The organism is Rhizobium sp. WYCCWR 11146 (assembly GCF_013591995.1).
GTDB classification, from domain to species: domain Bacteria; phylum Pseudomonadota; class Alphaproteobacteria; order Rhizobiales; family Rhizobiaceae; genus Rhizobium; species Rhizobium indicum.
Genome location: NZ_JACCEY010000037.1, coordinates 64452 through 177660, shown reverse-complemented (window position 1 = coordinate 177660; position 113209 = coordinate 64452). Strand labels below are relative to the sequence as shown.

Here is a 113209-nt window from a genome sequence, read left to right as displayed (position 1 = left end):
GACGTCATCTTCTCTCGGTGTGAGAGGGCTGCGAGATTGTCCTGCAGCTGGCTGGCGCGCGACGCTCCAAGAATGACGGTCGAGACGTTGCGGTTGGCGAGGCACCACAAAAGGGCGAGATGCGTGATCGATATCCCGATCTCGTCCGCCAGCTTTGCAAGCTCGCCGACTTGTTTGAGCTGGGCGCGGCCGGCATCGCTGGACCATTTTTCCTTCAGCCATTCATAGCCCGGCAGGTTCATACGGCTGTCGGCCGGCACGCCGTCATTGTATTTGCCGGTCAGGACGCCCGAGGCGAGCGGTGACCAGATCGTGGTGCCAAGGCCGATCAGGTCATACAGCGGCAGATAGTCAGACTCGACCTTCTGGCGTTCGAAGATGTTGTACTGCGGCTGCTCCATGGTCGGCGGCGTGATGCGCAGGTCGCGGGCAACGGCGTAGGCTTCCGTCAACTGCTGCGCCGACCATTCCGACGTGCCCCAATAGAGCACCTTGCCCTGGGCGACGAGATCGTGCATCGCCCGGACCGTTTCCTCGATCGGCGTGTCGATATCCGGGCGGTGGCAGAAGTAAAGGTCGAGGTAGTCGACCTGAAGCCGCTTGAGTGCTGCGTGGCAGGCGTCGGTCACATGCTTGCGCGACAGGCCGCGCTGCGTCGGCTTCTGGCCTCCCCAGAAGACCTTGCTGGAGACGACGAAGCTGTCACGACTCCAGCCGAGCCTGCTGAGCGCCTCGCCCATCACGATCTCGGATTTGCCGCTTTCATATCCTTCGGCATTGTCGAAGAAGTTCACCCCGTTGTCATAGGCAAGCTTCATGAGGTCGACGGCGTCGCCTCCATTGACCTGCTTGCCGAACGTCACCCATGAGCCGAAGGAGAACTCGCTCACTTTCAGGCCCGACTTTCCCAAACGTCGATATTCCATCATGCAACTCCCGCAAATTATGAATATGTACCGGCCTGTCACCGGGGTCGGCGTCGCCCGATTGATCGACGACCGATTCGCGTAATCTATGGCATGCGCAACGATATGCGAGGCTCAGCCCGCCAAGTTCACCGGCATAGAACAAGATGTCGCAGTTCCCGTCAGCCCCCGACCGTAAAGAAAATGGGCGCTCCACGACATCAGTCGGAGCGCCCGTGGCATGCGATCGACGACGTTTGCGGCGGAGGTCGACGGCAGCAACGGCAGAATGATGAGATTCGGAACGGATAGGCAACATGCGATTGGAATCTGCGACATTATCGACCGCTGATTGATCCTGTCGTCCACCGGATATCCACAGCTTATCCACAGGCACGGCGACGACGACCGCAGCAACTTCAATGACATTCGCCTGGCGTCAAATCACTCCTCACAAATGCTTATGTGACTGTTGAATGACACCGCATTTTTGTTTGTCTGCTTGGATATAAACCGCGACTTCGCTCAGATAGGCTCACCTCTCCTCCCGACCGTGGCGGCGGACGCCGGGAGGGGTGGGCGGTGGGCAACATGAGGGCCCGCCGCCTTCTTTTTTATCGCGCCCCCCGAACACGCTCAGGCGGTGCGGGAACTCCTGTAGACCGAGACGCCAAGTTCCCTGATCTTCTTGCGCAAGGTGTTGCGGTTGAGACCGAGAAGATCGGCCGCCTTGATCTGGTTCTTAACGGCCGTACGTCATCCGCTCGCGCCTCGACAAAAGCTGGTTCAATGCGGCCGGAGGCAGAAAAGCCCTCCATCCGCATTGACGTGCCGCGCCACGCGACGTGCAACTTGGCTTACTGTGCGTGTTGCTTGCGCATGGCCTCGGCGATTTGTGCCTTGACTGCGTCTATTCCGAAGCTTGCGCCCTTCTGCATCGGCGGAAATTCAATGGCAGTCTTCGCCAGCTCTTCAACTTTTTGCTGAACGAGGACGAAACGCCAGAATTCGAACTTGTACCATTCAAAGTATTCTTGTGAACCAACGTTACCCTTGAAAAAGGCCGTACGCTCGAACGGATCAAGGCGCAGGTTTACAACGGTCGGCACGTCCAATTTCACCGTGCTGCCTATCCAACCGTCCGGCTGCTCCATGAACGTGTATTTATAGTCATCAATCCGGGCCGCCCCGAGCACGCTTTCGGCGAAATACCAGATTTCATGACGGTTCGACGGGCCAGTTCCGGTGATCATGCTGGTCTGATCATAGCCGTCCAGGTGAACCTTGTAGGTCTGGCCATTGAGTTCCTTCCCCGCTTTCAACTCGACGGCGATATTGGTGCTTCCAGCGGCGGCCGCAAGGGTGGGGAACCAGTCGAGGCCGGACATCAGCCCATTGCAAATCGAACCGGTAGGAACGTGCCCCGGCCAGCGGACCATTGCGGGGGCGCGGAAGCCGCCTTCGTATGTCGTGCCTTTTCCGCCGAAAAATGGTGTCTGACCACCATCCGGCCAGGTGAAGTTTTCGGTGCCATTGTCAGTCGTGAACACGACGATCGTATTCTCATCGTCGCCCATTTCTTTCAGTTTCTGCATGGTATCGCCAACAATGTCGTCAAGCTGCGCCATCCCTGCTTCATGGATGGTCCAACCATTCGCGGAATTACGCATCTTCTCGTACTTTTCCGATAGATGAGTAACAATGTGCATCCGTGTCGGGTTGAGCCAAAGGAAGAACGGCTTGCCATCGGCCTTGGCCCTGTCGATAAACTTGAAGGAAAGATCGCGAATCTCGTCGTCGACCGTCTTCATCCTTTCCGGATAGAGCGTGCCAGCATCTTCAATCTTTTGTTTGCCGACCTTGCCCCATCGCGGCATTTCCGTGGGGTCATCGGTTTCCGTGGCCCAGGAATGGACCATGTTGCGCGGGCCGACTACGTTCAGCAGTTCCTGCGGATAGCCCGGATGCGCGGGGTCTTCCATCGCATCAAGATGATAAAGATAGCCGAAAAACTCATCGAAGCCATGAACCGTTGGCAGAAACTCGTTGAGATCGCCAAGATGGTTCTTGCCGAACTGTCCCGTGGCGTAGCCCAGAGACCTCAGCACGGTGGCAATGGTTGGCGCCGCAGCAGGAAGGCCGATGGGCGAGCCTGCCTGGCCAACCGTGGTCATGCCAGTTCGAACCGGAAGCTCGCCGGTGATGAAGTTCGCTCGCCCTGCGGTGCAGCTCGCCTCGGCGTAGTAGTCGGTAAAGAGCATCCCCTCTGCCGCAAGCCTGTCGAGATGTGGGGTACGACCGGCCATCATGCCGCGATTGTAAGCGCCGATATTCCAGATGCCGACATCATCGGCCATGATGACTACTATGTTGGGTTTTTTGCCCGTGGCTTGAGCCATTGCATTCCGGCTCATGGTGGTGCTCGCAGCCGTGCCAATCGCCGACATGGCGAGCAAAGATCCGCCGGTTAGCAAGATATCCCGCCTCGTTGGAGTCGCGTTCTCTGTCATGCCCATTTCTCCCTTTTTTGGTCAGGCGAAGCAAAGCTCAACACTGCAACGGATGCTGAATACGGTCCGACCGAGGTTCTCGAATGCTCTTGAGATAGCCGAGCGAAAGTGCATGCCGCGTTGAGAATAACAGGGCCTGTCGGCTTGCCTGGACGCGTACATAAGGCATAACAAATATAAGGAGAGCAAGTATCTTACGGTAACCTACAGGCGAAACCGCCGATAGGCAGGAACCAATGTCCGGGCGACAGTCGTCCAGAAACACCGATAGCGTGAAGGCGACATCGCCCATATCGGAAATCGGTAGCTTGGCTTGTCGGGGTCGCCCCCGACGCGGCGAACTCAGTCATGGCGCAGGCCCTGCGAGGCCCGCGCCTGACGCTGACTAGATTTGCGGCGGCCCAACCTTGACCGTCAGTTTGTCCAGCGTACCCGTGAACCGGAACGGCACCTGGTAGTCGCTGTCGTCGACAGGACTGCGGGTATCCACCCCCACGTCGAAGGACTCGTCGACCGTCACCAGAAACGGGATGGTATGCGGGATCGACTGCTCGGCCACCATCGTGCCATCGACGCTGAGCACACCCTTGCCGCCCTTCCCGTAACCGGGTCCCTCGTAGGTAAAGTCGAAGACGACGCTGTGTTTGCCTGCTGTCAGCGCGGTCTCGCCGGCCCACCGGAAGCGCTCCAGTCCAAGCAGGTTATAGGTGAAGACCGGCTTGCCCTTGAGGAGATAGAGGCCGTAGCCGCCGAAGCGGCCTCCAAGCGTCGCAAGCATTCCGTCTCCGCCGCCCTGCGGGACGTCGACTTCGGCGGTGATCGTGTAGGAGCGGGCCAGCGGATCGGGCGCCGAGGCCGGTGGCAGGCCCGAGAGTTCGCCTGAGTAGACGAACTCGGTTCGGCCAGCGGTGGCGCTTGGCCGCGGCGCGGTGGCACGCGAGATGACGGAGTTATCAAGCGGCAACACCTGGTATTTCGCGGCCTCCACGAGGAAGAGCTGCTGCATATCGCGCAGTTTGTCCGGCTCCTTGGCGGCGAGATCGTTGAACTGCGAGTAGTCCTCGGTCAGGTTGTAGAGTTCCCACTGATAGCCATCGACCACATCGGGCAGTTTGCCGAGTCCCATCAGCCAGGGCGCGGCGGGTGGGGTCGAGGAGGCGATCCAGCCCTCGTGGTAGATCGCGCGATTGCCGAACATCTCGAAATACTGTGTCGTGCGTGCAGAGGGGACGTCCTTGGCGCCCTTGGACCAGGTATAGGCCATGCTGACGCCTTCGATCGGCTTTTGGGCGATGCCGTTCACCGTGAGCGGCGCCTGGATGCCGGTGGCTTCGAGGATCGTCGGCACGATGTCGATCACATGGTGGAACTGGCTGCGGATGCCGCCCTTGTCGGTGATGTGACCCGGCCAAGACATCGCCATGCCCTGTCGGGTGCCGCCGAAGTGGGAGGCGACCTGCTTGGTCCATTTGAACGGCGTGTCGAAAGCCCAGGACCAGGCGACTGACATATGTGGCTCCGTCGTCGGGTCGCCCCAGGCGTCGTAGAATTTCAGCTGGTCGGCGACCGGCATGCTGATGGCCTGGATCGCGGCCAGGTCGAAGGCCGTGCCGATGGCCGTACCTTCGGCGCTGGTGCCGTTATCGCCCTCGATATATATGATCAGGGTATCGTCGAGCTTGCCCTGCTTGCGAACCTCATCGACCACCCGGCCGATCTCGAAGTCGGCATAGGCGACAAAGGCGGCGTAGACCTCCGCCTGACGGGCGAACATCTTCTTGTCGTCTGCCGATAGCGTATCCCATTTCGGAAGGTCATCCGGCCACGGCGTCAGCTGGGTATTCTCCGGAACCACGCCGAGCCGTTTCTGGTTGGCGAGAATCTCGTCCCGCATGGCGTTCCAGCCGCCATCGAACTTGCCTTTGAACTTCTCGATCCACTCCTTCGTCGGATGGTGCGGGGCATGGGTTGCGCCGGGAACATAGTACATGAAGAACGGCTTGTCCGGCGTCGCGGCATTCACCTTGCGCAGATAGTCGATGGCGTCATCGGCCATGCCGGTGACCAGATTGTAGTCGGGCTTGTCGAGCCACGGGTAGATCTGGTCGTGGTTGCGGAACAGCCAGGGCGTCCACTGGTTGGATTCGCCGCCCTGGAAGCCATAGAAATAGTCGAAGCCCATGCCGGAGGGCCACTGGTCGAACGGTCCCGAGGCGGATAGCGCGTAGGTCGGGGTATTGTGGTTCTTGCCGAGCCATGAGGTGGCATAACCGTGATCCCTGAGTATCGAACCGATCGTGCCGTTGTTCGGGCCAATAATCGCATCATAGCCGGGATAGCCGGTGGATTGCTCGGCGATCACCCCGAAGCCCGCCGAATGGTGGTTTCGCCCGGTGATGAGAGCGGCGCGCGTGGGCGAGCACAGCGCGGTGGAGTGGAACTGCGTGAAGCGCAGTCCATTGGCTGCGATCTGATCGAGCGTCGGTGTCGGGATGACGCCGCCGAAGGTGCTGGAGACGCCATAGCCGGCGTCGTCGGTCATGATCAGCAGTATATTCGGCGCGCCCTTCGGCGGCACCACCTTGGGTGGCCACCACGGAGTCGAGTCCTTGGCGTCCAGGTTGATGGTTCCGCCGAACGCCGGAGGTGCTGCCGGCAGCGACTGGCCGTTGATCGTCGACGTAGCGCTGGGTGAACCGGTTGCTCCGGTGAGATCCTGGGCGGCGGCGGGAAATGCTGAAAAACAACTGGCGGCGAGAACGGCTAGATAAACGCGCGTATTCATTGTTGATTGCTCCCTTTTGGACCCAAGGTAGAAAGGCAGAGCGAGCAATACTTTCCCGCTCTCAATGATGCTCGCATGCGCCGGCGAGAGTCAGATCGGCTGACATAGCCATCAGCTTAGCGATGACATTGCAGAGAGTGGCAGATTGCTACCAACGCGTCGCGTATATTACTGTAACCTACTATAAGAACTGCGGCTCCGAGGGGTAGTTATATAGGTGAATGGGCGGGGCACGCACCCGTACGTGAACGGCAATAACCTGCGGGAATGACAAAATGACATCCGACGTGCGCGCGACCGACGACGCGGGATTTTCAGGCCTGGTCTGGGTGGCCGGACGAACCTTCACCATGGGATCGAACGAGCATTATCCGGAGGAAGCGCCTGCTCATCCGGTAGCCGTCGACGGCTTCTGGATCGACGCCACCCCCGTCACCAACCGCCAGTTCGCTTCGTTCGTCAAAGCCACCGGACATGTGACCGTCGCCGAAAGGGCACCCCGTGCCGCCGACTATCCTGGCGCGCTTCCTAAAATGCTGCGAGCCGGATCTCTGGTGTTCACGCCGCCGAAAGCCATAGTCGGCCCCGACATTACCCAGTGGTGGTCGTTCAAGTTCGGCGCGGACTGGCGACACCCTTACGGCGGCCGCACCGACATCCGCGGCAAGCTCGATCATCCCGTCGTCCATGTCGCCTATAGCGACGCCATGGCCTATGCGCTCTGGGCGGAAAAAGATCTGCCGACCGAGGCAGAGTGGGAACTGGCGGCGTGCGGCGGCCTTGATGATGCGGAATTTGCCTGGGGCGACGAGTTGAACCCGGAAGGAAAGCTCATGGCCAACACTTGGCAGGGCACCTTCCCTACGCTGAGCACAAAGCCAGCCGGTGCGGACAGAACGTCCCCGGTCGGATCCTTTCCATCAAACGGCTACGGCATCTACGACATGATCGGCAATGTCTGGGAATGGACCTCTGACTTCTGGTCGACACGCCATCCCGAGCCTGCCAGCCATTCATGCTGCATCCCCAGCAATCCCCGCGGAGGCGACGCCGACGCCAGCTATGATCCGCGGCTGCCTGACATCAGGATCCCGCGGCGCGTGCTCAAGGGCGGATCCCACCTCTGCGCGCCGAACTACTGCAAGCGCTATCGTCCCGCCGCCAGACATGCAGAGCCTGAGGACACGTCCACAAGTCATGTCGGCTTCAGATGTGTCAAGCGCGTGTGAGGCGGCGTCATGGTCACATGTCGCGTCGGCGGAACAAAAGCCACCGATTGTGACAAGACCTTTCATGACATATCCTTCGTGGTCCGCAGGTTATGGGCGTACTCCCGTCGATTGCGGTTAGCAGCGGCAGCGCGAAACTGGAGTTCAAGCGTGTCGGACATGCTCTGAACGGCGAATTCCGCTTTCGTTCCCGTTCCTTACTGTAAACTACGTTGCTTCCGCCCTATTCCGGATCATCATGCACCACTTATAACGCGATGCGGCCGCCGGACTTGCAGAGGCCGCCTTGGAGGTAGGATGGATGGATTACGACACACGGTTCGCCAAGCGCATCTTTCCAGCCAGCGCCAAAACCATCGATACATTGGCCGCCCGTGACGATAACTTCCGTGAACTCTGTGCCGACTTCTCCGTTGCAGATGAATTGCGGAGAAAATGGGAAACATCCTCCGCCGCAGAGCGAAATGAGCGCCACGCGGAATTCGTCGAACTCGTGGAAACGCTGCGCAGCGAGATCGAAGCCGCTCTGGAAAGCGCCAGTGTGACCGTGATCAAGCTTCTCCCTCGCCGTTGAGGACCAGACTCCGGCATCAAAGACGGTTACTTCTTATCGGTCAGATAGATGGTCTTCCAATCGTCCTTCATGTTGACAACCGTCCACCCCTGAGCATGTGCTTCGTCCAGGCCCTTGTCGAGCTGGCCGATGCTGGACTTCCTGTCATAGGCAAATTCGCGCTCGGCGTCGGTGTGATGCACATAGAGGCAGAAGCGTGCACCAGGACCGCTACACGTCCATTGAAGCATCTGCAGGTCGCCGTCTGAATTGCCAAACGCAGCGATGGGTCGGCGGCCGATGAAAGTCTGGATGGCGATCGGTTTGGCATCCTTGTCGTCATAGAAAAACAGTTCGGGCTGCTTCACGAGGGCGGGCTTTCCGTCGCGCAGCTCGAACTGCAGCTTGCCGCTGCTGCCGATCACCTGTTCGGGTGGAATGCCATAGGTCTCGTCGGCGAAGGTGCGCATGAATTCGTTGCCGCCACCAGAGACGATGAAGGTCTTGAAGCCGTTGGCACGCAGATGGTCGAGAAGCTCCACCATCGGCTGATACGCCATCTCGGTGAACAGCTTGTCCGTCTTGGGGTTCCTGGCTGTAGCAAGCCATTCCTTGACGACCGTTGCGTATTCGTCGGTCGTCAGACCCGCCTGCGTCTCTCCGACGATTGCAAGCAGCGCCGGAGCGCCGCCCGCAAGCGCACTCTTCAGATCACCTTTCAATACGGATGCGAAAGGCTCCTTCGTCTTCCATTCCGGATGTTCGGGTGCGAGAACCTTGACCCGCTCCAGCGCGAAGAAAAGCTGGAAATAGAGCGGCTGCTCGGCCCAGAGCGTCCCATCATTGTCAAAGGTGGCGATGCGCTCTGCGGGCGGGACGAATTCCGGCGAGCCTTCCTTGGTCACCTTGGCGACGAAGTCGAGGATCGATTGTCTGGCCTTGCCATCGTTCCAGGATGGCAGCGTCTCCGCCGCCTGGACGATCGTGGCCGCGAAAAATGTGGTGCTGACCAACACCGCCGTGAGATAGGCCAGCTTTGGATTGGTGTTCATGATGAACCCTCTGTCGGAAACATGGACCGGCAGGCGAAGCGACGTTCGGCCCAGACCAACGCCCGTCCGCAACAATATTCGCTCCAAGAGGGCTTTGCGCGTATCATACTGTAGTATCTGTCAGTCCGAGGTAGCGGCAGCGGGCGACCACTCGTTCGGCCGTTGACCGGAAATCCGGCCCGCAACGCGGTCTCCAATGTGACTGTTGGAACGAACGCGGATCAACAGTGCATACTGTATGTTACTGGCGCGCTCGCGATACGCGCCATACCCTCCCCAAATAAAACGGTCCACATCACACGGAACCGGTGTCGACGATAACGACCACCAGGCGCCGTTCGCCTTCGACGGCAAGCTGAACAGCTTGAAAATAGAAACTTCAGCCGCAACCCTGAGGCAAGAGGGCCAGCGCAGAGCGGTCCGTCACCAGGGCGGCCCGTGCCGAAAGTGACGTTGACCTGGGCACGGGGATTCTGCGCCATGAACACAGCTCACCGACGCACACTTCTGACCCTGTTTGCGATCGCCGAGGGTGCGACGGGACTGGGGCTTATCGTGGCGCCGTCGATGCTCTTTGTTCTGCTGTTTGAGACAAGGCAGGTCGTTTCGGAGGCACCACTGATCTGGCGGATCTGCGGTGCGGCGCTGCTCGCTCTTGCCGCAGCAAGCTGGGGTGCGCGTGACGCCGAAGACAGGCAAGGCACCCTGGGGCTCCTCGTCGGAGTGACGCTCTACAATTGCCTGACCACGGCCGTCTTGACCTATTCCGCCCTCGTTCTGGAGATGATCGGCATCCTGTTGTGGCCCGCGATCCTCTATCACGCGGCGACTTCCCTGTGGTGCTTGCTCGCTATCTGGCGGGCGCGTTGGGCCGAGTCGTCGTGGCTCCTTGGGTGGTCATTTACGGCTTTGGCCGCTTTGGCCGCGGACTGCTACGAGGCGGCGAAGACGCGATCTCCGCTTCTGCGGTTCACTCGCCTGGCGTCCCCTTCCCTCGATCTGCGAAGCAGTCGAACGGGGCCACATACGGTGCCTTGATGGACGAGGATCAGTTTCTGCGCTAGGTTACAAAAGAGATAGTTAATAAAATCTCTGGTAGTCACGTACCTCAAGAGCGGGTGAGGAGCGAGTCGTGCAACATTTATTGCCATCGAGGCGCGACACTGCGCCGGATTCGACGCGACCACCTCCGACCCACGATGATGTTCGGGCTCAGCTCAAGCGAATCGTTACCAGCTCGCAATTTCCGCATATCGGTCGGAGTGCTGCATTTCTTATCTATGCCGTGGAGGAGACGCTTGCAGGCCGCGCAGATCGGATCAAGGGCTACTCTATCGCAGTCGAGGTTTTCAAGCGCTCCAACGGCTTCACGCAGGATGATCCGGTTGTGCGGATCGAGGCCGGAAGGCTCAGGCGGGTGCTCGAGCGCTATTATTTTACAGCGGGTCAACGCGATCCGATCCGAATAGACATTCCGAAAGGCGGTTACGTGCCGACCTTTGCCTGGAATAATCCGAGTGCTGACAATTTAGATGCTGAAGACCAAAGTCTGCCGTCGGAGCGCGCCTATTCCCTTTTTCCCGGCTTAAGACGGCATATGTGGGCAGTGGCCCTTGGGTTGATCGTGATCGTGGGCGGCGCTGCAGCCCTGGCTGGCTTGACCTCCATTCGATTTGGCTCGATCTGGCCCTTCCCGACTGCCGACATTACAGGATCTGATGGACCGACATTGGTGATCGCTCCATTTGCTAATCTCGGTGATGGTCCTCAGGCGGAACTCTATACGACAGGCCTCACCGAGGAACTCCTCACCGCCCTTCCCCGCTTCAAGGAGATCAAAGTCTTCGGTCGCGAGACATCCAGATCGTTGCCGCCAGAGGTGGAGACATCGCGGATTCGCGGAGAACTTGGCGCACGCTTCCTGCTGGCAGGCGGTGTTCGCGTCTCCGGAAGCCGAGTGCGTGTGACGGCACGTCTGCTCGACACGCAGACCGATGAGATCCTCTGGTCGCAGACCTACGACGACAACATCGGCGTCCGCGACCTGTTCACCATCCAGTCCGACGTCGCAAACAAGGTTGCGACCGCCGTGGCGCAGCCCTATGGCATCATGGCCCAGGCCGATGTCTCCAACCCGCCGCCTGATGATCTTGGCATCTACGGCTGCACGCTGAGCTTTTACACTTACCGTGCCGAGTTGAGCATCGAGCGGCACGAAGAGGTTCGAAACTGCCTCGAAAGCGCTGTCGCCCGCTATCCATCCTTTGCGACCACCTGGGCGATGTTGTCCATCCTCTATCTCGACGAGGATCGTTTCAGGTTCAATCGGAAGCCCATTTCGTCCGCGCCGATAGATCGCAGCTTTCAGGCCGCCCGCCGTGCCATTCAACTGGATCCCGGCAACACCCGCGCCCTTCAGGCGTTGATGACGGCGTTGTTTTTCAGCCAGCGGGTTCCGGAGGCACTTCAGATCGGCGAACGGGCACTGGCGACCAATCCGAACGACACCGAATTGCTAGGAGAGTTTGGTACCCGGGTGGCGATGAGCGGGGAATGGCAGCGCGGGGCAGCGCTGTTGGATCGTGCCATTGCTCTCAACCCTGCCGGCGGCGGCTACTATCGCGGAACGCGCGCACTTGCAGCCTACATGCTGCACGACGACAAGACCGCGGTCATCGAGATCAGGCAGGCGGACCTGCAGAAGTTCCCGCTATTCCATGCGGTGGCTGCCGTCATCTACGTCGACGCCGGAATGATCGAGGACGCCCGCAACGAGGCCTCGCGGTTCAACGAAATGAGACCCGACTTCATTCCGAGCATCGTGGCCGAACTCAAGGCGCGCAATTTCCAGCCACAGGATCGGGCACGGATGATTGCCGATCTGCGAACGGCCGGGCTTCCTGCGATGGACGAGGTGCAGGCGACGATGTCGCTGCCGATCGACGGTTCCAAGGCCCTTCAGCCGCGGTAGCGCTGCTGTCAGGACAACTAGCACAGAACATACCCGATGGTTACACGCGCACGCCGTCGTCTCCGTGTAGGCTGTGGTCGCTGATAATCGTTCTTTCATGGCCGAGACCCAGGGAGCGACCTCAGTCGTCCGACCAAACCATTTAGAAGGGATTCGTCGATGACCAAAGCACCGCAGCGAGCCTTGCACCCTGCCGTGGCGGCGGTGTCGTCCGCGGCACGCGGCTTGATGATCATCTTGGGATGTGGATCGGCCGCAAGCGCTGCCGACGCAGACGCCAAGAAGCTGGTGAAAACCATGTCCGACTACCTGGCCGCAGAAAAGGCGATCTCCTTTTCGTATGACACCAACCTGGAGGTGGTCACCGTCGACCATCAGAAGCTTCTGCTGGCAAGTTCCGGCAAGATCGAAATGGGCCGACCGGATAAACTCCGGGTTACCCGGTTTGGTGGGTTCGCCAACGTTGAGGTCACATTCGACGGCAAGACGCTCTCGCTGCTCGGCAAGAACGCCAACCTCTATGCCCTTGCAGAAGTCCCAGGCACCATAAATCACCTGATCGACGAATTGCGGGACAAGCTCCATAGACCCATACCGGGTGCCGATCTTCTGCTCCCGGATGCCTATGACGAGCTGATGCGCGACGTGGTCGACGTCAAGGACCTCGGCAGCGGTGTCATCGGCGGCGTCGAATGCGACCACCTTGCATTCCGCACCAAGGAAGTCGACTGGCAGATATGGATCGCTCAAGGCGAGCATCCGTATCCCTGTCGATATGTCATTACCGCAAGCCAGGTGGATCAAGGCCCACAATACAGCATCCAGATCAGTGACTGGAAGACAGGCACCGATGTCGTTGCCAACGATTTCGGTTTCAAAAACACCACGAACGCCAAGTCGACCTGACGAAGCTTGCCGATATTGACGAGCTTCCTGATCACTTTGCCATGGGAGGCACCAAATGACCGTCGTCAGAAAACTGAAACTCCTGCTGCTTGCTGCGGCGATCGGCGTGTCCGGCCTCGAACTTGGAAACGGACTTTCGATTCCGGGACTGAATGGCGTCTTCACGCCGGCAGAGGCCAGGATCGGCCGCCCGCTGACGCCGGTGAGTGTCGCTGGAGTTGCGCGCCGCACGGTCCGGCGTTGCGCCGTCGGCGTCTATTATTGCTAGAAAAACAGGCCCGGCGAACGCATTCGACAAGCGCCCAGCATGAGGGAAATCGGTGGGAAGCAAAAACAACACGGGAATAGGGTCGATAGTTGCCGGGTATGTTCGGTGGCTTCTGCTGTGCGCATTGATCGTCATTCTGCCTGGGTGCGGCGGTCATCCGAAGGATGTGATGACGCCTGTTGCAGACACGTCTCCGAAGTCGACCAAGGTCAACTTGCTGATCGCCACGACACGCAGCAGGTCTCCGGTGCCAGGAGAGATGTTCAACGGAGAACGGGCGCGGACCCCGGCATTCGCCGATATCACCGTGTCCATCCCACCGAACACGATCCGCAAGGAGGGAGAGGTCGCCTGGCCAAAGAGGCTTCCCTCCAATCCGGCGACAGATTTCGCGACTTTAAAGGCCGACGATCTCAATATCGATGAGGCCAAACGCTGGCTGAGCGCCAGCGTCCGCAAGAGCCCCGACCACAGTGTCCTGGTGTTCATCCATGGTTTCAACAACCGGTTCGAAGACTCCGTCGCTTCGCCCAGATCGTTCAGGACTCAGGTCTGCACAGCGCTCCCGTGCTGGTGACCTGGCCGTCGCGTGGCAGCCTTCTCGCCTACGGCTATGATCGGGAGAGCACGAACTATACGCGAAATGCTCTGGAGACACTCTTCCAGTATCTCGCAAAGGATCCGGAAGTGAAGGAGGTGTCCATCCTCGCTCATTCCATGGGGAACTGGCTGGCGTTGGAATCGCTGCGCCAGATGGCCATTCGTAACGGCCGACTGCCCGCCAAGTTCAAGAATGTCATGCTCGCGGCTCCGGACGTCGATGTCGACGTGTTCCGCCAGCAGATCGGCGACATGGGCAAACAGCATCCGCAGTTCACCTTGTTCGTATCCCGTGACGACCGTGCACTGGCGTTCTCGCGTCGGGTCTGGGGTGACGTATCCCGACTTGGAGCCATCGATCCCGAACAGGCGCCCTACAAGGCGGAGTTCGAGGCCAACAAGATCGTGGTGATCGATCTCACCAAGATCAAATCTGGCGATCGGATGAACCACGGCAAATTCGCGGAATCGCCGCAGATCGTTCAGCTCATCGGATCACGCATCTCGGAGGGGCAGACGCTCACCGACAGCAGGATTGGACTTGGCGACCAGATTCTGGTGGCGACAACCGGAACGGCGGCGGCAGCCGGGAACGTTGCTGGACTGATCCTTGCCGCTCCCGTCGCTGCTGTCGATCAGGACACGCGGGACAATTACGCCGGCCAGGTCAGTGGCCTGATGGGCACTGCCAAACCGCAGCCAGCAATGTTGAAAAACTGCGACGAGGTACGGCCAACGCCGAGCTGCAAGCCCTAACTCCGACATCGGCAGGACGAGCGCGGCAATGCCGCAGACAGACAGATATTACTGTAACATACTTATCCGCAGGCGGGTGTTGCGCCAGAGTTGAGCGGAGATCGATGATATGTTCGATTCGTCGGCGACCACGATGGAGACCGACAACGCAGGGGGAGTTTCATGACGGCTTTTCTTCTACGCGCGGCAGTCCTTTGCGCGGGTCTCGTAGCCTCCTCGCCCGCCTGGGCAGCCGATCCGACGCCGCTGACACCCGATGCCAAAGTGGTCGAGAGCCCGAGCGGTTGGACGTTCACCGTCGCGCCGTATTTCTGGATGGCGGGGATATCCGGAGACATTGCACAGTTCGGATTGCCGGAGGTTCATATCGACTCCGATTTCGACGACATCCTGCAGAACCTCGATTTCGCCTTCATGGCCGCGGGTGAAGCGCGGTACGACCGGTTCAGCATCTTCGGCGACATCATCTACACCAAGCTTGGCGCAGACGCGAATACGCCGCTTGGCATCCTCGCCGACAGCGTCGACGTCACCTCAAAGACCTTCGCCGGACTTCTCGGGGTCGGCTACTCGGTGCTGGAGGACCAGTCGGGACACCTCGATGTCGTCGGCGGCATCCGGGTGTGGTCGGTCGACACCAACATCTCCTTCAATGGCGGGATCCTCGGTGGCGTCGAGCAAGATGACAGCGCGACCTGGGTCGACGGTCTGGTGGGCGTCCGAGGCAACTACTTCTTCACGCCGGAGATCTATCTGACAGGATGGGGTCTCGTCGGCGCCGGCGGCGCGGATCTTGACTGGGATGTGGCGCTCGCGCTCGGCTACAAGTTCACCGACACGATCTCAGCCGTTGCGGGATACCGCGCACTCGGCGTCGACTACGACAACGACGGCTTCGTCTTCGACGTCGTCGAGCAGGGTCCGATCCTCGGCGTCGTCATCCACTTCTGAGAACGACGTCTGGGACAGCAGATCGAGTTTTGTACGGTGGAGACGTCAATGAAGCTCATGATTTTTCGGCTGATGCAGCTTACCGCGGCGCTGGTTCTGTCATCAGGTGCAGCCAACGCCCAGTCGAGCGAAGAACTCGCGAAGAAGCTGTCGAATCCGATCGCTTCGCTGATCAGCGTCCCGTTCCAGTTCAACTATGACCACGGCTACGGTCCCGAAGATGGTGACAAGGCAACGCTGAACATCCAGCCTGTCATTCCATTCTCTCTGAACGAGGACTGGAACCTCATATCGAGGACCATCCTCCCGGTCACATGGCAGAACGACATCGCCGGGCCATCAGGAACGCAGTTCGGTCTCGGCGACACGTTGCAGAGTTTCTTTCTCTCCCCTGCTAAACCGACGGAGACCGGTATCGTCTGGGGTGCCGGACCGGTGTTCCTCCTTCCCACCGCGACCGACGAGCTCCTCGGTGGCGGCAAATGGGGCGCTGGACCGACAGCAGTCGTTCTCAAACAGGACGGCCCCTGGACTTACGGCATTCTTGGGAACCACATCTGGTCGTTCGCTGGTCAAAGCGACCGGGAAGATGTGAGTTCGACGTTCCTCCAGCCGTTTATCTCCTACACGACCAAGGACGCCTGGACGTTCTCGCTGAATACGGAGTCCACCTATAACTGGGAAACGAACAATTGGTCGGTTCCAATCAACTTCGCAGTCGCCAAGCTGATCACCATCGATAAGCAGCCGATCAGCCTGACGGCAGGTATCCGCTATTGGGCAGACGCTCCGGAGAACGGCCCGGAAGGACTTGGCTTCCGGCTCGCGCTCACGTTCCTCTTTCCAAAGTGAATTCGCAGATCGACGATGCGCTCGGCCGAACGGTATTGCGTGGAACGCTGATGGATGAGGATCAGAGAGCGATCTTCTCAGACCTCACTGCAGCACCGTGCAAGCCCGAACAGGCTCAGGCGGTGCGGGAACTCCTGTAGACCGAGACGCCAAGTTCCCTGATCTTCTTGCGCAAGGTGTTGCGGTTGAGACCGAGAAGATCGGCCGCCTTGATCTGGTTGCCGCGCGTCGCCGTCAGGGCGGCGAGGATCAGCGGATATTCCATTTCGGTCAGCACACGATCATAGAGGCCGGGCGGCGGCAGATTGTCCCCGAAGCCTGCGAAATAGCTGCGCATGTTCTCCTCGACGGCTTGCGCGATCGTCATCGAGCCGCTGCGCATCGGCCCCTTGTCGATCGGGCTGTCGGGCACGTCGGAACGCAGTTCCGCGTCGATGATCTCACGGGTGATCACATCCTGTGGGTAAAGCGCCATCAGACGGCGGATGAGGTTTTCCAGCTCGCGGACGTTGCCCGGCCAGGCATAGGCCTTCATCAGTTCGAGCGCTTCCTGATCGAAACGCTTGGAGCCGAGACCTTCCTTTTCCGCCTGCTGGATGAAATGGCGCACCAGATCGGGGATGTCCTCGGCGCGGTCGCGCAGCGGCGGCAGGCGCAGCGGCACGACATTGAGGCGGTAATAGAGATCCTCGCGGAAGAGGCCCTGGTTGATCGCCTGCTTCAGGTCCTTATTGGTAGCGGCAACGATGCGCACATCGGTGCGGATCGGCGTGCGGCCACCAACGGTGGTGTATTCGCCCTGCTGCAGGACGCGTAAGAGCCGTGTCTGGGCGTCCATCGGCATGTCGCCGATCTCGTCGAGGAAGAGCGTGCCGCCTTCGGCCTGCTCGAAGCGGCCGGTCGAGCGCGTCTGCGCGCCGGTGAAGGCGCCCTTCTCATGGCCGAAGAGTTCGGATTCGATCAGGTCGCGCGGGATCGCCGCCATGTTGATTGCGACGAACGGGCCGTTGCGGCGCTTGCCGTAATCATGCAGCGCGCGGGCGACGAGTTCCTTGCCGGTGCCGGATTCGCCGGTGATCATCAGCGTCAGGTCCGTCTGCATCAGGCGGGCGAGCACGCGGTAGATTTCCTGCATCGCCGCCGACCGGCCAACGAGCGGCATGCCGTCCTGCATGTCGTCTTCAAGCTTGGCGGGCTTGCGCTTCGGCTCGGCCAGCGCACGGCCGATGATGCCGATCAGCTCGGTGAGATCGAAGGGCTTCGGCAGATAGTCGTAAGCGCCTTTCTCCGAGGCCTTGATGGCAGTCATGAAGGTGTTCTGGGCGCTCATGACGAGGACAGGCAGGTCGGGCCGCGCCTTCTTGATGCGCGGCAGCAGATCGAAGGCGTTCTCGTCGGGCATCACCACATCGGTGACGACCAGATCGCCCTCGCCTGCCGAAATCCAGCGCCAGAGGGTAGCGGCGTTGGAGGTGATGCGAACGTCATAACCGGCGCGGCTCAAAGCCTGGTTGAGCACGGTTCGGATGGCCGCATCATCATCTGCAACGAGGATCGTGGCTGTCATCGAGAAGGTCCTGTCGAGCTTGCTATAGAGGCGTCTTCGAGCGAGGCGTCCTTCGACGCCGGCATGAGAACGCGGAATGTCGTGCGGCTGTTCTGGCTATCGCATTCGATGATGCCGCCGTGATCGCCGATGATCTTGGCGACCAGCGCCAGGCCGAGGCCGCTGCCGTTCGGCTTGGTGGTGATGAAGGGATCGAAGAGGTGCGGCAACAGATCGAGGGGAACGCCGGGGCCGTTGTCGTGGACGCAGAATTCCAGCGGCAGCGAGATCTTTTCGCGCGTGCCGGCGACCGAAAGACGGATGCCGGGGCGATAGGCCGTCGTCAGCATGATCTCGCCGTCCGACCGATCGCCGACCGCTTCGGCGGCGTTCTTCACCAGATTGAGAAAGACCTGAACGAGCTGGTCGCGATTGGCATAGACGGCTGGCAGCGACGGGTCGTAACTCTCGGTGACCCGGATGTTGCGAGCAAAACCCGCCTTGGCGACGGCCTTCACATGATCGAGCACGGAATGGATGTTGACCGGCATGCGGTCGACAGGGCGTTCGTCGGAAAAGACTTCCATCCGGTCGACCAGCGAGACGATGCGATCGGTCTCGTCGCAGATCAGCCGGGTCAGCGCCCGATCGTCGTCGTCCGCAGATTGTTCGAGCAGCTGGGCGGCGCCGCGGATGCCGGAGAGCGGGTTCTTGATCTCGTGCGCCAGCATCGAGGCAAGGCCGGTCACCGAGCGGGCGGCGGCGCGATGCGTCAGCTGTCGGTCGATCTTGTCGGCCATCGAGCGTTCCTGAAAGACGATGACGACGGCGCCGGGCTCGCTGAGCACCGGGGCGACGTAGAGATCGACGAGCTTGTCCTGGCCGAGACGGGGCGAACTCAGGTCGACGCGATATTCGTTGACCGGCGCCTTGCGCTCGCGCACCTGGTCGATCAGGGCAAGCAGCGGGCTGCCGAAGGGAATGAAGGTCGAGATGCGGTAACGTGCCAGATGCGAGGCGCTGGCGCCGAAAAAGGCCTCCGCCTCCCAATTGGCGAAAACGACGAAGCCGGATTCGTCGACCATGATGACGGGGTTCTGGATGGCGTTCAGCACGGCCATGGCGACGGTCCCGCCAGCGTGATCGGGCGGAGATATCGTATCCTTCGTCATGCCGCCTCCCGGCTGTCGACAATACTTGCCGCAAGCGCATCGTAAAGGCGCGCGGCCACTTCGCGCGGATCGCGCGAGGTCATGATCGCCGCCTTTTCGCCGCCCAACAGAGCCGGCGCGAAACGCTGGAGATACCAGCCAAGATGCTTGCGGGCATGGCGGATCGCCACCGCCTCGCCGTAGAAATCCAGCATCATCCGATAATGCTCGACGGCGATCTCGGCGATATCCTGCGGTAGCGGCTCGGGCGCCCCTGATATTACACCGGCATGCCACGGCCTGCCCTGGCAGCCCCTGCCGATCATCACTGCATCGGCGCCGGAGCGGCACAATATTTCCTGTGCGTCGCCTGCGGTTTCGACATCGCCATTGGCGATCAGCGGAATGGAGATCACCTCGCGGACGGCGCGGATCGCATCCCAATCGGCGCGGCCTTCATAGAATTGCATGCGGGTGCGCCCATGAATGGTGACAAGCTGGATGCCGGCCGCCTCGGCGCGGTGCGCAATGTCAGGCGCGTTGATCGAATTCTCATCCCAGCCGAGGCGCATCTTCAGCGTCACAGGAATGTCGACGGCCTTGACCGTCGCCTCGATGAGACCGAGCGCGTGATCGGGATCGCGCATCAGCGCCGAGCCGGAATAACCGCCGATCACCTTCTTTGCCGGGCAACCCATGTTGATGTCGATGATATCGGCGCCGTGATCGGCGGCGATCTTGGCTGCCTCCGCCATCCAATGCGCCTCGCGCCCGGCAAGCTGCACCATATGCGGCCGGAAGCCCGCAGCCCTCAGCCGCGACCAGGATTCGGCCGTGTCATTGACCAGCTCGCGGCTCGCCACCATTTCGGTGACGACGAGGCCGGCGCCGAAGCGCCAGGCAAGCTCGCGGAAGGGCATATCCGTGACGCCGGACATCGGCGCCAGTACAACGCGGTTCCGCACGGACACGGGTCCGATTTGGAAAGGCGCTGCGAGGTCCTTGGAAATCAAATGATTATCTTTCGGGCACACAATAGAACTGCATTATTTTTAGCCACTATTCCCTGGCTTGCCAAGGGGGCTGGAACCGGAATTGATATTTTTCGGGCAGATGCTGGAAAAGGCCAAAGCAAGACGTTAGAGCACTCCGGTCAATTCCGCATAATTTAGGGGATTTATGCTGCAAATGCCTTCTAAGCAACCGATATCGGCTGGAATTGTCATTGTTGCCGCCGGCCGCGGCGAGCGCGCGGGATCATCCAAGGAAGGCCCGAAGCAATATCGCATGATCGGCGGCAAGCCGGTTATCGTGCATACGCTTGAAAACTTCATGACATGGGAAGCGGCAACTGAGATCGTCGTCGTCATCCATCCCGATGACGAGGCGCTGTTTGCGAGAGCCTTCCGCCACATCATCTCGGCAACGCCGATCGAAACGGTGCATGGGGGTGCGACCAGGCAGCAATCCGTGCTTGCAGGCCTCAGATACCTCAAGGACAAGCAAATCAGCCATGTGCTGATCCATGATGCCGTGCGCCCGTTCTTCGACCATGCGCTTCTCGATCGCATCGCCGAGAGCCTTGACGCCGGCGCGCAGGCGGTCCTGCCGGCGATCCCGGTCACCGATACGCTGAAACGCGCCGACAATGCCGGCACCGTGCTGACAACGGTTTCACGCGAGCATCTCTACGCGGCGCAGACACCGCAATCCTTCGCCTTCGAAACGATCCTCGAGGCGCATGAGAAGGCGGCCGCAAGCGGACGAAGCGATTTCACCGACGACGCCTCGATCGCCGAATGGCTGGGCATTCCGGTGACGATCGTCGAGGGCACGGCCGACAACGTCAAGCTGACGGTCAAGGACGATATCGCCATGGCAGACGACAAGCTGTCGGCTTCGCTGCTTCCAGACGTGCGCACCGGCAACGGCTACGACGTGCACCAGCTCGTGGCGGGCGATGGCGTGACACTCTGCGGCGTGTTCATTCCGCATGACCAGAAGCTGAAAGGTCACTCCGATGCCGACGTTGCGCTGCATGCGCTGACGGACGCGCTGCTCGCCACCTGCGGCGCCGGCGATATCGGCGATCATTTCCCGCCGTCCGACCCGCAGTGGAAGGGCGCGCCTTCGCGGATCTTCATCGAGCATGCCGCCCGGATCGTGCGCGAGCGCGGCGGCACGATCATGAATGCCGACGTCTCGCTGATCGCCGAGGCGCCCAAGGTCGGCCCGCATCGCGACGCCATGCGGGCGAAACTGTCGGACTATCTCGGCATCGATATCGAGCGTTGCTCGGTCAAGGCGACGACCAACGAGACGATCGGCTTCGTCGGCCGGCGCGAAGGCATCGCGGCGATCGCCACTGCGACCGTCGTCTATCGCGGAAGGAAATGATGAGCCTTTTTCCTCAGGATATCGTTTCGAAGGCGGAGACGATCATCCGTGACTTTACGGCTGCAGGGCTGATGGTCTCGACCGCCGAATCCTGCACCGGCGGACTGATTGCCGGGGCGTTGACGGAGATATCGGGTTCATCAGCCGTCGTCGACCGCGGCTTCGTCACCTATACGAATAGCGCAAAGATCGAGATGCTCGGTGTGCAGGCGGAAACGCTGCTGCGCTTCGGGGCGGTCTCCGAGGAAACGGCGCGGCAGATGGTGCATGGCGCCCTCTTCCGCTCACGCGCCGGGATCGCCGTTGCCGTCACGGGCATTGCCGGCCCCGGCGGCGGATCGGCGGAAAAGCCGGTCGGCCTGGTGCATCTTGCCGCCAAATCGCGTTCCGGCGCGCTCATCCATCGGAAAATGCTTTATGGCGATATCGGCCGCAGCGAGGTCCGGGTGGCGACGATCAGGACGGCGCTGGAGATGGTGCGCTCGCTCCTTGCTGCCTGACGCGGGTTCGCGCATCAAACCGGCGTGTAGATCCTGTTTGCCCTGGTCTCGAAGGCTTCGGTGAACATGCGGAAGGCGCGGTCGAACATCGAGCCCATCAGCGCGCCCAAGATACGGCTCTTGAACTCGTAGTCGATGAAGAAATCGACGGTGCAGCCGCCGGACGGGATCTCGGCGAAGTGCCAGCGATTGTCGAGATATTTGAACGGACCATCGATATATTTGACCTCGATGACGTGTTCGGCCCGGTTCAGCAGCACCTGCGTCGTGAAGGTCTCGCGGATCGCCTTATAGCCGACCGTCATGTCGGCGACGAGCAGGATCTTGCCGTCGCGCTCCTTGCGGCTTCGGATGGCCAGCGCTTCACAGAGCGGCAGGAATTCCGGATAGCGCTCGACATCGGCGACGAGGTCGAACATCTGCTCGGGGGTGTGCGGGACGGGACGGTGCGTTTCGAATTGCGGCATAAGCGGCAATTAATCGGGCCGGCCGAGAAGATCAAGAAGCTCGCGCATCTGGCGACGGGATTTTAGCTGAAGGACCGGCACGTCAGGGCCATGTGCGGCGATGCCGGCGACCAGGCGCGGCGCAAATTTCTCCTCGAAGGTCCAGATGAAGCGGAGGAATTCCCAATCGACCTTCTCGATGCAGCCCGGCGCCATTTCCGGTCGGGTACGGCCGATCCATTTCGCCCAACGGCTGATCGCGCCCCAGATGCAGAGAAGCCGGGGCATGCGGACCCAGACGACGAAATCGGTGCGCGGCAGCCGGATGTCCAAGGAAGACGGGTTCGTGCCGTCCATGATCCAACGTTCTTCGAGGATCCGGCTGGCGATGATATTTCTCTGCTCGACCCTGTCGCGCACCACCCAGCCGGGAAGCCAGAAAACATCGCGGTCGAGCGAAATATAGGAAAGCCCGAAACGCTTGGCGATCTTCAGCGACAGCGTCGATTTACCGCCGCCCGAGCAACCCATCACGAGGATGCGGCGGGCTGTACGGATATGCTCCGCAGCCTGTTCGAGATCGGCGATCTGCTGACGCGGCGGCAGCTCAGCTCTCTGATCCATCATGCAACCCCCTCGAGCCAGACATGCGTTTCGCCAGCACGAACTTAAGCGCCAAGAGCGGCGAACCGGTTAGCTGCTTTGCGCGATCTTATGACGATGGTGGAATTTGCAAGGCCGAATTCATGTAATGCAGCCTCGATCTTCGGGGCGGCACGCCTTTCGAAATTCCAGATATAGCCGACCATGTCGGACGTCAGCCGCTCCGGGCAGCCTTCGGGCATTTCAGGGCGGCTACGACCGAAATACCGAATCGCGCGCGCGATCGCTCCCAACAGGCAGGCCGTTCTTGGAAGCCTGAGCCAGATCACCAGATCCGCCCTCGGAAGACGCAGACGAAACGAGCCGAGGCCAGTTCCATCCATGATCCACCTCTCCTGCGCCACGACCTCCAATATCAGCCGATCGATGTCGCTGCGATCTCGCTTCCTCCAGCCAGGAAGCCAATAGAAATCGCGATCCATCGAGATATAGGGAAGATCGAGCGAGGTCGACAGCGCCCGTGCAAGCACGCTCTTTCCACCACCTGGGCAGCCAATCACCAGAATGCGTTTGGCATGCTGGAGCATTGCTCCGTCGACGGGCATGGCCGCAACTCCCATGAAAAACCGCTGTAAAAATCCCCGCGGCTCAGACTGCTGATAAAATCGGCCATTCCTCTTTCGTCATGCTCGGGCTTGTCCCGAGCATCTGCAACCGGCGCAGCAGATCCTCGGCACAAGGCCGAGGATGACGTCGAGTAAAGATCGAGGTTTGTCAACAAACTGAACCGCGGCGAAAATCGCCGCGGTTCAATCAAAAAGCAAGTGATGGATCTTATTCGGCTGCGATCAACAGCTTCTTCTCGCGCGCCGCTCTCAGCCGGGCAAAATCGTCGCCGGCATGGTGAGAAGAGCGGGTCAGCGGGCTGGAGGCGACCATCAGGAAGCCCTTGCTGTAGGCGACCGTCTCGTAGGATTTGAACTCGTCGGGCGTGACGAAGCTTTCGACCTTGTGGTGCTTGCGGGTCGGCTGCAGGTACTGGCCGATCGTCAGGAAGTCGACATCGGCTGTGCGCAGATCGTCCATCAGCTGAAGGACTTCGTTTCGCTCTTCGCCAAGACCGACCATGATGCCCGATTTGGTGAACATGGTGGGATCGAGTTCCTTCACCCGCTGCAGCAGACGGACGGAATGGAAGTATCGGGCGCCGGGGCGAACCGTCAGATAATTGCCGGGCACCGTTTCCATATTGTGATTGAATACGTCGGGTTTGGCGGCGACGACGCGTTCCAGCGCACCGGGTTTCTTCAGGAAGTCGGGTGTCAGGATCTCGATCGTCGTCAGCGGCGAGGCCGCACGGATTGCCCAGATCACCTTTTCGAAGTGTTCGGCGCCGCCGTCCTCCAGGTCGTCACGGTCGACCGAGGTGATGACGACGTGGGATAGGCCCATCTCCTTGACCGCCTTGGCGACATTCTCCGGCTCGGCCATGTCGAGCGCATTCGGCTTGCCGGTGGCGACGTTGCAGAAGGCGCAGGCGCGGGTACAGATCTCGCCCATGATCATGAAGGTCGCGTGCTTCTTGTCCCAGCACTCGCCGATATTCGGGCAGCCGGCCTCCTCGCAGACGGTGACGAGCTTGTGCTCCTTCACAATCGCACGGGTCTCGGCATAACCCTTGGAGGTCGGCGCCTTGACGCGAATCCAGTCCGGCTTGCGCATGACTTCCGTGTCCGGCCGATGCGCCTTCTCCGGATGCCGCACGCGCTTGGCGTCGGGATTGATCGTATCGAGGATGGTCACCATTGCAGTTTCAGCCTTCTACCGCCCCTATGCGGCAAATCTCATTCGGATCTAGCGCCGCACCAGCCGCGCAAGGAATATCAACAAGCAGGCGCCGAGGAAACCCGTCGCGAAATAGCCGAGCCGCCCGCCGACCACCTCGAGATGAAACTGCGCGAGGATGGCGCTTGCGACGACCGAGCCGACAATGCCGAGCACGATATCAGGAAAATCCCGTATCGCGCTTCCATCAGCTTGCCGGCGAGCCAGCCCGCAAGCCCGCCGATAATGATTGCCGAAATCCAGCCGACGCTTTCCATGCCTTCCCCTACCCTCAAGTTGGCCCTCAGTTACGCCTCAAGCGACCGCTCTTGCGATCAAAACCACAATGATGGCGCCGACGGTGGCGTGGATGATCTGCACGACCAGCGCGTTTTCAATGCCCAGCGAAATGCCGAGCGCGCTGAACAGATAGCCGCCGACGAAGGCGCCGATGATGCCGCTCAGCAGGCATCTTATCAGCCCGCCGCCACCGACGACCAGGCTTGCGAGGAAGCCTGCAACCAGGCCGATCAGCAAAAACACCAGCAATGCCTGCGTCTCCATAGACATGATGATTTCCTTTCTTGTTTTCCATCCCCCCGGAGTGGCTTTCCACTCCGGGGGGATGGCTTTGCCACCCCGTGATACAGGGCGGATTTGGAAATTATCAAGCGTTCAGCACGCGGCCGTAAGCATCGAGCACCGCTTCCTTCATCGATTCCGACACGGTCGGATGCGGGAAGATCGTGTGCATCAGCTCTTCCTCGGTCGTTTCGAGGTTCATCGCGACGACGAAGCCCTGAATGAGCTCGGTGACTTCGGCGCCGACCATATGGGCGCCGAGCAGTTCGCCGGTCTTCTTGTCGAAGATCACCTTCACCATGCCCTGGTCTTCGCCGAGCGCGATCGCCTTGCCGTTCGCTGCGAAGGAGAAGCGGCCGACGCGGATGTCGCGGCCGAGTTCCTTGGCCCTCGCTTCGGTGATGCCGACGGAGGCGACCTGCGGATTGCAATAGGTGCAGCCCGGGACCTTGCCCTTGTCGGTCGGATGGACATTGGGAAGGCCGGCGATCTTTTCGACGCAGACGACGCCCTCATGCTCTGCCTTGTGCGCCAGCATCGGCGGGCCGGCGACATCGCCGATCGCATAGATGCCGGCGATATTGGTCTTGCCGTAGCCATCGATGACGACGCAGCCGCGGTCGGTCTTGACGCCGAGCGCTTCGAGGCCGAGGTTTTCGATATTGCCCTGAACGCCGACGGCCGAAATCAACCGGTCGGCAGTGATCTGCTGCACCTTGCCATCGGCCGTCTCGACATGAGCGGTGACGCTGCCGGCACCCTTCTCAACCTTCGAAACCTTGGCGCTGGTGAAGATCTTGAGGCCACGCTTTTCAAGCTGCTTGCGGGCGATCGCCGTGATCTCGGCATCCTCGACCGGCATGATGGTCGGCATGACTTCGACGACCGTGACGTCGACGCCCATCGAGCGATAGAAGCTGGCGAATTCGATGCCGATCGCGCCCGAGCCCATGACGATCAGCGACTTCGGCAGAACATCCGGCTTCAGCGCCTCGAAATAGGTCCAGATCAGCTTGCCATCCGGCTCGATGCCGGGCAGCGCGCGCGGACGGGCGCCTGTGGCGATGATGATATGCTTGGCGGTATAGGTACCCTCGCCGCTCTTGACGTTCTTCGGCAGCGGGTGCTGCGGCTCGACGACGGGCTTCGACGACTTGCCGACGACGACCTCTCCGGGCTTGGTGATCTTTGCCTCGCCCCAGATGATGTCGATCTTGTTCTTCTTCATCAGGAAGCCGACGCCGGCATTCAGACGGGCGGAGACGGCGCGCGAGCGGCCGACGACGGCCTTGGCATCCGGCTTGACCGTGCCTTCGAGAACGAGGCCGAAATCCTTGAAGTGATTGGCGTGGTCGAGCACCTCGGCCGAGCGCAGCAGCGCCTTGGTCGGGATGCAGCCCCAGTTCAGGCAGATGCCGCCCATATGCTCGCGCTCGACGATCGCGGTCTTGAGGCCGAGCTGGCTGGCACGGATGGCAGCGACATAGCCGCCAGGACCCGAACCGATGATGATGACGTCGTAGGATTCAGCCATGTGTTTCCTGCCTTTGTTACGCTGCGCTGCGGGTCATGAGCACCCACGCATGTCTCTTGCTGTTTTCGAAGAGCGGCACGGCATCGGCGCGCGCAGCCTCCAGGAATCCGTTTCTTCCATAAAGCGACAAAGCCGCTTCGTTGTCGCTGGCGGTGATCAGGCTGACGGGCCGCCGATCGGCCCTTTCGATCTGATCGTCCAGCAGCCTGCGTCCGATGCCGATGCCGCGCAGATGGCGATAGACGCCGAGACTGCCGATGAACCAGCTTCCGACCACCGTCTTCTGCAAGACAAGCATCGGTGCGGTTGCCGGAATAGTCGCCTCGATATCGCCTATCCCCTCACCCAGCGCATGTCCGATCGCCACACCCGCGACCTCGCCATAGGCCTCGGCAATGACGGCATCCCGCCAGCCGCCGACAGCCTCCTCCTCGCCCATCTTCAGCCGGCCCTGCTCCAGCGGCGTGTCGCTCACGCCGTTTTCCACACCGGCAAACCAGAGCCAGGAGGCAAAACCGCGCGATGCGATATCCGCCAGAATCGCCAGCTCCGAGGCATCCCGCCGTGAGGCCTGCCGGAGGGCGATGAAGGAGGTCATGCTCAGATCCCCAGCATCATCCGCACGATCGATTCCAGCCCGCGTCCAAGCGCACGCGTATTCTCCGCATCGAGGTGAATGCCGTCGATCGGTGTGGTCTTGGCGACCGAATTGCCGTCGAAGAAGCCACAACCGAGTTCGTCGGCAAGATCACGATAAAGCGTTGCAAGCTTTGCCGATTCCTCGATGCCGCCGGGAAACGATGCGGCGAAGGGCACATTGCCCGTCGCGCGGATCGCCGGCGGCGCCACGATCAAAATCTCCGGCCCATCGAATTCGAAGGGCCAGGCATGATTGCGGATCAGCCGCACGAGCCGGCTGATGCCCTGGCATGCGGCAAAGGCCGAGCCTGCCACGACCGGCTTCATGTCATTGGTGCCGAGCAGAAGGATGACGAGGTCGAGCGGTGCATGCGTTTGCAGGATCGTCGGCAGGATGCGCGCACCGTTGCGGTCGCAATCGGCGAGATGGTCGTCGAAAGCGGTGGTGCGACCGTTCAAGCCTTCGGCGATGATACGCGCGTCACCGCCGAGCGCTGCCTGAAGCACGCTCGGCCAGCGATTCTTGTAATCATGACGGCCGATCGTCTCGGCGTCATAACCCCAGGTCAGCGAGTCACCATAGCAAAGAACGGTCTTGGTCATTTCCGCCTCCGCGACGCTATCAGACAAGCATGCCCATCGGGTTCTCGATGTAGCCCTTGAAGGCCTGGAGCAGCTCGGCGCCGAGCGCGCCATCGACGCAGCGATGGTCGGTCGAGAGCGTGACTGACATCACGGTGGCAATCGCCATTTCGCCCTTCTTGACGACGACCCGCTGTTCGCCGGCGCCGACCGCGAGGATCGTCGCATGCGGCGGATTGACGACGGCTGCGAAGTTCTTCACGCCCATCATGCCCATGTTCGAGACCGAACTGGTGCCGCCCTGATATTCCTCAGGCTTCAGCTTGCGGTCCTTGGCCCGCTTGCCGAGATCGCGCATCTCGTTGGAGATCGTCGACAGGGTCTTTTCCTCGGCCTTGCGGATGATCGGGGTGATCAGGCCGCCGGGGATCGAGACAGCAACGCCGACATCGGCGTGCTTGTGCTTGACCATGTTGCTGTCGGTCCAGGAGACATTGGCATCCGGAACGTCGCGCAGCGACAGCGCCATGGCCTTGATGACCATGTCGTTGACCGAGAGCTTGTAGGCCGGAGCGTTGTCCTTGCGCGGAGCCGCATCGTTCAGCTGGGCGCGCAGCGCCAGCAACGCATCGAGCTCGCAATCGACGCTGACGTAGAAATGCGGGATCGTCTGCTTGGATTCGACCAGGCGCCTGGCGATCGTCTTGCGCATACCGTCATGCGGCACGAGCTCGTAAGAGCCCGGCTCGAAAAGCTTGAGCACGGCTTCCTCGGACGCGCCCTTCGGTGCGGCAGCGGCCGGAGCCTGCGCGGCGGCAGCGGGTGCGGGCGCCGCAGCAGCCTTGGCGCCGCCACCGGCAACGGCGGCCTCGATGTCGCTCTTGACGACGCGGCCGTGCGGGCCGGAGCCTGCGACTGCCGAAAGATCGATACCGGCTTCCTTGGCCAGCCTGCGGGCAAGCGGCGAAGAGAAGGCGCGGCTGCCATCAGATGAAGCTGAGGCGGTTGCGGCTACAGGTGCCGCAGCCGGAGTAGACTGGGCCGGAGCCGGTGCAGCTTCGGCCTTCGGCGCCGCTGCGCCGTCAGCTTTCGGTGCCGGAGCGGCCGAACCCGCACTGCTTGCGGCAGCGGAGACATCCTCGCCATCGGCGGCAAGAACCGCAATCAGCGCATTAACCTTGACGCCTTCGGTGCCGGCGGCAACGACGAGCTTGGCGACCGTGCCTTCATCGACGGCTTCGACTTCCATCGTCGCCTTGTCGGTCTCGATCTCGGCGATCACATCGCCGGACTTGACCTTGTCGCCTTCCTTGACCAGCCATTTGGAAAGATTGCCTTCCTCCATGGTCGGAGAGAGGGCGGGCATCGTGATATTGATCGGCATCGAAACACCCTCCCCTTATTTGTAGCAAACAGCCTTCACCGCATCGACCACTTCGCCGACGTTCGGAAGGGCGAGCTTTTCGAGATTGGCGGCGTAAGGCATCGGAACGTCCTTGCCTGCGATCGTCAGGATCGGCGCATCGAGATAGTCGAAAGCCTGCTGCATGACGCGGGTGGCGATTTCAGTGCCGACGGAGGATTGCGGATACCCTTCCTCGACGGTCACCAGGCGACCGGTCTTCTTCACCGATTCGATGACAGTCGGCAGGTCCATCGGGCGGATGGTGCGAAGGTCGATCAGTTCGACGTCGATGCCGATCTTCTCGAGTTCGGCGACCGCCTTGGTCGCATAGCTCATGCCGATGCCGAAGGAGACCACGGTGACGTCCTTGCCCGGACGATGGATGCGGGCCTTGCCGATCGGGAGAACGAAATTATCGAGCTTCGGCACATCGAAGTGCTGGCCGTAGAGAATTTCGTTTTCGAGGAAGATGACCGGGTTCGGATCGCGGATAGCAGCCTTCAGCAGGCCCTTGGCGTCGGATGCCGTATAGGGCATGACGACCTTCAGGCCGGGAATGGCGCTGTACCAGGCTGCATAATCCTGGCTGTGCTGGGCGCCGACGCGGGCCGCTGCACCATTCGGGCCGCGGAAGACGATCGGAGCACCCATCTGGCCGCCGGACATATAAAGCGTCTTGGCAGCGGAGTTGATGATCTGGTCGATCGCCTGCATGGCGAAGTTGAAGGTCATGAATTCGACGATCGGGCGAAGGCCGGCCATGGCGGCACCGACGCCGACGCCGGCAAAGCCATGCTCGGTAATCGGCGTATCGACGACGCGGCGGGGGCCGAATTCCTGCAGCAGCCCCTGCGTGACCTTGTAGGCGCCCTGATATTCGGCGACTTCCTCACCCATGACGAAGACGTTTTCGTCGGCGCGCATTTCCTCGGCCATGGCGTCGCGGAGCGCTTCGCGCACGGTCGTCGACACCATTTCGGTGCCGGCCGGGATTTCGGGGTCGTTCGGAACGACGGCCTTCGGCTCGGCCGGAAGCGGTGCGGAGGCAGAACCGGTGTTGGTCGGCTTCTCTTCCTGGGCAACTTCCGGAGCTGGTGCGGCGGCCGGCTTGGCGACGGAAAGATCCGAGGCCGATTCGCCGTCCTGCAGCAGCACGGCGATCTTGGTGTTGACCTTGACGCCTTCGGTGCCGGCATCGACGAGCAGCTTGCCGATGACGCCTTCGTCGACGGCTTCGACTTCCATCGTCGCCTTGTCGGTTTCGATTTCGGCGATCACATCGCCTGAGGTGACCTTGTCACCTTCCTGTTTCAGCCATTTGGACAGTGTGCCTTCTTCCATGGTCGGAGAGAGGGCGGGCATGAGGATATCGATAGGCATGGGTTCCCTCCCCGATTAGAGCAGAATGTCGGTATAGAGCTCGGATGCATCCGGCTCCGGATCGGCCTGGGCGAAGTCGGCGCTGTCGGCGACGATGTCGCGAACATCCTTGTCGATCGCCTTCAGATCGTCTTCGGAAGCCCAGCCCTTTTCGACGAGGCGTGCCTTCACCTGTTCGATCGGATCCTGCTCGGAGCGCATCTTCTGCACTTCCTCCTTGGAGCGATACTTCGCCGGATCGGACATCGAGTGACCGCGATAACGATAGGTCAGCATTTCGAGGATGATCGGGCCTTTGCCGGAGCGGCAATGTTCGAGCGCCTCGTCGGCCGCCGCCTTGACGGCGCGAACGTCCATGCCGTCGACCTGAATGCCCGGGATGCCGAAGCCGGATCCGCGAAGCGAGTAGTTCGACTGCGCGGTGGCGCGGGCGGTCGAGGTACCCATGGCATAACGGTTGTTCTCGACGATATAGACGATCGGCAGCTTCCAGAGAGCAGCCATGTTGAAGCTCTCGTAGACCTGGCCCTGGTTGGCAGCGCCGTCGCCGAAATAGGCGATGGAGACATTGTCATTGCCGCGGTAGCGGTTTGCAAAGGCAAGACCCGTTCCGAGCGAGACCTGGGCGCCGACAATACCGTGACCGCCGTAGAAATGCTTCTCCTTCGAGAACATGTGCATCGAGCCGCCCTTGCCGTGGGAATAGCCGCTGCGACGTCCGGTCAGTTCCGCCATGACGCCACGCGCTTCCATGCCGGTTGCCAGCATATGGCCGTGGTCGCGATAGGCGGTGATGACCTGGTCGCCTTCCTTCTGCGCCATCTGCATGCCGACGACGACAGCTTCCTGACCGATGTAGAGGTGACAAAAGCCGCCGATGAAGCCCATGCCGTAAAGCTGACCGGCCTTCTCCTCGAAGCGGCGGATCAGCAGCATCTCGCGATAGGCCTTCAGCTCTTCATTGCGATCGAAGTCGGCTACCGGGCCTCCATTCGATGCTTTGGCTGCCGGTTTTGCTGCAGTTTTGCGGCTGGAAACGGTCGCGGTCTTTCGCGGCGCCATTCAACCCTCCCTATGGGTTTGTCGTTTCTTGGTGGCGCGTACCATAGGGAAGAAAATTGACCACAGCAATGCCATAATTGCATGGCTCGTATTCGGTCCTAAATTATTGGAAAAACTACGAAAATTCCAATTAACCTGTTTCCGGTTAATTGGAATAGTGGTTGAATACGACGATCTCGTCCGCGCGCGACATGTTGAGCTGATAACGCGCTTTTTCGTCCAACATGTCCTTGTCGAGCGACCCGTCACTCAAGAGCGCGACCTGATTTTCCAGATGTTCGCGCTTCGCCTTCAAGATCGCAAGCTCTTTTTCACGCGCGACACGCTGATGCTCGAACGTCTCCGTCGCGCGCAGGCCGTAATCGCCATGAATGCAATGATAACCGAAATAGGAGAGGAAGGCGACCGTCATGGCCGGAATGACGAAGCGACCGATCTTTCTCTTCTTATGATGCTTTGTCCACATACACGCATGCTCTTGAACGCATTACCAATTCGTTCAATCTAACGCGCAGAGATTAACCGTTCGTTGACTCTAAAAAACGGGCAACAAAAAACCCGCGCCGGGAGGCGCGGGTCAAGCCATTGGAAATCAGATCCGATCAGCCGCGAATGATCGAGCGGCCGGCATACTGGGCCTGCGGGCCGAGGCCCTCTTCGATGCGGATCAGCTGATTGTACTTGGCAAGACGGTCGGAACGCGACAGCGAGCCGGTCTTGATCTGACCGCAGTTGGTGGCGACCGCGAGATCGGCGATGGTCGAATCTTCGGTCTCGCCGGAGCGGTGGGACATGACGGCGGTATAGGCCGCCTTGTGCGCCGTGTTGACGGCATCGAGCGTCTCCGTCAGCGTGCCGATCTGGTTGACCTTGACGAGGATCGAGTTGGCGACGCCCATGCGGATGCCGTCGCGAAGACGGGCGGAGTTGGTGACGAAGAGATCGTCGCCGACGAGCTGGGTCTTCTTGCCGGCCAGGTCGGTCAACGTTTTCCAGCCATCCCAGTCGTCTTCGGCCATGCCGTCCTCGATCGAGATGATCGGATACTTGGCGGCGAGCTCGGCCAGGTATTCGGCCATGGCGCCCGATTCCAGCGTGCGGCCTTCACCTTCGAGTACGTATTTGCCGTCCTTGAAGAATTCCGTCGAGGCGCAGTCGAGGCCGAGGCACATGTCGTCGCCCGGCTTGTAGCCGGCTTTCTCGATCGACTTCATGATGAAGTCGAGGGCCTCGGGCGCGCTCTTCAGGCCCGGTGCGAAACCGCCTTCGTCGCCGACATTGGTGTTATGGCCCTGCGCGGCAAGTTCCTTGCGCAGCGTATGGAAGACTTCCGAACCCATGCGCACGGCTTCGGCGATCGAATCGGCGCCGACCGGCAGAATCATGAATTCCTGGAAATCGATCGGGTTGTCGGCATGAGCACCACCATTGATGATGTTCATCATCGGCACCGGCAGAAGGCTGGCGGAAGCGCCGCCGACATAACGGTAGAGCGGCAGGCCGGACGCCTGGGCCGCAGCCTTGGCAACGGCGAGCGATACGCCGAGGATGGCGTTGGCACCGAGGCGCGACTTGTTCGGCGTGCCGTCCAGCTCGATCATGATGTTGTCGATCTGGATCTGGTTTTCGGCGTCGATGCCGCCGATCGCGTCGAAGATCTCGGTGTTGGCGGCTTCGACCGCCTTTTCGACACCCTTGCCGAGGTAGCGCTTGCCGCCGTCACGCAGTTCGACCGCTTCATGCGCGCCCGTCGAGGCGCCCGAGGGAACGGCCGCGCGGCCCATGCTGCCATCTTCGAGATAGACATCGACTTCGACGGTGGGATTGCCACGGCTATCGAGAATCTCGCGGGCGATGATATCGGTGATTGCAGTCATGGGTTCTTCCTGCTCGGTGGGTGATAAATGGTTCGAAACCTGTCTTAGTCGAAGGCGTGCAAATTACAATGCTGCAATAGCCTTCGGACCAGCGTTCGGATGTGGCCTATAGCACGATCATGTCAGACTGTTGAACGTCAAGCTGAACCTTAGGCCTTGGCGACCGCATCGAAGGCAAGCAGCTTTTCGAGAAGCCGCGGCATGTCCTTGAGATAGACCATGTTCGGGCCGTCGGAAGGGGCATTGTCGGGGTCCTGATGGGTTTCGACGAAGACACCAGCAATACCGGCAGCCACAGCGGCGCGCGCCAGGGTTTCCACGAATTCCCGCTGACCGCCGGAGGATTCGCCCTGGCCGCCCGGCTGCGCCACGGAATGGGTCGCATCGAAGATAACGGGCGCGCCCATCGCCGCCATGATCGGCAGCGAGCGCATGTCGGAAACCAGCGTATTGTAGCCGAATGAGGCGCCGCGCTCGCACAGCAGCACGTTCGGATTGCCGCTGGCATTGAGCTTCTTCAGGACGTTCCTCATATCCCAGGGAGCGAGGAACTGGCCCTTCTTGACATTGACGACGCGGCCGGTCTTGGCGGCGGCGATAAGAAGGTCGGTCTGGCGGCAGAGGAAGGCCGGGATCTGCAGGACGTCGACGATCTTTGCCACCTCCTCGCATTGCTCGGCGGTATGAACATCGGTCAGGACGGGAAAGCCGAATTCCTTCTTGAGGTCGGCAAAGACCTCCATGCCCTTCTCGATCCCGATACCGCGTTCAGCCGACAGCGAGGTCCGGTTCGCCTTGTCGAAGGAGCTCTTGTAGACGAGGCCGATGCCGAGCTTTCCGCAAAGCTCTTTCAGCGTGCCGGCAACCATGAAGGCGTGGTCGCGGCTCTCCATCTGGCAGGGACCGGCAATCAGCGACAGGCGGCCGGTATTGGAAAAAGTGACCTGGCCTTGGCCTTCGCCGATCCTGACTTCGGAATTCGTATCAGTGCTCATCGTGTTTCCTCGAAGGCGAAGAGCGTGCCCTGCCCGGGCGCGGGCTTCACCAGAATGCGATTGTTCTTGCGCGTGTATGTCACCCCGTTAGCAGCCAAATGCGCTTCTGTCACGGCAAGATCGGCGACAGTGAAGAGGATTGCCCGGCCGCGCAGGCCGCGATCTGCGGATGAGCCGGCGATGTCGAAATAGGCCTCCAGCCCTTCCGGCGTCATCAGGCTGATTTTCGCATTCGATGCTGCGATATTGACGCCGAACCCGGTCTTCTCGACTGCCGATTGCGCCACGGCAAGGCTGACGAAGGCAGCGAAGGCGGCCGGCTCCGGCGTGCAAAGCGCGATCTCGATTAGGCCGGTGACGCCATTGGCATGCGTCTCCAGCGCGGCGCGGTCAGCCGGCAGCGTGACGCGCTCGACGGTGAAGAGCAGGAGATCAGGCGCGCGCAGGTCGCCGGCGAAAGCCAGCTTGAAGCCGGCAATCGTCTCGGAACCGTCCGGCATCGTCATCGGCCGGGTGAACTGCAGCATCTCGCCGGCGCTCGATCCGTTGCCGACGAAATTCTGATGATCGATGCCGGCATCCTTGCTGCCGAAAGCCAGCCCCGAAAGCCCCTCCTCGCCGCAGCGGAAGCGGAAGGCCTGGTTGCGGGCGGTGAAGACATTGCCTTGCCGCGCTGATGCCTCGCTCTCCTCGACGCTCGCAATCCCGAGCGGCTCCAGATAAGTCTTGTCGGCAAAGAAGACGCAGGCATTCTCCGTTCCGAAGGGATGGCGCGCATCGGCGGCAACGGTGAAGCCGAGCTTGCCGAGCCTCTCGCGCGCCAGATCGATATTGACGACCGGCAGCACGACATGATCCAGCGGGTGCGGTTTGGCGGAGTGCTCGTTCATGATATCCCCTCTCCTAACACGGCAGAGATGTGTGAGAGTGCCGCCCAAGGCAAGACTTGTGTGCCAATCCGGCGAATGAAAATAAAAATCTCAACGAGTTGGCGCCAAGTTTTACGGAAATTTAGCTACTTGCGGAACACATATGGAACATATAGTGTATGTTCTGGATTTGTTTCAATCACGAGGTCACAACGTCGATGCTCACGCGCAAACAACAGGAGCTTCTCCTTTTCATTCATGAGCGCATGAAGGAATCCGGCGTTCCGCCATCTTTCGACGAAATGAAGGATGCCCTGGATCTCGCTTCCAAGTCCGGGATTCACCGGCTGATTACGGCGCTGGAGGAGCGTGGCTTCATTCGCCGCCTACCGAACCGCGCCCGTGCGCTCGAGGTCATCAAGCTTCCGGAGGCCTACAGCCCCAGCATCCAGCCCCGGCGCGGCTTTTCGCCGAGCGTCATCGAGGGCAGCCTCGGCAAACCTCAGCCGGTCGCCGCCCCCGCTCCCGCAAAACCCGTCGCCGACAACGGCAACTCGGTCTCCGTGCCGGTCATGGGCCGAATCGCTGCCGGCGTGCCGATCTCGGCGATCCAGAACAATACCCACGACATCGTCGTTCCGGCGGACATGCTCGGCTCCGGTGAACATTATGCGCTCGAGGTCAAGGGCGATTCGATGATCGACGCCGGCATCTTCGACGGCGACACCGTGATCATCCGCAATGGCAGCACCGCAAGTCCTGGCGACATCGTCGTTGCTCTCGTCGACGACGAAGAAGCGACGCTCAAGCGCTTCCGCCGCAAGGGCGCCTCGATCGCGCTGGAGGCCGCCAACCCGGCTTACGAGACCCGGATTTTCGGGCCGGACCGCGTCAAGGTTCAGGGCAAACTCGTCGGTCTCATTCGCCGCTATCACTGACATTGGCCAGGCCCGATTCGGTAAAACTGTTGCTGCGCCAGTCATAGGCGCGATGGCGCATCCATGGCCGCGACAATGCATCGAATGCGGTTGCGACCTCCAGGCCGGTGTCCGTGAAGCGCAACTCGATGGAACCCGTCCTGCGCAGCGTCTCACCGGTGAAGAGCGTCGCACCTGAGCGGCAATTGTTGAAGCGAAGGCGGACCGATGTCACGACGATATCGGCCGCGTCACATGCCGGGCCGAGATAGGCGGCATTGTCGATGACGGTTACCACCTGACCATTGCCGAGCCTTGATGTGCACCAGGCCTTCTTGACGCAGGAAAAGCGGTTTGCGTCACCGCCCGCTGCGGCCGCCCGCATCGCGGTCCTTGCTTCGTTCTGCTGATCGCGGGAAAGCCTGACGCGGCGGTCTTCTCCCTCAGGCGGGATAGCAGGACCATCCAGCATCTTCGGCGGGTCATGCTTCGGCAGGACTAGCGCTCTCTGCCACTGGTCGAAGATGAAATCCGGCGGTCTTTCACGGTTGGAAGCCATTGCTGCCGCCTCGACCACCGCGACGAGACTGCCATCCTCCGAAATCACCAGATCCGGCGGCCGGGGAACCGGTAGAAGCAACAGGATGAGTGTTGCGACCGCGATGATCGATGTGCCGGCATGGCGCAACCGGGTACGGAGCAGCGTCAGCAGCAGAAAGCCTGCCACGGCTATCGCGAAATACCAGGCGGGCATGCGGCCGACGTCGATATTGCCATCCCAGCCGGACACCGTCTTTGCGACCGCGATCACCAGATCGAGGCCGAATCCGACGACCTTCCAGGCCCAAACATCCAGACCGAAAGGCATTAGCAGCATCGCCAGCAAGCCGGCCGGCATGACGATGAAGGAGATGATCGGCATCGTCGCGAGGTTCGCCGGCAGGCCGTAGGCGGTCAGGCGATGAAAATGCTCGATCGAAAACAGCGCGGTGGAAAAACCGCCGATCAGCGAGGTCAGGAAGACGCCGCCGAAGAAGCCTGCAACTGTAACGAAGGGCCTGATGATCGGCAGCTTCAGGAAGGCGTTTTCGCGGACGCGCCGGTCCTTCCACAGCTGATAGCCCGAGACCAGCGCCAATGTCGCCGCAAAAGACATCTGGAAGCTCGGACCCAAAACCTCGGACGGCGAAATGACGATGATGACGAGCGCGGAGAGAGCGACATTGCGCAGGCTGATCGACGGCCGGTCGAAGAAGACGGCAATCAACATGATGGCCATCATGATGAAAGCGCGTTCTGCAGAGACCGCAAAGCCCGAGATCAGGAAATAGGCGGTGACGGCGATGAGCGCGCCGGCGGCAGCGATCTTCTTCGTCGGGTAGGCCTCAGCGATGCCGGGAAAGAGGCTGAGCAGCATCCGGAAGCCGACGAAAAAGATGCCGGCCGATAGCGCCATGTTGAGACCGGAGATGGCGATGATATGAGCCAGACCGGACTGGCGCAGCGCCTCCGTCGTTTCATTCGAGATGGCACGCCGCTCGTCCGTCACGAGAGCAGCGGCGAAAGCGCCAGTGTCGCCGGGCAGGATCGACCTTATGCGGTCACCAATGCCGCTGCGCAGCCGGTAGAGCCCTTCGAGCAGCGTTTCCGCCGTCGATCTGGCAGCCTGGGGACCAGCCTGCGCATCGACCTTCGTCGGTGCACCGTAGAAGAAGCCGTTGGCGCCGATGCCATCGAAATAGGCACCGAAGGAGAAGTCGTTGAGTTCGGGAAGTGCTGGACCTGCCGGCGGCGTCAGTCGCGCCCTGCCGGTGATGATATCGCCGATCTCGAAGGCCGCGTCCGCGCCGCGGACGATGGCGGTTATGCGTTCCGGCCGCCGCTTCAGCTCCGGTGCCTTAGTGCCGGTGACGGCAAGAATATAGCGCCACCGCCCGCGACCATCGCCTTCGCGCCGCTCGACACGGCCGGTCACCGTCGTCGTCACTGATGAATCGAGGATCACGGTCGAAGCCCGCCGGCTCTCGAACTGCGCCGTGACCATGCCGCAGACCACGAGCGAGAGCGCCAGCAGCGTTGCCCGCACTGCCGCCCGGCTGCGGCTGGCGATGAGAACCGCCACGGTCAGCGCCGACAGGCAGAGCAGCGATGCAACGAGCGGAAAATCCGATGCCGCGAGAAACCAGACGGCTGACCCGGCGCCGAGGAAGACCGGCGAGAACAGAAGCAGGCGGCCATGGTCCACCTCCTCGCCCAGCATGCGCATGCCGGCACGCAGCAATTGCGAGGCTGCGGCCGGCAGCCGGTGGCGCAATGGTGTCGTCGACTGCGTCCGTGTCGGTCGCGTCACCACGACAGGTGGTGAAAAATTGGAGGCGCCGGCAAGGTCTTCGCCTGCTTCCGGCCGCAATTCGACTGTCGTCAACTCCTGCATGAACCGCCCAAGCCCGGCTGCGAAGGCGGCCAGAATGCAACCTCCAATCAAATCCGGCAAGAATAATCGATTGAAATATGAGGGAAAATCGCGAGCGCCAAAAGACCAGTCGAATCATCGGCTTCCGATATGCGTGCGGCTCATCGCTGCAGTGCCTAAAAGGTGATACCGCAATGCACAAAATGCCATCACGGTAACTTGGCATTAGCTTCGCGATCATATAGCTATCGGTGAGGACGCTTAACCCCTATGGCGCTTTTATGGCGCCACCGCCATTTCGGAGGATCAGCATGACGGATCAAAGCGCTACAATAAAAATCGGTGACAAGTCTGTCGACCTTGCTGTCAAAAGCGGCACGATCGGCCCGAGCGTCATCGATATCGGTGCCCTCTACAAGAACACGGCTTCCTTCACCTACGATCCGGGTTTTACCTCGACCGCATCCTGTGAATCGAAAATCACCTACATCGACGGCGACGAAGGTGTCCTGTTGCATCGCGGCTATCCGATCGAGCAGCTCGCCGAGCACGGCGACTTCCTCGAAGTCTGCTACCTCCTGCTTTACGGCGAACTGCCGACCACCGTGCAGAAGAAGGATTTCGATTACCGCGTCACGCACCACACCATGGTGCACGAGCAAATGAGCCGCTTCTTCACCGGCTTCCGCCGCGATGCGCATCCGATGGCCGTCATGTGCGGCTGCGTCGGCGCGCTGTCGGCCTTCTATCACGACTCCACCGACATCACCGATCCGCACCAGCGCATGGTCGCCAGCCTGCGCATGATCGCCAAGATGCCGACGCTTGCCGCCATGGCCTACAAATACCATATCGGCCAGCCCTTTGTTTATCCGAAGAACGACCTCGACTACGCCTCGAACTTCCTGCGCATGTGCTTTGCCGTGCCTTGCGAGGAATATGTGGTCAATCCGGTGCTTGCCCGCGCCATGGACCGCATCTTCATCCTGCATGCCGATCATGAGCAGAACGCCTCCACCTCGACCGTCCGTCTCGCCGGTTCGTCGGGCGCCAACCCGTTCGCCTGCATCGCCGCCGGCATCGCCTGCCTCTGGGGGCCCGCGCATGGCGGCGCCAACGAAGCAGCGCTCAACATGCTGAACGAAATCGGCACGGTCGATCGCATTCCGGAATATGTCGCCCGCGCCAAGGACAAGAACGATCCGTTCCGCCTGATGGGCTTCGGTCACCGCGTCTACAAAAACTACGATCCGCGCGCCAAGATCATGCAGAAGACGACGCACGAAGTGCTCGGCGAACTCGGCATCAAGGACGATCCGTTGCTCGAAGTGGCGATGGAGCTGGAGCGTATCGCGCTCACCGACGAATATTTCATCGAGAAGAAGCTCTATCCGAACATCGACTTCTATTCCGGCATCACGCTGAAGGCGCTGGGCTTCCCCACGACCATGTTCACCGTGCTCTTCGCGCTTGCCCGCACCGTCGGCTGGATCGCGCAGTGGAACGAGATGATCGAGGATCCGGAACAGCGCATCGGCCGTCCGCGCCAGCTCTATGTCGGCGAACCGAAGCGCGATTACATCCCGGTTTCGAAGCGCTGATCGCTTCCAAAGAACCCAAAAGAAAACCCGGTCAGAAACGACCGGGTTTTTTCTTTTTCAGCACGTCGAGAAGGATCTCGGCGGCATGCTCGCCGGGCGGTGTTTCGGTCTGCATGCGTTGCCAGACGAGATCGTAGCCCTCGTTCATCGCCTTCAATTGGAACGTGTCGGCCGACAGCCGCTCCATCCAGCGCGCCAGGCTGGCGCCGCGGACGATCTCGTTCAGATATTCCGGCACGACGGCATAATCGGCGATGATATTGGGCAATGCGCCCGTCCACACCTTAATGCGCCGGGCGAGCAGGCGGATAATCCAATCCGTCTTGTAAACGGACACCGTCGGCACGCCGGCAAGGGCGAGTTCGAGGATCACCGTGCCGGAAGCCGCCATCGCCGCATCCGCCTCGGCAAAGGCCTTCCATTTCTGCGCCGGCCCGACCGCCACCTCCGGCGGCGTGGCCCAGCCGGCGACGAGCCCCTTCACCAGCGCTTCGTTGTGCGCCACGGTCGGCAACAGGAATCGCATCGGGCCGTTGCGGGCGACAAGTTCTTTGGCCGCATCCTCGAAGAACGGAAGCAGTTTGGCGATTTCGGAGGATCTTGATCCAGGAAGCATCAGGATCGCCTTGCCGGCTCCCTCGACGGGTGCGCGCATGGCGCGCTGCCGCCGCGCTTCGAGCAGCGCCGGATCGGCGGTCAGGCGATGGCCGACATAGGTGGTCTCAGGCCCGCCGAGCGCACGCATTGTTGCCGGCTCGAAGGGCAGGACGGCGAGCACATGATCGACATAGGCGAGCATGCGCGTGGCGCGATATTCCTTCCAGGCCCAGACGCTCGGACAGACATAATTGACAACAGGCAGATCCGGCAGCGCGGCGCGGACACGCTTGGCGACGCGATGGGTAAAATCTGGGCTGTCGATGATAAGAAGAATATCAGGCCTTGCTGCGATGATGGCAGCCGTCGTCTGGCGGATCAGGGTATAGAGCTTTGGCAGCCGGCTCAGCACCTGGGTGATGCCCATGATCGACAGCTCGGAGAAATCGAACAGGGATCGCAAGCCTTCCGCCTGCAGCCCCTCGCCGCCGACGCCAACGAGTTCCACCGGTCCGCTGTGAACCCGCTTCAGCGCGGCGATGAGATCGGCACCGAGCAGATCCCCCGACACCTCGCCGGCAATGACGGCGATCTTCAGCGGCGCCCCGTTCATTCAAGCCCCCATGCCGGCAGGCCGCGATCGATGCCACAGACGAAGAGCCCGGCCTCATCGGCGGCTTTGATGACTGCGGCGCGATCGAGCACCAGCGAGCGGCCGGCCTCGACGGCGACGCCGGCAAGGCCGGCTTTCCTCGCATTCAGAACCGTGGAAACGCCGATCGCCGGCAAGTCGGCGCGGATATCCTGTTGCGGCTTGCAGAGTTTGACGAGTGCGCCACGGCGGCGCGGCGAGATGCGCCCCGCGGCTCTGAGACCCGCGACACGCTCCAGCATCTCGTCCGTGCCCTCAAGACCCTCCAGCGCGACGATACGCCCGCCGATGGCGACGGCGCCCTGCCCGACATCGAGCCGGCCGAGCATTTCGGCGGCTTCCGCCGCGCGGTTGATATCGCGCCGGTCTTCTTCGCCCGGTATCGCCGTGCCGAGCGGGCCAACGGCGGCAAGAAGGTCGGGGGCGATCTCATGGGCACCGACGACACGCCGGCCGTTTCCCTCGATCAGCCGGATCACCATCTGCAGCACCCTATCGTCGCCGCCGGACAGTAAGGTGCGGATCGTGGCCGGCATCTTCATCAGAGTGCGCAGCGTCGGGCGCACCTCGCGCCATTCCGGCCGGCGCCGCACGCTGCCGGACATGACGACACGGCCGATGCCGTAGCGGTTCAAGAGGCCCTCGAGAGCTGCAAAATCGCCGACGCCGATGACGGCATGATCATACCCTTCCCAGCGCCGGTCGCTTTCGTCCTTCAGCGCGACGATGACGGGATTTTCGCCCGCCGCGCGCGCAGCTTCGGCGACATAGGAAGGCAGAAGGCCGCCGCCGGCGATGATCGCCAGCCGGCCCGCAGCGGTATCGCCGGAAAGAGTCACGGACTAGCCCTTCTGCCCCCGGGTTGGCGAGGACAAGGCGCGGTCGCTGTCGGCGGCGATGAAGTCGAGGATGTGGACCGCCTGCTCGCAATCAGCATATTCTTCGCGGATGGCGGCGGCGTTTTCGCGGACGGAGCCCGGTCCTTCGAAGATCGACTTGTAGGCGCGCCGCACCCTGTGAATGACGGCGCGGTCGACGCCGGCGCGCGTCATGCCGACGACGTTGAGGCCGCTCAGCAGCCCGGGATTGCCGTTCAGCATGCCGTAGGGAATGACGTCGTAACTGACCGCCGAGAGCCCGCCGACGAAGGCCTGACGGCCGACGCGGGTGAACTGGTGAACGGCCGAGCCGCCGCCCAGGATGACGCGATCTTCGATGACGACATGGCCGGCGAGCATGACGTTGTTCGACATGATCACATGGTTGCCCACCCGGCAGTCATGCGCGACATGCGAATTGGCAAGGAAGAGGTTGTTGTCGCCGACGATCGTCTGGCCGCCGAAATCGGCCGTGCCGGTATTCATCGTCACGCCTTCGCGGATCGTGCAGTTGGCGCCGACCGTCAGCGTCGTCTCCTCGCCGCCGTGATGCACGCTCTGCGGATCACCGCCGACGACCGCCATCGGGAAGATGCGTGTGCCCTTGCCGACCACGGTGCGGCCGGTCACGACCGCATGCGACAAAAGCTCGACATTCGCATGCAGGACGACGTGCGACCCGACATGGCAGAAGGGACCGATCCTGACGCCCTCACCGATGGTCGCGCCGTCTTCGACGACAGCCATCGGATGAATGCGAGCGCTTTCGGCGATAGTGCTCATGCCTGATCCTTACGAACGATCATCGCGCCGATATCGGCTTCGGCGACAAGCGCGCCGTCGACCTTGGCGTCACAATGGAATTTCCAGATATTGCCGCGCTGCTTGTGCTTCCTGACATGGAATTCAACACGATCGCCGGGTACGACGGGCTTGCGGAAGCGCGCATTCTCGATGGTCATGAAATAGACGAGGTTGCCTGGCTGGCCATCCTTCTTGGCACAGATCGCACCCGCGGTCTGGGCCATGCCCTCGATCAAGAGAACGCCGGGCATGATCGGAGATTCCGGAAAATGACCGGTGAAATGCGGTTCGTTCACCGTGACGTTCTTGATGCCGATCGCCGTGTTGTCGCCGTCAATCTCGATGATCTTGTCGACCATGAGAAACGGGTAGCGATGCGGCAGCAGTTTCATGATCTCGATGATGTCAGCCGAAGAAAGCGTTGTCGTGGCTTCCTCAGTCATTTTGCTTGCCTCCAGGTTTCGTCCCGCGCAGCTTCGTCTTTGACATCTGTTGCGCGACATCTCTCAGATAGTCATTCAGCGGGCGCCCAGGTGTACCACCATATTGTCCGCCGGCGGCAAGATCGGTCATGATACCGCTTTGGGCGGCGATCTGCACGCCGTCACCGATCGTCACATGCCCCTTGATACCGACCTGGCCGCCGATCTGAACGCCATTGCCGATCTTCGCGCTGCCGGCGATGCCGACCTGCGCAACGATGGCGCAATGGCGGCCGATCTGAACGTTGTGGCCGATCTGTACCTGGTTGTCGATCTTGGTGCCTTCGCCGATGACCGTATCGTCCATGGTGCCACGGTCGATCGAGGTGTTGGCGCCGATCTCGACATTATCCTGGATGATCACTCGGCCGATCTGGACGATCTTGATCATGCCGCGCGGGCCCGGCGCATAACCGAAACCATCCTGGCCGATGCGGGCGCCGTTGTGGATGATGACGCCATTGCCGAGCAGCGCGCAGAGAATGCTGGCGCCGGCCGCAATCGAACAATCCCGGCCAATCTTGACATTCGGACCGATGATGCTGTGGGCGCCGACGCGCGTCCCTTCGCCGATCTCGGCATGCGCTCCGATGACGGCCATCGGCTCGACGATCACGCCCTTTTCAAGCTTGGCGCTCGGATCGATCACCGCGCTTGGCGCGATCTCGCTTTCACCGGAAAAGACGACCGGGCGCAATGCCGCGGGATAGAACAGGCCGCCCGCCATCGCGAAAGCCGCATGTGGATTGGACGACAGGATGACCGGGATATGGGGGGGTACGAGATCGGCGAGCGCCTTGTCGCAGATCACTGCCGAGGCTTCGCATGTCGCCAGTTCATCGCGGTTACGACGCGACAGGATATAACAGACATCGCCCGCCCGGGCCCGGCTGATGGGGGCAACGGACCTGACGATAACATCGGCATGGTCGGAATTGGCGAGTTCCGCCCCAAGAAACTCTGCCAGCTCAGCGAGCTTCAGACCTTCATGGGGCAGAAAAAAAACGTTTTGCTCCATCGGCAATGCTCCAGAACGGAATTGAGTCTTACAGTTCCGGACTGCCGATATCAGAATTGGTTGTTGATGCCAAACTTGAAGTTCTGCGTCTTGTCGAAGTCTTCCTTGAGAACCGGGATCGCGTAATCCAGACGCAATGCACCGAAGGGAGACTGCCAGACGACGCCGACACCGACGGAGGCGCGCAGCGAAGCGCTGGTACCGTCGGCCTGGTCTGACCCAAGAAGCTCGACGTCATTGCCGAACAGCGTACCGGCATCGGCAAAGACTGCGCCGCGCAGGTTGAAGTCACGCGGGAAGCCCGGCATCGGGAAGGTGGCTTCTGCAGACGCCGTGAAATAGGTCGTGCCACCGAGCGGGTCGTCGTGATCCCCGCGGATGCGCGGGCCGATACCCTTGTTCTCGAAGCCGCGAATATCGCCGTTGGTCAGCGTGAACTGGTCGAAGACGTTCAGATGGTCGCCCAACGGAACGACATAACCAGCCGAAGCGGAGACCGAGCCGATGATATCGGCATCGTCAGCGAGCAGGTGGTAATAACGGGCCTTGCCGTAGATCTTGTAGAACTGCGAGTCGCCGCCGAGGCCGGCAAGTTCGTGCGTCGCCGTCGCATAGATGCCTTCACGCGGCAGGACGGTGTCGTCAAGCGTGTTGTAGGTCAGCGTCTGCGAGACGGAAGAACGCGTCCACGGGCTCTCGTCGACCAGATTGGCGTAGGTCGCCGAAAGATCAGAGGTATCGCCGTCATACTTCATCTGCTTGTAGTTATAACGGAAGGTCGTCGCCAGATCTTCGGTGATCGGCGCAGTCACACGCAGGACGACGCTGGTTTCTTCGTAATCGTAGTCGTCGTTGCTCGACGTTTCGCTGCGGTTGACGTCGAAGCCTGCCGCCAGACGGTAGCCGAGGAAATAGGGTTCAGTGAAGCTGACGCCGTAGGCGCGCGAGCCTTCCTGGCCGCCACCGGCCGAGATGCGGATGTACTGACCACGACCGAGGAAGTTCTTTTCCTCGATCGATGCTTCGAGCAGCAAGCCGTCGCCGCCGGCGGCATAACCCGCACCGACACCGAACGAACCGGTCGACTGATCTTGCACGTCGACGACCACCACGACACGGTCAGGCGAACTGCCCGGCTGGGTGGAGATATTGACGGAAGAGAAGTAACCGAGCGCTTCGAGGCGACGCTTAGCCTTGGTGATCATCTGCTGATTGAAGGCATCGCCTTCGCTCATGTCGAATTCGCGGCGAATGACGTAGTCGCGCGTACGGCTGTTGCCGCGGATCTCGATGCGCTCGACATAAGCGCGCTCGCCCTGGTCGACCAGATATTCGACACCGATCGTGTTGTTGTTGAGGTCGCGGTTACCGCGCGGCGTGACGCGCGCAAAGGGATAACCGGCTGACGCCACCTGATCGGAGATCGCCTCGATCGACTTCTGCACTTCCTTGGCGTTGTAGACCTGGCCTTCGCGGGTGCGCACCAGCGGCTGCAGCTGCTCTGAGCCGACGCCTTCGACGGTCGACTGGACGGTCACCGGTCCGAAGTCGTAACGCTGGCCTTCCTCGATGTTGAAGGTGAGCGTGTATTTGTTGGTCGCGTCGTCGAAGGTGGCATCGGAAGAGACGATGCGCATGTCGGCATAGCCGCGATTGTAATAGAACTGGCGCAGCGCTTCTTCGTCGGCGTGGAGCTTGTCTTCGTTGTAGACGTCCTTGCGGGTCAGGAACGACAGGAAGTTCGAACGCTTGGTGGCGATGACGGCAGCCAGGCGGCCGGCGCTGTAGGCATTGTTGCCGACAAAGTTGATCGAATCGATCTTGGTGCGGTCACCCTCGTTGATGACGAAGGCAAGGTTGACGCGGCCTTCGCCGAGCGGCACCACCTGCGTCGTGACCTCGACCTCGCTGCGGCCGGTGGCAGCATAAGCTTCCTTGATCGACTGGATGTCGGCCTGGATCTGGGTGTCGCTGTAGGGACCGGCAGCGTGGGTCTGGACGATCGTCGCGAGCTTGTCGTCCTTGATCTTCCGGTTGCCGTTGAAGACGACCTGATTGACGAGCTGGGCTTCCTGAACGTTGACGACCAGCGTGCTGCCGGAGACCGAGATCTTGACGTCGGAGAAGTAACCCGTGCCGTAGAGCTGCTTGACCGAGGCATCGATATCGCTGTTCGAAAAACTCTTTCCAGGAGCGATGGTGAGGTTCGACCGGACGGCTTCCGCGCCGACACGGCTTGCGCCGCGCACATCGATGCGCTGGATGACCGCGGCCTCAGCGGCCGTAGCGGAAACGAACGTCACAGCACCTGCGCCCGAAGCAACAACACCAGCAGACAGCGCAACCGCCGATACTGCGTTCAAAAACTTTGAACCAGCCTTCATTTCACCCATTACCTTTTGTTTCCCTCGTCCCCGGCCTCAGGAAACCCCGATTCCGGCCACGTGTGTCGTTTTACCCGCTTTTGACATACAAGCAAGGCAGGTCGTTAATTTCTGTTTACTTCATTTGCAAGCGTGACCCATTCGCCACTACAGCCTTGAAACATCGTAAATAAATAGTAATTAGCCTCGCCTTGCTCGTTTACCCTCTCAACGAGCCAATGTCGTTCCAGGTCGTGAAAACCATCAATGTCAGTATCATCGCCAGGCCGATGCGAAATGCAATTTCCTGGGCCGAAGAGCCGAGCGGTTTCCCCCTCACCGCTTCCACCGCATAGAACATCAGGTGGCCGCCATCAAGTACCGGAACCGGCATCAGGTTAAGCAATCCTATCGAAACAGAAAGCACCGCCGCAAGCTGCAACACTGCGCCTATTCCAAGCGACGCCATCTGGCCCGAAGCTTGCGCCACGCGGATCGGCCCGCCCAATTGATCGGCGCGCATCGTTCCGCTGAAGATGTTGCCGATATATTTGAAAGTGCCGGTGACAATGTCGCGGGTCTCGATCACAGCCTCGCGCAACGACTGCAGCGGCGTATAGGTTTTCAGGCGGAAGTTGCCGGCCTCCCGGCTGGTGACGATGCCGATCTGGCCGAGCTCGACCTTGTTGCCGAACTGGTCGGTCTGGTCTACGCGCTGCGGCACCATCGGCACATCGAGCTTCTGGCCAGCGCGCTCGATCGTCACGACGATCTTCTGGCTCGGGCGGATGCCGACATAGCGGCGCACGTCGTCGAAGGTCTCGACCTTGCCGCCATCGATGGCGACCAGCAGATCGCCTGGAAGGATGCCGGCGGCAGCGGCAGCGCCGTCGGGCTTGACCTCGGCAACGACGGGATCGGCGATCGTGCGGCCATAGACCGAGAAAAGAATGGTGAAGATGGCGATCGCCAGCAGAAAATTGGCGATCGGGCCAGCCGCGACGGTTGCAGCGCGTTTCCACAGCTTGGCGCCGGCAAAGGAGCGCGCTCTGTCCTCCTCGGACATGGCGGCGATCTTGTCGGTGTCGGGTTTGCTCGAGGCATCCTCGTCGCCAAAGAACCGGACGTAGCCGCCAAGCGGGATCACCGAAATCTTCCAGCGCGTTCCGTGGCGGTCGGTGAAGCCGAAGATCTCCGGACCGAAGCCGACGGAAAAGGCCAGGATGCGAATGCCGCTCCAGCGCCCGACGAGGTAATGGCCCATCTCATGCACGAAGACGAGCAGTGACAGCACGAGGATGAAGGTAACGATGTTCCCCATCAGAAATGCGTATATGCCGCTCATCGTTTCCATGAGTCCCTTCCGTCAGACTGCAGCGTTGTCAGAGTCCGAACAATGCCGCGCCGAGCGACGTCATTCCGGCCCCCTTTATCAGGGAAAAAAGCCCAGCAAGCAAGAACGCCGAAAAACAGGCGAAAATCAGTCCGTCGACACGGTCCATGACGCCGCCGTGGCCCGGAATGAGACGGCTCGAATCCTTGACGCCGAATTTCCGCTTGATGAACGATTCGAAAAGATCGCCCGACTGGCTGCAAACCGAGAGAACGAACGCCACGCCGGCGGCGATGATTTCAGCGCCCGGAAGGAGAAAATGGATGAGAACGACGCCGGCTACGACCGCCGAAACGGCGCCGCCGATTGCACCCGACCAGGTCTTTCCGGGCGAGATCGAAGGAGCAAGCTTCGGCCCGCCAAGCGCCCTGCCGACGAAATAGGCAAGGATATCGGTTGCCCAGACGACCGCAAAGACGAAGAGCATGGCGTAAAGGCCAAGCCGGTCATCGCCTCTGATCGCGGCAAGCGCCAGGCCGGTGGCGCCGGCATAAAACAGGCCCACTGGCAACCAACGGCTCGTGCCCTGCAGGATGATCAGAGCGATGCCGACGGCGGTGACGCCGGCCAGCATGCCGGCGGCGAATTCGAAATTGCCGACAAGCACGAGGAAGGCAATCGCCGCCTCGCCGATCCAGCCGACGGCATTGGCGACCCAATCCCGTGCGATGCCTGTCATTTTCGACCATTCATAGTAAATCAGCAGGCCGATCACGGCCGCCAGGATACGGAAGGCAAGGCCGCCATACCAGGTGGCGGCGAGAACGATGGCCGCAAGAATCACTCCTGAAACGATACGGAGCTTCAGTTCCTGCTGCATCAGGTACCGACCGCGGCCGCCTGCGACGACAGGCCGCCGAAGCGCCGGTCACGAGAGGCGAATGTCTCGAGCGCCGAGCGGAAGATCTCGGGGCTGAAATCCGGCCAGTATTCCGGAAGGAAGATGAATTCCGAATAGGCGGCCTGCCAGAGAAGGAAGTTGGAAAGCCGCTCTTCGCCGCTGGTGCGGATAATGAGATCCGGATCGGGAATGCCGGCCGTGTCGAGACGGGCGTTGATCAGTGCCGGGGTGATGTCCTGTGCTCTCAGGCGGCCGGCCTCGACGTCGCGGGCGAGGCTGACGACGGCGCGGGCGATCTCGTCGCGCGAACCGTAGTTGAAGGCGATGACGAGCGTCAGTGACGTGTTGTCCTTGGTCGTCTCCTCCGCCTCCAGCAAGAGGCCCAGAATATCGCTGCGCAGGCTGTGGCGGTCGCCGATCACCTTGATCCGCACGTTCTGGCGATGGAGCTCGGCGAGGTCGCGCCGGATGAAAGCCTTGAGCAGGCCGAGCAGATCGGAGACCTCGGCTTCGGGCCGGCGCCAGTTTTCCGAGGAGAAGGCAAAGAGGGTCAGATATTTTATGCCGGCCGCACCGGCGGCGCGGACTGTCTCGCGCACCGCTTCGACGCCCTTGCGATGGCCCATCGTGCGCGGCAGGCCACGCTGCTTGGCCCAACGGCCATTACCATCCATGATGATGGCAACATGCTCTGGCACAGTCACAAATACAGATTCCGACATTTCCCGTCCGGTCTTTCCAGGCAAAGGCACAGATCCACTAGACCTGCATGATTTCCTTTTCCTTCTCGCCAAGCAAGCGGTCGATTTCGGAAATCGTCTCGTCCGTCATCTTCTGTACACGTTCCGACTGCGCCCGGCTCTCGTCCTGGCCGATTACGCCATCCTTTTCGGCTTTCTTAAGGCCGTCCATGCCGTCGCGGCGGACATGGCGAATCGCCACTTTGCTCTTTTCGGCATAGTCGTGCGCCACCTTGACGAGCGACTTGCGGCGCTCCTCGTTCAGCTCCGGCAGCGGAATGCGCAGGTTCTGGCCGTCGATGATCGGGTTGAGGCCGAGATTGGATTCGCGAATGCCGCGCTCGACGGCGCTGACCATCGATTTGTCCCAGACGGAAACCGAGAGCATGCGCGGCTCGGGCACGGTGATGTTGGCGACCTGGTTCAGCGGCATGCGCGAACCATAGGCCTCGATCGTCACCGGGTCGAGGATGTTGGCCGAAGCACGGCCGGTGCGCAGCGATGCGATGTCGCTCTTGAATGCGGAAATCGCGCCGTCCATGCGGCGCTTCAGTTCCTTGATGTCGATACCTTCACTCATGTCGATGCTCCCGTCCAGAGCATGATGCCGAAAAGTGTCAGCGGTTTTCGGGCGACATCATGCTCTTACTATTTAATGTAGAACATGATTCAGCTTTCAGGCCAAACGGGCCTAAATCATCATGTTCTAGCGAGGGCTGCGCCGAATCCGCGGCGCAGCTTATATCAGTTGTCGGAGACGATGGTCTTGAGACCACCGCCCGTCAAGATTTCAGCAAAACCACCCTTCTCGTGGATCGAGAAGACGATGATCGGAATGGAATTCTCCCTGGCGAGCGCCACAGCGGCAACGTCCATCACCGCAAGCCCCCTGTCCAGCACTTCCTGGTGCGTCAGCCGGTCGAGGCGAGTCGCATCGGGATATTTCTTCGGGTCGGCGGTATAGATGCCGTCCACCTGCGTGCCCTTGAAGATCGCTTCCGCACCCATTTCGGCTGCACGAAGTGCTGCGGCGGAATCGGTGGTGAAGAAGGGGTTGCCGGTGCCGCCGGCAAAGATCACCACGCGGCCCATCGACAGATGATAAAGGGTTGCGCGCTGCGAAAAGCTCTCGCAGATCTCGGGCATGGAGATGGCCGAAAGCACCACCGTATCGATGTTCAGCTTGCGCAGCGAGGTCGCCAGCGCCAGCGCATTGATGATGGTGCCGAGCATGCCCATATGGTCGCCGGTGACCCGGTCGCCGCCCTTGGACGCCACCGCGACACCGCGGAAGATATTGCCGCCACCGACGACGACGCCGACTTCCACGCCCATATGCCGTGCCTCGGCGATGTCGGATGCAATGCGGTCCGCCACCGTCACATCGATCCCGAAACCCTGGCCACCCATGAGCGCTTCGCCGGAAGCCTTGAGTAGAACACGTTTATAGACAGGCTCTAAAGACATCTTGGCTCCTCGTAAATTGCCGTGAATGCCCGATACACGAAGGGCACCGCGTTGTCACGCGATGCCCTTCGTGTTTTCCCAATTATGGCTGGAAGATCAACCCTTGACGGCAGCCGCGACTTCGGCCGCGAAGTCGGTTTCTTCCTTTTCGACGCCTTCGCCGAGCAGCAGACGGGCCATGCCGGCAACCTCGATCGGCGCGCCGACGGCCTTTTCAGCTTCCTTGATGGCGGCGGCGACCGTCAGATCCGGATTGATGACGAAAGCCTGCGAGAGAAGGGCGACTTCCTCGAAGAACTTGCGCATGCGGCCGTCGACCATCTTTTCGATGATATTGTCCGGCTTGCCGGAAGCGCGCGACTGCTCGATGAAGACGTTGCGCTCGCGCTCGGCGACGGCGGCATCGACTTCTTCCGGGCGGATCGCCAACGGCGCGGTGGCGGCGATGTGCATGGCGACCTGGCGGCCGATGGCGTTCAGGGCTTCCTTGTCGCCGGTCGACTTCAGCGCGACGAGAACGCCGAGCTTGCCGAGGCCGTCGGAAACAGCATTGTGGATATAGGTGGCGACGACGCCATCCTCGACCGAGAGAGCGACCGAACGGCGCAGGTTCATGTTCTCGCCGATCGTTGCGATCGCATCCTTGATCGTGTCGGAAACCGACTTGCCGGATGCCGGGTAGGTCGCAGCGGCAACGGCATCGACGGTGCCGTCCGTGGATACGGCGACCTTGGCGATGCCGCGGACGAGTTCCTGGAAGGCATCGTTACGGGCGACGAAGTCGGTTTCCGAATTGACTTCGACGACGACGGCCTTGGTGCCCTGGCTCGAAACGCCGATGAGGCCTTCGGCAGCGGTGCGGCCGGACTTCTTGTCGGCCTTGGCGATGCCCTTGGCGCGCAGCCAGTCGATCGCCGCTTCCATGTCGCCACCGGTTTCAGCAAGAGCCTTCTTGCAGTCCATCATGCCTGCGCCGGTCTTTTCGCGCAGTTCCTTCACCATTGCAGCCGTAATCTCGCTCATTAGCTTCCTCTTGTCGGTTCATACGGTGGGCCGCAAAGCGCGGCTCGGCACCGGATTGAGGCACGAAATGTACCTGTATGTATGACAGCGTGATGAAGACGCGTCATAACGAAACTTATCGGACGGAGAGCCTGATGCCCTCCCCTTGAAACAGGCAAGGCCGCCGAACTTCGATGAGTCGCGAGCGGCCTTTCCCAGTCTCTGCAAGCATTTGGCGGACCTTTTCGATCCGCCCGCCTTCATCAGCCTTCGGCTGCTTCCTCGAGAGCCGGCTCGACCGGAACTTCGGAGGATGCGCCGAGATCGCGGCCGGAAGAGCCCTGCTGGCGTGCGATGCCGTCGATGGCGGCGCGGGAGATCAGCTCGCAGTAAAGAGCGATCGCGCGCGATGCGTCGTCATTGCCCGGGATCGGATAGTCGATCAGGTCCGGATCGCAGTTCGAATCGATGATGGCGACAACCGGGATGCCGAGGCGCTTGGCTTCGTCGATCGCGATCTTTTCCTTGTTGGTGTCGATGATGAACATCAGGTCAGGCGTGCCGCCCATATCGCGGATACCGCCAAGAGCCTTGTCCAGCTTTTCGCGTTCGCGCTCGAGGTTCAGGCGTTCCTTCTTGGTGAAGCCCTGGGCTTCGCCGTTCAGGATCTCGTCGAGCTTGCGCAGACGCTGGATCGAGTTGGAGATCGTCTTCCAGTTCGTCATCATGCCGCCGAGCCAGCGCGAGTTGACGTAGTACTGGGCCGAGCGCTTGGCGCTGTCGGCAATGATCTCGGACGCCTGGCGCTTGGTGCCGACGAAGAGAACGCGGCCGCCGCGGGCAACGGTGTCGCTGACGACCTGAAGGGCGCGCGACAGCATCGGAACGGTTTGGGCCAGATCGATGATGTGAATGTTGTTGCGATCGCCGAAGATGTACGGCTTCATCTTCGGGTTCCAGCGATGCGTCTGGTGGCCGAAGTGGACGCCTGCCTCAAGCAGCTGGCGCATAGAAAAATCAGGCAATGCCATGCCTTGTTACTCCTTTTCCGGTTGAACCTCCGCAAGGCGAACAGCACCCTCTTCGAGGATGCCACCGGGCGGAACAGCCCGGATTTCTCCCGGACGATCCCATGCCTTACGTGTGGAATGCCGGTGCCCATACATTCGATTGGGCGCAAAAGCAAGGCTTATGCCGAAAAAACCTAGCGGCTCAGCTTGCCAGCGTCGGCAGCAGCGACAGCATGACGCCTGCGTCGGGCATCGGCAGGATGGCATCGACCTCGGCCGGCAGCAGGGTGCCGATGGCGCTGTCGGCGTTGCCGGTGGCGGTCCCCAGCGGACCGCGGAAGCCGTGTCTCGTCCAGGCAAGCTCCTGGAGCTTCGGGCTCACCAGCGCTTCGATCAGCCGGTTGGCATTCTCGTCGACGACGATCAGCGGATGCGCCGAATAGACGGTCGGGCGCGGATAGAGCACCACCGGCTTTGCGCCGGCGCTCGCCTTGATGCGCTCCCAGCGTGCGGGATCGGCGAGGATCCATTCGACCAGCTGGTTTTCATAGCCAACGATCATCGGCTCGCCGCCAAGGCCGCCTGCCAGATACTGGTCGAAAAGTTTGCCTGAGGACGGCGACTTGAAGCCCATGTTGCGGAAAATCGCCTGCACCTTGCCGCCGAAGGTGGCGAGATCGCCTGAAGTCGCGACATTGCCGCTGAACAAGCTGAGCACCAGGCCTGCGAACATGAAGCCGGAATTGGAGCGGTTGGGATCGGTCGAGACGATGCGGGCGCGGCCGTAGAGCGAATTGACGCCGAGTTTCGACCAGTCGGATCCGGCAAGGATCGCATCAAGCAAAGCCTTGAGGTCGAGCTGATGATGGCCTTCGTTCGTCACCGTCACCAATCCCGCTTTCATCAGTCCATCGACGACGGGCTGCCAGGAATAGACGACGATCGGCGTGTTCAGCACGACGCGGTCGTTGCGGATAGATATGCCGTTCTGCCTGGCGATATCGACCATGATCGAGGAGGAAGGCCAGAGGAATTGCGGATGCTGCGACAGCAGCGCCTGTTCGCGGACCATCTCGACGGAACCGGCGACACGGCTGTTCACCGTCAATCCGTATCCGCCGAGCGCCCTGATGACGTCGGGGTCGGCCAGGAAGGCCTCCTTCTCGCCGCCGACGAAGCCGAACAGCGTCGTGCGGCTGCCGAGCAGGCCCTGCAATTCCGGCCGATCCCGGACGGCGAAATAACCGCCGGTGCCGACGACGCCTGCTCCGAGCAGTCCCACTCCAAAGGCGCGACGAGAAAGGGCCATCAGCGTCCAATATCCTCTTTGAGCGATGCCTGGATGAGGCGCAGATCGGTGTCGAGCGTGCCGAGTTCCTCATCGACCAGGCTGTCGGCGTAATGGACGAAGGCCTCTTCGAGCTTGACCAGCACGCCGCGCACCTCCTCCAGCTGCTTGTGGTCGGGAACGCGCTTGGCCTCGATGACGGCAAAACCTTCCGCCACCTCGGCGGCACGCGGCAGATAGTAGGAGAGGAACCGCCGTACTGCATTGGCGCTCTCGGGCTTGGCCTCGACCTTGCGAAAGACATCGGCGGCAATTTCAGCGAGATGCCGGACTGCGGCCGCCATCTGACGATCGTTTATCGTGTCGGCGGCAGTCTCCAGCCTCTGCGCGAAGGGAACGGCGGCCTCCAGCAGGTCGCGGGCAAAGGCGACGCGCCCGCTGCCGATGCTCTTGATATCGAGGCCTTCGAATAGCCGGCGCGGTGCGAGCAGAATGACGAGGCCGGCAAAGACCAGAAGGGCAATGATGATGGCGATCCAGAAGGGCATGCCGGCGGCAAAGCTCAAGAGCGGCACGGTGATTGCCGCCGCCAGTCCCGCCACGATCCAGTTGCCGTCATTGCCGAGCCAGTTGCGCATGCCTGTCCTAATTGTAGCCTCGCGCAGTTCGGAAGGCGGTGGCGAGATCCGAACCGCCGTCGAACACGCGCGCCGAGGTCAGCTTGGCGAGGCTGTCGAGCTGGGTCTTGTCGGCATCGCCGAATGTGATGCCGAAGATCGGCACATGCGGCTCCATCGCGTTCCATTCGCTGGTGAAGGCCTGGCTTTGATCATCGGACTTGCCGTCGGTCATGATGACGATGGCAGGCAGATAAGTCGAGAGCTTGTCGGTTCGGGCAATCTGCTGCAGAGCCCGTTCGGCGCAGGCATACATGTTCGTGCCGCCATTGGCCTTCTGCCGGGAAATCTCGTTCAGCAGCCCTTCCTGCTCCAGCGGATTTCCACTCGCCATGAAAGTGTTGCGCACGCTGCCGTCGAAGGGAATGACGATGATCTGATCGGCGGGCGACCATTGCACCAGCACCTTGCTCGCCTCGTCGGGCGTCAACAGGAAACGCATCGCCTTCTGCAGCTGGTCCTCGCCCTCCCCTTGCATCGAACCGGAAAAATCGAGGCAGAGCGCGGTCAGGGACGGTTTGCGCAGCGCGGCCTGATAAAGGTTGAGCGCCTGGCGGATGACGCCCGCCTCCGGCATGCGGATTGCCGTCACCAGCCGGGCGGGATCGAAATTCCAGCTCGACTCCGGTTTTGCGGCTACGCCGGTCAGCGGAATGCGCCGGCCGGTATCGGCGATGCGCTGCTGCACGGGGGCCGAGCTGAGATAGGCGAGCAGATCGTTGAAAAAGGTCTGGACTTCAGGCCCGCGGCCATGATCGACGAAACCGATCGGCGAATCCGCCATAGCCACACCATCGGCCGGATAGATCGCGTAAAGCGGTTCCTGCGACAGGGCGGCGAGCTTGTCGTTGGTTTCCTTCAGCACCGCCTCGTAATTCCACATCGCGTCATAGACCGTGCCCTTGCCGGCGGATTCGACATAGAGATCGGCAAGCCAGCCGGAAGAGCCGGAAGAGCGCACGACACCTGACAGCAGCGATCGGACGCTCTCCTGGACGTGTCTGTCGTCGAGATCGCCGGGTTCGATCACCGGTTTGTTGCCGAGCGCGCTCGACAGCATGGCAAGATAGGCGCTGGCGCCCGAATTGGATTGCGTCGCCGAGGTCATCAGGAACTTCAGTGATCCGCTCTCGACGGCAGCGAGAATGTCCTGCATGAAGACGTCCTTGCCGATCCAGCCGAGCTGCTGCGCCTTCGACCTGCGCACGCCCAAGACCACCGGCGTCTGGGCGATCGAGGTCAGGCTCTTGACGCGGCGCTTGGTGTCGAACATGTCGACCCAGACGCTGGAGGCCGGCCAGACCGCATCCTGCGCGACGCCCTGGTCACTCTGCAGCGCCAGGCCGATATCGAGCGTGCCTTCATATTTGAAGGTGCAGGTGGCGTTCTTCTGCTTGCAGAATTCTTCGACGATCGGCTGCAGAACGGTGTTCTCCGATCCCGATACGATCGAGAAGTCCGGCCCCTGGCCGAAGGGATTGCAACCGGCAAGGGGCAGAAGAGCAAGAAGTGCCAGGCCTGAAAGCAGTGCTCGCATCGTCATCTTGCCGATCACGCCTGGGTCATCGCCTTCTTGAGTTCGATCGTCATCTGCTCCATCTGCTGTTCGGCGAGCGCCCGCTTGCGGCGCCCCTCCTCCTGAACCTGCAGCACGCCTGATATCGTATCGATCAGATCCCTGTTCGCCTTGGCGAGCGTGTCGATATCGACGATGCCGCGCTGCGACTGCTGTTCGATTGATATCGCCTGGTCCTTCATCATCTCGGATGCCTGGCGGATCATGTCGTTGGTGGCGTCGGTCACCGCCTTCTGCAGGTCGAGCGCCGATTTCTGCCGCGTCAGGCCGAGCAGGATCACCATCTTCTGCTTCCAGGCCGGCACCGTCAGCGCCGAAGTCGCCTGCAGATTCTCGATCAGCGTCTCGTCGCCCGCCTGAACGATGCGGATCTGCGGCAATTGCTGGATGCCGAGCTGGCGGGCCTGCTGCAGGTAGAACACCCGCTTCTCAAGCCGGTCGAGCGCCTGCAGGCTGTCCTGATAGGTCTGCGCCTCCAGCATGCCGCCGCCGGGGCCGGTCGCTGCCGCCTCGGCTTGCGCCTTCAGCCTCGGCAGCTCGACGTTGCGAAAACGCTCGGCGAAAGTCTTGCCGGCCTGAACATAAGCCTCGAGCCGCATGATCGATTGCCTGGTTTCCTCATGCAGGTCGTCGAGCAACGCAATGTCGCGCCTCAGCGTATCCTTGTGACGGTCGAGCTCCAGACCGATCCGGTCGATCTGGCCGGCCACGTCTTCGAACTCCGCCTTGAAGCGTTCGAGCCGGGCCTTGGCCGAGAGAAACATGCGGCTGAGGAAACCCTTATCCTTCAGCGATGCCGGATCGAGGCTTTTCGATTTGAGGATGATATCGGTCAGCAGGCGGCCGACATCGCCGAGGTCCTTGTTGCGGACTTCGCGCAGGATCCTGTCGGCATAATCGCTGACCGCCTGCTGGACGCGGTCGCCATAGACCGAGATGCCGGCACGGTCGGTGATATTGATGCTATCGGAAATGCGGGCAATTTCCGCCGGATCAGCGACAACAACCGGCAGGGCGGCATTCTGAACAGTCGCGAGATCGGTGTCGGCCATGGTTCGGGCTTTCAAGCTTGCGATGCGTAATGGCTACGCAGTCTAGCAGATAGACGTCATCGCAATGGCTTGGCCGCCAGGATCGCACCGACCCGAAAAGCAGGACGACAGACGGCGACTCAGTCATCGCTGATCGCCGAACCATAGTGAATTTTATGATACAGTTTTATGACAGGCGAAAGCCCTTCGCCTACTTGCAAACCTCGGCCTTGCGGTCGAGCAGCTCCAGCTTGGCGAGCTTGCCGGTCAGGACGAAATCGCCGTAATCCATCGTCAGGTCGCGGGTAATGCCGTTCTCATAGAGCTTGAAGGACATGCGGTAGACCGGCAAAGCATCCGATTTCGCACTTTCGTTGAAATAGGCGATCGTCACCGGCCAGAAGGCAGTCTTGGAGAAGGCGCCGGCATTGCCGGCATCGGCCTCCTCGGCGATCGGCGTCTCCTGCTTGCCGACGATCGTCGTCGTCGCCAGCGACTTGTCGCCGTCGTCGGAACCGTCGAAGACGCGCGCCTCGAAGAAGCGCTTGCCGTCCTTGGCGTGCTGGATCACATCGAGCATATGTTCCGTGGGAAAACGGCTTTCTAAAAGCTGCAGCTCGCGGCTCGCCGGCTGCTTGAGATCGACCTTGACGCCATCAGGCTGGTCCTGCGCCGCACCGTTGACCTCTTTATCGAGCTGCTCGTCGGTGAAGGATTTGGTGTCGAAGGTGAACTTGCCGTCCTTCAGGTTCTCGAAGGTCTTGGTCTGCTGGTCGCTGACGCGCACGCTGTCGCCGGTGTCGATCTGCGTCACGAAGCGGAAGTTGGTGGTGAAGCCCTGGCAATAGCTGCCGTCGAACTCATAGACCATGCGGCCGTACATGCCGGCGATGCCGGAGCGGTCCGAAGCGTCCTTCAGTTCCAGATCGTAGACCGCGCGATGGGCGACGAGGCCGGTCGCGATCGCAGCGCTCACCGCGGGCGCAGCCGCCCATGCATTGGCGGAAACGCTGGCGAGAAGCAGAGCGACAAGACTCGATCGGAACATTCATTAACTCCTGTTGGACTCGGTCGCGATGTTATAAGAACGCTTTCGGCCAAATCGAGGCTCGAAACTGTCATATTAAAGATTCTAGTCTTGATGCATAATTTTTGAAGAATTGACAACAAAAGCGGAGACGAAAATGTCCGATGAAATTGCAGCGCGCCTGATTGAGATGGGGATAACCCTGCCCGAAGCCGCAGCACCTGCTGCAAATTACGTTCCCTATGTCATCAGCGGCAATCTTCTCTACATCTCCGGCCAGCTGCCGCTCGAAGGCGGCAAGGTCGCCGTCTCGGGCCATCTCGGTAAGACCATCGACGTTGCAACGGGCCAGCGCGGCGCCGAACTCTGCGCCATCAACATCCTTGCCCAGGCGAAGGCGGCACTTGGTGGCGATCTCGGCCGCATCCGGCGTGTCATCAAGCTGAACGGCTTCGTCGCCTCGGCGCCCGACTTCATCGAGCAGCATCTCGTCATCAACGGCGCTTCGAACCTGATTGCCGGCGTGCTTGGCGAAGCCGGCAAACATGCGCGTGCCGCCGTCGGCATGGCGGCCTTGCCGCTGAATGCCGCCGTCGAGATAGACGCTATCATGGAAATCGCAGAATGACCAATGTTGGCTGGATCAGGGACCTGCCGGTCGCCCATCGCGGCTATCACGACCTCAACACGCAGGTCTGGGAAAACACGCTTTCGGCTTTCTCGCGCGCCGTCGAAGCGGGCTTTGCGATCGAATGCGACCTGCACTACGCCTCCGACGGCGTACCGGTCGTCTTTCACGACGAGGATCTGCAGCGCCTGTGCAACCTCCACGGCGACATCCGCGAGCGCACCTCCCGGGAACTCGGACTGATCGCCGTCGGCGGCACCAGCGACAAGGTGCCGACGTTGCGCCAACTCCTCGACCTCGTCGAGGGCAAGGTGCCGCTGGTGCTGGAGCTCAAGGGGCGCGAGGCCGATGACGAAGGTTTCGCCGAAGCTGTGCTCGAGGTCCTCGAAGGTTATCAGGGCAAGGCAGCGCTGATGAGCTTCGATCACTGGCTACTGCGCGATCTGAAGGCGCTTGGCTCACCCTACCCGCTGGGGCTGACGGCCGACGGCAACACGCCGGAGGCGTTCAAGACACATGCGGAGGCGATGGAGATCGGTCTCGATTTCATCTCCTATCATTATGGCGACCTGCCGAACGCCTTTATCACCGGCGAACGCGAAAAGGGCATTCCCGTTATTACCTGGACGGTGCGTGACGAAGAGGCGCGCCGGCATACATTCGCAAACGCAGACCAGATGACCTTCGAAGGCTTCGATCCGCGTGTGGCTGCTTGACGCTCGCTTTTAGGCCAAGATCATGCGCAGACTGCTGCATAATTCCTTAAATCGGATCGATTTCAGGATAAAATTATGCAGGAACTCAAAGTGTTACAGCGTCCTTTGCGCGTCTGAAAGACGCACGGCGCTGTAAGGCAGAGCCGAGACTATCCTCCCACAGGCTTCGCATTTGTCCCATGACTGATGAATTATCCATTCGCGTAGAACGCTCCTTCACCGCGATTTCCCCGGAGAGCTGGTCCAGGCTTTCCGGGGCGTCGAAGACCTGCGCTAAGATTGCCTACAACCCTTTCGTTTCGCACGCCTTTTTATCGTCGCTAGAAGAATCGGGCTCGGCCGACGCCGAGAGCGGCTGGCTCGGTCATCATCTGCTGCTCGAGACCGGGCGCGGCGAACTGATCGGCGCCCTGCCCGGCTACCTCAAGAACCACAGCCAGGGCGAATATGTCTTCGACCATGGCTGGGCCGACGCCTTCGAGCGGGCCGGCGGGCGTTATTACCCCAAACTTCAGTGCTCGATCCCGTTCACGCCGGCGACAGGCCCGCGTCTTCTCGTCGCCGAGGGGCTGCAGCGGCTGCCGATCCAGAGCGCGATCGCCGAAGGCCTGAAGGAGGTGGTGCGCCGGCTCGGCATCTCTTCGGCCCATATCACCTTCGTGCCGGACGAAGAGATCGGCGTCTTCGAGATGGATGGCTATCTGCACCGCACCGACCAGCAGTTCCATTTCATCAATGACGGCTATGCCAATCACGAGGAATTTCTCGAAACGCTCGCCTCGCGCAAACGCAAGGCATTGCGCAAGGAGCGCCGCGCCGCACTCGAAAACGGTATCAGCATCGACTGGCTGACCGGCCGCGACCTGACGGAACGCATCTGGGACCAGTTCTTCAAGTTTTACATGGATACCGGCGGGCGCAAGTGGGGCCGGCCCTACCTCACCCGTAAGTTCTATTCGCTGATCGGCGAACGCATGGCAGACGATATCCTGCTCGTCATGGCCAAGCGCGACGGGCGCTATATCGCCGGCGCGATCAACTTCATCGGCGGCGATACGCTCTACGGCCGTCACTGGGGCTGCATCGAGGATCATCCCTTCCTGCATTTCGAGGTCTGCTATCACCAGGCGATCGACTTCGCCCTTTCGAAAGGGCTGAAACGGGTCGAGGCCGGAGCGCAGGGCGAACACAAGCTTGCCCGCGGTTACCTGCCGGTGACGACGCATTCCGCCCATTATGTTGCGCATGCCGGCCTTCGCCGGGCGATCGGCGACTATCTCGCGCGCGAGCGCGCCGATGTCGAACAGATGAGCGAGTTGCTGACCGAGCACAGCCCTTTCCGCAAGGGCGAACGTCAGCAGGAGGATTGACGCCGCCGCACCGGCCGCGCTACCCGCGCAACGCATAATTCCCTAAATCGGAATCGATTTAGGGATAAAATTATGCAGTAATTCAAAGTGCTACAGCGTCCTTTGCGCGTTTGAAAAGACGCACGGCGCTCTGAAAAACGAGGAGATTTCGCGATGACCAGCCCGGCCGCTTATGACGACAACAACATCTTCGCCAAGATCCTCCGCGGCGAAATCCCCTCGCACCGGGTTTACGAGGATGAGCATACCATCGCCTTCATGGATGTGATGCCGCAGGCGCCGGGCCACGTGCTCGTCCTTCCCAAGGCGGCGTCGCGCAATATTCTCGATGCCGATCCAGCCACTCTCACCCACGCAATTACTGTCGTCCAGAAGATCGCCAATGCGGTGAAGGGCGTCTTCGACGCCGATGGCGTGTTCATCGCCCAGTTCAACGAGCCGGCCGCCGGTCAAACGGTGTTTCATCTGCATTTCCACGTCATCCCGCGGCATGAAGGCGCGGCCCTCAAGCCGCATTCCGGCAAGATGGAGGACGGTGCCGTGCTTGCCGCCAATGCCGAAAAGATCAGGGCCGCACTGGCGTAGGGTCAACACCCGTCGATTTCAGAGAATTCAATCCAGACAATCATTTGGAACACAATCATGATCCGCCATACTGTCGCATTCCGCCTGAAGCACGAAGCCGGCTCGGCTGAAGAAACGTCGTTCCTCTCCGACGCGCTGGTGCTTGCCAAGATCCCGAGCGTGCGGAATTTCGAGCAGCTTCGGCAGACGAGTCCAAAGAATGATTTTACCTTCGGCTTCTCGATGGAGTTCGACGATCAGGCTGGCTATGACGTCTACAACGTCCATCGACTGCATGTCGCCTTCGTGCGCGACCGCTGGGTGCCCGAGGTCGCCGACTTTCTCGAGATCGACTACACCAGGCTCTAAAAAGGGCGCATGCAGATCCGCAAACGAAAAAGGCCGCGGGTGACGCGGCCTTTTTCAATTCGGTGACGGTATCTTACTTCTTGCGTGGAACCTTCGGAACCGCGCTTCCCTTCTTCGGGGCGTTGCGGACCTCAGGCTCGGCCTGCGGCACCGCCTTGGCGCGTGTCTTGCGGGCTGCTTTCGTCTTCAGCTCGCCGTCATCCCCATCATCGCCTTCGGGATGCACGACTTCAGCTTCCGGCTTCGGCTTGATCGGCGCCGTTTCCGAGATGGCTTCCAGCACAATGCCGGGCTTGCCGTCTTCCTTCGGGCCGACAGTGACGTTGACGACGCCGCCCTTCTTCAGCTTGCCGAAGAGGATCTCGTTGGCAAGCGGCTTCTTGATCGCGTCCTGGATGACGCGGGCAAGCGGGCGGGCGCCCATCTTCTCGTCGTAACCCTTTTCGGACAACCAGGCGATCGCGTCCTCATGCAGGTCGAAGGTGACGTTCCTTTCGGAAAGCTGGGCTTCCAGCTGCATGATGAACTTCTGCACGACCTTATGGATAACAGCCGTCGGCAGCGGTGCGAAGGGAATGATCGCGTCGAGACGGTTGCGGAACTCCGGCGTGAACAGGCGGGTCAGCGCCTCTTCGTCCTCGCCGGTGCGCTTGGACGAGCCGAAGCCGATCGCCGCCTTGGCCATTTCCGACGCACCCGCATTGGTCGTCATAATCAGGATGACGTTGCGGAAGTCGATCTTCTTGCCGTTATGGTCGGTCAGCGTGCCGTGGTCCATGACCTGCAAGAGGATATTGTAGATGTCGGGATGCGCCTTCTCGATTTCGTCGAGCAGGACCACGCAATGCGGGTGCTGGTCGACGCCATCAGTCAGAAGGCCGCCCTGGTCGAAGCCGACATAGCCGGGAGGTGCGCCGAGCAGACGCGAAACCGTGTGCCGCTCCATATACTCCGACATGTCGAAGCGCAGCAGTTCCACGCCGAGCGACGAGGCAAGCTGCTTTGCCACCTCGGTCTTGCCGACGCCGGTCGGACCGGAGAAGACATAGGCGCCGATCGGCTTGTTCGGCTCGCGAAGACCGGCACGCGCCAGCTTGATCGAGGTCGAAAGGGCTTCGATCGCGATATCCTGGCCGTAGACCACCGAACGCAGTTCCTGCTCCAGATTGGCGAGCACGGCTTCGTCGTCCTTGGAGACGGTCTTCGGCGGAATGCGCGCCATCGTGGCGACCGTTGCCTCGATCTCCTTTTCGGTGATCAGCTTGCGGCGCTTCGACGGCGGCAGCAGCATCTGGGCCGCACCGGTTTCGTCGATCACGTCGATCGCCTTGTCGGGCAGCTTGCGGTCGGAGATGTAGCGGGCCGACAATTCGACGGCCGACTTGATGGCGTCGTTCGAATAACGCAGGTGGTGATACTCTTCGAAATAGGGCTTCAGGCCCTTCATGATCTCGATCGCATCATCGATCGACGGCTCGCTGACGTCGATTTTCTGGAAACGACGGACCAGCGCCCGGTCCTTCTCGAAGAACTGGCGGTATTCCTTGTAGGTGGTCGATCCGATGCAGCGAATCGCGCCCGATGACAGGGCCGGCTTCAGCAGGTTCGATGCATCCATCGCGCCGCCCGAAGTGGCGCCGGCACCGATCACCGTGTGGATCTCGTCGATGAAGAGCACGGCGCCCGGATATTCTTCCAGTTCCTTGACGACCTGCTTCAGGCGCTCTTCGAAGTCGCCTCGGTAGCGCGTGCCGGCGAGCAGCGTGCCCATGTCGAGCGAGAAGATCGTCGCATCGGCGAGCGCTTCTGGAACCTTGCCTTCGACGATGCGCTTGGCAAGGCCTTCGGCGATCGCCGTCTTGCCGACGCCGGGATCACCGACATAGAGCGGATTGTTCTTCGAACGGCGGCACAGGATCTGGATCGTGCGGCTGACCTCGGCGTGACGGCCGATCAGCGGATCGATCTTGCCGCCCTTGGCCTTCTCATTGAGATTGACGCAATAGGCCTTGAGCGCATCCTGCTGCTTCTTCGGGCCGCCCTCTTCCTCGCCGCCGCGCGCCGTCGGCTTGCTGCTTTCGGCCTCGTCCTCGGCGCCGCGCGGGGGACGCACATCCGAAGCGCCCGGCCGCTTGCCGATGCCGTGGGAGATATAGTTGACGGCATCGTAGCGGGTCATCTCCTGCTCCTGCAGGAAATAGGCGGCATGGCTTTCGCGCTCGGCGAAGATCGCGACCAGCACGTTAGCGCCGGTCACCTCTTCGCGGCCGGACGATTGCACATGGATGACGGCACGCTGGATGACGCGCTGGAAGCCGGAGGTCGGCTTCGAATCCTCGTCATATCCGGTGATCAGGTTGGAAAGTTCGTTATCGACATATTCGACGAGCGTCTTGCGCAACGCGTCGAGATCGACATTGCAGGCACCCATGACCGCGGCCGCATCGGCATCGTCGATCAGGGCGAGCAGCAGATGCTCGAGCGTCGCATATTCGTGGTGCCGCTCGTTGGCAAAGGTCAGTGCCTGATGGAGCGCCTTCTCTAAACTAGGCGAAAATGTTGGCACGTTCAGATCCTCACTTCTTTTCCATGACGCATTGCAGCGGATGCTGGTGTTGCCGGGCGAAGTCCATCACCTGGCTGACCTTCGTTTCCGCTACCTCGTATGTGAATATTCCGCATTCGCCGACGCCGTGGTTATGGACATGGAGCATGATGCGGGTGGCACTTTCACGATCCTTCTGAAAAAACCGCTCCAGAATATGGATGACGAATTCCATGGGAGTGTAGTCGTCATTCAAAAGCAGCACACGATAAAGATTGGGCTTCTTGGTCTTCGGCTTGGTGCGTGTGATGACCGAGGTTCGATTTGCGTTGTCCCCGTTCCTTTCGCTGTCGTTCTGCATCCGGATCGGCTTTGCGATCATTGTCATTCATTCCTCAAGCAATCCGGCGGAGCATGGGAGGGTGCTTTTCCCGCCGAATATCTGAAACACTAACTTAGTTCATAATAGGCTGATTTTAAGCCCCCTGTCAGACACTGCAATCAAGAAATGGCCAGCATGCACGGGAAAGACCAAAAAAGTCCCTGGTCGATCCCATGCGGGCGCTGCAGCGAAAGCGGAAACAAAAAGACCGGCTACAGATGCGTAGCCGGTCCTCGTTTTTCAATATGTAGCGCAGGTTGCGCCTTTGAAATCAGTTCATGCAGCAGCAGGCGTCGCCGACTTGGCGGTCTTGACGACGGCAGCGGCGATCGGCGCTTCATAGGGCTTATAGGCTGATTTGGCGAGATCGGCATACATCTCACTGAGCTTCGTCGTCTCGGAGACAAAGCCTTCAAAATACGCCTTGACGTAGTTCGTCTGCAGCTCGAAAGCGGCCTCGAAGCTCTTGACGCCGGCCAGCGTTTCGAAATGCGTCACCGCGTCCTGAAAGGATTTCTTCGAATATTCAGTGGCTTCAGCGGCGATCGCCTGAAAGCCCTTGGTCGTGTCGGAATAAGTTTTCAGGGCCGTGTCAACGGCTTCCTTGCTCTTCTTGTTGGCGTCTTCAATGTTGAACATGAGCCATCCTCCGTTGGGCTGTTGGTGGCGGCAGTGTAGCTGCAATGCACAAATAGTCAAGTAGTCTTGTGCATTGCAAAACATCCAGTAGTTGCATTACAATAATATAACAAAGCCGGCGCGCCGGGGCACGTACGTCTTTAATTGATTTTGCTAAAATATATCAGAATGCCGCAACCGGAAGTTTTGAATAAATTCTCGTTCCGAATCGAAAAAACGAAAAAAGGACCGAACGGATCGCGCCATTCGGTCCTTTTGACACTTTCGAGCGCGATCAGAGATCGACGTCGAGGATCGCCATCGAAAAGTTGTAGGAGCGGTCGCCGTCCTCGTCATCGATATAGACGACACCCAGAAATTCTTCGCCGAGATAGACTTCCGCAGAATCATCCTTGCGCGGACGCGCCTTGACGATCATCTGCGGGTTGAACATGCGCTTGAAATAGGCGTCGAGCTTCTTGATTTCTTCTGGCTTCACTCTGTCATCTCCGTAAGCGGTCTTGATTGGCCGCTTCTTGCACAGGAAATGCAGCGGTGTAAAGGCAAGGTTGCCGTTTGCTCATGGCCCTCCCCGCTCGGATCCCGCCGACTTTTCCTATCCTTGTTTCCAATGGGCGCTCAGATATCGGCGCCGATCACCTGGTCCATGTTGCGCGACGGCTCGGAACAACCGGCCTCGCCGACGACCTTGGCCGGCACGCCCGCCACCGTCTTCTTGGGCGGCACCGCCTTCAGGACGACGGAGCCGGCGGCGACGCGTGAGCAGTAGCCGATCTCGATATTGCCGAGGATCTTCGCGCCGGCGCCGATCATGACGCCGGAGCCGATCTTCGGATGGCGGTCAGCGCCCTCCTTGCCGGTGCCGCCGAGTGTGACGCCGTGCAGGATCGAGACGTTGTCGCCGATGACGGCCGTCTCGCCGACGACGAGGCCGGTGGCGTGATCGAGGAAGATGCCCTTGCCGATACGGGCGGCCGGGTTGATGTCGGTCTGGAAGACGCTGGAGGAGCGGCTCTGCAGATAGAGCGCAAAATCACGCCGGCCGCGGTTCAGCAGCCAATGGGCGAGACGATGTGTCTGCAGCGCATGGAAGCCCTTGAAATAAAGCACCGCCTCCATAAAGCGCAGGCAGGCGGGATCGCGGTCATAGATCGCCTGGATATCGACGCGCAGGATGGAACTCCAGTCCGGCCAGTCGAGGAGCATTTCCTCGAAGGTCTGGCGAAGCAGGTTCGCCTGCATGTCGGGGTGATCGAGACGTTCGCAGATGCGGTGGATGACGCATTCCTCGAGCGAATGGTAGTTGATCACGGTCGAATAGAGGAAGGCGGCGAGAACCGGGTCCCGTTCGGCGGCGAGCCGTGCTTCCTCGCGCAGGCTGTCCCAGATGGGATCCATCACCTTCACCGGATGGCCTGTGTCAAAAGCACGGATGTCAGTCTTTGCGACCATCGCCGCTCTCCTCGTTGCCGGAAGGAATGCCGTTTTCGGAATGCCAATATATAGAGGAAAACGCCAATAACATAAATGGGTGCCGTCGCCATGGTTTTTTAGCATGGTTTTTCAGCATCACGATGTTGTCAGCGATGGGCGACCCTTGCATAGAAGGCCAGCACCGCCTGCTTGAAAACCCTGTCGCCGACGGCGAGCATATGATCGCGGCCCGGAATATCGAGTGCTTCGGCATTTTGCATCAGCGCCGCCAACTCCTGCGGCGAGCCGGCGATATCATCCTTGGTGCCGACGCCGATCAGCGTCGGCATATCGAGCTTGGCCATATCGGAGCGGGCGACCAGATCGCGCGAGCCGCGGATGCAATCGGCAAGAGCGACCCGGTCGCTCTTCGTCTGCTCGGCGAAGGCGCGGAACATACGGCCGCGGGCATGCGTCACCGCCTCCAGCGAAGGAGCCAGCAGCGCATCGGCGATCGGGTCCCAGTCGCCGACGCCGTCGGTCATGCCGATGCCGAGGCCGCCGAGCACCAGCGAACGGACGCGATGCGGATTGGCAAGCGCGGCAAAAACGGAAATGCGCGCGCCCATCGAATAGCCCATGACATTGGCCTCCGGGATGCCGAGATGATCGAGCAAGGCGATCGCATCGCCGGCCATGACCCAGGGACGATAGGCTTCGGCATCATGCGGCTTGTCGCTTGCGCCGTGGCCGCGATTGTCCATGGCGATCACCCGGTAGCCGGCATCGCCCAGCGTCTTTAGCCAGCCCGGATGCACCCAGTTGACGTTTGCGGTCGAGGCAAAGCCGTGGATCAACAACACGGGCACACCGGCCGGATCGCCTTCATCGAAGAAGGCGAGCTGCAGTCCGTCATGGGTGAAGCTCGAAAATGTGGGCGTATTCAGGTTCATCGGGCCTTCCTTTTTGGGCGCGACCATAGTCGAGCGGCCTTTCATGGTGAAGCCAAAAACTGTGGCTAAAAACTGTGCCCGGCGCGGCGGTTTGGCTCTACACATTTGCGGCGAAGGCTTATAAGGTTCGCGCACATTTCAAAGCATTCGGAGAGCGACATGGCCGGCCACAACATTCCCCACTTCCAGAACGACGGCGGTCACCGCGTTATCGAAGTCGGCGTCAAGGAATTCATGTGCACCGGCGCTTCGGCTCCCTTCGATCATCCGCATATCTTCATCGACATGGGCGACGACAACGAGAAGGTCTGTTCCTACTGCTCGACGCTCTATCGCTTCAATTCCGCGCTCAAGCCCAGCCAAACCAATCCGGCCGGCTGCGTTTTCCACGTGAAGGCGGCGTAGTCAGTCCAGATCCGGGATCGGACGGGCAATGCCGATCGAACATGCCGCCATCATCGGCGCCGGGATATCAGGGCTGACCGCTGCCCTTGCGCTTTCGCGCCGGGGTATCAGCTCGGAGATCTTCGAACAGGCGGGCGAACTCACCGACATCGGCGCCGGATTGCAGGTTTCGCCGAACGCCTCCCGCATCCTTGCCGAACTCGGTATCCTTGACGGGCTGTCAAAGGTCTGGCTCGAGCCGGACGCGATCCGGCTGATATCGGGCAGTTCGCTGCGCCAACTCGCGGCGGTGCCGGCCGGCAAATTCGCGCGGGAACGCTGGGGTGCTCCTTATGGCGTCCTCCACCGCACCACATTGCAGAAAGCGCTTTTGGATGCGGTCACGGCCGATCCGCTCTGCCGGCTTCACCTTGGCGTGCGAATAGATTCGACCCTACCGCCTTTCGAGCGGGCGGCCGATGTCGTGATCGGCGGCGACGGCGTCTGGTCGAAGCTTCGGCAATCTGTTCCAGGCAGCCCCTCGCCGCGCTTTTCCGGCAATATCGCCTACCGTTTTACGATTGCCGAAACGGAAGCGCCCGGATTCCTCGACCGGGCAAGCGTTTCGGCTTTTCTCGGCGGTTCGGCGCATCTCGTCTGCTATCCGCTGAGGGAAACCGGCAGCTTCAATATGGTGGCGATCACCGCCGGCAATATCGCGCCGCAGGCCTGGCAAAGCGAGGCGACGGAAGAACAGCGGGCGCAGCTGCGGGCGCGCCTTTCCGGCTGGAACTCAGCGATCGTCTCGCTGCTCGACAGAAATAGGAAGCTGACCTTCTGGCCGCTGTTCGAAACCACATCAGGCGCCTGGCAGGACGGCCGAAAGACGGTTCTGATCGGCGACGCCGCGCATGCGATGATGCCTTTTGCCGGACAGGGAGCAGCGATGGCGATCGAAGACGCCTACGAACTGGCGGCGTTTCTTTCGAATAGCCCCGTGGCGGAAGCGTTGGCGCGGTTCGAAAGACACCGGGCGCCGCGCATTGCGAGGCTTCGCCAGCGTGGCGCCTTCAACCGGTTCGCCTATCATGCGAAAGGGCCGATCCGGATCGGCCGCGATCTCGTGCTCGGCCTCAAGCCGCCGCTAAGCCTCGCGGCAGATCTCGACTGGATCTACGGCTATCGGGCTGCCGATCTGCCGTGAGGCGCCGCCATCGGCGACAAAGCGTCTCTGGTCAGACCGCGCTTGCCGCGGCAAAACCCCGTTCGATATCGGCCTTGAGGTCGGCCACGTCCTCGATGCCGATCTGCAGGCGGATGACCGGACCGTCCGTCGGCGCCTTGGCGACCTTGCGATCGTCGAGATAGGCATGCAAAGCGAGGCTTTCAAAGCCACCCCAGGAATAGCCGAGACCGAAAATCCTGAGCGCGTCGAGGAAGGCATGCGCCTTTGCTCTTGATTTCTCGGGGCCGTCGGCGGCAAGCACGAAGGAAAAGATGCCGCTGGCGCCTTTGAAATCGCGCTTCCAGAGATGGTGCGAGGGGAAACTCGGCAGGGCCGGATGCAGCACGCGGGCGACATCCTCCCTGCCCTCCAGCCATTTCGCGATATCAAGCGCGCTTTCATAATGGCGCTCGAGGCGCAGGCCCATGGTGCGCAATCCGCGCAGAATCTGGTAGGCATCATCGGGTGCGCCGCAGATGCCGAGCACACCGTTTGCTTCCTTCAGCCGCTCCCAGTGCTCGGCATTGGCCGAAACCGTTCCGAGCAGGATATCGGAATGGCCGGACGGATATTTCGTCGATGCGTGGATGGATATGTCGACGCCGTAATCGAGCGGCCTGAAATAGACCGGCGTCGCCCAGGTATTGTCCATCATGACGACGGCGCCGTGGCGGTGCGCAACCGCCGAGATCGCCGGAATATCCTGCATTTCGAAAGTATTGGAGCCTGGGGCCTCGGTATGAACGAGCTTGGTGTTCGGCCGGAACAGCGCCTCGATGCCGGCGCCGATCTCCGGGTGGTAATATTCCACCTCGACGCCGAGGCGCTTCAGCATCGTGTCGCAGAAATGGCGCGTCGGGCCATAGACCGAATCGACCACCAGCGCATGATCGCCGGCTGCGACGAAACCCAGAAACGGAATGGTGACGGCCGCAAGGCCCGACGGCACAAGGATCGTGCCGGCCGAGCCTTCGAGTGCGTCGATCGCCTCGCAGAGCGCATCCGTCGTCGGGGTGCCGCGCGTTCCGTAGGTATATTTCTGCGTGCGCGTCTCCATCGCCCGCGCATTCGGAAACAACACCGTCGAGGCATGCACGACCGGCGGATTGATGAAACCGTGATAATCGAAGGGGTCGTTGCCGATATGGGTCAGGCGGGTGTTGATGCCAGCATTCTGCAGCAAGCTGTCTTTGTCGTTCATGTCGGAAATAGCCTTTGGCGAAGGGTCGCGAAACCAGACTTTTGGACGTCGCGCCGTTTCCGGTCAACCCTTGAAGATTGATGCAAGCGACGGCCTGGAATGATGGAATTGTCGATTTTCGCGTTATTTTTCCGCAACCAGACGCCTATTTCATGGCCAAGTGCCCATGAATGCAGCGCGATCTACCAAAATTCTGAATTTTGCCGCAATTATTGAGCGCGACACTTGACCATAGTGACATTTACGACTGTGATAGACCCACTCGCGCCGGGAGGGTGTCGAGACAATGGGGAGGCGCACGGATTGTCGGCACGCACTCCCCACAAGAAAAGATAAGACAACGGAAAAGGTTGGGAAAATGAAAAATAAGCTCCTGTCCGCCGCCATCGGCGCAGCAGTTTTGGCAGTTGGCGCCTCGGCCGCCTCCGCCACCACTCTCTCAGACGTCAAGGCAAAGGGTTTCGTTCAGTGCGGCGTCAACACCGGCCTTACAGGCTTTGCCGCACCTGACGCTTCCGGCAATTGGGCCGGCTTCGACGTCGACTTCTGCAAGGCCGTCGCTTCGGCCGTGTTCGGCGACCCCACCAAGGTCAAGTACACGCCGACAAATGCGAAGGAACGTTTCACCGCTCTGCAGTCCGGTGAAATCGACGTTCTCTCGCGCAATACGACCTGGACGATCAACCGCGACACCGCACTCGGTTTCAACTTCCGTCCCGTCACCTATTATGACGGTCAGGGCTTCATGGTGCGCAAGGGCCTGAACGTGAAGTCGGCGCTCGAACTCTCCGGCGCCGCAATCTGCGTGCAGTCGGGCACGACCACGGAACTGAACCTCGCCGATTATTTCAAGACGAACAATCTGCAGTACAATCCGGTCGTCTTCGAAAATCTTCCTGAGGTCAACGCGGCCTACGACGCCGGTCGTTGCGACGTTTACACGACCGACCAGTCCGGTCTCTATTCGTTGCGTCTGACGCTGAAGAATCCCGACGAACACGTCATCCTTCCTGAGATCATCTCCAAGGAGCCGCTTGGCCCGGCCGTCCGTCAGGGTGATGATCAGTGGTTCGATATCGTTTCCTGGACGGCTTATGCGCTGATCAATGCCGAAGAGTTCGGCATCACCCAGGCAAATGTCGACGAGATGAAGAACTCGCCGAACCCTGATATCAAGCGCTTCCTCGGCAGCGAGACCGACACCAAGATCGGCACCGATCTCGGCCTGACCAATGATTGGGCCGCCAACGTCATCAAGGGCGTCGGCAATTATGGCGAAATCTTCGAGCGTAACATCGGCGAGGGCAGCCCCCTCAAGATCGCACGCGGCTTGAATGCTCTGTGGAACAAGGGCGGCATCCAGTACGCACCGCCGGTTCGTTAATCGAGCACCGGCAATGAAATACTGGGAAGGCGGCCAAGCCGCCTTCCCACTCCAAAAAGTAAAAAGAAAGCCCGAAAACGGGCACAAGGGGATTGGCGCGGCATGACGCATGGGGCTGTGGATAGGACACCTTTGCATGACACCGGCTGGAGTTTCCGGTCGGCAATGTACGACCCGAAATACCGGAGCATATTTTTCCAGGTTCTAACAATCGTTGTTCTGGTGGCATTTGTGTGGTGGGTGGCCCACAACACGGCCGTGAACCTTGCGCGCAGCAATACGGCATCGGGTTTCGGCTTTCTTCGCGGCCGCGCCGGTTTCGAAATCGGCCAGTCGCTGATCGGCTTTTCGAGTGACTCGACTTATGCGCGCGCACTTCTCGTCGGCATTCTGAATACCTTGCTGGTGGCGGTGACCGGTATCTTCACCGCGACCATCATCGGCTTCCTCATCGGGATCGGCCGGCTGTCGCGCAATTGGCTGATTGCCAAGCTCTGCACGGTCTATGTCGAGGTTTTCCGCAACATTCCGCCGCTGCTCGTCATCTTTTTCTGGTATCTCGGCGTTCTCTCCGTCTTGCCGCAGCCGCGCGAGTCGGTCGGCCTGCCCTTCAACATGTTCCTCAACAACAGAGGACTAGCCTTCCCGAAGGCGATCTTCGAGACAGGCATGATAGCGGTCGGCATCGCCCTGCTGATTGCGATTGTCGCCACCATCATCATCGCGCGTTGGGCTCACAAACGCCAAGCCGCAACCGGCCAGCCGTTCCACACCGTGTGGACGGCGATCGCGCTGATCGTCGGCTTGCCATTGCTGGTCTTCGTTGTCTCCGGCTTTCCGCTCACCTTCGACGTTCCGGTCGCCGGAAAGTTCAACCTGACGGGCGGCTCCGTCGTCGGCCCCGAATTCATGTCGCTGTTTCTCGCTCTGTCCTTCTATACCGCCTCGTTCATCGCCGAGATCGTTCGCGGCGGCATTCGCGGCGTTCCTAAGGGACAATCCGAAGCAGCCGGCGCGCTGGGGCTGCATCCGTCGAGCGTGACGAGACTTGTCGTGGTGCCGCAGGCGCTGCGCATCATCATCCCGCCGCTGACGAGCCAGTACCTGAACCTGACCAAGAACTCCTCACTCGCCATCGCGATCGGTTTCTCGGATCTCGTTGCCGTCGGTGGCACGATCCTCAATCAGAGCGGTCAAGCGATCGAGATCGTCTGCATCTGGGGTATCGTCTATCTCAGCTTGAGCATTCTCACGTCGCTGTTCATGAATTGGTTCAATGCCAAGATGGCACTGGTGGAGAGATAAGATGTCGGTCGCCGATAAACCCTTTGTCAGAACGTCCATCCTTGCCGCCGAACCGCCGCCCCCCGGCGAGAGGGGAGCCGTCGCCTGGATACGCCGCAATCTCCTGGCAACTCCGAAGGACGTGATCCTGACGATCCTGGCTCTTGCGCTCATCGCATGGGCCGTGCCGCATCTCGTCAACTGGCTGTTCATCCAGGCCGTATGGTCCGGCCCGGACCGCACATTCTGCGCGACGACGATCCAGGGCGGCATCCAGCCTGACGGCTGGAGTGGCGCATGCTGGGCTTTCATCAGCGCCAAGTACGATCAGTTTATCTTCGGCCGCTATCCGCTCGGTGAGCGTTGGAGGCCGGCGATCGTCGGGATCCTGTTCATTCTGCTGCTGGTTCCGATGTTGATCCCGTCGGCGCCGCGCAAGGGCCTGAACGCCATTCTTCTGTTCGCCGTCCTGCCGGTCATCGCCTTCTGGCTTCTTCACGGCGGCTTCGGCCTCGAAGTGGTGGAGACTCCGCTCTGGGGCGGGTTGATGGTGACGCTCGTCCTGTCCTTTGTCGGTATTGCCGTCTCCCTACCCGTCGGCATTCTGCTTGCGCTGGGACGCCGCTCGAAGATGCCCGTCATCCGGATGCTCTGCGTTACCTTCATCGAGGTCATTCGAGGCGTTCCGCTGATCACCGTTCTGTTCATGGCAAGTGTCATGCTGCCGCTCTTCCTTCCGACAGGCTGGAACGTGGACAAATTGCTTCGGGCGCTGATCGGCGTGTCGATCTTCACGTCGGCCTATATGGCTGAAGTGATCCGCGGCGGCCTTCAGGCGATCCCGAAGGGACAGTTCGAAGGCGCCGATTCACTCGGCCTCGGCTATTGGCAGAAGACCCGGCTGATCATCATGCCGCAGGCCATCAAGCTGGTCATCCCGAGCATCGTGAACACCTTCATCGGAACGTTCAAGGACACGTCGCTGGTCACCATTATCGGCATGTTCGACCTGCTTGGCATCGTTAAGCTGAACTTCTCCGATGCCAATTGGGCAAGCGCCGTCACGCCGATCACGGGCCTGATCTTCGCGGGCTTCATCTTCTGGCTGTTCTGCTTCGGCATGTCGCGCTATTCAGGTTTCATGGAGCGCCATCTCGATACCGGCCACAAACGATAAGAACGCTACAACGATAAGAATGAGGGAAAATAGTCATGGCTGAAGCTCCAGCGAAAAAGCTCACCGTTTCCGCAACGGAAGTGGCGGTCGAGATCGTCAACATGAACAAGTGGTACGGCGATTTCCACGTGCTGCGCGACATCAACCTGAAGGTCATGCGCGGCGAGCGCATCGTCATTGCCGGCCCGTCGGGTTCGGGCAAGTCAACGATGATCCGCTGCATCAACCGCCTTGAAGAGCATCAGAAAGGCAAGATCGTCGTCGACGGCACCGAGCTCACCAACGATCTGAAAAAGATCGACGAGGTGCGGCGCGAAGTCGGCATGGTGTTCCAGCACTTCAACCTCTTCCCGCATCTGACGATCCTCGAAAACTGCACGCTGGCGCCAATTTGGGTCCGCAAGATGCCGAAGAAGCAGGCCGAAGAAGTGGCCATGCACTTCCTGAAGCGGGTCAAGATCCCGGAGCAGGCCAACAAATATCCGGGCCAGCTCTCCGGCGGCCAGCAACAGCGCGTGGCGATCGCCCGGTCGCTGTGCATGAACCCGAAGATCATGCTGTTCGACGAGCCGACCTCGGCGCTCGATCCCGAAATGATCAAGGAAGTGCTCGACACCATGGTGGGTCTTGCCGAGGAAGGCATGACCATGCTCTGCGTCACGCATGAAATGGGCTTTGCCCGTCAGGTGGCCAACCGGGTCATTTTCATGGACCAGGGCCAGATCGTCGAGCAGAATTCACCGGCCGAGTTCTTCGACAATCCGCAGCATGAACGCACCAAACTGTTCCTCAGCCAGATCCTGCACTAGATCGAAGCGTCCCTTGAAAAGACCCGCCGCACCTTCCGGTTCGGCGGGTCTTTCACGTTCAGCGGGAGGCTGTCGCCTGCAGCAGACTGCAGAGACCGGCAAGACCGGAATCACCGCCGGAGGCGGAGATATCGGCGCAACGGACGAGCATCTTGCGCTGCTCATTGATAGGCCTCGCCTGGAAGGCCTCCAGGGTGCGGATCTGGGACGCGCTGAGGCTGCGCTCGCCCGCGGGTCTGCCGCTGCTGCCTGCCCCATCTACCCTGCCGATGGCGAGGTTGGCATCGACGCCATTACCGCTGCCGATCGAGGCCGTGGCGTTGGCATCGATTCCATCGGAACCGCCGGTGCGTGCATTGAGATCGGCGTTGACGCCGCGACCGCCGCCGACACTGGCATTGACATCGGCATCGATGCCCCGGCCACCGCCGGCATTGGCGGTCGCATCGGCATTGACGCCGTTCGAGCCGCCGACGGAAGCATTGGCATCGGCGCTGATGCCGCTCCCACTGCCAATCGAAGCCCCGACATCGGCGCTGACGGCATTGCCTGCATTCACCGACACACCGACATCGATCGCACGCGCATCGCTTGCCGGCATGGCAAGGAGGGCGCAGGTGGATGCGAGCACTGCAAAGGACAGTCTATTGTGGTTATGGGTCATGTTTTCCTCCGTTTCATTCCGCCGAACGATCTGCCCGGCAGTTCGAAAATCGAGGAACGCGCGTACCTTCGATCGATCGGACGCCTGCAACTACAGGACGTCCATGGCAAGGCAACGTGAAGAGATGACGAATGTTTCACGACAGGGCGCGGCAAGTCGGTTCGGCGGCGTATAATGATGTTTCGCGGTTATTGAATTCCGAATCGCCCGACCGACTGTGCCAAAAGCGGGCATGTCGGCTGACAGCCGGAAGGCTTCTGAAGTATTCCCTCCGATGGCGCCAGCAATCTTCAACCGGCGGCGAATAATCCGATGGCAGCTTTTCCTTGAGATCGACCACAGCTGTCGCGGGCATCGGCTTTTCCATCAGCGATTGAACATACTAAAAATAACTCCCTTTCCGCCTGGATATATCAAGCGGGAAGTCCATGTTTCAGCATGTTCTCATCTGATGGAACTGGAGGTTTAGAATGGGCATTTTCGACAAGATCAAACATGCAATCTTCGGAGAGGCGAAAGCAGCCGAACCTGTTGCTGCCGGCGCACCGAAGACAGAGCCGGCGCAAGCGCCTGCCTCACCGTCGGCAGCCCCCAGTCCGGCGCCTGCGGCCCCTGCCCCGCAGAGCAAGCCGGTCCCCACGGCCACCGCACCAGGCACAGCTACAGTGGATATCGTCCCGATCCTCGACGCGGCGGTAAAGAAGAGCGGTCAGAAACTCGATTGGCGCCGCTCGATCGTAGACCTGATGAAAGCCGTCGGGATGGATGCGAGCCTGACCGAGCGCAAGGAACTTGCCGCTGAACTTGGCTATACCGGCGACACCAACGATTCCGCAAAAATGAACATGTGGCTGCACAAGGCACTGATGAAGCGGCTTTCGGACAACGGCGGCAAGGTACCGGCCGACCTCCTGGATTGATCGATGACGGATAGCTGCCGCCATTTCTGTGGCGGCAGCTATGCGGTTAACGTCTCGGGCAAGGGGACGCCGGAACAAGGCGTCCCCTTGCCCGCAGGCGCTGGAACCAATAACGTTTCACTCGATACTTCGATAATCGATCAGGGGAGAATTAAGTCCAATGAGATTGATGGCAGTCGTTGGTGTTGCACTCAGCCTGGCCTGTATATCGGCCGCAGAATCTCCTTCAAACTATCAATCCTACAGCGGCATTCGGGTCGATACCGACCCGGTCCTCCTGGCTCGATACGACAAGGCACTCCAACACTGCCTGCCGGAGGCAAGCTCATGGCGACGAGGCTCGTCGGACCCGCGAAGCCTGCATTACAACGCGGCTCTCAGAAATTGCCTCTATAGACGCAGCTTCGTCGACAGAGGCGTCTACGCCTACCCCATCCCCCAGGTCTACTTCGATCATTTCCTGGATCGCTGAGAAGAGCCGAGCCCTTCAGAGGCCAATCTAACAAAAAACCCGCCAAACTTGGCGGGTCTGTCTTCAATCGCGATGCTGCCGCTACTGCATAATTCCTTTAAATCCGAATCGATTTACGGACAAAATTATGCAGCAGTTCAAAGTGCTGCAGCGTCCTTTGCGCGTCTCAAAAGACGCGCGACGCTGTCGTCAGCGTTTGCCGCCAGTTGGTGGCCGGCCCTTGCCCGCCGGGCGATTGCCGCTTCCGGACGCAGTCTTGGCGTCATTGCCCTGACCGAAGTTGGTGCCGCCGAGATGGCCACCGCCGCTGGTATTGGCAACCTGGCGCTGCGCTTTGCGCAACAGTGCCTCTGCATTGGTCTTGCTCATGAAATTCTCCTCAATGGCTGGAAAACCCAGCCGGAATGCCGGCACTGACGTCCGCGGTCAAAGACCGAAGGCATATCAGGCAGCGACGATGTGCGTTTGGCGGAGGCTTGCGTCGATCAAAGACTTGCCTGCATTCATGACGATTCCCCCTCAACCGGCATGACAATCACCCTCCGGCGGCTGCCGGACGGCGCAGAAATCGATTTTGAAAGGAAAGATCAGCCGGGACGCCAGAGCGCAAACCAAGCTCGACAAGCAATTTCGATAGATGAATCAATATGACGGCAATGTGTTGAAAACAAGTTCCCGGCTTCCTGCCTGGAGAAGTGTTGCCGACTGCTTTTGCCGATTCATGGAAGATAATCATCCTGCGGCGTCAGTTGGAACGCTTCTTGCAGAGTTACTAATATGTTTATGATGCAAGGACCAAATGTAATGAATCGGTACACATCGCATCAGTTTCCCGCACTGAGGATCCTCATGAGCGGCCAGGAAAAATACAGCGTCGTCAGGACCCTCGGCGATGCAGCCACCATGCTCATTTCCGAATGGCCAGGTGATGACGGCGAGGAGTATGTCGTGGCGGTGAGGACATGCCTCGACGCCATCCGCGGAACCACGCCCCCGGACGCCGCGCGGGAAGCGCTGATCAGAGCGGCGGATGAAGCCGGCATCCGCTACCTCTCGGTCGTTCACTGAGATCGCTCGAGCAGATTCCAGAGAAGGATTTGCGGAAACGCTCGAGCAGTGCAAATCCGCCGCGACTTTGGTTTCTGCCCAGCTCATAGCCTGTCCTGGCGTTTCTCCCGTGACATCAGTTGGCTAACCGCTGCAGCAGAGAGCGCGTCGTCGGCATACTCAAACGTACCCGCTGTTTTCACCTCCATAGCGGCGCGCATCAACGCCCCCAGCGCGGCTCGCGCGAAAGAGCCGCCGACACTCACGCGGCGCACGCCGACGCTCGACAGTTCGGCAACAGAGTATTTTCGCCCTTTCAAACCCATGACCACGTTGACTGGCTTGTCCACGGCTGCACAAACGGTCCTGATTGCCTCGATATCAGGCAAGCCGGGTGCGTAAAGCACATCTGCCCCAGCGGCCGAAAATGCTTGCAGCCGTTCGATGGTGTCGTCAAGATCGGGTCTCTCCCAAAGATAATTCTCCGCCCGCGCCGTGAGAAGAAAAGGCAGACCGCGCGCAGCCTCTGCTGCAGCATGGATGCGTTCGACGGCTTGCGACAGCTCGTAGATCGGGGCAGCAGGATTGCCTGTTGCGTCTTCGATCGATCCGCCGACAAGTCCGGTTTCGCATGCCAAGCGGATGGTTTCCGCACAGGTTTCTGGCGACGCACCGAAGCCATCTTCAAGATCAGCAGAGACAGGAAGATCAGCAGCGCCAACGATCTCGGCAGCGTTCTCAAGAACCTCATCCCGTCCAAGGCTCGCGAATGAATCCAACTTGCCCTTGGAAAAGGCGTAACCCGCGCTGGTGGTCGCGAGCGCCTCGAAGCCAAGGCTTGCGAGAAGGCGAGCCGAACCGGCGTCCCACGGGTTCGGGATGACAAAGGCACTGTCCCCCTGGTGAAGTGCCTTCAGTCGCTCGAACTTGGCCCTTTGATCCATATATGCCCCCTCACGTTTCACTGAGGGCGAGACTAGCATCACGGGAACGAAATGTGAACGAGTTGCGCGAACTAGCTTAGGAGAGAATAGCGACGATGCGCTATTGGTGCGCATTTCCGTCAGTCTCACGCTCCTGGACTAGACATGAGTCCGCAGCAGAGGCCGAAACCAACTGTTACCATGTCTTCGGTATGGACTTTGAAATAGTGGCGACCCCTGCAGGAATCGAACCTGCGACAACCTGCTTAGAAGGCAGGTGCTCTATCCAGCTGAGCTAAGGGGCCGTCCGGCGGCCGCGTCTCACGAGCGCGACCGGATGCGGCATATCTGGACCAGAAATCTCAATGCGTCCAGGGCTGCGTGCGCGTATAGCGGAAATTGTCCGGATAGGCGACGACCTGGCGGACCGGATCCTTCGGTGCGATGACGCGGTATTCGATGCCATTGCGCTGGGCGTAGGCTTCGGCGAGTTCCTGCGTTTCGAAGGTGAGCTTCACCTGCTGGCGCATATCGCCCGAGGAAGTGTAGCCCATGATCGGATCGATCTTGCGCGCCGACTCCTGATCGTATTCAAGCACCCAGAGATGGGTCTTGGCCTTGCCGGACTGCATGGCGGTCTTGGCTGGACGATAGATCTTGGCAGACATGACTGCAGCGTCTCCGACTATGCGGGCAGCGCCCGCCTTTCATGGTCTCAATCCCGTTGCCGGGCCTTGGCATCATCGCTGAGGATAATGCCAAGAGATGAATTTTGCTTAGCCGCGAATCCCCGCTTTTTCAAGAAAAAAGGCGGCGTGCGACACGGCTGCCGACTCCGTTCGCATGACGGCCGACACCGCCTCCCTTTCAAATCCGGTGATTGTCGGCCGGATTTCGCAATATTTCCGCTTGTCTCACCTTGTGATCACAACCTGATTGCCGCTGCCTTCCCTCGGCACTAGTTTACGGCTCAATCGATTTCAGTGGATTTGCAGCTCATGATGAGACGTTCGGCGGAGTTCAATGCCATTGTCATAGGCGCTAGCATCACGGCGTTCTTCTACGTTGTCATCAGCTACGCCCAATATATCGGCCTGATCGCCCACGGCTGAGGTAGCCTTGTGCTGACGTACAATTGCGCCAGGCAGACAGAACTCGTGCGCCCGGCAAGCAGGCTGGCGACCTATCAAGATTTTTCTGTCTTGCATCCACAGGTCCGGCGAGGAATCTTCGGCCAGAGCTGGATTTATGGGTTGCGACGGCGAAGTGAACCGTGTATCTCCCCTGCCATTCACGGCACGGAGTGTAGCGCAGCCTGGTAGCGCATCTGGTTTGGGACCAGAGGGTCGGGAGTTCGAATCTCTCCACTCCGACCATTCAAATATCCCGATATTGTTGAATTCCTTGACAGGCGCACCCCTGCTCGTGGTCGCGCGCCGTCACTTCGCCTTCTTCGTCGTCGTGGCGCTGACGATCCTGTCGCCAGGCTTGATTCCCAGTTTGGCGACGATGCCGGCGTTGAGTTCGACAACGTATTTCACCGCAACCATCGAATCGATGATGTCGCGCGAATAGGGCACTGCCTTTTCCTTGATGTGGCGGATCGTGCCGGTGTCGTCGGCAAAAAGCATGTCGAGCGGCAGGATGGTGTTTTCCATCCACATGGTGACGCGCCGCGGCTGGTCGAAATCGAAGATCATGCCGGCATCATCGGCCATCACCTTGCGAAACATCAGGCCGCGGGCGCGCTGATCCGGGGTCGAGGCGATTTCGACAGTGAAATGCAGCACCTTGCCCGCAGCGGTCTGGATGAGCAGGGGCTCCTTGTCGAACCGCATCTCCTCGTCAGCCAAGGCCGGCAGCGCGACCATGAAAAAAAGCGCCAGGATGGCGCTTCTGATAGCATCAAATAGGATTAGGCCGCGCATATTCAGTGCGACCGGCTTGCCGGGCTCGGAACGTCGGGATGGATCTCTGCGGCCATCAGGCCCTTTTCGCCATCGCCGAAGCGAACGAGAACCACCTGGCCGGGGCGGAGCTCCGTCAGGCCGAAGCGGCGCAGCGTCTCCATGTGAACGAAGATATCTTCGGTGCCCTCGCCGCGTGTCAGGAAGCCGAAGCCCTTGGTGCGGTTGAACCACTTGACCAGTGCACGCTCGAGGCCGCTCGTCGCGGTGACCTGCACATGGGTGCGCACCGGCGGCAGTTGCGAGGGATGAACCGCGGTCGACTGGTCCATCGAGAGGATCTTGAAGGCCTGATAGCCGCGCTCGCGGCGCTGGATAAGGGCGACGATGCGCGTTCCCTCGAGGATCGTCTGGTAACCGTCGCGGCGCAGGCAGGTCACGTGCAGGAGAACATCCTGCATGCCGTTGTCGGGCACGATGAAGCCGAAACCCTTGGCGACATCGAACCACTTGACGACGCCGGTGATTTCAACAAGATCGACCGCCTCTCCTGATAGCTCGTCGAGGTCGGAGTATTCGTTCGATGAAATCCTGTCAGCCATTGTCGCCAGCCCCTCGAATACGCGTCACACTGTTACGGTTAACTGATTCTTGAAATCAAGATTAACATCTTGGTAACGGATAAGCGCAAGTCCTAGTTTTCGGTTATTCCCAGGTGCACATTTTATAAAGTTGACTTGCCCGAAGCTGACCTCGGTTCGCCGAAAAAAGCCAGCCCCAATAAAGGAGTAAATAGAATGCGTTATCTACATACAATGGTTCGTGTCAAAGACCTGGACACCTCGCTTGCCTTTTACACCACGCTGTTCGGACTGGAGGAAATTCGCCGCCACGAAAACGAGAAGGGCCGCTTCACCCTGGTTTTCCTGGCTGCTCGCGACGATCTCGACCGTGCGCGCAGCGAAAAAGCCCCCTGCCTCGAGCTGACCTACAATTGGGACACGGAAGATTATAGCGGAGGTCGCAATTTCGGCCACCTCGCCTATGAGGTCGACGATATTTACGCCACCTGCCAAAATCTGATGGACAACGGCATCACCATCAACCGGCCACCGCGCGACGGGAACATGGCCTTCGTGCGCTCGCCCGACGGCATCTCGATCGAAATCCTGCAGAAGGGCAACCCGCTTCCGGCCGCCGAACCTTGGTCTTCGATGGGCAATACCGGCGCCTGGTAAGGGTTTTCGCCGCAAGGCTTTTGCGAGGCTTGCGGCTTTTTCGATTTCGGGTCCGGCCGGCGCCTCGGCGCTTGCCGCGATCCGACGCCGCAGGCAATCTCCTGGCGACTCGAAGCAGATAGAGAAGCGTTTTTCGCTTATTTTCCGCATCAACTGGAGACTGTCGCTTGCGTAAGATGCAGATGCGGATGCCCGCGACGGGCGCTTTGCTGATCGCCACCTCGGTGCTGGCGCTGTCCGGCTGCGCGTCGGACAAGAAGGCGCTCGATTCGGCGGTGGTGGTTCCGGCTGTGCCGGCCGCAGCACCGCAGCTGGCCACGGCAGCGCCTGCAAGCCCTGCCCCCCCACGTTCGGTCTATACCGATCCCCGGCTCGTCAACGTCTCCGGCGTCCAGGGTGCGCCTCAGGTGGTGGCACAAGATCCGAATGCAGCCGTCCCCCCCGCCGGCTCGGCGACGACGGCGCCCGCCAATATCGGCGGGCTCGTCCTGCAGTCGACCCGGATCAACGCGCAGGCGATGAGCATCTTTTCCGATCACCAGCCGGCGCCGCAGAACAACAGCACGTCCACCGTCATTCAGCCGCAGGCCTATGTGCCGGTGGAAGGTGCAGCACCTGCGCGAAGCAGCGTCTACAGCCAGCCGCCCATGCCCCAACAGCCGGCGGAGCCGGTGCTACCGCAGCAATCCTCGCAGAATAGCAGCACGCAGCTTGCGCCCGTGCAGACGGCGTCGCTGGCGACGGGCAGCATTCCGACCTCGACGATGAACGCGCTCTACAGCGCGCCGAAGCAAAACCTGCTCGGCAGCCTCTCGGGCCTGCTGCACAAGGCGGCCCTGCCCGGCATGACGCGTATCGCGCCGAACGGGCTGCATCTCCAGAACGACAAGGTCGAGGTCGGCTGCTTCAAGCCCGACCTGCTGAAAGTGATCAAGACGGTCGAAAGTCATTTCGGCCGGCCTGTTATCGTCACCTCCGGCTACCGTGACGAAGAGCATAACCGCCTCGTCGGCGGCGCTGACGAATCGATGCACAAGAGCTGCGAGGCCGCCGACATCCAGATCGACGGCGTGACGAAATGGGATATCGCCGCCTATATCCGCTCGTTGCCGGACCGCGGCGGCGTCGGCACCTACTGCCACACGGATTCGGTTCACCTCGACACCGGCAAAACCCGTGACTGGAACTGGGGCTGCGGCGGCAAGCGCGCACCGATAGCGACGGCAAGAGCGATCTGACGGCCGCGCGATTTTCGCATTACGTTACGGCAGCTGCACCTCGTCTCGTTAAAGAAACAACCGGCAGCCTATTGATTCAGCTTCAATAATCGGCTTCTCGAACGCACTTGGATTTCCTGTCATTTTTTTGAAAGAAAACCGCAATTCCGCTTGCGGGATTCAAAACGCCTGACTATAAGGGCGCCACCACGAAGGAAGCGCCCTTCGTCTATCGGTTAGGACACCAGATTTTCATTCTGGGAAGAGGGGTTCGACTCCCCTAGGGCGTACCACTTTCTCTCCATAAAGAAGCCATCACTTCCGCTTGCAGAAGCCGGCGCGCGCTCCTATTTTAACGAGGCTGCCTGCGCCCTTCGTCTATCGGTTAGGACGACAGATTCTCATTCTGTAAAGAGGGGTTCGACTCCCCTAGGGCGTACCACTGCTGGTCACAGAAGCCATTCTCGGCGTTCTATTCGACCAGAACAGGGCTCGGCTGCTCCGATATGCATCAGGGGAGCGACGGTCCATTCAGAGAAGCGCCGAGCTTGATGCCTCCCAATGTTTCGGGCAGATCGACGACGTAGATCTTCCAAGGCCGTTTCACCATGTCCTGCTTGTTGCCGAACAGCCTCGTTCGGCGGGATTGCGTGACCGGAATATAGAGCTTGCGATCGACACTGATGAACGATCCGTCCGGACTGATGAACTCGTCATCCGACGTCAGCACCGCAGTCTCTCCGGTCGGTGACAAGATCGTCACCCGCTTGTTGTCCAGTTCCGAGAGATAGAGGTTACCGTTCGTATCAAGGGCGCAGCCGCCGCTGCGTGCGATCGTCGCGTATTCCTCGACCTGTTCGGCGAGGTCGTCATCCGAAAGCGACGCGTCGCGCAACGCTGCGGTCTTGATCCTGATGAATGGGCCGGTCGGTGCTGCAGCATAAAGCCACTCCCCGTCGTCGCTGACCTCGATCATGTCGATCTTCGGGGTCTGGTGACTCCCCTGCTGCATATTCGGTTCGACCTTTGCCTGCATCTCAGGAGAACCGGACATCCGGCGAAGCGTAACGCCGGTCTTGAGGTCATGATAGATCAAAGCGCCCAACCCGGAGTCCGTGACGTAGACATGGTCGCCGAACACGCGCAGATCGTTCAATTTCGCGCCCTTCGGCAGAATATCGTCGCCGAAGCGCAGAACCCGCAGCACCTCGCCGGAGTCCGCATCCAATTGAACAAGCTTCTGTGCGCCCTTGTGAGGCTCGGAAAGCGCAGGCGGATAGGAGTCTGCGCGCAGTGCTCCCTGGTCCACCGCCCAGACAGTCCCGTCCTTGAAGACATGGATCGAGTTGACATAGACGAAGCTATCAAATCCGTCGTCACCGGGCTTCCATTCGTTCCAGGCGTTTCCCGGAAAGGCGGCTGGCTTTCCGTCCGCACCCCGCTTTGCGAGACAGGGCGTCTGGTCGTAGTCCGGATAGCGCGGCAGGCCGAAGAACATGTCTCCTTTGGCTGTCAGCGCCACCTGATTGCAGAACCATGGAATTTCTGCCGCCACGGTGTGAATAAGCTCTGCCCCTGCCGCCGATACACCTCTTGCCGGCAGCAAGCCTGAAGCCGCAGTGCAGGCAGCAGCAGTCATAAATCTCCGACGTCCAATTTTCATGATATCCTCCTCTTGGTAAGGTCACACGACGGCAAGCAAACGACCGCCATCGAATCGGCGTGCAAACGCCCCGCGCTTTGCGTGCGCGTGGGAGGCCGCGACAGCTGAAATGACGCCGTGGAAAGCCTGGGAACGACCCGCCAATTCTTAGGGCTGGAGCCGTTTTATTGGCAGGATCGATGGCCTCTATCAGCTCTGCGAGTTTTGTAGATCGGCCTGCCGCTCGGCCGCGCGATCAGGGTTTTTCAGCGATATCCCTCTCCGTCATGCCGATACCCTCTAGAATCTTTTTCCGCAGGTAGGCGTCACGGCTTGGGTAGAGCGTCGAGGTCCGCATGGCAGCTTCCCCCTCATGAAACCGAATGAACTGGCCGCCTGACTGAGGGGTCACCTGCCCCCAGTGCGGGACGCTGTTACCGTTCGGATCGCCAGTCTTGATGAAGTTTGCGAGATAGGTAATGGCCATGTCGCGCATGGCGAAATCCGGGTCGGTCCACGGAAGCTGGTCACGGTTTCCAGGGCGCAGCGAACCGTTGAAGTACCAGTTGTCTCCCGCGTGCCAAGCGCGACGAAAGCCCTGATCCTTGCCCGGCGGCCAGTGGTCCCAATAGTAGAGATAGACGTTGGCGTTGCTGTGGGCTTTGGCAAATTCCGCCCCGAGGCGCACATATTCGAACATATAGTCGTTCAACATACGCAGCGATAATCGATAGGCTTCCATCGGGTCGTTGGTTTCGTAGAGCGGAAAGACGGCGTCGTCGACATTGCCCGCCTGGTGCGGTCGGATCGCCGCCAGCATCGCCTCATGCTGCTCGCCCTCCGTCATTTTCAGGTCGTTCGGCCGCAGTCCGGTATATTCGTCCGCCGTCTGCCCGATGATAATATCCAGACCGTCGAAATCGCCCGGTTGAAGCAGGTTTACCGACTCCTTGGTGAACACGTAGTCGTCGATGGTATAGAACTGGTTCGTCGCGACGGCGCCTGTCATTGCACCGTAGAGCGTGTCCTTTCCGCCCTGCCAATTCTCCAGCCAGGCCTTGCTGTCGATCGCCCGAAGGTCGGCAAGCGTCACCTCTTTGCCGAAGAGCTTATTGACTGCATCCTGGTTTTGCTGGGATTTCTTGGCGAAGTCGACAACCTTCCCCGGCAGGAAGCCGGTGAAGCTCGATTGAATGAAAGCGCGCTTGAAAAGACCCTTGGCCAGCGGCGTCCGGAGGAGCGCAACGGTGTTTTCGCCACCCGCCGACTGGCCGCCGATCGTCACGGTCCTGGGATCGCCTCCGAACGCTTCTGCGTTCCTTTGGATCCAGTGAAGAGCATCGACGAGATCGAGGACCCCGAAATTGCCTTTCGGGCCGCCTTTGCCACTGTCCTTGTCCATCTCCGGCAGCGACAGCCAGCCCATCGCTCCAAGGCGATATTGAACAGAGACCACGACCACGCCCTTCGCCGCCAACTGCGCCGCATAGAGGTCTTTCATCTCGCTCGAACCCAGGCGGTTGGCGCCGCCATGGATGAGCATATAGACAGGCAGTCGATCGCCGGTGCTGCGGGCCGGGGTCCAGACCGCAAGGTTCAAGCCGTTGTCGCTAATCCGCGCCCGGCCGAGACTGTTCGGGTTCTGGAGCATCTGATCACCCCACTTGTCGGCCGTGAGAATGCCATCCCATGGCTTGACCGACGGCGCCGGCTTCCAGCGGTTTTCCCCGCCGACATTTCCGGCGAATGGAATGCCGAGGAATTGGGTAACGCCGGCAGTGTCGCTCGGCACGCCTTCGACCCGGCCTCCCGTGACAGTCGCCAGCGTGATTGGTCCTGCCCCGTCGGTCGCGCCCGCATTGTTTGCCGCGCTCAGCAGCAGGCTTGCCATCAGGACGATAGCACCCGTTCTGCTCTTGCCGACGACACGCATGCACTTCCCACTCGTTCTCATGCCTTCCTCCCAGGTTGATTGCTCGATTGCCGCGTGGAACTGCAGGTGCCAATCAGGGCGGCACGACGACATCGGCGTGTCCGCTCAGCACCAGAGACAGGCGAACGAAACCGCTCGCCTTCTGCTCCTGGACGAAAGCGCGCGTGAACGCGGCTGCAGCGGGGCGATCCGCACTGATGCCGACGGCCTGGGGAATGGCCATGAACGGTTCCTGCATCACTGCAAAGTCGGGCTGGTCGCGAGCGACGATCGACATGGCCTGCCGCACGCCCGCCAGACCATCGAGATCCCCGCCCGTCAAAGCCGCCACCGCTTCCGGAAAACTGTCGAAACGGATCAGTTCGCCGGCTCCGCCATGTCTTGAAAGAAAGAGTTCGTAGGCACTTCCCTTGACGGCGCCGATTTTCAGTCGCAGCCGGTCCACGTCCTTCAGGCCCAACGGCCCCGCAGCGCGGCGTATCAGAAATGCGCCTTCGATCTGGACATAGGGGTCGCTATAGGCAATGCGCTCGGCTCGCTGCGGATCGATTGCGAGGAAACACACGTCCCACTCCTCCGTGCCGACACTTGCGGAAACATCGCCGGCTTTGTCGTAATGTCGAAAGCGGATCTGGAGCGAGAGTTTTTCTGCAAGCGACCGTGCGAGGTCCACCGACACGCCCGTCGGCGTCTCGTCCGTCGGCCCGCGCCGAACCATCACGACATTGCCGTGATTGAGGGCGCAGACCAGCATTCCGGAAGGAGCGATCTCCCTGCGGATCGCCTCAAGGTCAAAATAGGTCACGGTTTCCTCCTCCAGTTGAACGCATGCCTTTAGGACTAGATGGATTTCATCCACTCATCTTCGGTCGGGAACTGCGTGATCATCAGCTCCAGTCCATCCTCGCCAGCCGTGATGGTCGGCGCAGGATCGTCGAACCGCACGAACATCAGCGAGAAGGGCTGATAAATCTGCCCTTCATGGATGAGACTGCCGTTGAGCACGATCAGGTACTGGCCGCCGCTGCCTGTCGGATCGGGTGCCTGCACCGCCATGGCCGGTCCCAGCCGGAACACCTTGCAGTTCATGCCATCATCACCCGGCTGCTCCTCGATGATGGTGTCGACGGTCAACTCGGTGCGATTGCGGAGAACCGGCTCGATCGACAGCGCCACCGCACCCGACGTGCGATGACGACGTTTGGTGGGTTTGAGCTTTTCGCGAACGTTCGGCGTCGTCAGGTAGACGAGCCCGGCATCGGTCTTGCTGCGCAAAGTCAGGTATGACAGTCCCTGTTCGCTGGCGATCAGCGGGCCATAGCCGGTGTGATGGTCGGCGTAATGCACGGTAACGAGACGCACTTCGTCTCGGCCGATCGTGCCGCTTCCGGCGATGAAGACCTGGAACTGGTCGACGATGTGGAAATGCGATTCGAGCTTTTGATGAGCGTTCAAATCGAGCCGGAAGGCCTGTGGATCAGGCGCTGCAATGTCCGAGTTCTTGCCGAACATGTTGATCTTCCAGGATTGGCCGCGGCGAAAACGGGTCGGTTCTTTTTCGGTGTAGGACGCAGTTTGCATCGATTGATCCTCCTTGGGCCGTCGCGCCGATTTTGCTTTTATGGTGATGCGCTTCAATGGTGATGGGGTGGCGGAAACTCGACATCGAGTGTCGCGGCAACCGCGTCTCGGTCTATCCCGATCATCTCGTGCAACTTGCCGAACTGCTGCGGGGCGTTGATCGTCTGGACGGCAACGAGACGATCGCTCTTGAAGCCCAGAACCGAAAATGCGCCGCTGGCTGGTGCGTTCAGCACCGCTTCCATATCGGCGCCGTTCACGTCGCCCGACATCTGAATCTGGATGGCGGCCTGATGCGACCAATAGCGCGGCAGACGCTTGGGTGGCGGTGACGCCCCGGCGATTGCCGCGGCAACGATCTTCGCCTGATCCTGCCCGGGATTGACCGCTTCGTTTCGGACGTGGCGTCCGAGCACCGGATCGTACCAAGCGGAGCAATCGCCAACGGCATAGACGGCCGGGTGCGACGAACGCCCGATCTCCGAAACGAGAATGCCGTTGTTCACCTCAAGGCCCGCGTCGCGCGCCAAGTTTTCATGGGGTGCCGCCCCGATCGCCACCACGACGATATCAGCCTCGATCTGCTCGCGGTCGCTTAAAGTGACCAGATCGACATCCCGGCCACCGTCGCGAACGATCGTCACTACTGTGGCGCCGAAGCGAACATGAAGCCCCTGGTTCAGATGCCGGTCGAGCACGTAATTGGCGATCGACTTGCTGACCGTCCGCTCCATCAGCCTCGAACCAGCCTCGACGACCGTGACGGCGAGCCCCTTTGCCAAAGCCATTGCGGCGATTTCCATGCCGATCAGTCCGCCGCCGATAATCGCGACCGACTTGGCGCCGGCAAGACGTGCCTTCAATCCGATCAGATCGTCATGCGTGCGTAGGGCGTGGGCGATGCCGTCGGCATCCACAGACGTGGGCAAACGACGTGGTTCGGCCCCACAGGCGAGGATCAAGCGCCCGTAGGGAAAGCGGGTTCCATCCTCGGAGAGTGCATAACTTTCCGCTAAATTCAGCGCGACGATCTTCACAGCCTGAACGAGGTCGATCTGGTTCAAGGCGTAGAACGTTTCCGGGCGGAGCGGCGTTGGAGAATAGTCGTCCTTCGACAGCGCTTCTTTCGAGAGCGGCGGACGATGGTAGGGAAGGACGTTCTCCTGCGTTACCAGCATGATGGAGCCGTCATATTTGGCGCTGCGCAATGCGGCCGCGGCAGCGACCCCGGAATGGGACGCACCAATGATCAAGATATCAGACATCAAGGGTTCACCGATCCGATCGCTGTCATCCGACGACCACCATGTCGAACTCGCTCTTTCGAGCGCCGCACTCCGGGCAAACCCAATCGTCGGGCACGTCTTCCCAGCGGGTGCCCGGCGCCACGCCGCCATCGGGATCTCCAAGCGCCTCGTCGTAGACATACGCGCACAGGACGCACTGCCACACCTTGAAGCCGCTCCAGTCGGCGACCTCCGCGGACGGAACCATTTGCTTTTCCTCCCACAAACTCGAATTTGAGCGAGGCTACCTCAAGGATCTTGGTATCTCCAGATGTTCTGCCATACTATCAGTCATAGCATTTCGGCATATCTCAGGGAGAAGACGACATGGACATCCGCCAACTCGCTTATTTCGTCCGCGTGGCGGAGCTCGGAAGCTTCAGCCGCGCATCGGCTTTCCTGCACATCGCCCAGCCCGCACTGAGCCGACAGGTCCGAAACCTGGAGACGGAGTTGAAGGAGCGGCTCCTGCTTCGCAATGGACGAGGCGTCGAGCTCACCGAGGCCGGCGAACGTCTGCTCGATAATGCGCGTGGCATTCTTCGGCAAATCGAGCGCACCTACGAGGACATCGAGAATTCTCGAACAGGGAAATCCGGGAAAGTCGGAATAGGTTTGCCCGCCACGATCTCGACCGCAATCGCGACCGCGCTCATACGCAAGCTGAGAGAGGAATTGTCGGACGCTCAGGTGATGCTCGTCCACGGACGATCGAACCAGCTTCAGGAATGGATCCTGTCCGGCCGCCTCGACATGGCGATCATGTACGACGCGCCATCGTCCCCAATGTTGGAAATCCACGACCTCGTCGAGGAGAACCTCTATCTCATTGGCCGCGAGGGCGCGTTCAAAGATGACAAGCCGATACATCTGGAATCAATTGCCGACGTGCCGATGGTCATCGCCTGCAGACCCAACAGCACGAGGGTCCTGCTCGATTCCGAACTGGCGCGGCTTGGCCAGAAGCTCAATATCGTCTTTGAGTTGGACCCTCTCGATACGATGTTCGATCTTGTGAGGGACGGCTACGGCTTCACGGTTGCGTCGATCCGCACGCTGGCATCCAAGGGTCCGGATGCACGGCATGGACTGGAACTGCGCAAAATCGTCGGACCCGAATTGATCCTCTCCGTCCAACTGGTGCAGCCCGCTCGCCGATTGTCGAACAGGCTGCACGAAGCGGCTTTTCGCATATTGCGCGACCTCAGCATGGATCTCCTGGGGAGCAAGCCGGCCTGAAGGTGTTGCCTGGAATGTTCTCCGGGTAAAACCGCGGAGGCGCTATTCTCGGCAAGACCGGCGGAACGTCAGCATCCGGTGTCCAGGCCCATATTGACGACGCGCTCAGGGCGCCCATCCAAAAATGCTTCGATGAGGCGGACGGCGTCTCCGTAGTAGGTACCCAACATGTCCCTGGTGAAATATCCAAGGTGCGGGGTGATCACGACGTTCGACAGGCTGCGGAATGGATGGTCGACCGGCAGCGGCTCTTTTTCGTAGACGTCCAGCCCCGCTCCCGCAATCGATCTTGAGCGCAACGCGGCAATAAGCGCGGGCTCGTCAACGATGGCGCCGCGGGCGGTATTGATGATGTAGGCGGTCTTTTTCATCGCCTGCAGATCGGTCGCGCCGACGATGCCTCGCGTTCGGTCGCTCAACGCCAGATGGATCGTGACGACGTCGCTGGTAGCAAACAGCTCTTGCTTCGATACCAGACGCGCACCGGCTGCCTCCGCCTGCTCCGCCGTCATGTTCTGGCTCCAGGCCTGCAGCTCCATGCCGAAAACCTTGCCGATCTCCGCGACCCTTCTGCCGAGGCCGCCGAGGCCAAGAATGCCGAGCACCTTGCCTCCCACCGTCGTCCCGGCCTGGGTCTGCCAGCCTCCGCCGCGCATGATGCGATCTTCCGAAGCGATATGTCGCGTTGCCGACAAGATCAGACCCCAGACGAGTTCGGCAACGCCGCCGGCGCCTGCCCCGCTGACCGGAGTGTTCGAGACGAGGACGCCGCGGCTCGCGGCTGTCGCGATATCCACCGTATCGTAGCGCTTGCCGGTGACGACGATGTACTTCAGGCGCGGCAGCCGGCAGATCAACTCCCCTGGAATCGGCATCCTTTCGCGGAGAGTGCAGATTATGTCGAATTGGGCGAGCTCGCGCGCGGCTTCATCCGGCAGTGCCAACAGACGATCGAAGACGACGACATTGGCGCGGGATTTCAAACCTTCCCAATCGGCGACTTCCTGGGAAATACCCAGATAATCGTCAAGAATGGCGATGTTCGGTTTCATGGAGACCCCCGCGCAAATGATCGTCGAACAGCTTGGCTTAAACTCCCCAACTCATTGCCGCTGCCACTCCTCCGACCAGATCTGCAACGGGTCGAGCGTTCCCTGCCGGAAGTTCGTCAGGTCGGTGACGGTGACGTAGGCGCGCGGGTAGAAATAGAGCGGTAACATCGGCAGATCGTCGGCAAAGATCTTCTGGACCGCCGCCCATTTCTGCTTTGCCGTCTCCGGATCGAGCGCCGCCTCGAGCTCGGATATGGCCTTGTCCATCTCCGGATTTGCATAGGCTGAGAAATTGTTGCCGACGCCATTGTTTTTTGGACCCGGAATGGCATCGGATCCGAGCGCGATCCGCGGCGAAACGGATGGAGAAAAGTCGATCGAGGACATCATCAAAGCTTTGAACTTCCGCTTGCGCGCCATCTCACCGTTGAATTCCTGCAGGGGCACGAAGTTGTTGGTGATCTCGATGCAGACATCCTTCAACTGGCTCTGGATGACCTGAGCAATCTGCTCTCTGGTCTGATTGCCCGCAGTCGAGACAAGCTCGAGCGAAAGGCGCCCGCCTTTGTCATTGACACAGATGCCATCATTGCCCGCTTTCCAACCAGCGCTTTCGAGCAGCTCTTTAGACTTCTCAGCGTCATATGAGTAGAGCGTCATATCCTTGTTGTAATAGGCATTCTCGCTGCTCAGGATGCCGTTGGCGACGGGCTGCAGCCCTCCGAACAGTTCGTCGCTTATCGCCTGGCGGTCGATTGCGTAGAGGATGGCCTGGCGCACCGCCTTATCCTTGAGGATCGGATTGTCGAAATTGACAGCGATGCGCTCGACGTTCGTTCCGTAGGCAAGATGGTAGGTGAACTTGTCAGGCTGCTGGTTCTTGAGATCGAGCATCTGCGAGAAGCTGATTCCGCCGGGGCTGACAGGGACCGCATCGACCGATCCAGCGAGCAGATTCTGAAGCAACGAAGACGAATTGTCGCGATAGCTCAGGATTATCCGCTGCAGATGGGGCTTATCTCCCGGCCACTTCGGATTGGGCGTGAACACGATGCGTGTTCCGATCTGATAGTCGCTGAGCAGGAACGAGCCGTTCCACAGGCCGGGATTGGTCGGCTGCAGATTGTAGAGCGATTGCTTGACATAGGTGTCGAGCGTTGGATTGGCCGCATAGACCGGACCTTCCAGGTGCTCCGGAATGACCTGGTCCCAGGAATTATAGCTCGAAATGATCTGCGGGATCGTCAGCACGACGGTTCGCTCGTCGACGATCTCCAGCGCAGATGCCCGCGTCCAGGAATTGTAGTTGGAGAAGCCGATCTTGGGATCGCGCGCCATTTTCCAGGTGAACTCGATATCCTTCGAGGTAACCGGCACGCCGTCTCCCCAGGCAAGCCCCTCCCTCAGCTTGAACGTGACCTTCATTCCCTTCTTGCCATCGGGAAGATCGACGATCTTGGCAAGACCGTTGTCGATCGTCGGCAGCGTTTCGCAAAGGATGCAGTGATTGACGACGTTCTCGTCGAATGCCGTTATCGGTCGGAGGGAATAGTTGATGACGAGGCGCTTGGTATTGTTGACTTGAACCAGCGGATGGAAATTCGTCAGGAACTGCAACTGTCCGACGACCAGTTGATCCTTTGCCTGAGCTATGGCGCTGGCACTCGACAGCGAGGTCAGCGCAGCCGTGGCGAGTGCCACGGTGACGAACGATTTTAGTCTCTTCCCTGCAGATGTCATTTTATCCTCCATCAGACTTTGTTTTTGTTTTCTTCAGTGCGATCCCTTGCTCGTCTCCGAGCGAGGATCGAAGGCCGAGCGAACACCATCACCGACGAAATTGACCGCCATTACAGTGGTGAAGATCAGCAGGCCCGGATAGACGGCAAGCATCGGGGCCGAGATGATGAGCTGCTGCGCATTGGTCAGCATGTTCCCCCATGTCGGCGTCGGCGGAACGATGCCAAAGCCAAGGAAGCTCAGCGTGGATTCGAACAGGATGATGCGGCCGACCGACAAGGTCATCGCGACGATCAGAGGTGTGGCGATGTTCGGCAAAATGTGGACGAAAATGTTATATCGCCCCTTGGCTCCGCTGACACTTGCTGCCCTGATGTAATCGACATCGCGTAACGTGATGGTGCCGGCCCTGGCTATTCTGGCGATCGTCGTCCAGTCGACGAGAGCGATGATGATGACGATCCTCAAGAAGACAGCGGCAGGCGACGTCGCCGCAGCCTGGCTGAGGCCGAGTTTCGTCAGATCGACGGCGCCCAGGACAATCAGCACGGGGATGAGCGGCAGAGCGATGATGCAATCCGTCATCCGCATCAGCACGTTGTCAAACCTGCCGCCGATATAGCCTGCAGTGACGCCGATCCCGATGCCGATGATCCCGGTAATGAAGGTGGCGAGCAGACCGACGGCAATGGATACCTGGCCGCCATAGAGGAGCCGCAGCAGCACGTCGCGGCCAAGGTCGTCTGTCCCGAGCCAGTGCTGCGCTGACGGCGGCTTGAACCGGCGCAGGAGATTGGTGGCGTTGGCGTCTATTCCCGTCAAATAGGCGATGGGCCCGGCCATGGCGCAGGAAAGCATGAGAAGGACCACGAAAACCAGCGAGATCATCGCGAGCTTGTTGTCCCGGAAGCGCTGCCAGCGCTTGCTCCAGACCGAGTTCGAGCTGGCGCCCGCTGGCGCCGTATCTGCGGTGACGATGCTCATTTCAGGGTAATCCTCGGGTCAAGCCACGCATAGGCGAGGTCGGCAAGAAGGCTTGAAAACAGGGTGACGATGGTCGCCAGCAGAAGGCCGACGAGCGCCAGATTGAAGTCGATGTTACTGATCGCGTCGTAGATGACCTTGCCCATGCCGAGCATGCCGAAGATCGTCTCCACGACGAGCGCGCCTGAGAATAGCGAGCCGAAGCCGAGCGCAAGCACCGTCACCATCGGAATCAGCGCGTTGCGGAGCGCGTGACGCATGACGACAGCCGTTTCCGAAAGACCCTTGGCCCGCGCTGTCCGGACAAAGTCCGAATTGAGCGTCTCGATCATCGATGCTCTCACATATCGCACCAGCGGACCGACATGGAAGAATGTCAGGACGACCACCGGCAGGATCATATGGACGATCTGTTCGCCGACCGGAGCGTCGCTCATCAAGGGCGTGCCGCTCGCCGGAAGCCAGCCGAGCTTGACTGAGAATACGATGATCAGAATGAGCGAGGTCCAGAACCCGGGCAACGAAATGCTGGCGAAGGCGATAAGACTGATCACGTTGTCGGTCCATCCGCCCGGCTTGCGGGCAGCCAGCGCACCGAGAAGCATCGCAAGCGGGATACTGATGATTTCGGTCGCGACGAGAAGCTTCGCGGTCTGAATCACGGCGGGCCAGAGCACGTCCAGGACTGGCTTGAAGTAGACGCTGGAATAGCCGAGGTCGCCATGAAACGCCGAGTAAAGCCAGTGACCATAGCGGGCAAAAAGCGGCTGATCCATTCCGTAGAGCGCCCGCATCTGCGCCATCGTCTCCGGCGTCAGCGATGGATTGCCCTCCAGCATGGTCTCCACTGGGTCGCCAGGCATCAGGCCGATCAGGACGAACAGCAGAAGCGACATCACAAGAGTAACGAAGACTGCCTGGAGAAGACGTGAAATCGTATATCTCAACATCGGCTCAATCCTTGAAATGACAGGCTGAAAGTTGCGTGGGCCGGCCAGGTGCGGGCAGAAGCGCGGGTCTTTCGCTTTTGCAGATGTCCTGCGCCTTTGGGCAACGGGTATGAAACACGCAGCCGGAGGGTGGGGCCAAGGGCGAAGGGATTTCGCCCCGAAGGATCTGTTCCTTCTTTCGTCGCCCCCGGCCGATGCGTGGAACGGCCGCCAGCAGGGCTTGGGTATAGGGATGGCTGGGGGTCTGGAAGAGATCCTCGGAGGCCGCCACCTCCATCAACCGCCCGAGATAAAGGACGGCGACGCGGTCCGCGAGGTGCCGCACGACGCCGAGATCGTGGCTGATGAACAGATAGCTGATGCCATGCTGCTTCTTGATATCATCGAGCAGATTGAGCACCTGGCTCTGGATCGAAACATCAAGGGCGGAAAGCGGCTCGTCGGCGACGATCATTTCCGGTTCGGCGATCAGAGCACGCGCGATCGCAATCCTTTGGCGCTGGCCGCCGGAGAATTGATGAGGATAGCGGCGCGCCGCTTCCGGCGGCAGGCCGACCTGTCCTAAGACGTCGACTGCCCTGGCTTGCCGCTTGTCGGCCGGGACGCCCTTCAGCCTCAGCGGCTCTGCAACGATCTCTCCGACCACCATCCGCGGATCGAGCGCGGAAAACGGGTCCTGGAAGATGACTTGCACCGGCGTGTGTCCTTCGCCGCCCGGCCTGGCGCTGTTGAACGTCACGGTCCCGGCGGTCTGCTTGCGCAATCCGGCCACGACATATCCAAGCGTCGACTTGCCGCTGCCGCTTTCGCCGACAAGCGCGAGTGTTTCACCCTTCAAGACGCTCAGCGATACGTCATTGACCGCTTGCAGCCAGACCGCTGGTTTTAGAAAACCGCCACCGATCGGAATATCGACGTTGATATGCTCGAGATTCAGGAGTTCGGTCATGGCTTAACCTTGTGGCAGGCGACCTTATGGCCGGGAGCGACTTCGAGAAGATCAGGCTCGATCTGTCGGCAGCCGTCGTCTGCAAAGGGACAGCGCCTGGCAAAACGGCAACCCGTCGTTATATCGGACGTGACGCGCCCAGGAATGACGTAGAGACGCTCTACCCGCTTGTCGGGATCCGGAAGCGTCTGAATCAGTCCCTGGGTGTAGGGATGAAGCGGATTGGCGAAGAGCTCGTCGGCGGGCGCATATTCAACGGCCGTGCCGGCATACATCACCATGATGGAGTCGGCGATCTCCGATATGACAGCGAGATTGTGGCTGATGAACTGGATCGACATCTGGGCGTCGTCCTGCAGCGTCAACATAAGATCGAGTATCTGCGCCTGGATCGTGACGTCGAGCGCGGTCGTCGGCTCGTCGGCGATCAGCAACTGCGGACGACAGGCCAGCGCCATCGCGATCATCGCACGCTGGCGCATGCCGCCGGAGAGCTGATGCGGATAGTCCTCCGCGCGCCGAGCCGGCGACGGGATTCCGACCTGCGCAAGCAGATCGACCGCGCGGCCATGCGCTGCGCCCTTGCGGAGCTTCTCATGCTTGACGAGAACCTCGGCGATCTGCCGTCCGACCGGCATTACCGGGTTCATGGCAGTCATCGGCTCCTGAAAGATCATCGCGATCTCGCGGCCGCGAACCTGCTGCCATTGGCGCTGCGTAAACTTTGCCAGATCCCGGCCATTGAAATCGATGGTGCCGTCGACCCTGCCACCGCCGGCAACAAGCCCGAGAAGAGCAAGCGACGTCATCGTCTTACCGCAGCCACTTTCGCCGACGATTCCCAAGGTTTTGCCGCGCGCTATGCTGTAGCTCAGACCTCGCACGATCTCGACAGCGCCGTGCGGACCTGGAAAGGAGACTTTCAGATCCTGGACGTCCAGCAAGGGCGCGGAGTTTTCGGTGGTCGACGCAGCTCCGTCACCAACGACAGCGCCGTTGACATGCAGCATTCGTCACCTCCCTTTCGAATGTCTGGCCCGTACCAGGCACAGTTCTTCTATTCGCGTGTGTTGCCCGCCGCGGCCTCCACCGCAGCAGGCGCATTCTCGTTACAGCTCGATAACGCCGACGCCGCTTCTGATTTCGATCTTCGTCCCGAAAGGTTCAGACAGGCGACGATAGCGATCGATGATGCGCACGGCATCCTCTCCCTTGGCAACCATCGGCCGCCCTTCAGTATTGTGATGGTCGCCCTTGCCGGTGCGCCGGGTCTGTTTGACATCAGGCGAGGTGTCGCGCCCCATTTCGACCGGATGGAGCAGAATGCGTTTCAGCCTCTCCCCCTCCATATCGAGCTTGATGACGGCGGAACTCCACCAGGTGTCGGTGGGCGTATCAAGGCCGGGATGAAGTGGATGGGCGGCGGGCGTCAGCATTGCGAGACGGTCGACGTCATGTCCCCAGGCATCGTAGCTGTCATAAGGGACGCGCTGGATGAACTCGGATTGAGCAAAGAAGTTACCGATGCCGTAGAATATCGGTCTGCCATTGTAGATCTCGATGCCCAATGTCCGATGCCAGCCGTGGCCGATGTAGATATCGGCGCCGCCGTCGATGACGGCGTGAGCGAACTCCTTGACGAAGCCAGGCGGCGTATCGCCCCGCGGACCATCCGAGACGCTGAAATGATGCGCCACGATCACCAGGTCTGCCATGGAGCGCGCCTCGTGGACGGAACGAAGGTTGCGTTCGAGGTCGCGTTTGTGGCATCGGCTGATGACTTCGCAGCGGTCGCCCACGAAGAAGGATTCGGGATCGCCCCATTGCTGGGCGCCGGGAATTTGAACGCCGAAAGACCCCTCGCGGCCATGCTTCGGCTTCTTCATGAAATTGAACTTCTCGCCAAAGTCCTTGAGATTCCTGGCGGTCTGCTCGTCCACCATGAATTCAAAGGTGAGGCGTTGGGGATTGACGCCAGGGCGGCCGCGTAGCGCGCCCTTCGGCATGCCCGCCCACATGAAATGTTGATTGCCGGAACTTGTCGAGACGAGTGCGACACGTCCGTTTTTCTTGTCGACGTAGCCCGGCTCGCTGGCGAGCTCGAGATCCGCGCCGGTGCCGGCTGTGACGATGCCCGCGGCCCTCATGTGCTTCTTTGTCGCGATCAGACCTTCGGCTCCGAAATCGAAACTGTGGTTATGCGCGGTGGACATGATATCAAAGCCGGCCCACTTGAGATCCTTGGCAATCTCGGGATCCGCCATCATGAAACTTCCGATGCCTTGGCCGCGGGCCGGCCACTTGAGCTCGTCGTAGTCGGCGAAATTCATTTCCAAATGACCGTAAGTGACATCGGCGTCCTTAAGGACGTCCCAAACCTCGGTAAATTGAGGCTCGTCGTGCATGGCAAATGGGCGACACACCATGCACTCGCCCGCCAACGCCACTTTCCAGTTCCGTGTCGACACCATAAAACCTCCTGAGCCGACGAGACGCCGGCATAGAGAGCCTGCGTTCGTCTGACTGCCGTTCTCATATTCGTGAGCGTGAAAATCTCCCAATGCGACATTTCTCACTCCCGTCGCATATCGAACATAGCACTCCGGGCAGCTATCACTAGTTTCGTCGATTGCCTTTCAGAAATGCCGTTTCGGCATATCTCTCCGTGCATCGATGCACGTCGTTGCCCAGCCTGTGCTGCGCGTCGGCGGTAAGCGGCGCCGTGATTTTCCACAGCCGAAATAAATCGGCGAAAACGATGATTTTTTCGCGCCTTGGCGCTTGCGGCCTTCGAAGGCGCTGACTATAAGGGCGCCACCACGAAGGAAGCGCCCTTCGTCTATCGGTTAGGACACCAGATTTTCATTCTGGGAAGAGGGGTTCGACTCCCCTAGGGCGTACCACTTTCTCTCCCTTGACACTTCCCATCGTCAGCGCTCTTGCGCGACCGCTCTATTTCGCCGGCGCTGCATCGCAGACGCGCAGCTGGATGCGGCGTGCGCCCTGGTAATGGTCGGCACCGAGCGAACCGGCGACATGCAGGCTGGCGCCGCGTGAATTGATGAGAAGATTGCCAAGCGGCGTATCGGCGGCGCGGAAGGCGATGCCATCGAGCCGCGATCCATCTATCGCCTCCAGCGTCACCTTCACATGTTTCTCGCCGACCAGGCGGGCATCGCGCAGACGATGCGCCGGCACGGCAAAGAGCGGCTGTGCGTGGCCAGAGCCATAGGGTCCGGCGGCCTCCAGGCGGTCGATGAGTTCGAGGGTGGCGCCGCTTGCGCCGATCGCGCCGTCGATCTTCAGCGTCTCGTTGGCGACGAGGCTGGCCACCGTCCTCTCGGCCTTCTCCGTGAAGAAGGTCCTCAGCCTGCCGAGATCGGCGCGCTCGACCGTGAGACCCGCGGCCATGGCGTGGCCGCCGCCCTTGACGAGCAGCCCCTCGTCGACAGCAGCCCGGACCATCCTGCCCATGTCGAATCCGTTGATGGAGCGGCCCGAGCCGGTGCCGCGGCCGGAGGGATCGAAGGCGATCGCGAAAGCCGGCCGTTTGAATTTTTCCTTCAGCCGCGCCGCGATCAGCCCGACGATGCCGGGATGCCATTTCTCATGGGCGGTAACGATGACGGAGGCGCCCTCGCCGTCGCCATATTCGGCAAGTGCCTCGGCTTCGGCCTCCTGCAGCATGATCGCCTCCATCGCCTGGCGTTCGCGATTGAGCTCGTCCAGGCGCTGCGCGATCACATCAGCCTCTCCGGCGTCGTCGAGCGTTAGCAGCCGGCTTCCGAGCGCCGCGTCGCCGATCCGCCCGCCGGCATTGATGCGCGGGCCGATTAGGAAGCCGAAATGATAGGGTGTCACTGGGCCGGCGAGCCCCGCCTTGCGGAACAGTGCGGCAAGCCCGGCATTGCTCTGGTGGCGGGCAGCGACCAGCCCCTTCACCACATAGGCGCGGTTGAGGCCCTTCAGCGGCACGACATCGCAGACCGTCGCAAGAGCCACGATATCCAGCCATTGCAGCAGGTCGATCGCCAGGATGCGCTTGTTGCCGGCCGCGCGCAGCAGCCGGAGCGTCGCGACCAGCACCATGAAGACGACGCCAGCCGCGCAAAGATGCCCCTGCCCCGAGAGATCGTCCTCGCGGTTCGGGTTGACCAGCGCATGGCAGGGCGGCAGCTCATGTGTAACCTGGTGGTGATCGATGACGACGACATCGATATTGCGCGCGGCAGCGGCGGCCAGCGCCTCGTGGCTGGTGGAGCCGCAATCGACGGTGACGATCAGCTGAGCGCCGTTATCGATCAACTGATTGATCGCCGCCGGATTGGGGCCGTAACCTTCGAAGACTCGGTCGGGGATATAGATGGTCGCCCTGACGCCAAAATGGCTGAGAAAGCGGAACATCAGTGCCGAGGAGGCTGCGCCGTCGACGTCGTAGTCGCCGAAGATAGCGACGCTCTCGCCGCGCTCGATCGCGCGCAGGAGGCGGGTCGCGGCCTTTTCGCAATCGGTCAGCCTATGGGGATCGGGCATCAGGCTGCGGATCGTCGGGTCGAGGAATTCGATCGCCTCGTCTACCGTCACGCCGCGCCCGGCGAGCACCCGGGCGATCAGATCCGGCAGTCCGTGGATCTGCGACATGGCCAGCGCGCGGTTCTGCCCTGCCTGATCGAGCCGCGGGACCCAGCGATTGTCGAGCGCGGATTTCTCCACGCCGAGAAACGCGCGCTGTACGGGGTCGACGAGATCTGCCATGCCACACTCCGCTGACTTCATCTGCTCTTCTACAGGAGCAGCGGAGATAACATAGCGATGGATTTGCAGACACGGATTTTTACCAGAATACCGCCCAGACGATCAGGGCGATGCCGGTTATCTGCACGAGAATGACGGAAAACAGGGTAAGAAGAATGGCCCAGTTGCGGCCTTCAGGGCTTTCGTCGTCATCAGGGGCCTCGCTGGAGGCCCCGGGGATTTGGTAACGAACCACATCATGGTCCGTTTCGCGAACTTCCTCAAACACATCAGGATGATCGGGAGGTTCTTCTTCCGAACGACCATACCCCTTCCCGGCATGGCTGTCCTTGTTCACGAAATTCTCCAAAGCCGGCGACTCCCTCTCCCGGCTTATTTATATCAATGTTTCGGTATCTGTTAATATAAGTTTTCGTGAGATCGGTTAAACAGGCATAAAAAAACCCGCCCTGCGTGCACAGAGCGGGTCAGCTATCCCGGATTGTGGCAAAAAAGAGGTCAGCCTTCCTCTTTCGGCCGCTCGATGCGAATCACCTGCGGCTCGCCGAAGAGGTAACCTTCCGACTTGATCGAGGCGACCGCCTTGCGCACCGAGTCTTCCGTCGTCGCATGGGTGACGAGAATGATCGTCTGGTGGTGCGATGGCGCCAGGTGCTGCTTGGAGCGCTGGACGATCGATTCCAGCGAGATGTTGTTTTCGGCCATGCGGGTTGCGACGCTGGCAAAGACGCCGGTGCGGTCGAGCACGGTCAGGCGGATGAAATAGCCACCCTCGTGGCTCTGCATCTGCGCCTTGCGGTAGGGCTCCAGCGTCGCTGCGGGATGGCCGAGCACCGGCACGCGCTGGGCGCCTGGCTGGCTCTTGGCGATATCGGCGATATCGCCAAGCACCGACGAGGCCGTGGCGCTGCCGCCGGCGCCAGGGCCGACCATCAGCAGTTCGCCGAGCACGTCGGATTCGATCGCCACTGCATTGGTAACGCCGTCGACCTGGGCGATGACCGAATCGACCGGCACCATTGTGGGATGGACGCGCTGCTCGATGCCGGTATCGGTGCGCTGGGCAACGCCCAAGAGCTTGATGCGGTAACCGAGCTCGGCAGCGGCGTGGATATCCTCGATCGAAATGTTGGTGATGCCTTCGAGATAGATGTCGTCGGCCGCAATCTGATTGCCGAAGGCGAGCGTCGTCAGGATGGAAAGCTTGTGGGCCGTGTCGTTGCCCTCGATATCGAAGGCCGGATCGGCCTCGGCATAACCCAGCCGCTGCGCTTCCTTCAGGCATTCGGCGAAGGAAAGCCCCTCCTTCTCCATCTTGGTCAGGATATAATTGCAGGTGCCATTCATGATGCCATAGATGCGCGAGACGGAATTGCCCGTCAGCGATTCACGCAGCGCCTTGATGACCGGGATGCCGCCGGCGACTGCCGCCTCGAAGTTCAGCAGCGACCCCTTCTCCTCGGCGATCGTCGCAAGCTCGACGCCGTGATAGGCAAGCAGCGCCTTGTTGGCTGTCACCACATGGAGACCACGCTGGAGTGCAGCGCGCACGGAGACGTTGGCAGCCCCTTCGGCGCCGCCCATCAGTTCGACGAAGACGTCGATATCGCCTTTTTCGGCAAGCTCTTCCGGCCGGTCGAACCAGGTAACAGTGGAAAGATCGATGCCGCGGTCCCTCGCCCTGTCACGTGCCGAGACGGCCGTGATGGTGATCGGACGCCCGCAGGTAACGGCAAGCTCGTTGCTTTTCTGCTGAATGATGCGGACAAGCGAGGCGCCAACGGTGCCCAAGCCCGCAATGCCGATTTTGAGGGCATCTGCCATGGATCGATCCTGAAATGTCTGTGTGGCGGCAGCCGCATGACGCGGCTGCCCAACGGTTGGATTAGCGGTGTGCGTTCAGCGAGATGACGTTGTGCATCGTCTCGTCTGCGGTCGACATGAACTTCTTGATGTTGCGCGCAGCCTGGCGGATGCGGTGTTCGTTCTCGACAAGTGCCAGACGGACGTAGTCGTCGCCCATTTCTCCGAAGCCGATGCCCGGGGCAACGGCGACGTCGGCCTTCTCGACCAGCAGCTTGGAGAATTCTAGCGAACCGAGATGACGGAACTTTTCCGGGATCTTCGCCCAGGCGAACATCGTCGCAGCCGGCGGCGGCACGTCGAACCCGGCCTTGCCGAAGCTTTCGACCATGACGTCGCGACGGCGCTTATAGACGTTGCGGACTTCCGCAATGTCGGAGCCATCGCCGTTCAGCGCATGCGTCGCCGCCACCTGGATCGGCGTGAAGGCGCCGTAGTCGAGATAGGACTTGACGCGGGTGAGCGCCGCGATCAGCCGCTCGTTGCCGACGGCAAAGCCCATGCGCCAGCCGGGCATGGAGAAGGTTTTCGACATCGAGGTGAACTCGACGGTCACGTCCATCGCGCCCGGCACTTCGAGAACCGACGGCGGCGGGGCGCCGTCGAAGTAGATTTCCGAATAGGCAAGGTCGGAAAGCACGATGATGTCGTGCTTTTTCGCAAAGGCGATGACGTCCTTGTAGAAATCGAGCGTCGCGACATAGGCCGTCGGGTTCGAGGGATAATTGAGAACCAGCGCCAGCGGCTTCGGGATCGAATGCCGGACGGCACGCTCGAGCGGCTCGAAGAAGCTCGCATCCGGCTCCACCGACATGGAACGGATCACGCCGCCCGCCATCAGGAAGCCGAAGGCGTGGATCGGATAGGTAGGGTTCGGGCAGAGGATCACGTCGCCAGGCGCGGTGATTGCCTGCGCCATGTTGGCGAAGCCTTCCTTGGAGCCCAAGGTGGCAACCACCTGGGTATCCGGGTTGAGCTTGACGCCGAAACGGCGGGCATAATAGGCGGCCTGGGCGCGGCGCAGGCCCGGAATGCCCTTGGAGGAGGAATAACGGTGCGTGCGCGGATCCTGCACGACCTCGCACAGCTTGTCGACGATCGACTGGGGAGTGGGAAGGTCGGGGTTTCCCATGCCGAGATCGATGATATCGGCGCCGCCCGCTCGCGCGCTTGCCTTCAAACGGTTGACCTGTTCGAAAACATAAGGCGGCAAACGCCGGACTTTGTGAAACTCTTCCATCTCATTCCCCATGGAAAGGCGGCATTTCGGGCCGCAGTCGAAGTTCGTTCCGTCTCCCGGCGGCTGCGACACGAACTTCAGAATCGCAACGCCGTATTCATCAGACCCAAGCGACGCGGCGAATCTTTGACGGAAAGGCCGCGTAACGCGCATTATCAGGAAAATTGCATCTTCCGATCCATTCGGAATGGCTTTGCGTCCAAATTGCCTGAAAGGCAAGGTCTATTTGGAGATTTCCGAGAGCGTATCAGTGCCGTGCTCGGCGGCCAGACGCCGCATTTCGGCGACCTTGGCCTGATATTCGGCTTCCGAGATCGTGCCGGCCTTGCGCCGGGCGCCAAGTGCCGTCAGCTGATGCTGCAGTTCGGCCGCCTGCTCGTCGCTCATCTGGACATTGGCGGCGGTCAGCGGCGCGCCGAAATTCGGATAGCCGTCCGGGTATTTTGCAAGGCCGCCCTCGGCCGCCTCGCCCTTGGTGGCCGGCATGACGACGGCGGTCGGCGCCGCTCGTTTGGCGGCGGCTGCGGCTTTTTGTTCCGCCGTCAGATTGCATCCGGCAAGGGCCATCGCCGCCGCGGCGCAGATCAGTGCGGTGCGGTTGAAGGTTGCGATGCGCCGAATGCCGTTCTTCGTCATGCCTCAAAAATCCAGTTTTGACTGCTTCGACTGTTAAATTTGTCGCAGCCACAAAGCAATAGCATGAGCCGACGCGGGTGGAACTTGTTTTCTCGTTCGATCACGATGTACAACGAATGGATAAAAAGAGTGGTGCTGCCGCCGGAGGAAATGGTGACCGACAGCAAGCAGGAGAATGGCGGCAAGGCCGGCTTCGACGCGACCGATCTCGATCCCTATCTGTTGAAGGATCCTGAGGCCATGGCGATGAATTTTGCCCGGGCGCTCGAAAATCTCGGACAAGCAGCGTCTGCCTGGCTTGCGCCGCGCGAACGCGGCGAGATCAGCGAAAGCGCCGCCGATCCGATGACCGACATGGTCAAGACGCTTTCCAAGGTCACCGAATACTGGATTTCCGATCCGCGCCGCACCTTCGAGGCACAGACGCAGCTGATGTCCTCGTTCTTCGGCATCTGGATGCGCTCGATGCAGCGCATGCAAGGCGATCCCACGCCACCCGAGCCGGACACCCGCAAGGACAAACGCTTTTCGGACGAGGACTGGCAGAAGAATCCGTTCTTCGATTTTCTCCGCCAGGTCTATTTCGTCACGACCGACTGGGTGGAAAAGCTGGTGTCGGAGACCGAAGGCCTCGACGAGCACACCAAACACAAGGCCGGCTTCTACGTGAAGCAGATCACGGCAGCGCTTTCGCCGACCAACTTCATCGCCACCAATCCGCAGCTCTACCGCGAGACGATCGCGACCAACGGCGCCAATCTGGTGCGGGGGATGAAGATGCTGGCCGAGGATATCGCAGCCGGACATGGCGACCTTCGCCTTCGCCAGACCGACATGACGAAATTCGCCGTCGGCCGCGACATGGCACTGACGCCAGGCAAGGTGATCGCCCAGAACGACATCTGCCAGATCATCCAGTACGAGGCTTCGACCGAAACCGTGCTGAAGCGGCCGCTTCTGATCTGCCCGCCCTGGATCAACAAGTTCTATATTCTCGACCTCAACCCGCAAAAATCCTTCATCAAATGGTGCGTCGACCAGGGGCAGACGGTCTTCGTCATTTCCTGGGTCAATCCGGATGCGCGCCACGCCGACAAGGACTGGGCGGCCTATGCCCGCGAGGGCATCGATTTCGCGCTGGCAACGGTCGAGAAGGCGACCGGCGAGAAGGACGTCAACGCCGTCGGCTACTGCGTCGGCGGCACGCTGCTTGCCGCGACACTGGCGCTGCATGCCAAGGAGAAGAACAAGCGCATCAAAACCGCGACACTCTTCACCACCCAGGTCGACTTCACCCATGCCGGCGACCTCAAGGTCTTCGTCGACGAGGAGCAGCTTGAATCGCTCGAAGAGCATATGCAGGCGGCCGGCTATCTGGACGGCACGAAGATGTCGATGGCCTTCAACATGTTGCGCGCCTCCGAGCTGATATGGCCTTATTTCGTCAACAACTACCTCAAGGGCCAGGATCCCCTGCCCTTCGACCTGTTGTTCTGGAACGCCGATTCGACCCGCATGGCAGCGGCAAACCATGCCTTCTACCTGCGCAATTGCTATCTCAAGAATGCGCTGACGCAGAACGAGATGGTCCTCGACGGCAAGTCCGTGTCGCTGAAGGACGTGAAGATCCCGATCTATAATCTCGCCACCCGCGAGGATCACATCGCACCTGCCAAGTCCGTCTTCCTCGGCAGCCGGTTCTTCGGCGGCAAGGTGGAATTCGTCGTGACCGGCTCCGGACACATCGCCGGCGTCGTCAACCCGCCCGACAGGAAGAAGTATCAATTCTGGACGGGCGGCCCCGCCAAGGGAGACTACGAGACCTGGCTCGAGCAGGCGACGGAGACTCCGGGATCATGGTGGCCGCATTGGCAGGCCTGGATCGAGACGCATGAGGGCAGACGCGTGCCGGCCCGCAAACCTGGCGGCGATGCGTTGAACGCAATCGAGGAAGCGCCGGGAAGTTATGTGATGGAGCGCGCCTGAGAAGGCCCAACACATCTCTTTTTGAGACGTCGAGAGACAGAGCGACGCCGCGTAAACAAATTAGAAACCATAATTCGTCATCCTTGCGAGACAGTCGGACGTCGTGGGTGGTCTAAATTCGGCCCATTTGCGCCTGTACCGGCCCCGGCGAAGTGTAGTCAGTCAGTGCCGCCGGCCTGCGTAGCGAGTTTGAAAGACGAGTGTAGTATGGCGTGTGCGGTCGGGACGTTCGATGACGTCACCCCTCTTGGCGGATCTGCTTTCCGTTGGCGCAGATCTCGCAGTTTCCTTTACGGTGTTGTCGGCGCCGGATTTCTGACCTCCACATGGCTGATCGCGACCTTCGCGACGATGCATTCGATAGCCGCTCCCTATTCTCCGTCCGATCGCCTGGCACAGCTCGGCGCTGCGCCGAAGGTGGCGCCTTCACCGCGCCATGAGAGGCTGATCCATGTCGGCAAGGCCGATCGACTGGCCGCCTTCGATGCGAAGCCGAAGGCCCCGCTGACGGCGAGCCTCATTCAATCCCATGCCGAAAAGACCGCCGCCGCTGCAACGGCGCTTGCGGTTCTCGCCAAAAACAACCGGCTCGCCATGGCTGCCGAACAACCGGTCGTGGCGGCGATCTCCGACAGCGCCAAATTCCGCAAGGACGACGTGATCGCGGCGGCGCCGGTCGAGCTCGCCTCGGCAGAGACGGAAGAAGACGACGGTGACCGGATCATCGTCCCCTCGAAGGAGGCGGTTGCCGCAGCCGAACTCCCGACCCTGCTTGCTCTTGCCGATGCCGGATCCCGGCAAATCGCGCCGGCTCCGGTCGAGCCAACCGCATCTCCCCTCAAAACGGCCTCCATTCCCGCATCGGAACCAGCGCCGGTGGTCGTCGCCGCCGCGGAAGACGCGCCACCCTTCGATCTCGTGCTGGCGCCGGACGAAGGTTCGGTGCCGCTGCCGATGGCGCGTCCTGACGGACTCATCGGCAAACCGACACCGGCCTCCAAGGGTTCTGAGCGCTCTGCCGAGCCTGTGCTTGCCTACGCCCAGCCGAACTCGCCGATCGAGGATGACGAGGACGATGCAGTGCCGCGCTACGACAAGCCGGTCTTCTCGCCGAAGCTGCGCGCAGGCGTGGCGATCTACGATATCGAAAACAGCATCGTCTATCTGCCGAACGGCGAGCGGCTCGAGGCCCATTCCGGGCTCGGTAAGATGCGCGACAAACCGCGTTTCGCCAATAAGAAGATGCGCGGACCGACGCCGCCGCACACCTATGTTCTTACCATGCGCGAGAGCCTTTTCCACGGCGTCGAGGCGCTGCGGCTAACACCGATCGAGGGTTCGGACGCCATCTATGACCGTGTCGGTCTGCTCGCCCACACCTACATGCTCGGCAAGAACGGTGATTCCAACGGCTGCGTCTCCTTCAAGGATTACCGCCGCTTCCTCGCCGCCTACAAGCGCGGCGACATAAAGCAGCTCGTGGTGGTGCCGCGCCTGAACAACAAACCGACTTCGACGCTCGCCTCGCTGTTTTCGCGGCGCAGCTGAGCAATAAGCAACCGCGAGGGCTATTTCAGCCAAGCCGCGATTCGCTCCACCGCCTCGGCGATCTCCGCTTCTGAGCCCGCATAGGACAGACGCAGCGTTCGATGTCCCTCCAGCGGATCGAAGTCGAGACCGGGCGTTGCGGCGACGTCGATTTCCGCGAGCATGCGTTTGGCAAAGCCCATGCTGTCATTGGTGAAGCGTGTGACGTCGAGATAGGCGTAGAAAGCCCCGTCCATCGGCGAGGCGATCGAAAACCCGATCTGCGGCAGGCGCTGCATCAGCAAATCGCGGTTGGCGGCGTAACTGGCCTTGTAACGATCGAGCTCGGCGCCGGCGCTCAAAGCGGCCGTGGCGGCGATCTGGGAAAGCTCGGGCGGGGAAATATAGAGGCTCTGCGCTACCCGCTCGATCGGCCGAACCAGGCGCTCGGGAAGCACCATCCAGCCGATTCGCCAGCCGGTCATGCAATAATATTTAGAGAAGGAGTTGATGACGATCGCCTCGTCGGTCAGCTCCAGCGCACTCGCCTCCTCGCCGGCGAAGGTCAGCCCGTGGTAGATTTCATCGGAGATGAAAGCGATGGATTGGGCCGCGCAGTAATCCGAAAGCGCCTCCAGCCCCTCGCGGCCGGTCACCGTGCCAGTCGGATTGGCGGGGCTTGCAAGCAGCACGCCTTTCAGCCTCATGCCGCTTTCCTTCTGCGCCGCTTCGAGGCTTTGCGGCGTCAGGGTGAAGTGGGTCTCGGCCGTTACCGGCACTTCGAGGACCTTCAGGCCCAGCGCGCCGAGGATATTGCGATAGGCGGGATAACCGGGTCTTGCGATCGCCACCGCATCGCCGGCATCGAAGAGCGACAGGAAGGCGAGATTGAAGCCGGCCGAGGAACCTGTGGTGATGGCGATGCGCTTGGGATCAATCTCCAGGCCGTGGCGATCCTTGTAGTGCCAGGCGAGCGCCGATTTAAGCCGTGCCGTCCCCAGCGCATCGGTATAACCGATCCGACCTTCGGCAAGGGCTGCGCGCGCCGCTTCGAGGGCCGCTAGAGGCGCCGGATGCGAAGGCTGGCCAACCGCCATCGAGATCACGGGATGGCCGGCCGCACGCCGCTTCGTCGCCTCCGCCAGGACGTCCATGGCGTGAAAAGGCTCGACTTCGCTGCGTTTCGATATGGAAAACAAGATCGTTTCTCGCTTAGCTTCTGCAATCACGGCCCGACAATTGCCGCATTAATCGGCTCATCACAATCCCGCGAGGGCCGCGCGGGGACGAAAAATTCTGGTTTGAGCAGAACCGAACGCACCGTACCTTGACGCGACGCATTCAAGTCCATTAACCCGGCGACGGTCTTTTCGATGAAGAGACGACCATATCGCCGATGACGAGGATATCATGGCATTCTTCCCGAAGACCTTCACCGCACTGGCGCTTGCCGCATCGATCGCCCTTCCGCTTCCGGCGGCAGCGCTCGACGACCAGCAGAAGAAGGAGTTCGGCGAATTCATCAAGCAATACCTGATCGAGAACCCCGAGATCATGCTGGAAGTTCAGGATGCGCTGCAGAAGAAGCAGGAGGCCCAGCGGTCGGTTAAGGCCAATATGGCGATCGAAGAGAACGCCACCGACATCTTCGAATCGAAGAACGACGTCACGCTCGGCAATCCCAAGGGCGACGTCACTGTGGTCGAATTCTTCGATTATAATTGCAGCTACTGCCGCCATGCGCTTCCCGACATGCAGGCGATGCTGAAGAAGGACAAAAACGTCCGTTTCGTCCTCAAGGAATTCCCGATCCTCGGGCCGGATTCAGTCGCCGCCCACAAGGTGGCCGACGCCTTCCGCAAGCTCGCACCGGAGAAATATGCCGATTTCCACGTCGCCCTTCTCGGCACCGAAGGCCGCGCCTCCGACGAAACAGCGGTCGCGGTCGCCGCTTCGCTCGGCGTCAGTGAGGACAAGATCCGCGCCGAGATGGCAAAGAGCCCGAATGACGGTATAGTCCAGGCGACCTACCAGCTCGCCTCCAGTCTCGGCATCAGCGGCACGCCCTCCTATGTGATCGGCAGCGAACTGGTGCCCGGCGCCGTCGGGCTCGACGATCTCGAAGCCAAGGTCAAGAACATGCGCAGCTGCGGCAAGACCGCCTGCTGAGCAAACCAGTCGCCAGCCGGCAGCCCATCAAATCGCCAAAATCGAAGTGTTTCAACCATGTGGACAAATGTGGCACGATTGCCGCTGGCCAATCCGTAAGGGCTTTCATTCAGCCTTCGCGGAGTCTATAGGTTGCCGTCGTACATTTTACGGAACATTCGATGACGCAAACGATTTTTGTGCTGAACGGCCCCAACCTGAACATGCTGGGCAAACGAGAGCCCGGCATTTATGGCGGCAAGACGCTCAGGGACATCGAGGTAGATTGCAAGGCTGCAGGCCGCGAACTCGGCCTCGATATCGACTTCCGTCAGAGCAACCACGAAGGCACGCTCGTCGACTGGTTCCATGAGGCCGACGAAAAGGCCGTCGGCGTTGCCATCAATGCAGGTGCCTATACGCATACATCGCTCGCAATGCATGATGCGATTCGCGCTATTTCCATTCCCGTCGTCGAGCTCCACATATCCAACGTGCATGCACGGGAAGAATTCCGCCACAAGTCGATGATCGCGCCGGCATGCAAAGGCGTGATCTGCGGCTTCGGGCCTCACAGCTACATCCTGGCGCTCCACGCGCTGAAGAACATCACGGCATAAGAAGAAGACAGGGCAACACCATGGCTGAAAAGAAATCGGGTATCGACCAGGCACTGATCCGCGATCTCGCCAATATTCTGAACGAAACGGATCTGACGGAGATCGAGGTCGAGCAGGACGACCTGCGCATCCGCGTTTCG

Annotated in this window: 105 protein-coding genes, 5 tRNA genes and 5 pseudogenes (1 of these 115 running past the window's edge); 39 read left to right on the top strand and 76 right to left on the bottom strand. The window is 60.6% G+C overall.

What is annotated here, in order from left to right:
- The 4 genes and pseudogenes from HX899_RS28485 to HX899_RS28470 form a co-directional block, all read right to left on the bottom strand.
- On the bottom strand, positions 1 to 926 hold the 5' portion of the coding sequence (locus tag HX899_RS28485; protein ID WP_138389253.1) for an aldo/keto reductase. It extends 64 nt beyond the left edge of the window; 926 of the gene's 990 nt are visible here — the first part of the coding sequence; the start codon lies at positions 924 to 926; its stop codon lies off the left edge, out of view.
- 615 nt (positions 927 to 1541) lie between these two features.
- A pseudogene (locus tag HX899_RS35700) lies at positions 1542 to 1646 on the bottom strand (helix-turn-helix domain-containing protein); the annotation flags it as partial.
- 116 nt (positions 1647 to 1762) lie between these two features.
- A complete protein-coding gene (locus HX899_RS28475) occupies positions 1763 to 3421 on the bottom strand; it encodes an arylsulfatase (protein ID WP_138329573.1) in 1659 nt (552 codons plus the stop codon).
- A gap of 379 nt (positions 3422 to 3800) precedes the next feature.
- Entirely contained in the window at positions 3801 to 6200 is a 2400-nt protein-coding gene (locus tag HX899_RS28470) for an arylsulfatase (protein ID WP_181293945.1), read from the bottom strand.
- Between the two features lie 275 nt (positions 6201 to 6475).
- Between HX899_RS28470 and HX899_RS28465 the strand changes: the two genes are divergently transcribed.
- Positions 6476 to 7429 (top strand): formylglycine-generating enzyme family protein, encoded by a 954-nt coding sequence (locus tag HX899_RS28465; protein ID WP_138329577.1) that lies wholly within the window; start codon positions 6476 to 6478, stop codon positions 7427 to 7429.
- A 301-nt stretch (positions 7430 to 7730) separates the two neighbouring features.
- Complete coding sequence (locus HX899_RS28460) at positions 7731 to 8003, top strand: hypothetical protein (RefSeq protein WP_180194237.1); 273 nt, start codon at positions 7731 to 7733, stop codon at positions 8001 to 8003.
- Between the two features lie 26 nt (positions 8004 to 8029).
- Here the strand turns inward: HX899_RS28460 and HX899_RS28455 are convergent, their stop codons facing one another.
- On the bottom strand, positions 8030 to 9034 hold the full coding sequence (locus HX899_RS28455; protein ID WP_181293944.1) for an HAD family phosphatase: 1005 nt from the start codon (positions 9032 to 9034) through the stop codon (positions 8030 to 8032).
- Between the two features lie 480 nt (positions 9035 to 9514).
- On the opposite strand from HX899_RS28455, the gene HX899_RS28450 reads away from it, so the two are divergent.
- From HX899_RS28450 to HX899_RS28420, 7 genes and pseudogenes are all read left to right on the top strand, one after another.
- Complete coding sequence (locus HX899_RS28450; protein ID WP_246697194.1) at positions 9515 to 10072, top strand: hypothetical protein; 558 nt, start codon at positions 9515 to 9517, stop codon at positions 10070 to 10072.
- 94 nt (positions 10073 to 10166) lie between these two features.
- Positions 10167 to 12005 carry an adenylate cyclase gene (locus tag HX899_RS28445; protein WP_181293943.1) on the top strand — a complete coding sequence of 613 codons (1839 nt, stop codon included), beginning with the start codon at positions 10167 to 10169 and terminating at the stop codon, positions 12003 to 12005.
- Positions 12006 to 12164: 159 nt separating this feature from the next.
- Positions 12165 to 12970: pseudogene (locus HX899_RS28440) on the top strand (DUF2092 domain-containing protein).
- Positions 12967 to 13179 carry a hypothetical protein gene (locus HX899_RS28435; RefSeq protein WP_138329586.1) on the top strand — a complete coding sequence of 71 codons (213 nt, stop codon included), beginning with the start codon at positions 12967 to 12969 and terminating at the stop codon, positions 13177 to 13179. The pseudogene HX899_RS28440 and the gene HX899_RS28435 overlap by 4 nt, the downstream one beginning before the upstream one ends.
- Before the next feature lie 169 nt (positions 13180 to 13348).
- Positions 13349 to 14535 (top strand): annotated as a pseudogene (locus HX899_RS28430) (alpha/beta hydrolase).
- A 162-nt stretch (positions 14536 to 14697) separates the two neighbouring features.
- A complete protein-coding gene (locus HX899_RS28425; protein WP_138329590.1) occupies positions 14698 to 15486 on the top strand; it encodes a hypothetical protein in 789 nt (262 codons plus the stop codon).
- A 57-nt stretch (positions 15487 to 15543) separates the two neighbouring features.
- The gene (locus HX899_RS28420; protein WP_246697200.1) at positions 15544 to 16338 is read left to right on the top strand and encodes a transporter; all 795 of its coding nucleotides are present in this window, start codon (positions 15544 to 15546) and stop codon (positions 16336 to 16338) included.
- A gap of 115 nt (positions 16339 to 16453) precedes the next feature.
- Here HX899_RS28420 and ntrC read toward each other — a convergent pair whose 3' ends face one another.
- The 3 genes from ntrC to dusB are packed head-to-tail and all read right to left on the bottom strand — an operon-like array spanning position 16454 to position 20069.
- Positions 16454 to 17905 carry a nitrogen regulation protein NR(I) gene (gene ntrC, locus HX899_RS28415; protein ID WP_003539347.1) on the bottom strand — a complete coding sequence of 484 codons (1452 nt, stop codon included), beginning with the start codon at positions 17903 to 17905 and terminating at the stop codon, positions 16454 to 16456.
- The gene (locus HX899_RS28410) at positions 17902 to 19056 is read right to left on the bottom strand and encodes a nitrogen regulation protein NR(II) (protein WP_138329594.1); all 1155 of its coding nucleotides are present in this window, start codon (positions 19054 to 19056) and stop codon (positions 17902 to 17904) included. Before HX899_RS28410 ends, ntrC begins: the two co-directional genes overlap by 4 nt.
- Positions 19053 to 20069: a tRNA dihydrouridine synthase DusB gene (dusB, locus tag HX899_RS28405; protein ID WP_181293941.1), complete on the bottom strand. Its 1017-nt coding sequence runs from the start codon at positions 20067 to 20069 to the stop codon at positions 19053 to 19055. Before dusB ends, HX899_RS28410 begins: the two co-directional genes overlap by 4 nt.
- A gap of 145 nt (positions 20070 to 20214) precedes the next feature.
- Between dusB and HX899_RS28400 the strand changes: the two genes are divergently transcribed.
- Positions 20215 to 21432 carry a bifunctional 2-C-methyl-D-erythritol 4-phosphate cytidylyltransferase/2-C-methyl-D-erythritol 2,4-cyclodiphosphate synthase gene (locus HX899_RS28400; protein ID WP_181293940.1) on the top strand — a complete coding sequence of 406 codons (1218 nt, stop codon included), beginning with the start codon at positions 20215 to 20217 and terminating at the stop codon, positions 21430 to 21432.
- Positions 21429 to 21932 (top strand): CinA family protein, encoded by a 504-nt coding sequence (locus tag HX899_RS28395; protein WP_181293939.1) that lies wholly within the window; start codon positions 21429 to 21431, stop codon positions 21930 to 21932. The genes HX899_RS28400 and HX899_RS28395 overlap by 4 nt, the downstream gene beginning before the upstream one ends.
- A gap of 14 nt (positions 21933 to 21946) precedes the next feature.
- Here HX899_RS28395 and HX899_RS28390 read toward each other — a convergent pair whose 3' ends face one another.
- From HX899_RS28390 to HX899_RS28315, 16 genes and pseudogenes are all read right to left on the bottom strand, one after another.
- Positions 21947 to 22399: a type II toxin-antitoxin system RatA family toxin gene (locus HX899_RS28390; RefSeq protein ID WP_129420805.1), complete on the bottom strand. Its 453-nt coding sequence runs from the start codon at positions 22397 to 22399 to the stop codon at positions 21947 to 21949.
- A 9-nt stretch (positions 22400 to 22408) separates the two neighbouring features.
- On the bottom strand, positions 22409 to 23005 hold the full coding sequence (locus HX899_RS28385; protein WP_181293938.1) for an AAA family ATPase: 597 nt from the start codon (positions 23003 to 23005) through the stop codon (positions 22409 to 22411).
- Between the two features lie 41 nt (positions 23006 to 23046).
- Positions 23047 to 23586, bottom strand: coding sequence for a FlaR DNA topology modulation protein (locus HX899_RS28380; RefSeq protein ID WP_181293937.1), 540 nt, complete (start codon positions 23584 to 23586; stop codon positions 23047 to 23049).
- 229 nt (positions 23587 to 23815) lie between these two features.
- Positions 23816 to 24787, bottom strand: a complete 972-nt coding sequence (lipA, locus tag HX899_RS28375) for a lipoyl synthase (protein WP_138329602.1) — start codon at positions 24785 to 24787, stop codon at positions 23816 to 23818.
- 48 nt (positions 24788 to 24835) lie between these two features.
- Positions 24836 to 25083: pseudogene (locus tag HX899_RS28370) on the bottom strand (GlsB/YeaQ/YmgE family stress response membrane protein).
- Positions 25084 to 25120: 37 nt separating this feature from the next.
- Complete coding sequence (locus HX899_RS28365; RefSeq protein WP_003539329.1) at positions 25121 to 25375, bottom strand: GlsB/YeaQ/YmgE family stress response membrane protein; 255 nt, start codon at positions 25373 to 25375, stop codon at positions 25121 to 25123.
- A gap of 97 nt (positions 25376 to 25472) precedes the next feature.
- Positions 25473 to 26921 carry a dihydrolipoyl dehydrogenase gene (gene lpdA / locus HX899_RS28360; protein ID WP_138329604.1) on the bottom strand — a complete coding sequence of 483 codons (1449 nt, stop codon included), beginning with the start codon at positions 26919 to 26921 and terminating at the stop codon, positions 25473 to 25475.
- Between the two features lie 16 nt (positions 26922 to 26937).
- Entirely contained in the window at positions 26938 to 27519 is a 582-nt protein-coding gene (locus HX899_RS28355) for an N-acetyltransferase (RefSeq protein ID WP_138329606.1), read from the bottom strand.
- 2 nt (positions 27520 to 27521) lie between these two features.
- Entirely contained in the window at positions 27522 to 28163 is a 642-nt protein-coding gene (locus HX899_RS28350; RefSeq protein WP_003539320.1) for an SGNH/GDSL hydrolase family protein, read from the bottom strand.
- Positions 28164 to 28182: 19 nt separating this feature from the next.
- Complete coding sequence (locus tag HX899_RS28345) at positions 28183 to 29526, bottom strand: pyruvate dehydrogenase complex dihydrolipoamide acetyltransferase (protein ID WP_138329608.1); 1344 nt, start codon at positions 29524 to 29526, stop codon at positions 28183 to 28185.
- A gap of 15 nt (positions 29527 to 29541) precedes the next feature.
- A complete protein-coding gene (locus HX899_RS28340) occupies positions 29542 to 30927 on the bottom strand; it encodes a pyruvate dehydrogenase complex E1 component subunit beta (RefSeq protein WP_181293936.1) in 1386 nt (461 codons plus the stop codon).
- Positions 30928 to 30942: 15 nt separating this feature from the next.
- Complete coding sequence (pdhA, locus tag HX899_RS28335; protein ID WP_138329612.1) at positions 30943 to 31989, bottom strand: pyruvate dehydrogenase (acetyl-transferring) E1 component subunit alpha; 1047 nt, start codon at positions 31987 to 31989, stop codon at positions 30943 to 30945.
- 145 nt (positions 31990 to 32134) lie between these two features.
- A complete protein-coding gene (locus HX899_RS28330) occupies positions 32135 to 32455 on the bottom strand; it encodes a septum formation initiator family protein (RefSeq protein ID WP_012757326.1) in 321 nt (106 codons plus the stop codon).
- A 136-nt stretch (positions 32456 to 32591) separates the two neighbouring features.
- On the bottom strand, positions 32592 to 33866 hold the full coding sequence (gene eno / locus HX899_RS28325; RefSeq protein ID WP_033182549.1) for a phosphopyruvate hydratase: 1275 nt from the start codon (positions 33864 to 33866) through the stop codon (positions 32592 to 32594).
- 149 nt (positions 33867 to 34015) lie between these two features.
- The gene (gene kdsA / locus HX899_RS28320) at positions 34016 to 34861 is read right to left on the bottom strand and encodes a 3-deoxy-8-phosphooctulonate synthase (RefSeq protein WP_181293935.1); all 846 of its coding nucleotides are present in this window, start codon (positions 34859 to 34861) and stop codon (positions 34016 to 34018) included.
- On the bottom strand, positions 34858 to 35751 hold the full coding sequence (locus tag HX899_RS28315; protein WP_180194246.1) for a VOC family protein: 894 nt from the start codon (positions 35749 to 35751) through the stop codon (positions 34858 to 34860). Before HX899_RS28315 ends, kdsA begins: the two co-directional genes overlap by 4 nt.
- Positions 35752 to 35948: 197 nt before the next feature.
- Here HX899_RS28315 and lexA point away from each other — a divergent pair, with 197 nt between their 5' ends.
- Positions 35949 to 36668 (top strand): transcriptional repressor LexA, encoded by a 720-nt coding sequence (lexA, locus tag HX899_RS28310; RefSeq protein WP_029873161.1) that lies wholly within the window; start codon positions 35949 to 35951, stop codon positions 36666 to 36668.
- On the opposite strand, the gene HX899_RS28305 is transcribed toward lexA, so the two are convergent.
- Positions 36649 to 39081 (bottom strand): ComEC/Rec2 family competence protein, encoded by a 2433-nt coding sequence (locus tag HX899_RS28305; RefSeq protein WP_181293934.1) that lies wholly within the window; start codon positions 39079 to 39081, stop codon positions 36649 to 36651. The genes lexA and HX899_RS28305 overlap by 20 nt on opposite strands.
- Positions 39082 to 39371: 290 nt before the next feature.
- Between HX899_RS28305 and gltA the strand changes: the two genes are divergently transcribed.
- A complete protein-coding gene (gltA, locus tag HX899_RS28300; RefSeq protein ID WP_003539304.1) occupies positions 39372 to 40661 on the top strand; it encodes a citrate synthase in 1290 nt (429 codons plus the stop codon).
- A 31-nt stretch (positions 40662 to 40692) separates the two neighbouring features.
- On the opposite strand, the gene lpxB is transcribed toward gltA, so the two are convergent.
- The 18 genes from lpxB to HX899_RS28210 form a co-directional block, all read right to left on the bottom strand.
- A complete protein-coding gene (gene lpxB, locus HX899_RS28295; RefSeq protein ID WP_181293933.1) occupies positions 40693 to 41871 on the bottom strand; it encodes a lipid-A-disaccharide synthase in 1179 nt (392 codons plus the stop codon).
- Positions 41868 to 42749, bottom strand: coding sequence for an LpxI family protein (locus HX899_RS28290; RefSeq protein ID WP_181293932.1), 882 nt, complete (start codon positions 42747 to 42749; stop codon positions 41868 to 41870). The genes lpxB and HX899_RS28290 overlap by 4 nt, the downstream gene beginning before the upstream one ends.
- 3 nt (positions 42750 to 42752) lie before the next feature.
- Positions 42753 to 43571 (bottom strand): acyl-ACP--UDP-N-acetylglucosamine O-acyltransferase, encoded by an 819-nt coding sequence (gene lpxA, locus HX899_RS28285; RefSeq protein ID WP_181293931.1) that lies wholly within the window; start codon positions 43569 to 43571, stop codon positions 42753 to 42755.
- Positions 43568 to 44035 (bottom strand): 3-hydroxyacyl-ACP dehydratase FabZ, encoded by a 468-nt coding sequence (fabZ, locus tag HX899_RS28280; RefSeq protein ID WP_003539296.1) that lies wholly within the window; start codon positions 44033 to 44035, stop codon positions 43568 to 43570. The genes lpxA and fabZ overlap by 4 nt, the downstream gene beginning before the upstream one ends.
- On the bottom strand, positions 44028 to 45092 hold the full coding sequence (lpxD, locus tag HX899_RS28275) for a UDP-3-O-(3-hydroxymyristoyl)glucosamine N-acyltransferase (protein WP_181293930.1): 1065 nt from the start codon (positions 45090 to 45092) through the stop codon (positions 44028 to 44030). The genes fabZ and lpxD overlap by 8 nt, the downstream gene beginning before the upstream one ends.
- Positions 45093 to 45142: 50 nt before the next feature.
- Positions 45143 to 47476, bottom strand: coding sequence for an outer membrane protein assembly factor BamA (gene bamA / locus HX899_RS28270; RefSeq protein ID WP_181293929.1), 2334 nt, complete (start codon positions 47474 to 47476; stop codon positions 45143 to 45145).
- Positions 47477 to 47675: 199 nt separating this feature from the next.
- Complete coding sequence (gene rseP, locus HX899_RS28265) at positions 47676 to 48809, bottom strand: RIP metalloprotease RseP (protein WP_003539293.1); 1134 nt, start codon at positions 48807 to 48809, stop codon at positions 47676 to 47678.
- Positions 48810 to 48837: 28 nt separating this feature from the next.
- The gene (locus tag HX899_RS28260) at positions 48838 to 49668 is read right to left on the bottom strand and encodes a phosphatidate cytidylyltransferase (protein ID WP_181293928.1); all 831 of its coding nucleotides are present in this window, start codon (positions 49666 to 49668) and stop codon (positions 48838 to 48840) included.
- Positions 49668 to 50411, bottom strand: coding sequence for an isoprenyl transferase (locus HX899_RS28255; RefSeq protein ID WP_003539291.1), 744 nt, complete (start codon positions 50409 to 50411; stop codon positions 49668 to 49670). Before HX899_RS28255 ends, HX899_RS28260 begins: the two co-directional genes overlap by 1 nt.
- A gap of 37 nt (positions 50412 to 50448) precedes the next feature.
- Positions 50449 to 51009, bottom strand: a complete 561-nt coding sequence (gene frr, locus HX899_RS28250) for a ribosome recycling factor (protein WP_003559065.1) — start codon at positions 51007 to 51009, stop codon at positions 50449 to 50451.
- Positions 51010 to 51173: 164 nt separating this feature from the next.
- Entirely contained in the window at positions 51174 to 51896 is a 723-nt protein-coding gene (gene pyrH / locus HX899_RS28245; protein ID WP_003539289.1) for a UMP kinase, read from the bottom strand.
- Between the two features lie 96 nt (positions 51897 to 51992).
- The gene (gene tsf, locus HX899_RS28240) at positions 51993 to 52919 is read right to left on the bottom strand and encodes a translation elongation factor Ts (protein WP_029873155.1); all 927 of its coding nucleotides are present in this window, start codon (positions 52917 to 52919) and stop codon (positions 51993 to 51995) included.
- Positions 52920 to 53161: 242 nt separating this feature from the next.
- Positions 53162 to 53929: a 30S ribosomal protein S2 gene (rpsB, locus tag HX899_RS28235; RefSeq protein ID WP_003539287.1), complete on the bottom strand. Its 768-nt coding sequence runs from the start codon at positions 53927 to 53929 to the stop codon at positions 53162 to 53164.
- 181 nt (positions 53930 to 54110) lie between these two features.
- Entirely contained in the window at positions 54111 to 55217 is a 1107-nt protein-coding gene (locus HX899_RS28230) for a substrate-binding domain-containing protein (RefSeq protein WP_138329630.1), read from the bottom strand.
- On the bottom strand, positions 55217 to 55834 hold the full coding sequence (locus HX899_RS28225) for a 5-bromo-4-chloroindolyl phosphate hydrolysis family protein (protein WP_181293927.1): 618 nt from the start codon (positions 55832 to 55834) through the stop codon (positions 55217 to 55219). Before HX899_RS28225 ends, HX899_RS28230 begins: the two co-directional genes overlap by 1 nt.
- A 7-nt stretch (positions 55835 to 55841) precedes the next feature.
- Positions 55842 to 57410 (bottom strand): substrate-binding domain-containing protein, encoded by a 1569-nt coding sequence (locus tag HX899_RS28220; protein ID WP_181294014.1) that lies wholly within the window; start codon positions 57408 to 57410, stop codon positions 55842 to 55844.
- A gap of 14 nt (positions 57411 to 57424) precedes the next feature.
- Positions 57425 to 58501 (bottom strand): toxic anion resistance protein, encoded by a 1077-nt coding sequence (locus tag HX899_RS28215; RefSeq protein WP_138329634.1) that lies wholly within the window; start codon positions 58499 to 58501, stop codon positions 57425 to 57427.
- 190 nt (positions 58502 to 58691) lie between these two features.
- Positions 58692 to 59528: a cell envelope integrity EipB family protein gene (locus tag HX899_RS28210; protein WP_020049770.1), complete on the bottom strand. Its 837-nt coding sequence runs from the start codon at positions 59526 to 59528 to the stop codon at positions 58692 to 58694.
- Positions 59529 to 59664: 136 nt separating this feature from the next.
- Between HX899_RS28210 and HX899_RS28205 the strand changes: the two genes are divergently transcribed.
- From HX899_RS28205 to HX899_RS28185, 5 genes are all read left to right on the top strand, one after another.
- Positions 59665 to 60135, top strand: coding sequence for a RidA family protein (locus tag HX899_RS28205; protein ID WP_138329635.1), 471 nt, complete (start codon positions 59665 to 59667; stop codon positions 60133 to 60135).
- Positions 60132 to 60851 carry a glycerophosphodiester phosphodiesterase gene (locus tag HX899_RS28200; RefSeq protein WP_181293926.1) on the top strand — a complete coding sequence of 240 codons (720 nt, stop codon included), beginning with the start codon at positions 60132 to 60134 and terminating at the stop codon, positions 60849 to 60851. Before HX899_RS28205 ends, HX899_RS28200 begins: the two co-directional genes overlap by 4 nt.
- Before the next feature lie 179 nt (positions 60852 to 61030).
- The gene (locus HX899_RS28195) at positions 61031 to 62221 is read left to right on the top strand and encodes a GNAT family N-acetyltransferase (RefSeq protein ID WP_181293925.1); all 1191 of its coding nucleotides are present in this window, start codon (positions 61031 to 61033) and stop codon (positions 62219 to 62221) included.
- A 153-nt stretch (positions 62222 to 62374) separates the two neighbouring features.
- Entirely contained in the window at positions 62375 to 62806 is a 432-nt protein-coding gene (locus HX899_RS28190; RefSeq protein WP_181293924.1) for an HIT family protein, read from the top strand.
- A gap of 57 nt (positions 62807 to 62863) precedes the next feature.
- Positions 62864 to 63154 carry a Dabb family protein gene (locus tag HX899_RS28185; RefSeq protein ID WP_181293923.1) on the top strand — a complete coding sequence of 97 codons (291 nt, stop codon included), beginning with the start codon at positions 62864 to 62866 and terminating at the stop codon, positions 63152 to 63154.
- Positions 63155 to 63227: 73 nt separating this feature from the next.
- Here the strand turns inward: HX899_RS28185 and clpA are convergent, their stop codons facing one another.
- The 6 genes from clpA to HX899_RS28155 all read right to left on the bottom strand — a co-directional run bounded on the left by clpA (position 63228) and on the right by HX899_RS28155 (position 69086).
- Positions 63228 to 65720 carry an ATP-dependent Clp protease ATP-binding subunit ClpA gene (clpA, locus tag HX899_RS28180; RefSeq protein ID WP_181293922.1) on the bottom strand — a complete coding sequence of 831 codons (2493 nt, stop codon included), beginning with the start codon at positions 65718 to 65720 and terminating at the stop codon, positions 63228 to 63230.
- Positions 65721 to 65730: 10 nt separating this feature from the next.
- Entirely contained in the window at positions 65731 to 66081 is a 351-nt protein-coding gene (gene clpS / locus HX899_RS28175) for an ATP-dependent Clp protease adapter ClpS (protein ID WP_017988219.1), read from the bottom strand.
- A 276-nt stretch (positions 66082 to 66357) separates the two neighbouring features.
- The gene (locus tag HX899_RS28170) at positions 66358 to 66720 is read right to left on the bottom strand and encodes a phasin family protein (RefSeq protein WP_138329646.1); all 363 of its coding nucleotides are present in this window, start codon (positions 66718 to 66720) and stop codon (positions 66358 to 66360) included.
- A 274-nt stretch (positions 66721 to 66994) separates the two neighbouring features.
- Entirely contained in the window at positions 66995 to 67198 is a 204-nt protein-coding gene (locus HX899_RS35495; RefSeq protein ID WP_003539277.1) for a DUF3126 family protein, read from the bottom strand.
- Positions 67199 to 67338: 140 nt separating this feature from the next.
- Entirely contained in the window at positions 67339 to 68172 is an 834-nt protein-coding gene (cysE, locus tag HX899_RS28160; protein WP_017960263.1) for a serine O-acetyltransferase, read from the bottom strand.
- Between the two features lie 128 nt (positions 68173 to 68300).
- Entirely contained in the window at positions 68301 to 69086 is a 786-nt protein-coding gene (locus HX899_RS28155; RefSeq protein WP_138329648.1) for an alpha/beta fold hydrolase, read from the bottom strand.
- Positions 69087 to 69245: 159 nt separating this feature from the next.
- Between HX899_RS28155 and HX899_RS28150 the strand changes: the two genes are divergently transcribed.
- Both HX899_RS28150 and HX899_RS28145 read left to right on the top strand, forming a co-directional pair.
- Positions 69246 to 69491, top strand: coding sequence for a zinc-finger domain-containing protein (locus tag HX899_RS28150; protein WP_003539274.1), 246 nt, complete (start codon positions 69246 to 69248; stop codon positions 69489 to 69491).
- Positions 69492 to 69519: 28 nt separating this feature from the next.
- Positions 69520 to 70674 carry an FAD-dependent monooxygenase gene (locus HX899_RS28145; protein WP_181293921.1) on the top strand — a complete coding sequence of 385 codons (1155 nt, stop codon included), beginning with the start codon at positions 69520 to 69522 and terminating at the stop codon, positions 70672 to 70674.
- Between the two features lie 31 nt (positions 70675 to 70705).
- Here HX899_RS28145 and HX899_RS28140 read toward each other — a convergent pair whose 3' ends face one another.
- On the bottom strand, positions 70706 to 71896 hold the full coding sequence (locus HX899_RS28140) for a cystathionine beta-lyase (RefSeq protein ID WP_181293920.1): 1191 nt from the start codon (positions 71894 to 71896) through the stop codon (positions 70706 to 70708).
- 358 nt (positions 71897 to 72254) lie between these two features.
- On the opposite strand from HX899_RS28140, the gene HX899_RS28135 reads away from it, so the two are divergent.
- From HX899_RS28135 to HX899_RS28120, 4 genes are all read left to right on the top strand, one after another.
- On the top strand, positions 72255 to 73280 hold the full coding sequence (locus HX899_RS28135; RefSeq protein ID WP_029873144.1) for an amino acid ABC transporter substrate-binding protein: 1026 nt from the start codon (positions 72255 to 72257) through the stop codon (positions 73278 to 73280).
- A 102-nt stretch (positions 73281 to 73382) separates the two neighbouring features.
- Positions 73383 to 74585, top strand: a complete 1203-nt coding sequence (locus tag HX899_RS28130; protein ID WP_171598859.1) for an amino acid ABC transporter permease — start codon at positions 73383 to 73385, stop codon at positions 74583 to 74585.
- A 1-nt stretch (position 74586) separates the two neighbouring features.
- Positions 74587 to 75741: an amino acid ABC transporter permease gene (locus HX899_RS28125; RefSeq protein WP_138329657.1), complete on the top strand. Its 1155-nt coding sequence runs from the start codon at positions 74587 to 74589 to the stop codon at positions 75739 to 75741.
- A gap of 35 nt (positions 75742 to 75776) precedes the next feature.
- Positions 75777 to 76550 carry an amino acid ABC transporter ATP-binding protein gene (locus HX899_RS28120; RefSeq protein ID WP_012757299.1) on the top strand — a complete coding sequence of 258 codons (774 nt, stop codon included), beginning with the start codon at positions 75777 to 75779 and terminating at the stop codon, positions 76548 to 76550.
- Between the two features lie 58 nt (positions 76551 to 76608).
- Here the strand turns inward: HX899_RS28120 and HX899_RS28115 are convergent, their stop codons facing one another.
- Entirely contained in the window at positions 76609 to 77214 is a 606-nt protein-coding gene (locus tag HX899_RS28115) for a hypothetical protein (RefSeq protein WP_180194260.1), read from the bottom strand.
- Positions 77215 to 77684: 470 nt separating this feature from the next.
- Here HX899_RS28115 and HX899_RS28110 point away from each other — a divergent pair, with 470 nt between their 5' ends.
- The gene (locus HX899_RS28110) at positions 77685 to 78134 is read left to right on the top strand and encodes a DUF3597 domain-containing protein (RefSeq protein WP_180194261.1); all 450 of its coding nucleotides are present in this window, start codon (positions 77685 to 77687) and stop codon (positions 78132 to 78134) included.
- Between the two features lie 160 nt (positions 78135 to 78294).
- On the top strand, positions 78295 to 78606 hold the full coding sequence (locus HX899_RS28105; protein WP_138329663.1) for a hypothetical protein: 312 nt from the start codon (positions 78295 to 78297) through the stop codon (positions 78604 to 78606).
- 189 nt (positions 78607 to 78795) lie between these two features.
- Here the strand turns inward: HX899_RS28105 and HX899_RS28100 are convergent, their stop codons facing one another.
- A complete protein-coding gene (locus HX899_RS28100; RefSeq protein WP_131663925.1) occupies positions 78796 to 78975 on the bottom strand; it encodes a hypothetical protein in 180 nt (59 codons plus the stop codon).
- Between the two features lie 408 nt (positions 78976 to 79383).
- On the opposite strand from HX899_RS28100, the gene HX899_RS28095 reads away from it, so the two are divergent.
- Positions 79384 to 79674, top strand: coding sequence for a DUF982 domain-containing protein (locus HX899_RS28095; protein ID WP_138329665.1), 291 nt, complete (start codon positions 79384 to 79386; stop codon positions 79672 to 79674).
- 83 nt (positions 79675 to 79757) lie between these two features.
- Here the strand turns inward: HX899_RS28095 and HX899_RS28090 are convergent, their stop codons facing one another.
- The 3 genes from HX899_RS28090 to HX899_RS28080 form a co-directional block, all read right to left on the bottom strand.
- On the bottom strand, positions 79758 to 80597 hold the full coding sequence (locus HX899_RS28090) for an oxaloacetate decarboxylase (protein WP_181293919.1): 840 nt from the start codon (positions 80595 to 80597) through the stop codon (positions 79758 to 79760).
- Positions 80598 to 80804: 207 nt separating this feature from the next.
- Positions 80805 to 80881, bottom strand: a tRNA-Arg gene (locus tag HX899_RS28085).
- A gap of 57 nt (positions 80882 to 80938) precedes the next feature.
- Positions 80939 to 81244: an ETC complex I subunit gene (locus HX899_RS28080; protein ID WP_003539138.1), complete on the bottom strand. Its 306-nt coding sequence runs from the start codon at positions 81242 to 81244 to the stop codon at positions 80939 to 80941.
- A 631-nt stretch (positions 81245 to 81875) separates the two neighbouring features.
- On the opposite strand from HX899_RS28080, the gene HX899_RS28075 reads away from it, so the two are divergent.
- Positions 81876 to 81952: transfer RNA gene (locus HX899_RS28075), tRNA-Pro, on the top strand.
- 63 nt (positions 81953 to 82015) lie between these two features.
- Here the strand turns inward: HX899_RS28075 and HX899_RS28070 are convergent.
- Complete coding sequence (locus HX899_RS28070) at positions 82016 to 82504, bottom strand: DUF192 domain-containing protein (RefSeq protein WP_138329724.1); 489 nt, start codon at positions 82502 to 82504, stop codon at positions 82016 to 82018.
- A gap of 2 nt (positions 82505 to 82506) precedes the next feature.
- Positions 82507 to 83085, bottom strand: coding sequence for a cold-shock protein (locus HX899_RS28065; RefSeq protein WP_012757289.1), 579 nt, complete (start codon positions 83083 to 83085; stop codon positions 82507 to 82509).
- A 195-nt stretch (positions 83086 to 83280) separates the two neighbouring features.
- On the opposite strand from HX899_RS28065, the gene gloA reads away from it, so the two are divergent.
- The 4 genes from gloA to HX899_RS28045 all read left to right on the top strand — a co-directional run bounded on the left by gloA (position 83281) and on the right by HX899_RS28045 (position 85380).
- On the top strand, positions 83281 to 83721 hold the full coding sequence (gene gloA / locus HX899_RS28060) for a lactoylglutathione lyase (RefSeq protein ID WP_181293918.1): 441 nt from the start codon (positions 83281 to 83283) through the stop codon (positions 83719 to 83721).
- A gap of 176 nt (positions 83722 to 83897) precedes the next feature.
- The gene (locus HX899_RS28055) at positions 83898 to 84959 is read left to right on the top strand and encodes a D-Ala-D-Ala carboxypeptidase family metallohydrolase (protein WP_407073938.1); all 1062 of its coding nucleotides are present in this window, start codon (positions 83898 to 83900) and stop codon (positions 84957 to 84959) included.
- Between the two features lie 197 nt (positions 84960 to 85156).
- Positions 85157 to 85231 (top strand) — tRNA-Glu (locus HX899_RS28050).
- A 74-nt stretch (positions 85232 to 85305) separates the two neighbouring features.
- Positions 85306 to 85380, top strand: a tRNA-Glu gene (locus tag HX899_RS28045).
- Between the two features lie 69 nt (positions 85381 to 85449).
- Here HX899_RS28045 and HX899_RS28040 read toward each other — a convergent pair.
- From HX899_RS28040 to HX899_RS28015, 6 genes are all read right to left on the bottom strand, one after another.
- Entirely contained in the window at positions 85450 to 86601 is a 1152-nt protein-coding gene (locus tag HX899_RS28040) for an L-dopachrome tautomerase-related protein (RefSeq protein WP_181293916.1), read from the bottom strand.
- Positions 86602 to 86836: 235 nt separating this feature from the next.
- Positions 86837 to 88534: a carboxylesterase family protein gene (locus HX899_RS28035; RefSeq protein ID WP_181293914.1), complete on the bottom strand. Its 1698-nt coding sequence runs from the start codon at positions 88532 to 88534 to the stop codon at positions 86837 to 86839.
- A gap of 52 nt (positions 88535 to 88586) precedes the next feature.
- On the bottom strand, positions 88587 to 89318 hold the full coding sequence (locus HX899_RS28030; RefSeq protein ID WP_181293913.1) for a transporter substrate-binding domain-containing protein: 732 nt from the start codon (positions 89316 to 89318) through the stop codon (positions 88587 to 88589).
- A gap of 35 nt (positions 89319 to 89353) precedes the next feature.
- Positions 89354 to 90094 carry a hypothetical protein gene (locus tag HX899_RS28025; RefSeq protein ID WP_138329736.1) on the bottom strand — a complete coding sequence of 247 codons (741 nt, stop codon included), beginning with the start codon at positions 90092 to 90094 and terminating at the stop codon, positions 89354 to 89356.
- Positions 90095 to 90147: 53 nt separating this feature from the next.
- The gene (locus HX899_RS28020) at positions 90148 to 91359 is read right to left on the bottom strand and encodes an NAD(P)/FAD-dependent oxidoreductase (RefSeq protein ID WP_138329737.1); all 1212 of its coding nucleotides are present in this window, start codon (positions 91357 to 91359) and stop codon (positions 90148 to 90150) included.
- A 25-nt stretch (positions 91360 to 91384) separates the two neighbouring features.
- Positions 91385 to 91588 (bottom strand): rubredoxin, encoded by a 204-nt coding sequence (locus HX899_RS28015; RefSeq protein WP_138329739.1) that lies wholly within the window; start codon positions 91586 to 91588, stop codon positions 91385 to 91387.
- A 119-nt stretch (positions 91589 to 91707) separates the two neighbouring features.
- Between HX899_RS28015 and HX899_RS28010 the strand changes: the two genes are divergently transcribed.
- A complete protein-coding gene (locus HX899_RS28010; RefSeq protein ID WP_181293911.1) occupies positions 91708 to 92619 on the top strand; it encodes a LysR family transcriptional regulator in 912 nt (303 codons plus the stop codon).
- A 68-nt stretch (positions 92620 to 92687) separates the two neighbouring features.
- Here HX899_RS28010 and HX899_RS28005 read toward each other — a convergent pair whose 3' ends face one another.
- From HX899_RS28005 to HX899_RS27975, 7 genes are all read right to left on the bottom strand, one after another.
- Positions 92688 to 93671, bottom strand: coding sequence for a D-2-hydroxyacid dehydrogenase family protein (locus HX899_RS28005; RefSeq protein ID WP_181293910.1), 984 nt, complete (start codon positions 93669 to 93671; stop codon positions 92688 to 92690).
- Positions 93672 to 93722: 51 nt separating this feature from the next.
- A complete protein-coding gene (locus HX899_RS28000) occupies positions 93723 to 95411 on the bottom strand; it encodes a peptide ABC transporter substrate-binding protein (RefSeq protein ID WP_181293908.1) in 1689 nt (562 codons plus the stop codon).
- A 33-nt stretch (positions 95412 to 95444) separates the two neighbouring features.
- Positions 95445 to 96395 (bottom strand): ABC transporter permease, encoded by a 951-nt coding sequence (locus HX899_RS27995; RefSeq protein ID WP_138329746.1) that lies wholly within the window; start codon positions 96393 to 96395, stop codon positions 95445 to 95447.
- The gene (locus tag HX899_RS27990) at positions 96392 to 97345 is read right to left on the bottom strand and encodes an ABC transporter permease (RefSeq protein ID WP_181293906.1); all 954 of its coding nucleotides are present in this window, start codon (positions 97343 to 97345) and stop codon (positions 96392 to 96394) included. The genes HX899_RS27995 and HX899_RS27990 overlap by 4 nt, the downstream gene beginning before the upstream one ends.
- Positions 97346 to 97349: 4 nt before the next feature.
- Positions 97350 to 98294 (bottom strand): ABC transporter ATP-binding protein, encoded by a 945-nt coding sequence (locus HX899_RS27985; RefSeq protein ID WP_181293904.1) that lies wholly within the window; start codon positions 98292 to 98294, stop codon positions 97350 to 97352.
- Complete coding sequence (locus HX899_RS27980) at positions 98291 to 99304, bottom strand: ABC transporter ATP-binding protein (protein WP_171598873.1); 1014 nt, start codon at positions 99302 to 99304, stop codon at positions 98291 to 98293. The genes HX899_RS27985 and HX899_RS27980 overlap by 4 nt, the downstream gene beginning before the upstream one ends.
- Before the next feature lie 99 nt (positions 99305 to 99403).
- Positions 99404 to 100765: a CapA family protein gene (locus tag HX899_RS27975; RefSeq protein ID WP_171598874.1), complete on the bottom strand. Its 1362-nt coding sequence runs from the start codon at positions 100763 to 100765 to the stop codon at positions 99404 to 99406.
- Positions 100766 to 101122: 357 nt separating this feature from the next.
- Between HX899_RS27975 and HX899_RS27970 the strand changes: the two genes are divergently transcribed.
- Positions 101123 to 101197, top strand: a tRNA-Glu gene (locus HX899_RS27970).
- Positions 101198 to 101246: 49 nt separating this feature from the next.
- Here the strand turns inward: HX899_RS27970 and recJ are convergent.
- From recJ to HX899_RS27945, 5 genes are all read right to left on the bottom strand, one after another.
- Entirely contained in the window at positions 101247 to 103049 is a 1803-nt protein-coding gene (gene recJ / locus HX899_RS27965) for a single-stranded-DNA-specific exonuclease RecJ (protein WP_171598875.1), read from the bottom strand.
- Between the two features lie 79 nt (positions 103050 to 103128).
- Positions 103129 to 103386 carry a hypothetical protein gene (locus HX899_RS27960; RefSeq protein WP_138329757.1) on the bottom strand — a complete coding sequence of 86 codons (258 nt, stop codon included), beginning with the start codon at positions 103384 to 103386 and terminating at the stop codon, positions 103129 to 103131.
- A 161-nt stretch (positions 103387 to 103547) separates the two neighbouring features.
- Positions 103548 to 104873 (bottom strand): homoserine dehydrogenase, encoded by a 1326-nt coding sequence (locus tag HX899_RS27955; RefSeq protein WP_138329758.1) that lies wholly within the window; start codon positions 104871 to 104873, stop codon positions 103548 to 103550.
- 61 nt (positions 104874 to 104934) lie between these two features.
- Positions 104935 to 106152, bottom strand: coding sequence for an LL-diaminopimelate aminotransferase (locus HX899_RS27950; protein WP_026160221.1), 1218 nt, complete (start codon positions 106150 to 106152; stop codon positions 104935 to 104937).
- Positions 106153 to 106374: 222 nt separating this feature from the next.
- The gene (locus HX899_RS27945) at positions 106375 to 106788 is read right to left on the bottom strand and encodes a hypothetical protein (protein ID WP_138329761.1); all 414 of its coding nucleotides are present in this window, start codon (positions 106786 to 106788) and stop codon (positions 106375 to 106377) included.
- Positions 106789 to 106938: 150 nt separating this feature from the next.
- Between HX899_RS27945 and HX899_RS27940 the strand changes: the two genes are divergently transcribed.
- Entirely contained in the window at positions 106939 to 108774 is a 1836-nt protein-coding gene (locus HX899_RS27940) for an alpha/beta hydrolase (RefSeq protein WP_246697198.1), read from the top strand.
- 207 nt (positions 108775 to 108981) lie between these two features.
- Positions 108982 to 110322, top strand: a complete 1341-nt coding sequence (locus tag HX899_RS27935; protein ID WP_181293903.1) for a DUF2778 domain-containing protein — start codon at positions 108982 to 108984, stop codon at positions 110320 to 110322.
- A gap of 20 nt (positions 110323 to 110342) precedes the next feature.
- On the opposite strand, the gene HX899_RS27930 is transcribed toward HX899_RS27935, so the two are convergent.
- Positions 110343 to 111500, bottom strand: coding sequence for a pyridoxal phosphate-dependent aminotransferase (locus HX899_RS27930; RefSeq protein ID WP_181293901.1), 1158 nt, complete (start codon positions 111498 to 111500; stop codon positions 110343 to 110345).
- A gap of 211 nt (positions 111501 to 111711) precedes the next feature.
- Here HX899_RS27930 and HX899_RS27925 point away from each other — a divergent pair, with 211 nt between their 5' ends.
- The 3 genes and pseudogenes from HX899_RS27925 to HX899_RS35280 form a co-directional block, all read left to right on the top strand.
- Positions 111712 to 112470 (top strand): DsbA family protein, encoded by a 759-nt coding sequence (locus tag HX899_RS27925; protein ID WP_025394372.1) that lies wholly within the window; start codon positions 111712 to 111714, stop codon positions 112468 to 112470.
- Between the two features lie 161 nt (positions 112471 to 112631).
- A complete protein-coding gene (aroQ, locus tag HX899_RS27920) occupies positions 112632 to 113069 on the top strand; it encodes a type II 3-dehydroquinate dehydratase (protein ID WP_181293900.1) in 438 nt (145 codons plus the stop codon).
- A 20-nt stretch (positions 113070 to 113089) separates the two neighbouring features.
- Positions 113090 to 113209: pseudogene (locus HX899_RS35280) on the top strand (acetyl-CoA carboxylase biotin carboxyl carrier protein); the annotation flags it as partial.

What these genes read in the sequence shown, in the direction of transcription:
- HX899_RS27975 (WP_171598874.1), bottom strand. Translation starts at nt 100,765, where the DNA reads ATGGTGTCGACACGGAACTGGAAAGTGGCGTTGGCGGGCGAGTGCATG.
- HX899_RS28420 (WP_246697200.1), top strand. Translation starts at nt 15,544, where the DNA reads ATGATTTTTCGGCTGATGCAGCTTACCGCGGCGCTGGTTCTGTCATCA.
- HX899_RS28195 (WP_181293925.1), top strand. Translation starts at nt 61,031, where the DNA reads ATGACTGATGAATTATCCATTCGCGTAGAACGCTCCTTCACCGCGATT.
- kdsA (WP_181293935.1), bottom strand. Translation starts at nt 34,861, where the DNA reads ATGAGCACTGATACGAATTCCGAAGTCAGGATCGGCGAAGGCCAAGGC.
- ntrC (WP_003539347.1), bottom strand. Translation starts at nt 17,905, where the DNA reads ATGACAGCCACGATCCTCGTTGCAGATGATGATGCGGCCATCCGAACC.
- HX899_RS27985 (WP_181293904.1), bottom strand. Translation starts at nt 98,294, where the DNA reads ATGACCGAACTCCTGAATCTCGAGCATATCAACGTCGATATTCCGATC.
- HX899_RS28435 (WP_138329586.1), top strand. Translation starts at nt 12,967, where the DNA reads ATGACCGTCGTCAGAAAACTGAAACTCCTGCTGCTTGCTGCGGCGATC.
- HX899_RS28210 (WP_020049770.1), bottom strand. Translation starts at nt 59,528, where the DNA reads ATGTTCCGATCGAGTCTTGTCGCTCTGCTTCTCGCCAGCGTTTCCGCC.
- HX899_RS28205 (WP_138329635.1), top strand. Translation starts at nt 59,665, where the DNA reads ATGTCCGATGAAATTGCAGCGCGCCTGATTGAGATGGGGATAACCCTG.
- HX899_RS28220 (WP_181294014.1), bottom strand. Translation starts at nt 57,410, where the DNA reads ATGCGAGCACTGCTTTCAGGCCTGGCACTTCTTGCTCTTCTGCCCCTT.
- lpxB (WP_181293933.1), bottom strand. Translation starts at nt 41,871, where the DNA reads ATGAACGGGGCGCCGCTGAAGATCGCCGTCATTGCCGGCGAGGTGTCG.
- HX899_RS28040 (WP_181293916.1), bottom strand. Translation starts at nt 86,601, where the DNA reads ATGAAAATTGGACGTCGGAGATTTATGACTGCTGCTGCCTGCACTGCG.
- HX899_RS28260 (WP_181293928.1), bottom strand. Translation starts at nt 49,668, where the DNA reads ATGCAGCAGGAACTGAAGCTCCGTATCGTTTCAGGAGTGATTCTTGCG.
- HX899_RS28135 (WP_029873144.1), top strand. Translation starts at nt 72,255, where the DNA reads ATGAAAAATAAGCTCCTGTCCGCCGCCATCGGCGCAGCAGTTTTGGCA.
- HX899_RS28000 (WP_181293908.1), bottom strand. Translation starts at nt 95,411, where the DNA reads ATGACATCTGCAGGGAAGAGACTAAAATCGTTCGTCACCGTGGCACTC.
- HX899_RS28225 (WP_181293927.1), bottom strand. Translation starts at nt 55,834, where the DNA reads ATGCGCAACTGGCTCGGCAATGACGGCAACTGGATCGTGGCGGGACTG.
- HX899_RS28115 (WP_180194260.1), bottom strand. Translation starts at nt 77,214, where the DNA reads ATGACCCATAACCACAATAGACTGTCCTTTGCAGTGCTCGCATCCACC.
- HX899_RS27945 (WP_138329761.1), bottom strand. Translation starts at nt 106,788, where the DNA reads ATGACGAAGAACGGCATTCGGCGCATCGCAACCTTCAACCGCACCGCA.
- HX899_RS27980 (WP_171598873.1), bottom strand. Translation starts at nt 99,304, where the DNA reads ATGCTGCATGTCAACGGCGCTGTCGTTGGTGACGGAGCTGCGTCGACC.
- HX899_RS28200 (WP_181293926.1), top strand. Translation starts at nt 60,132, where the DNA reads ATGACCAATGTTGGCTGGATCAGGGACCTGCCGGTCGCCCATCGCGGC.
- HX899_RS28185 (WP_181293923.1), top strand. Translation starts at nt 62,864, where the DNA reads ATGATCCGCCATACTGTCGCATTCCGCCTGAAGCACGAAGCCGGCTCG.
- HX899_RS28015 (WP_138329739.1), bottom strand. Translation starts at nt 91,588, where the DNA reads ATGGTTCCGTCCGCGGAGGTCGCCGACTGGAGCGGCTTCAAGGTGTGG.
- HX899_RS28095 (WP_138329665.1), top strand. Translation starts at nt 79,384, where the DNA reads ATGTTTATGATGCAAGGACCAAATGTAATGAATCGGTACACATCGCAT.
- HX899_RS28005 (WP_181293910.1), bottom strand. Translation starts at nt 93,671, where the DNA reads ATGAAACCGAACATCGCCATTCTTGACGATTATCTGGGTATTTCCCAG.
- HX899_RS28470 (WP_181293945.1), bottom strand. Translation starts at nt 6,200, where the DNA reads ATGAATACGCGCGTTTATCTAGCCGTTCTCGCCGCCAGTTGTTTTTCA.
- HX899_RS28460 (WP_180194237.1), top strand. Translation starts at nt 7,731, where the DNA reads ATGGATTACGACACACGGTTCGCCAAGCGCATCTTTCCAGCCAGCGCC.
- fabZ (WP_003539296.1), bottom strand. Translation starts at nt 44,035, where the DNA reads ATGACTGAGGAAGCCACGACAACGCTTTCTTCGGCTGACATCATCGAG.
- bamA (WP_181293929.1), bottom strand. Translation starts at nt 47,476, where the DNA reads ATGAAGGCTGGTTCAAAGTTTTTGAACGCAGTATCGGCGGTTGCGCTG.
- HX899_RS28150 (WP_003539274.1), top strand. Translation starts at nt 69,246, where the DNA reads ATGGCCGGCCACAACATTCCCCACTTCCAGAACGACGGCGGTCACCGC.
- HX899_RS28110 (WP_180194261.1), top strand. Translation starts at nt 77,685, where the DNA reads ATGGGCATTTTCGACAAGATCAAACATGCAATCTTCGGAGAGGCGAAA.
- pyrH (WP_003539289.1), bottom strand. Translation starts at nt 51,896, where the DNA reads ATGTCTTTAGAGCCTGTCTATAAACGTGTTCTACTCAAGGCTTCCGGC.
- HX899_RS28230 (WP_138329630.1), bottom strand. Translation starts at nt 55,217, where the DNA reads ATGGCCCTTTCTCGTCGCGCCTTTGGAGTGGGACTGCTCGGAGCAGGC.
- HX899_RS28315 (WP_180194246.1), bottom strand. Translation starts at nt 35,751, where the DNA reads ATGAACGAGCACTCCGCCAAACCGCACCCGCTGGATCATGTCGTGCTG.
- HX899_RS28130 (WP_171598859.1), top strand. Translation starts at nt 73,383, where the DNA reads ATGACGCATGGGGCTGTGGATAGGACACCTTTGCATGACACCGGCTGG.
- HX899_RS28140 (WP_181293920.1), bottom strand. Translation starts at nt 71,896, where the DNA reads ATGAACGACAAAGACAGCTTGCTGCAGAATGCTGGCATCAACACCCGC.
- HX899_RS28100 (WP_131663925.1), bottom strand. Translation starts at nt 78,975, where the DNA reads ATGAGCAAGACCAATGCAGAGGCACTGTTGCGCAAAGCGCAGCGCCAG.
- HX899_RS28025 (WP_138329736.1), bottom strand. Translation starts at nt 90,094, where the DNA reads ATGCAAACTGCGTCCTACACCGAAAAAGAACCGACCCGTTTTCGCCGC.
- HX899_RS28105 (WP_138329663.1), top strand. Translation starts at nt 78,295, where the DNA reads ATGAGATTGATGGCAGTCGTTGGTGTTGCACTCAGCCTGGCCTGTATA.
- HX899_RS28410 (WP_138329594.1), bottom strand. Translation starts at nt 19,056, where the DNA reads ATGACGAAGGATACGATATCTCCGCCCGATCACGCTGGCGGGACCGTC.
- lpxD (WP_181293930.1), bottom strand. Translation starts at nt 45,092, where the DNA reads ATGGAGCAAAACGTTTTTTTTCTGCCCCATGAAGGTCTGAAGCTCGCT.
- rpsB (WP_003539287.1), bottom strand. Translation starts at nt 53,929, where the DNA reads ATGGCATTGCCTGATTTTTCTATGCGCCAGCTGCTTGAGGCAGGCGTC.
- HX899_RS27925 (WP_025394372.1), top strand. Translation starts at nt 111,712, where the DNA reads ATGGCATTCTTCCCGAAGACCTTCACCGCACTGGCGCTTGCCGCATCG.
- recJ (WP_171598875.1), bottom strand. Translation starts at nt 103,049, where the DNA reads ATGGCAGATCTCGTCGACCCCGTACAGCGCGCGTTTCTCGGCGTGGAG.
- HX899_RS28385 (WP_181293938.1), bottom strand. Translation starts at nt 23,005, where the DNA reads ATGATGGATCAGAGAGCTGAGCTGCCGCCGCGTCAGCAGATCGCCGAT.
- HX899_RS28125 (WP_138329657.1), top strand. Translation starts at nt 74,587, where the DNA reads ATGTCGGTCGCCGATAAACCCTTTGTCAGAACGTCCATCCTTGCCGCC.
- HX899_RS27940 (WP_246697198.1), top strand. Translation starts at nt 106,939, where the DNA reads ATGGTGACCGACAGCAAGCAGGAGAATGGCGGCAAGGCCGGCTTCGAC.
- HX899_RS28035 (WP_181293914.1), bottom strand. Translation starts at nt 88,534, where the DNA reads ATGAGAACGAGTGGGAAGTGCATGCGTGTCGTCGGCAAGAGCAGAACG.
- HX899_RS28365 (WP_003539329.1), bottom strand. Translation starts at nt 25,375, where the DNA reads ATGTCTATGGAGACGCAGGCATTGCTGGTGTTTTTGCTGATCGGCCTG.
- HX899_RS28350 (WP_003539320.1), bottom strand. Translation starts at nt 28,163, where the DNA reads ATGACCAAGACCGTTCTTTGCTATGGTGACTCGCTGACCTGGGGTTAT.
- HX899_RS28080 (WP_003539138.1), bottom strand. Translation starts at nt 81,244, where the DNA reads ATGTCTGCCAAGATCTATCGTCCAGCCAAGACCGCCATGCAGTCCGGC.
- HX899_RS27955 (WP_138329758.1), bottom strand. Translation starts at nt 104,873, where the DNA reads ATGGCAGATGCCCTCAAAATCGGCATTGCGGGCTTGGGCACCGTTGGC.
- HX899_RS28020 (WP_138329737.1), bottom strand. Translation starts at nt 91,359, where the DNA reads ATGTCTGATATCTTGATCATTGGTGCGTCCCATTCCGGGGTCGCTGCC.
- HX899_RS28070 (WP_138329724.1), bottom strand. Translation starts at nt 82,504, where the DNA reads ATGCGCGGCCTAATCCTATTTGATGCTATCAGAAGCGCCATCCTGGCG.
- lipA (WP_138329602.1), bottom strand. Translation starts at nt 24,787, where the DNA reads ATGGTGACCATCCTCGATACGATCAATCCCGACGCCAAGCGCGTGCGG.
- HX899_RS28170 (WP_138329646.1), bottom strand. Translation starts at nt 66,720, where the DNA reads ATGTTCAACATTGAAGACGCCAACAAGAAGAGCAAGGAAGCCGTTGAC.
- HX899_RS27935 (WP_181293903.1), top strand. Translation starts at nt 108,982, where the DNA reads ATGGCGTGTGCGGTCGGGACGTTCGATGACGTCACCCCTCTTGGCGGA.
- HX899_RS28120 (WP_012757299.1), top strand. Translation starts at nt 75,777, where the DNA reads ATGGCTGAAGCTCCAGCGAAAAAGCTCACCGTTTCCGCAACGGAAGTG.
- HX899_RS28395 (WP_181293939.1), top strand. Translation starts at nt 21,429, where the DNA reads ATGATGAGCCTTTTTCCTCAGGATATCGTTTCGAAGGCGGAGACGATC.
- HX899_RS28330 (WP_012757326.1), bottom strand. Translation starts at nt 32,455, where the DNA reads ATGTGGACAAAGCATCATAAGAAGAGAAAGATCGGTCGCTTCGTCATT.
- HX899_RS28455 (WP_181293944.1), bottom strand. Translation starts at nt 9,034, where the DNA reads ATGAACACCAATCCAAAGCTGGCCTATCTCACGGCGGTGTTGGTCAGC.
- HX899_RS27990 (WP_181293906.1), bottom strand. Translation starts at nt 97,345, where the DNA reads ATGTTGAGATATACGATTTCACGTCTTCTCCAGGCAGTCTTCGTTACT.
- aroQ (WP_181293900.1), top strand. Translation starts at nt 112,632, where the DNA reads ATGACGCAAACGATTTTTGTGCTGAACGGCCCCAACCTGAACATGCTG.
- HX899_RS28400 (WP_181293940.1), top strand. Translation starts at nt 20,215, where the DNA reads ATGCTGCAAATGCCTTCTAAGCAACCGATATCGGCTGGAATTGTCATT.
- HX899_RS28010 (WP_181293911.1), top strand. Translation starts at nt 91,708, where the DNA reads ATGGACATCCGCCAACTCGCTTATTTCGTCCGCGTGGCGGAGCTCGGA.
- HX899_RS28255 (WP_003539291.1), bottom strand. Translation starts at nt 50,411, where the DNA reads ATGTCGGAATCTGTATTTGTGACTGTGCCAGAGCATGTTGCCATCATC.
- pdhA (WP_138329612.1), bottom strand. Translation starts at nt 31,989, where the DNA reads ATGGCGCCGCGAAAGACCGCGACCGTTTCCAGCCGCAAAACTGCAGCA.
- lpdA (WP_138329604.1), bottom strand. Translation starts at nt 26,921, where the DNA reads ATGGCTGAATCCTACGACGTCATCATCATCGGTTCGGGTCCTGGCGGC.
- HX899_RS28305 (WP_181293934.1), bottom strand. Translation starts at nt 39,081, where the DNA reads ATGCAGGAGTTGACGACAGTCGAATTGCGGCCGGAAGCAGGCGAAGAC.
- HX899_RS28055 (WP_407073938.1), top strand. Translation starts at nt 83,898, where the DNA reads ATGCAGATGCGGATGCCCGCGACGGGCGCTTTGCTGATCGCCACCTCG.
- gloA (WP_181293918.1), top strand. Translation starts at nt 83,281, where the DNA reads ATGCGTTATCTACATACAATGGTTCGTGTCAAAGACCTGGACACCTCG.
- HX899_RS28145 (WP_181293921.1), top strand. Translation starts at nt 69,520, where the DNA reads ATGCCGATCGAACATGCCGCCATCATCGGCGCCGGGATATCAGGGCTG.
- lexA (WP_029873161.1), top strand. Translation starts at nt 35,949, where the DNA reads ATGCTCACGCGCAAACAACAGGAGCTTCTCCTTTTCATTCATGAGCGC.
- HX899_RS28215 (WP_138329634.1), bottom strand. Translation starts at nt 58,501, where the DNA reads ATGGCCGACACCGATCTCGCGACTGTTCAGAATGCCGCCCTGCCGGTT.
- HX899_RS28465 (WP_138329577.1), top strand. Translation starts at nt 6,476, where the DNA reads ATGACATCCGACGTGCGCGCGACCGACGACGCGGGATTTTCAGGCCTG.
- HX899_RS28380 (WP_181293937.1), bottom strand. Translation starts at nt 23,586, where the DNA reads ATGCCCGTCGACGGAGCAATGCTCCAGCATGCCAAACGCATTCTGGTG.
- lpxA (WP_181293931.1), bottom strand. Translation starts at nt 43,571, where the DNA reads ATGAGCACTATCGCCGAAAGCGCTCGCATTCATCCGATGGCTGTCGTC.
- HX899_RS27995 (WP_138329746.1), bottom strand. Translation starts at nt 96,395, where the DNA reads ATGAGCATCGTCACCGCAGATACGGCGCCAGCGGGCGCCAGCTCGAAC.
- gltA (WP_003539304.1), top strand. Translation starts at nt 39,372, where the DNA reads ATGACGGATCAAAGCGCTACAATAAAAATCGGTGACAAGTCTGTCGAC.
- cysE (WP_017960263.1), bottom strand. Translation starts at nt 68,172, where the DNA reads ATGGTCGCAAAGACTGACATCCGTGCTTTTGACACAGGCCATCCGGTG.
- HX899_RS28345 (WP_138329608.1), bottom strand. Translation starts at nt 29,526, where the DNA reads ATGCCGATCAATATCACGATGCCCGCCCTCTCTCCGACCATGGAGGAA.
- rseP (WP_003539293.1), bottom strand. Translation starts at nt 48,809, where the DNA reads ATGGAAACGATGAGCGGCATATACGCATTTCTGATGGGGAACATCGTT.
- HX899_RS28355 (WP_138329606.1), bottom strand. Translation starts at nt 27,519, where the DNA reads ATGACCTCCTTCATCGCCCTCCGGCAGGCCTCACGGCGGGATGCCTCG.
- HX899_RS28155 (WP_138329648.1), bottom strand. Translation starts at nt 69,086, where the DNA reads ATGAACCTGAATACGCCCACATTTTCGAGCTTCACCCATGACGGACTG.
- eno (WP_033182549.1), bottom strand. Translation starts at nt 33,866, where the DNA reads ATGACTGCAATCACCGATATCATCGCCCGCGAGATTCTCGATAGCCGT.
- HX899_RS28450 (WP_246697194.1), top strand. Translation starts at nt 9,515, where the DNA reads ATGAACACAGCTCACCGACGCACACTTCTGACCCTGTTTGCGATCGCC.
- HX899_RS28475 (WP_138329573.1), bottom strand. Translation starts at nt 3,421, where the DNA reads ATGGGCATGACAGAGAACGCGACTCCAACGAGGCGGGATATCTTGCTA.
- HX899_RS27950 (WP_026160221.1), bottom strand. Translation starts at nt 106,152, where the DNA reads ATGGAAGAGTTTCACAAAGTCCGGCGTTTGCCGCCTTATGTTTTCGAA.
- HX899_RS28340 (WP_181293936.1), bottom strand. Translation starts at nt 30,927, where the DNA reads ATGCCTATCGATATCCTCATGCCCGCCCTCTCTCCGACCATGGAAGAA.
- HX899_RS28065 (WP_012757289.1), bottom strand. Translation starts at nt 83,085, where the DNA reads ATGGCTGACAGGATTTCATCGAACGAATACTCCGACCTCGACGAGCTA.
- frr (WP_003559065.1), bottom strand. Translation starts at nt 51,009, where the DNA reads ATGAGTGAAGGTATCGACATCAAGGAACTGAAGCGCCGCATGGACGGC.
- HX899_RS28090 (WP_181293919.1), bottom strand. Translation starts at nt 80,597, where the DNA reads ATGGATCAAAGGGCCAAGTTCGAGCGACTGAAGGCACTTCACCAGGGG.
- HX899_RS28390 (WP_129420805.1), bottom strand. Translation starts at nt 22,399, where the DNA reads ATGCCGCAATTCGAAACGCACCGTCCCGTCCCGCACACCCCCGAGCAG.
- tsf (WP_029873155.1), bottom strand. Translation starts at nt 52,919, where the DNA reads ATGAGCGAGATTACGGCTGCAATGGTGAAGGAACTGCGCGAAAAGACC.
- HX899_RS28425 (WP_138329590.1), top strand. Translation starts at nt 14,698, where the DNA reads ATGACGGCTTTTCTTCTACGCGCGGCAGTCCTTTGCGCGGGTCTCGTA.
- clpS (WP_017988219.1), bottom strand. Translation starts at nt 66,081, where the DNA reads ATGATCGCAAAGCCGATCCGGATGCAGAACGACAGCGAAAGGAACGGG.
- HX899_RS28190 (WP_181293924.1), top strand. Translation starts at nt 62,375, where the DNA reads ATGACCAGCCCGGCCGCTTATGACGACAACAACATCTTCGCCAAGATC.